Below are 113509 nucleotides of genomic sequence, written 5' to 3'. Positions count from 1 at the left end.
GACCGCCACCTGCCGGACAAGGCCATCGATGTGATCGATGAGGCCGGTGCAGCCCAGCGCATCCTGCCCAAGTCCAAGCAGAAAAAGACCATCGGCAAGGGCGAGATCGAAGACATCGTTTCGCGCATCGCGCGCATCCCGCCGCAGAGCGTCAACCAGGATGACCGCAGCAAGCTGCAGACCCTGGATCGCGACCTGAAATCGGTGGTGTTCGGCCAGGAACCGGCCATCGAGGCGCTGGCTTCGGCCATCAAGATGTCGCGCGCGGGCCTTGGCAAGACGGACAAGCCGATCGGCTCCTTCCTGTTCTCCGGCCCGACCGGGGTGGGCAAGACCGAAGTGGCCAAGCAGCTTGCCTTCATCATGGGCATCGAGCTGCTGCGCTTCGACATGTCCGAATACATGGAACGCCACGCGGTGAGCCGGCTGATTGGCGCGCCGCCGGGATATGTGGGCTTTGACCAGGGCGGCCTGCTGACCGAGGCCGTCACCAAGAAGCCGCACTGCGTGCTGCTGCTGGACGAAATCGAGAAGGCGCATCCGGATATCTTCAATATCCTGCTGCAGGTGATGGATCATGGCGCGCTGACCGATAACAATGGCCGCCGCGCCGACTTCCGCAACGTGATCATCATCATGACCACCAACGCGGGAGCGGAAACCATGAACCGCGCCACCATCGGCTTCACGTCCTCGCGCGAGCAGGGCGACGAGATGGTCGACATCAAGCGCATGTTCACGCCGGAGTTCCGCAACCGGCTGGATGCCATCATCAGCTTCCGTTCGCTTGACGAGGAAATCATCCTCCGCGTGGTCGACAAGTTCCTGATGCAGCTTGAGGAGCAGCTTCACGAGAAGAAGGTGGAAGCCAGCTTCAGCGACCACCTGCGCAAGTTCCTCGCCAAGAAGGGTTTCGACCCGCTAATGGGCGCGCGGCCGATGCAGCGCCTGATCCAGGACCTGATCCGCAAGGCGCTGGCTGACGAACTCCTGTTCGGCAAGCTGGTGTCCGGTGGCCGGGTGGTGGTGGATCTCGACGAGCAGGACCAGATCAAGCTGGACTTTGCCGAGGCTGCCGCAGAACCGCCGGAAGCGCCGGAAAACGAGAAAGCGGAAGTCTAGGACAAAGCGCGAAGGGCAGGCAGAGCGGACCTTGCCTGCAATTCGTGCTATCCTCGGGCAAAATACAGGGCGGCAGCGATGCCGCCCTTTTTGTTTTGGCCGGGTGCGGCTGCGCACCGCAGCTGTGTGCCCGCCATCCGTCTGAGTACCCGATGTCCCAATCCCAACGCTCGCGGCTGCGCCGCCTGCTGCTCAAATCGTTGCCATTTGGCGCGATGCCCCTGATTCCCGTGCCTGGCCTGGCTGCCTTGGGTGGCGAGGCCACGACAGGCGCGTCCGGTCGTCCGATCGCCATGGTGTTGCCGTTTCCTCCCGGAGGCAGCGTCGATATCGTCGCACGCCAGCTGCAGCCCGGCCTGAAGAGCGGGCTCGGCCAGACGGTGGTGATCGACAACAAGCCCGGCGCCGGTGGCCTGATTGCTTCGAGTACCGTGGCCCGGGCCAAGCCTGACGGCAGCACGCTGTTGATGGCGTTCGACACCCATGCCATCAACCCGTTTGCGTACAAGAACCTGCCCTACGATACCTTCCGCGACTTCACGCCGATCTCGCAACTGGTGCGTTTTCCGCTGGTGATCGCGGCCAACCCGTCGTTGCCCGCGTCCAACGTGAAGGAGTTGGTCGCCATGGCGCGGCAGAAGCCGGAGAGCATCCACTACGCGTCTTCCGGCATCGGCAGCCTTAACCAGCTCGCCGCCGAGGCGCTGGCGACCGAGGCCGGCGTGCGCTTTCTCCACGTGCCGTACAAAGGTGGCGGCCCGGCGGTGCAGGCTGTTCTGTCCAATGAAGTCGATGTATTTTTTTCCAGTTATGCGGCGGTGCAGGCGCATGTGGCTGCCAAGACGATCAAGCTGCTTGGCGTGACCGGTACCACCCGCCTGCGCCAGTTCCCGCAGTTGCCAACCGTGGCCGAGCAAGGCTATCGCGGTTTCGAGGCCTATTCATGGATCGGCGTGTTTGGCCCGGCCGGGTTGCCGGAGCCGACCGTGGCGCGCCTGCACGATGCCCTGGTTCAGTCGTTGCGGCAGCAACGCGTGGTGGATGCGCTGGCCATGCAGGGCTTCGAGATCGTGGGCGGCAGCCCCACCGAGCTGGCCAGCCTGGTGCGCCACGAGCACGACAAATGGCAGGCGGTGGCGCGCAAGGCCAATATCCAGTTCGATTGAAGCGAGAATTGAAGCGAGAGGGTGCGATGACGATGGAACCGCTAGACCACGCCGTGATGGTGTGTCCCGACCTTGACGCTGCGGCGCAAGCCTGGCGCGGGTTTGGCTTCACGCTGACGCCGCGCGGTTACCACACGCTCGGCTCGCAGAACCATTGCGTCATGCTGACGCGCGACTATCTTGAGCTGCTGCATGTCACCGCGCCAAGCCCGACGCGGCAGTATTACTGGGATGCGCAGGAGGCCGGGGGCGGCTGCGCCGGGCTGTCCTGCAAGAGCAGCGATACCTTCACCGCCGCGGCACAGTTGCGCGGTGGCGGCTGGCACACTTCGGACCCGATCGAGTTCTCGCGGCCGGTGCGGCTGGACGATGGCACGGAGCATCCCGCGACCTTCCGCGTTGCCGCAATCGACGATGCGCCGGGCGCGCGCTTTTTCATCTGCGAACACCGCACGCCGCAGCTGCTGTGGCGTCCGGAATGGACCACGCATGCCAACGGTGCCGTGGGCATCGCTACGATGTTCCTGGTGGTGGCGCCGTCCCTGGTGGAGGCTGCCGGGCGTGCGTACGCCGAACTGACCGGCGGCGAGATGACGCAACTGAGCGATCACATCTGCAGCCTGGCGCTGGATGGCGCCACGCTGGTGGTGACCACGCCGCAGGCGCTTGCCGCCGCGACCGGCACCGAGCATGTGCGCCGCGCCGTGCCGGGGTACGCCGCCATCCGCCTGCGTACCAGCGACCTGGCCGCGGCCCGCCGCGGCTGGCGCGAGGCGCGCGTCGGGGCGCTCGACCTGGGGCCCGATGAGAGCCTGATTCCTGCTTCTCTGGCCGGCGGCGTGGCGCTGCTGTTCGAGCAGGCGCGCTAACGTAGTAGCGTCGAGCGCGCCGTCTTTCCCGCTTAGCCGCCGCTCTTGGCGTGATTCACGCCGGTTGAGCCGAAGCCGCCCGCGCCCCGTACCGTGTCTTCGGAGAACACTTCCACGGTCTTGAACACGGGCCGCAGCACCGGCACGAACATCATCTGCGCGATGCGCTCGCCCGGCTGGATCACGATCGGCTCGGTGCCGGGCGCATTGCGGTTCCACACGCTCACCATGATCGGGCCCTGGTAGTCGGCGTCGATCACGCCGATCGAGTTGCCCAGCACCAGGCCTTTCTTGTGGCCCAGGCCCGAGCGCGGCGCGATGGTGGCCGCCATGTAGGGGTTGCCCATATGCACGGAGATGCCGGCAGGCACCAGTTGCGCCGGCGTGCCCGGCTCGATGGTGAGCGCGGCGTCCAGGCAGGCGTGCAGGTCGATCGCCGCCGCCATATCGCTCTGGTAAGCCGGCAGGCCCCATTCATGCAGGCGTGCGTCAAGCACCTTGATTTCGACGGTGGGGTTGGCTTCGAATGTCATGGCTGGTCGGTCCCGGGAATACTAAAACGTTGGCAACCCGAGATGATAGCCGAGCTTGGTCGCCCCCTAGCCGCCCCTGGCCTCCCTTAGTGGCCCTTAGTCGCCCTTAGTCGCCCTTAGTCGCCCGAAAGGTCGAACGCCTGCGCCAGCAGTTCGTAGGTGCGCAGCCGCGCCGCGTAGCTGGCGGCCACGCTCAGCACCACCAGTTCGTCGGCAAGGAAGCGCTCGCGCAGGGCCAGCATGCGCTGCGCCACCTGCTCAGGCGTGCCGCAGATGGTGCGGGGGCGCTCGCGCTCGACGATCAGCCGGTCGCGCTCGCTGAGCTCGTGCTGCGCGGCCTGCGCGAGCGAGGGTATCGGCGCGTTGACGCCATAGGCCATCTGCAGCCGGCGCAGGTCCACGGCACGCTCCAGCTCCGCCGCCTCGGCCTCGGTGTCGGCACAGATCACGAAGATCGCCGCCGCGCTATAAGGCTGCGCGTCATAGCCCGCTTCGAAATCGCGGCGGTACTGCTGCGCGACAGCGTGTCCCGCATGCGGATTGATAAAGTGGGCAAAGGCAAAGCGCAGCCCCAGGCGCGCCGCCAGGGCGCCGCCGAAGTCGCTGGATCCCAGCACCCACAGCTGCGGCCGCGTATCGATCTCGGGCTGCAGCACCACGCCCTCGGCGATATGGCCGGGCGGCATCTCGCCACGGAACAGCCAGGACAGGTCCCGCACCTGCTCCTCGAACTGGTCGCCCCGGTTGTACTGGCCCATGGCCACCGCCTGCGCGGTCCGCATGTCGCCGCCCGGCGCGCGCCCCACGCCAAGATCGATGCGGCCCGGGAACAGGGCCTCCAGCATGCGGAACTGCTCCGCCACCTTGAAGGGGCTGTAGTAAGGCAGCATGACGCCGCCCGAGCCCAGCCGGATGCGCTTGGTTACGCTGCCCAGGCGCGCCAGCATGACTTCCGGCGCCGGATTGCACACGCCGCGCAGCCCGTGGTGCTCGGCGCACCAGTAGCGGGTGTAGCCCAGCGCGTCGGCGGCCTGCGCCAGCTCCACGGTGGCGGCCAGCGCATCGCGCGCGTTATGGCCGGCGATGACCGGGCTTTGGTCGAGCACCGAGAGGCGCAGTTTGGGTTTGCTTGCGGACATGTCGAGGGTCGGGCCGGGTGATGTTCGGGGGCTGGGCGCGCGGATTCAACGGCGCGCGGGCAGGCGCTGGGCGATGGCCGCGACCAGGTCGCGCGCCAGCGTCAGCTTGTCGGCGCGCGGCAGGCGGGTCATGCCTTGGGCATCGAACAGCACGATCTCGTTGTCGTCCATGCCGAAAGTGTGGTGGCCGATATTGCCCACCAGCAGCGGCACGTTCTTGCGCTGGCGTTTTTGCTCGCCATATTGCTCGAGGTTTTCGCTCTCGGCGGCAAAGCCCACGCAATAGGGCGCGTTCGGCTTTGCGGCCACGGCAGCGAGGATGTCGGGGTTCTGCACGAAGTGCAGCGTCGGCGTGTCGCTATCGTTGGCCTTCTTCAGCTTCTGGCTGGCGACTTCGGCGGGCCGCCAGTCGGCCACGGCCGCAACCGCGATAAACACATCGGCGCCTGGCAAGCCCGCCATCACCGCATCGTGCATCTGCTGCGCGCTTTCCACGTCGGTGCGGGCCACGCCGCGCGGCGTGGGCTGGCCCGTCGGGCCGGCCACCAGCACTACGTCGGCGCCGGCCTCGCGGGCCGCGCGCGCGATGGCAAAGCCCATCTTGCCAGAGGAACGGTTGGTAATGCCGCGCACCGGGTCGATGGCTTCAAACGTAGGCCCGGCCGTGATGACCACGCGCCGCCCGGCCAGCGGCTTGGGCTGGAAGAACGCGATGATGTCGGCAAGCAATTCCGATGGTTCCAGCATGCGGCCGTCACCGACTTCGCCGCACGCCTGGTCGCCGCTGCCGGGGCCCAGTAGGGTTACGCCGTCCTTGCGCAACTGCGCGGCGTTGCGCTGGGTGGCGGGGGCCTGCCACATCTGCAGGTTCATCGCCGGTGCCACCAGCAACGGACAGTTGCGGGCGATGCACAGGGTGGTCAGCAGGTCGTCGCACAGGCCGTGCGTCAGCTTGGCGAGGAAGTCGGTGGAGGCGGGCGCGACCAAGATGGCGTCGGCTTCGCGCGAGAGATCGATATGGGCCATGTTGTTGCCCACGCGCGCGTCCCATTGGGAGGTGAAGACCGTGCGCCCGGAGAGTGCCTGCATGGTCACCGGCGTGATGAACTGGGTGGCGCCTTCGGTCATGACCACCTGCACGGTGGCGCCGGCCTTGGTCAGCAGCCGGACCAGTTCGGCCGATTTATAGCAGGCGATGCCGCCGGTCAGGCCAAGGACGAGATGCTTGCCTCGCAGATCCATGGATATGCTCTTCGCTTGAAGTGGTTGTCCGGTTGTCGCGGCAGGCGGCAGCGCTTGCCGCCCCCCGTGCCGGAGAAACGTCAATAATACCGGCTTGCCCGCGCGCGCGTTGGCGGTGCTGCCGGTGCGCCTTGCGCGCCGCCATCCTGCCAGTCAGGCAGCACCATGAAAAACGCCCGCATGATGCGGGCGCGGTTGGCGTGCCGTTGTGGCCTCAGTGCCGGCGAACGCGGCGCAGTTCGTCCACGATCAGCAGCACAGCGCCCACCGTGATGGCGCAGTCCGCCACGTTGAAGGCCGGCCAGTGGTAGTTGCGCACATAGAAGTCGAGGAAGTCGACCACATGGCCGTACACCACGCGGTCCACCACATTGCCGATGGCGCCGCCAAGGATCAGCGAGATCGCGAAGCAGAACAGGCGTTGGCCGGTATGGCGGTACAGCATCCAGACGATGAACAGCCCCACCACCACGCCAAGGCCGGTGAAGAACCAGCGCTGCCAGCCGCCGGCATCCGCCAGGAAGCTGAAGGCGGCGCCCTTGTTATAGACCAGCACCAAGTTGAAGAAGCGCGTCACCGGACGGGATTCGCCATAGGCGAAGGTCCGCACGATGACGATCTTGAAGAACTGGTCCAGCACGATCACCAGCAGGGCGAACGCCATCCACAGTAGCGGGGTGGTGTTGCTGCCCTTGGTGCCCTTGCTGCTGGCGCGCTTGGTGCCGCGCGCGGTGCGCGTGGTGGTGGCGGCCATCAGGCGTGGCTCCTGTGTTCACCGGCGCCGAACAGGTTGCTGTCACAGCGGCCGCAAAGGGTGGGGTGGGCCGGGTCGCGGCCGACGTCGGCACGGTAGTGCCAGCAGCGCTCGCACTTGGCGTGCACCGACGGCGTCACGGTGACCAGCAGGTCGCCGGCTTCCGGCGCCGGGGCTACCTTGGCGGCGGAGGTCAGCAGCACGAAGCGCAGGTCGTCGGACAGGCTCTGCAGCGCGGCCAGCACGGGGCCACCGGCCTGGATGGTGACTTCGGCTTGCAGCGAGGAACCGATCTCGCCGTCCACGCGCACCGCTTCGAGCTGCTTGGTGACTTCGGCGCGGGCTTCGCGGATCACATGCCACTTCTGCAGCAGGTCGTCGGCCTGGTCGATCGCCGGCACGTCGTAGTAGGTGCTGGTGAAGATGGTGTCGGTGTGCTCGGTGCCATGGCCGAAGATCTGCCAGGCCTCCTCCGCCGTGAACGACAGGAACGGTGCCATCCAGTGCAGCATCGCCTGGGTGATGTGGTACACGGCGTTCTGCGCGGCGCGGCGTTCCTTCGAGTTGGCCGCGGTGGTGTAGAGGCGGTCCTTCAGCACGTCCAGGTAGAAGCCGCCCAGGTCTTCCGAGCAGAAGGTCTGCAGCTTGGCGACCACCGGGTGGAACTCGTAGCCGTCGTAGTGCGACAGGATTTCCTGTTGCAGGCGCCCGGTCAGGGCGACGGCGTAGCGGTCGATTTCCAGCCATTCCGACGCCGGCAGCGCGTGCTGCGCGTGGTCGTAGTCGGCCAGGTTGGCCAGCAGGAAGCGCAGTGTGTTGCGGATGCGGCGATAGCCTTCCACCACGCGCTTCAGGATTTCGTCGGAGATCGACAGCTCGCCGGAGTAGTCGGTCGAGGCCACCCACAGGCGGATGATCTCGGCGCCCATCTTGTTCGACACGTCCTGCGGCGACACCGTGTTGCCGACCGACTTCGACATCTTGCGGCCTTCGCCGTCCACCGTGAAGCCGTGGGTCAGCAGCGCCTTGTAGGGCGGCTTGCCATACAGCATCGAGGCGGTCAGCAGCGACGAATGGAACCAGCCGCGATGCTGGTCCGAGCCTTCCAGGTACAGGTCAGCCAGGCGGCCGTCGGGCAGGTCGGCCGATGCGTCGTACAGGTCTTCGCGGTGGGAGCCGCGGATCACGGTCCAGTGCGTGGTGCCGGAGTCGAACCAGACGTCGAGCGTGTCGCGGTTCTTCTCGTACATGGCGGCTTCTTCGCCCAGTAGTTCCTTGGGGTCGAGCGTCTGCCAGGCCTCGATGCCGTGCACTTCCACGCGCTTGGCGATTGCCTCGAGCAGCTCCGGCGTGCGCGGGTGCAGTGCGCCGGTTTCCTTGTGCAGGAAGAAGGCCATCGGCACGCCCCACTGGCGCTGGCGCGACAGGGTCCAGTCGGGCCGGTTGGCGATCATGTTGTGCAGGCGCTGCTTGCCCCACGCCGGGTAGAACTCGGTTGCCTCGATGCCGGCCAGCGCCGTTTCGCGCAGGGTCGGGCCGTTGGTGCCGTCCTCATTGACCGGATCCACGTCCATGCCCGCGAACCACTGCGAGGTGGCGCGGTAGATGATCGGGGTCTTGTGGCGCCAGCAGTGCATGTAGCTATGGGTGTACTTGTGCGAATTGAACAGGTTGCCCGAGGCCTTCAGCACTTCGACGATCTTGGGGTTGGCGTCCCAGATCTTCTGGCCGCCGAACAGCGGCAGCGTACTGGCATAGACGCCGTCGCCCATGACCGGGCTGATGATGTCCTTGTCGTTCATGCCGTGCGCCTTGCACGACTGGAAATCTTCCACGCCGTAGGCCGGCGCCGAGTGCACGATGCCGGTGCCGGTATCGGTGGTGACGTAGTCGCCCAGGTAGATCGGCGACAGGCGGTCGTAGCCCGCGTCCATCTTGGACAGCGGGTGGTGGAAGCGGATCTCCGACAGCGCTGCGCCGGTGGTGGTGGCCAGCACCTTGCCTTCCAGCTCGTAGACCTTGAGCTGCTCTTCGACGCGCTCGGTGGCCAGGATCAGGAAGCCGCGCGCGGTATCGACCAGCGCGTACTCGACTTCCGGATGCATGTTCAGCGCCTGGTTGGACGGGATGGTCCACGGCGTGGTGGTCCAGATCACGACCCAGCCCGGCTTGGCGGCGAGCTGCTCGGCCGGCAGCTTGAAGACATGGGCCAGCTTGTCGGTTTCGGCGAAGGGGAAGCCCACGTCGATGGACAGATCGGTCTTGTCCTTGTACTCGACCTCGGCCTCGGCCAGCGCCGAGCCGCAGTCGAAGCACCAGTTCACTGGCTTCAGGCCGCGGAACACGTAGCCCTTTTCCATGATTTTGCTCAGCGCGCGCAGCTCGTCGGCTTCGTTGCTGTAGTTCATGGTCAGGTAGGGATGTTCCCAGTCACCCAGCACGCCCAGGCGCTCGAAGTCCAGCTTCTGGCGGGCGATCTGCTCGGTGGCATAGGTTCGGGCGCGCGATTGCACTTCCTGCACCGGCAGGCCCTTGCCGAACTGCTTTTCGATCTGGATCTCGATCGGCATGCCGTGGCAGTCCCAGCCCGGCACATAGACGGCGTCCAGCCCGGTCAGGCCGCGCGCCTTGACGATCATGTCCTTGAGGACCTTGTTGACCGCATGGCCGATGTGGATGTCACCGTTGGCGTACGGGGGGCCGTCGTGCAGGATGAACTTCTTGGCGCCCTTGCGAGCGGCCCGGATCTTCTTATAGAGCTGCTTGTCCTGCCATTGCTTGACCCACAGCGGCTCGCGCTTGGGCAGGTCGCCGCGCATCGGGAAGGGCGTCTCGAGCAGGTTGACCGGGTACTTGCTTTTTTCGGGCTTGGCGCGTTTGTCGTTGGACATGTCGATTCTCGGGGCAATTCGGTTGGCGCGCGGCACTAGCTCGGCTGGGTGCGGGCGCGCGGTACGGCGTGGACCGGCTGCGGAGGGTGCCGCGGGCTGGCTTCGGGTTGGGGTAGCGACCCGGGTCCCGCCGCGCGGGAACGGGGCGCTAGCTAATTCGGTCGGTGGCGGAGGTGGCGAAGTCACGGCTGCCCGCGGCCGGGGGCGTGCCCTCGGGCGAGCCAGGCACGGTCAGGCCGAAGAAGGCGCGCGCGTCCGCGCTGTCCTTGGCAATGGCGGCGGTCAGCGCCTCCAGGCCATCGAAACGGGCTTCGTCGCGCAGCTTCTTCATGAACTCGACCCGCACCAGCTTGCCGTAGACGTTCTGACTGAAGTCGAACAGGTGCACTTCCAGCAGCACCCGGCCGGCATCTTCGATGGTCGGGCGCACGCCGATGCTGGCCACGCCCGGTATGGCGTGCTCCGCCAGCCCGTGTACCTGCACCACGAAGATGCCGCTGACTGCCGGCCGCTTGTGGGAAATACGCAGGTTGATGGTGGGGAAGCCCAGGTCGCGCCCGAGCTTGCGGCCGTGCACCACATGCCCGCTGATGGCATAGCCATGGCCAAGCAGGCGGCGCGCGTGTTCGAGATCACCATCGCCCAGCGCCTGCCGCACGGCGGAGCTGGAGATGCGCACGCCGCCTTCGGAGACCGAGCCCATCTGCTCCACGTCGAAGCCGAATTGTGCGCCGGCCTGTTGCAGATAGGCGAAATCGCCGGCGCGCCTGGCACCAAAGCGGAAGTCGTCGCCGACCAGCAGCCAGCGCGTGTGCAGGCCATGCCAGAGCACGTTTTCGACGAATGCTTGCGGGGACTGCGCGGCGAAGTGTGCATTGAAGTGCTCGACGACGACACGGTCGACACCATTGCGGCGCAGGCTTTCCAGCTTGTCGCGCAGCAGCGCAATGCGCGTTGGCGCCTTTTCCGGCGTGAAGAATTCGCGCGGATGCGGCTCGAATGTCATCACGCATAGCGGTAGCCCGCGTGCATCCGCCGCAGCGCGCGCGCGGGCGAGCAGCGACTGGTGGCCGCGGTGCACACCGTCAAAATTGCCGATGGTGAGGGCGCAAGGCGCCCGGCTTTCGGCGTTGGGCAGGCCACGGAAGACTTTCACGAGGACGGCAACAAGCGTTTGGGTAAAGCGAGCATTATAAGGCGAATGGTGGACAAGTTTGGCCTGGCGGCGGTGGCCGGCATGCCCGGACTGGCGTTTTTGTGCACGGATCGACCCATCGCCGTGGCGTTGCGCCCCAAAAGGCGGCATGATACGGCGGATCGCACTCGCTGCCCCCCAGCCCTCCTTTGAACGCGCTGCTAAACCGAATCCTGCCGCCGCCAGGGCCTCCGCTCGATACCGAAACGCGGGCCAAGCTGCTGGCGACCATCCATCGCGTCTCCCCCACCGCCATCGTCGCCTCGGTGGTGCTTCCGGCTTTGACCGCGATCGCCTTCTGGTCGGCCGCCGACCATAGTGCCCTGGTGGGCTGGTGCGGCGTCATGCTGGTGTTGACCGCGGCCACCAGCTGGTTCTACTTCGGCTACCTGCGCGATTGCGCCACCATGAGCCGTTCGGCGCACACGCGCAAATGGTGGGCCAATATGCGCGCGATGGCCTTCCTGACCGGCCTGACCTGGGGCAGCTCCGCGCTGCTGCATCTCTATACCGGCTCCACCGTCTTTTCCAGCGTGCTGTACCTGCTGGCGCTTGGCGTGCTGGCGGGCGGCGTTACCGCGCAGTCGCCGGTGCCCTCCAACCTGGTCTACGCCGGTATCCCGATCCTGGTACCCAATATCCTGCTGGCCGAGTACGCTTTCCCGGGCCATGGCACTTATGTGCAATTGCTGCTGGTGGTCTACGCCATCATGCTCACGCGCCATGCGCTGAACCTGCAGCGCACGCTGGTGCGGGCCATCCAGCTGGAAAGCGACAGCCGCAGGCTGGCCAAGCAATTCCAGGAGGAGAAGGAGAGGGCGCTGCATGCCAGCGAGGAAAAGTCGCGCTTCCTGGCCGCCGCAAGCCATGACCTGCGCCAGCCGGTGCACGCGCTGGTGATGCTGGTGGAGGCGCTGCGCGCCCGCAACAAATCATCCTCGCTCCATCCGCTGGTGGAGCAGGTGGCCGCCGGCACCCAGACCATCGACCTGCTGTTCCGCTCGCTGCTGGACCTGTCCAAGCTCGAGGGCCGCAAGGTGCTGCCCACGCTGGAGCCGTGCGAGCTCAGCCACCTGATCAGCGAGGTCATGAGCCAATTCGCCGCCGACGCGCGAGAAAGCGGCCTGACCCTGACCCCGCGCGTGCCCGAAGAGCTGTACGCCATGGCTGAGCCGGTGCTGCTGCGCCGCGCGCTGTTCAACCTTGTGCAGAACGCCCTGCGCTATACCCGGCGCGGCGGCGTGCTGGTGACCGCGCGCGAGCGCCGCAAGCATATCCGCGTGGAGGTGTGGGACACCGGAGCCGGGATTACGCCCGAGCATCTTCCGGACATCTTCTCGCCGTATTACCAGGTGCACAACCCGCAGCGCGACCCGTCCCAGGGCCTGGGGCTCGGGCTGGCGATCTTCAAGGAATGCGTGCGGCTGATGCGCGGTACCTACGGCGTGCGCTCCGTGCCCGGCCGGGGATCGGTGTTCTGGTTCTCGCTGGCGCCGGTGGCGGCCGAGACCGTGGCGACCATCCGTACCGTGCGGGCCAACGCGCAGGCCGAGGATGCCAAGCCCGACCACCTGCGCGGCACCGTGCTGGTGGTCGACGACGACACCCAGATCCGCAAGGCATGGATTGCGCTAATGGAGGCGTGGGGCATCCAGGTTGCCTGCGCCGCGCACGGTGCGGATGCCGACCGCCTGTTCCTCCAGGGACTCAAGCCGGACATCATCTTCTGCGACCTGCGCCTGCCTGGCAGCGAAAACGGACTGGACCTGCTGGAGCGCTGGCAGAACACGCAGCCGCAGGCGCGCAGCGCGCTCTTGTCGGGCGACCTGAAATCCGCCGCGCTGGCAGCTGCCGAGGAGGCAGGCTACTTCGTGCTGCCCAAGCCGGTCGACCCGGCTGCACTGAGACTGTTGCTGCGGCGCTGGCTGCGGCCCGCCTGAGCGGCGAAGGCATAAAAAATGGGCCGGCGCATGACGCGCTGGCCCATTTTTTTGCCGCCTGCCCAATCAGAGTGAGCAGCTGGCGTCGCCAGCGCGCGTTACTGGCGCAGGCGGAATCGCTCCATGCGCGACATGACCTGCATGCGGGTGCGCACGCCGAGCCGCTGCAGGATGGCCGAGACGTGTTCCTTGACGGTGTTTTCCGTCAGGCCGAGCCGCCGCGCGATGACCTTGTTGGGCAGGCCCTCCAGCACCAGCGCCAGCACCGAGCCCTGGCGCGGGGTCAGGCCAAGTTCCGCCGGCGTGACCGGAATGCCGTGCGCCGGCCCGAAGGATTGAGCACGGCCATTGAGCGCTTCGTCCGACGGGAAGGAGGTGTCGCCTGCCAGCACCTTGCGCACGGCGGCGGTGAATGCGTTGGCGTCCAGGTGCTTGCCGACGAAGCCACAGGCGGCGAGCGCGCGCGCGCGGCCCACGATTTCAGGCGTGGCCTCGGCCGACATAAAAATAAAGCGAGCGGAAGGTACCAGTGTCTTGAGCGCCTGCATGGCGTCGAAGCCGGTACCATCGGTCAGCCAGATATCCAGCAGCACGATGTCAGGCCTGAGTCCTTGCTGCAAGGTATTCAACGCTTCTTTGGCGCTTCCGGCAGCATGGACGGCAACGTCGGGCATCACTTCCGCCAAAAACGCGGTAGTGCCAGACAAGGCCATAGGATGATCATCGACCACCAACAAGGTCGGTGCAGCGTTCGACATGCGATTTCCCGTCTAATTTCCCAGTTCGTCCTTGTTGTCACTTGAAGCCGTGTTAACGGACTGCGCGTGGACGATAGCAGCCACTCTAGCAGAGCGGGCGAGGCGTCACAATCCATCGGACGCGAGTTCACGTTGCGTATAGGCCATGCGAAATGGCGCTGCGGCGAGGGTTTCGCGTGTTTTAAGTGCCTAATGCGCTCGCTTTGGTCGTGTACTGGCCCCGGCTTGGTAGAATTGCGCGATGAAAAATATCGTTATCCTGATTTCCGGGCGAGGCTCCAACATGGAAGCCATCGTCAGCGCCTGCGCCGCCGAAGGCTGGCCGGCGCGCGTAGCGGCGGTCTTGTCCAACCGGCCAGACGCCGAAGGTCTGAAATTTGCCGCCGACCACGGCGTGGCTACCGGCGTGGTGGACCACACGCTATATGATGATCGCGCCACTTTTGACGCCGCGCTCGCCGCTGCCATCGACGCTTTCGCGCCGGACCTGGTGGTCCTGGCCGGTTTCATGCGCATCCTGACGCCGGGCTTCGTCGACAAGTACGCCGGGCGCATGCTGAATATCCATCCGTCGCTGCTGCCGTGCTTTCCGGGGCTGCATACGCACCGGCAAGCCATTGAGGCCGGCGTCAAGGTCCACGGCGCCAGCGTGCATTTCGTCACGCCCGAGCTCGATCACGGCCCGGTTATCGTCCAGGCTGCGCTTGACGTGCTGCCGGACGACACGCCCGAGAGCCTGGCCACGCGCCTGTTGCCGTGCGAACACGTTATCTACCCGCGCGCTGTGCGCTGGTTTGTCGAAGACCGGCTGCAAGTGCATGCCGGCGTAGTCCGGGTCGAACCACCCGAATCCCAGCTGTTTACGGCCTTTGCTGCCGCTACGGAGGTGCAGTCATGAGCCGCAATACCGCAGGGGCCCGCCAGCCCGTCCGCAACAAGAACAAAGACCACAAGGGCACGCCCATCCGCCTGTCGCGCTCGCGCGATGCGAACGACGGCCAGGCCCCGCAGCAAGGCCGCGGGCCGCATGGCGGGCTGCATGCCGTCCATATCCAGCATATCGACCGCCTGCTGGGCAAGGTGCTGATGTTCACGCGCCCGTCCGACGTGGTGGTGAGCTACTACTTCCGCGAAAACCCCAAGCTGGGCCATCGCGAGCGCGGCATCATCGCCGAAGCCGTGTTTGCCGTGCTGCGCCGCCGCGTGGAGTTTGCGCAGTTCGCCGCCAGCGGCACGGGTGCTTCGCAGCGCCGCCTGGCTCTGCTGGGCCTGGCCGCCACGCTGGGCCGCGACGTACTGACGCCGTTCTTGCTGCCGGAAGAGGGCGAATGGCTCGATCGCCTGACCACGATCGAGCGCTCCAGCCTGGCGCCGCGCGTGCGCGCCAACCTGCCCGAATGGCTGTTCGACCAACTGGCCGCGCGCCACGACGAAGCCTTTGTCGAAGCGCTGGGCGATGCCTGGCTGCGCCCGGCGCCGCTGGACCTGCGCGCCAACCTGGTCAAGACCACGCAGGAGGCCGCGCTGGCCGAACTGACCGCCGCGGGGCTGAAGGCCGAGTTGACGCCGATGGCGCCGTCCGGCATCCGCCTGGCCGGCAAGCCGGCGCTCAACCAGCTGCCGCTGTTCGTCAACGGCCTGGTCGAAGTGCAGGATGAAGGCAGCCAGCTGCTGTGCAACCTGGTCGCGCCCAAGCGCGGCGAGATGGTGGTCGATTTCTGCGCGGGCGCGGGCGGCAAGACGCTCGCCCTGGGTGCGCTGATGCGCTCCACCGGCCGCCTCTACGCATTCGACGTGTCCGAGAAGCGCCTGTCCAACCTCAAGCCGCGCCTGGCGCGCAGCGGGTTGTCCAACGTGCACCCCGTGCTGATCGACTCCGAGCACGACGCCAAGATCAAGCGCCTGGCTGGCAAGATCGACCGCGTGCTGGTGGATGCGCCTTGCAGCGGCCTGGGCACGCTGCGGCGCAATCCGGACCTGAAGTGGCGCCAGTCGCCGCAATCGGTGCTGGAGCTGACCGTCAAGCAGGCGGCCATTCTCGAATCCGCCGCACGCTTGGTGAAGGTGGGCGGACGCGTGGTCTACGCAACCTGCAGCGTGCTGGAGGCCGAGAACGAAGGCATCGTGCGCGGTTTCCTGGCCTCGCACCCGGCCTTCCGCCTGGTGCCCGCCGCACAAGTGCTGGCCGAGCAAAAGATCACGGTGCCCGGCTTGCCGGAAGATGCCGAGATGCTGGCGCTTTACCCGCACCTGCACCAGACCGACGGCTTCTTCGCCGCCGTGCTGGAGCGCGTCAGCTAACGCCGGATCCGTCAGGCGGCTGCGCCGGGGAAGCATCCCCGTGGTGCCGGCCGACTGGCGGCTTTTTCGCGCCGGGGCCGTTCGGCCCCAGCCGCCTTTCCCGTTATCTCTTTCTCCCTTTCTTTTTCCATCCACGAGCCCCTGCCGTCACGCAATGCGCCTGCGCCGCTCTGCCTGCACGCACGCCGCCAGTGTGTCCGGTGTGTGTCGATACGCAGGTCTTGATGGACTAAGCCTTCTGGGCGGCTCCTCATCCTTTGTGGCGCGCGTCGGCGCGGGGAAACCGGCCATGCATGCTGCAAGCGCGAGGCTGGCCGGCGCATACCCGCTCCCGGCTACGTGAAGGCCGCCATCGTAGAGCGCAGTCCGCCTCCATTCGCATCCCCCATTCGCACGAATGGAAAAAGATCTTAAGTTCAATACATTTAAGGCAGTGCAACTTGTCTTGTTGGGCAATGCAGCCTAAGTTGGCAAGACAACGTGCGCCAGGCAAGTACAACGGCGCGCGACCGTGCAGGGTGGGTCGGCGCCGGCACAACTTTCGGGCGGGGTTTCAGAACGCGCCGGTCCCGCAACGGGGGCGGCGCGCTCGGTTGGGAGGCGGGATGTTGCATTCATTCTTCTTCGATACGGCTGCACGGCAGCCCGGCGACCACGCCTTGTGGGTCGACGGACGCTTTTACACTTACGAGCAACTGCGCGCACGCGCGTGCTGCGTGAGTGGTGCGCTGGCGGCGTATGCAGGGGGCGGGAGCCGCAACTGCGTCCTGTTTGCGCACCGCAGCGTCTCAGCGTACGCCGGCCTGCTCGGCGTGCTTGCGGCGGGCATGGCCTATGTGCCGTTGCACCCCAGATTCCCGTCGGCACGCAACGCCGCCATCGTCGGGCGCTCGGGCGCGCGGGTGATGCTGGTCGATCGTGCATGCGCACCGCAGCTTGAGGCGTTGATGCCGTTGTTGCCCCCGGATTTGCACATCGTCATGCTGGATCCGGAGTCGTTGCCGGCAACCGGATGTCCGGGCGGCAGCGCGCGCTTCGCCCCGCTGCCGCCCGCGCCTTTCGTGCATGACCCGCCTGGCCAGCTTGCCGTCGTCTCGGGAGACGACCTTGCCTACCTGATCTTCACCTCCGGCACCAGCGGGCCGCCCAAGGGCGTGATGATCCCGCATGCCAGCGCCGTGGCTTATGTCAGCGCCCAGATGCAGCGCTTTCCATGCGAGCCCGGTGCGCGCTTCAGCCAGTTCGCCGATCTCACCTTCGATTTCTCGGTGCACGACATGCACGTCTGCTGGGCAAACGGGGGCTGCCTTTATGTGCCCGCGCTCCAAGACCCGCTTTACCTGGCCGGTTTTATCCAGGAGCACAGGATTACCCATTGGGCCAGCGTGCCCTCCGTGCTGGCGCTGATGCAGCAGTTTCGCAAGCTCACGCCCTGCGCGTTTCCCAGCGTACGAATGACCTTGATGGGGGGCGAGGCCTTGCCCAAGACGCTGGCGCGGGCGTGGTCGCGGGCGGCGCCGAACACCCGCATCGTCAACGGGTATGGACCCACCGAGGCGACGGTGATCATGCTCACCTTCGAGCTGAGCGATGCGTTTCTTGCCGATGCGTCGCACCCTGCGGTGCCGCTCGGAAAGCCATATCCTGGCGTCGAGCTGATGGTCGTCGACGATGCGCTTGCGCCGGTGCCGCCCGGCGCGCAGGGTGAACTGCTGATCGGCGGCGCGCAGCTTGCCAAGGGCTATCTCGGTGCCAACCCGCTCGACGCGCAGCGCTTCTTTACCCGCGCCTATCCCGAGCGGGCGTGCAGCCGTTGGTACCGCACCGGCGATGCTGTGGCCGAATCCCCCGACGGCTTGCTCTATCACGGCCGCATCGACATGCAGGTGAAGATTCGCGGCAACCGCGTGGAATTGCAGGAGATCGAGCAGGTGGTGCAGGCTGCCAGCGGCAGCGCGCAGTGCGCCGTGCTGGCGTGGCCACTGGATAGCGCCGGCAAGCCGATGGGGCTGGTCGCCTTTGTGCAGGCATCGGGCGACGCCTCGCTGGGCGAACTCGGTGCGCGCATGGCGCGGATCCGGCAGGCGTGCAGGCAGAGCCTGCCGGTCTACGCGCAGCCGGATCGCATTGTCTGCCTCGAGGGCCTTCCCGTGAACGTGAACGGCAAGATCGATCGCGGCCAGTTGCAGGCGCGCTGCGAGTACCTGGCCGTTGGTGCTGGGGGCGCACGGCAGGCGAGCCGCAAGGCGTTTGCGCCATGACGCCGCTGCATTTCGACGGATGTTTTGGCTGGTACCACCCGGCCCAGGGTCAGCGCGCGGTGCTGCTGTGCAATGCGATCGGGCATGAAGCCCTGTGGACGCATGCCGGCCTGGCGCGGCTGGCGGAGCGGCTCGCGGCCCAGGGCGTGTCCGTGCTCAGGTTCGACTATCCCGGCACCGGTGACTCCGCCGACCTCGAACATGCCGACGTGCCGGGTGCGTCCTGTGTCGACGCCTGGCTTGCCGGGATCGATGCCGCTGGCAAGTTGCTCAGGCGCTTGTCCGGTGCCCGGGAACTCGTGCTGCTGGGCGTGCGCGGGGGCGCCTCGCTGGCGGCACTGGCCGCCGGGCGCGGCGTGGCCGGGCGGCGCGTCGATGCGCTGGTGCTGCTTGCGCCCGTGGCGAGCGGCAGGATGCTGGTGCGGGAGATGAAGATGATCGCGCAGACCTGGCGCTCGCTTGCTTGCCGCGCTGTGGAGCCGGAGCCGGGGCCGGCGCCTGGTGCTGGCCAGCAATCGGGCATGGACATCCTGGGCATCCATTTCACCGATGCCGCGATCGATGGCCTTGGCGGCATCGACCTGCTCAATGCGCCTTGCGCCCCCGCCCCGCAAATCCTGATCGCGGGCGGTGAGCCTCAGATGGCCCCGCTGGCGCGCCACTACGGCACGCTGGGCGCGCAGGTGCGGGTGGTGCCTTTCCCTGACCTGATCGACTGGCTGCAGGATCCGTTGCATGGCACGCCACCGGATGCGACCTTCGCGGAGGTGGCCGGCTGGATTGCCGATCTGGGGTCAGCGGCGCCAGTTGGCGAGCCAGCCCCGGGCGGCCGCGCGATGGCGGCAGGGACTGCTTCGTGCCTGCGCGCCGGCGAGTGGGTGGAAATGCCGGTGCGCTTTGGCCAGGGCCTGTTCGGCATGTTGTGCGAGCCGCTCGGGCCGCGCATCGAGCGGCCGGCTGTGCTGATCAACAACTCCGGCGGCACGCATCACGTCGGTGCTGGCCGTTGCGGGGTCATGCTGGCGCGCCGGCTGGCGGCACGCGGTGTTGCCTCGTTTCGCATCGATGTGCGGGGCATCGGGGATGCTTCCGTTGGCGCGCAGGCCATCGCCGGGGTGCCGGCCGATCCGGAGGGGTACCGCGATGCCGTCGCCGCTTGCGACTGGCTGCTTGCCCACGGTCATCGCGAGGTGGTGGCCTTCGGCGTGAGCTACGGCGCCAATGTGAGTCTGCACGCCGCTGGCGCGCACCCGGGCCTGGTGGGCGCCGTGCTGGTCAACCTGCAGCGCTTGTTGCGCCGGGAGACCTTCACCCGGCCCCGGTGGCTGATCCATGGCCGCAGCGCACCCACGGCAGAAGAGGGCGTGCCTGGCATCAACGCGGCATCGGTCCTGCCCAAGCCTGCCGTGCACGAGCAGCGGGAGATCGAGGGCTTGCTCCAGTCGCTCGACGCACGCGGCACGGCCCTGCGCCTGCTGTTCGGCCCGGACGATCCCGGGCCTTTCGAACTGGCGCGGTTCTTCGGGCCGACGCTGGCCGGCCTCGCCGGCTTCTCGCAGTTACAGATCGAGACCATCGATGGCCTGGACCACGGCATGCTGAACCCGCCTGGGCGGGCGCGGGTGATCGACTATTGCGTCGACCTGCTATGCGGCCCCTTGCATCCCGGGGCGGACCTGCGGCTGACCGTGCTCGGCCTCGGCGTATAGGCCCGCTTGCCCGGCAAGCCCGGCGCCAATCCTGCGCCGTGCGGAGCAGGGCGGCTAGAATGGCTGACTTTTTGGCCGCGGGGCATGCAGAAACGTCATGCAGTGTCCCGCTTACCTTGCCAGGGGCCGCCGATCCTGACCGGATGGACCCTGCCAGCCACGGCAGAGCATGAACCCCATTTCCCTGAACGAACTCCATGTTGCGCATCCGGCCTTTGGCAAGATGCTCGATGATCTGATCCGCGACGCGGGTGGCCCTGGCTTCATCTGGCAGTTGGCGGTGCTTGCCGCTTGCCTGGCGGTGGCCTGGCCATTGGCCAGGTTGATCGTCAAGCGCCTCGAAGCCCGCTACGCCGGATCCAGCTTCTCCCTGCGTTTCGCCGCCGCCAGCCTGGAACGCGCCATGTTCCCGTTGTTCGGCTGGCTGCTGGTGATGGGTGCGCGCTTCGGGCTGGAGCCGATGATGTCCATCAGCGTGCTACGGCTCGCATTGGTACCCCTTTCGGGCATTACCTTCCTGTATTTCGCCTTCTACATCCTGCGCCGGGTTATGTCGGGCAATGGCCAGTTGCAGGGCATGCTGCTACTGGTCGAAAAAGTGCTGACGACCCTGGTTTGGGCGGCGATGGCGCTTTATGTGCTGGGTTTGCTGTGGGATGTGGTGCAATGGATGGACGACGTCCGCTTTTCGCTGGGCGGCAAGCAGAAGATCAGCCTGGCGGACACGCTGGTGGCCATCGTCTGGATCCTGGTCACCGTGCTGGTGGCGATGTGGTTCGGCTCATGGCTGGAAGAGCGCCTGATGCGCTCGACCGGGCTGGACAGCAACCTGAAGGTGGTTCTGAGCCGGATTTCCAAGGCGCTGCTGCTGCTCGTGTCCCTGTTGCTGAGCCTGTCGCTGGTCGGCATCGATCTTACCGTGCTGTCGGTGTTCGGAGGCGCGCTGGGCGTTGGCCTGGGGCTGGGCTTGCAAAAGATTGCCAGCAACTACATCTCCGGATTCATCATCCTGCTGGACCGCTCGGTCAAGCTGGGCGACCAGATCACCGTCGACAAGTACACGGGGATCGTTTCGCAGATCCGGACGCGGTACACCGTGGTGCGCAACGGCGATGGCGAAACCCTGGTGCCGAACGAGCAACTGGTGGCGCAGGCGGTGCAGAACCATTCGTTCTCCAATACCCATGTGCGCGTGGCGACACGTGTACAGGCCGATTACGCGGCAGATCCCGAAACGGTGCTCGCCTTGCTGGTTGAGGCCGCCCAAGATATCCCGCGTCTGATGGCGCAGCCGGGCCCGTCGGCATTTCTGGTGTTGTTCGGCGACAATGGCATCGAATACGAGCTTGCGGGCTATATCGCCGATCCCCAGAATGGTAAGCTGGGCGTGCAATCGGCGATGAACCGGGCGATATGGCGGAAGTTCAAAGAGCATGGCATCTCGATCCCGTATCCGCAGCGAGAGGTGCGGGTGCTGGGGAAAGTGGAATTCGACGGCCATGGTGGCCTCTTGAAAGAGGTGCAAGAGGCGCGTATCGATTTGCCGGGCGTCCCCGGTGGTTCGGTGTCCTGAGCGTTCACGGGGCGTTTAGGCCACCTTATGGAACAATCCGTGTTGCTTAGCGTCAAACTGAGGGAAAAAGCGGATGTCCGTGCGATGCGGTTCCGGTAGAATCCAGGGTAGTTGCGGGTTCATTCGAAAGGCGTGTTTCGTTCGGGTGAGTTTGTTCGACCTCCCGCCCCACACCAGACAGCCGCCAGATTGCAGCGGCTCGTGTCCAGTCCGCCGGCAGGCAGCAGTTTTGCCCGTGGCGCCAGGCGCGCGTGCCTTGGGGCTCCGGCGAATGCCGGGGTTCAGGCAGGCGCCGTATGACGCAATCATTGAATTTGCAGTCCTTTTTCTGCACCTTGTTTGCGGCTCGCCCTGTCGCGCCGCACTGAATGCCCCTGTTTAATCGACGGAGAACAGTTTGTTCGACACTATTCTTGACTGGGCCGCTAACGGCCTCGCCAACTGGTCCTGGTGGGAGATTGTGATCTACACCCTCGTGGTGACGCACATCACCATTGCGGGCGTAACCATCTACCTGCACCGCTGCATGGCGCACCGGTCGCTGGACCTGCACCCTATCGTTTCGCATTTCTTCCGTGGCTGGCTGTGGCTGACCACCGGCATGGTCACCAAAGAGTGGACTGCCATTCACCGCAAGCACCACGCCAAGTGCGAGACCGAAGACGATCCCCACAGCCCGCAGACCCGCGGCATCCGCAAGGTGCTGCTGGAAGGCGCGGAGCTGTATCGCGCCGAGTCCAAGAACAAGGAAACCATCACCAAGTTCGGTCATGGCACGCCTGACGACTGGGTCGAGCGCAATGTCTACTCGCGCTTTGGCTGGCAAGGCGTTGGCCTGATGCTGATCATCGACGTCGCCCTGTTCGGCGTGATCGGCCTGAGCGTGTGGGCCGTGCAGATGCTGTGGATCCCGATCCACGCCGCCGGCATCATCAATGGCCTGGGCCACTGGTGGGGCTATCGCAATTACGATTGCGAGGACGCTTCGACCAATGTCTCGCCGTGGGGCATCATCATCGGTGGCGAAGAACTGCACAACAACCACCACACCTACCCGACGTCGGCCAAGTTCTCGATCAAGTGGTACGAGTTCGACATCGGCTGGGGCTACATCCGCGCCATGCAGGCTGTTGGCCTGGCCAAGGTCAAGAAGACCCCGCCGAAGGCGCGCCTGGTGGATGCCCGCCCGGTTGACCACAACACGCTGGAAGCCATCATTGCCAATCGCTATGATGTGATGGCACGCTATGCCAAGGCGGTCAAGAGCGCCTACAAGCAGGAGCTGGAAAAGCTGAAGGAAGCCCGCGTGGCCGAGTACAGCAGCTTCAAGCCGGCGCGCAAGTGGTTCCACCGCGAAGAAGCCAAGCTGGCCGATCCGCAGCGCCAGCAACTGGCCAGCATCGTGGAGCAGAACAAGTCGCTGCATACCTTCGTGGAAATGCGCCGCGAGCTGGCCGCGATCTGGGGCCGCTCCAACCTGACGCGCGAACAGCTGCTGGCGCAGCTGCAGGCCTGGTGCCACCGCGCCGAGGCTAGCGGCATCCAGGCACTGCACGATTTCTCGCTGCGCCTGCGCCGTTATGCCTGATGCGGGCTGATGCCCGAGCTGGCGTGGCCTGATACAATTTAGATCGCCCAAAAGCCCCGCCTCTGGCGGGGCTTTTGTTTTCGCTAAACTCCCCCAATGTCAGGGCCAGCAGCGACAAGCGGATATCAAGCGGAATTCCGAGGCATGCTGTCCAAGAGGAGTATCGGAGATGACCCCCCAAACGATCAAAGCCGTCGAGTTCGAAAAGCCGAACCTCTCGATGGAGTCCCCCGAAGGCGGCAGCTGTGTCGCCCACGCCTGGGCCAAAGTGCCTCCTGTGCTGTCGGCACAGGAGCGCACGGCACTCAAAGCGCGCATCAAGACCCTGCTGAAAGAACGCAATGCGGTGCTTGTCGCGCACTATTACGTTGATTCCGACCTGCAGGACCTGGCCGAGGAAACTGGCGGCTGCGTGTCGGACTCGCTGGAGATGGCGCGCTTTGGCCGCGATCATCCGGCCAAGACGCTGGTGGTGGCGGGGGTCCGCTTCATGGGCGAGACCGCAAAGATTCTCAGCCCGGAAAAGACCGTGCTGATGCCCGACCTGGACGCAACCTGCTCGCTCGACCTGGGCTGCCCGTCCGACGAGTTCGCCGCGTTCTGCGACGCGCATCCCGATCGCACGGTGGTGGTCTATGCCAACACCAGCGCCGCCGTGAAGGCGCGCGCCGACTGGATGGTGACCTCGAGCATTGGCCTGAAGATTGTCGAGCACCTGCACGCGCGGGGCGAAAAGATCCTGTGGGCCCCGGACAAGCACCTGGGCGGCTATATCCAGAAGCAGACCGGCGCCGACATGCTCTTGTGGCAGGGTTCCTGCCTGGTGCATGACGAGTTCAAGGGCATCGAGCTTGACCTGCTGCGCCGGGAGTTTCCCAATGCCAAGATTCTGGTGCATCCGGAGTCGCCGGCCAATGTGGTCGAGCAGGCCGATGTGGTGGGCTCGACTTCGCAGCTGATCGCGGCGGTAAAGGAACTGGACGCGCGCGAGTTCATCGTCGCGACCGACAACGGCATCCTGCACAAGATGCGCCTGGCCGCGCCCGACAAACATTTCATCGAAGCCCCCACTGCCGGCAACAGCGCGACCTGCAAGAGTTGCGCGCACTGCCCCTGGATGGCGATGAACGCACTGACCAATCTGGCTGAAGTGCTGGAGAAGGGTCATAACGAAATCCATGTCGACGCGGATATCGGCCGCCAGGCCGTGACCTGCATCGACCGCATGCTCGACTTCGCCGCGCAGCAGAAGGCCAATGTACGGCCCAAGGCCGACCTGGCCAGCGAGCAGGCCTTGTTCAAGGGAATCGGCCCGGCATGAGCAGCAATCCAAATGTGAATTCCGTGAATTCGAACGTCAACGCTATCTTCGACAGCTATGGCCCGGCGCTCGCCGAGGCGCTCCAGGCCAATGTCAGCACCGCCATTGCCGAAGATGTCGGCGGCGGCGACCTGACCGGCATGCTGGTGCCTGCCGGCAAGCCGGCGCGGGCACGCGTGATCGTGCGCGAGCAAGCCGTGCTGTGCGGCCAGCCGTGGTTCGAGGCGTGCATGCGCGCGGTCGATCCCACGCTGCAGGTTGTCTGGAAGCAGGCCGAGGGTACCCGCATGGCGCCGGACTCGGTGGTCTGCGAGATCACCGGTCCGGCTCGTTCGCTGCTGACCGCGGAGCGGCCGTCGCTGAATTTCCTGCAGTTGTTGTCCGGCGTGGCGACCGCCACGCGCCGCTATGCCGACCTGGTCGACGGTACCCGGGCGCGCGTGCTCGACACCCGCAAGACGTTGCCGGGCCTGCGCCTGGCGCAGAAGTACGCGGTCAGGGTCGGTGGTGGCGACAACCAGCGCCTGGCGTTGTACGACGGCATCCTGATCAAGGAAAACCACATCGCCGCCGCCGGCAGCATCACCGCCGCCATGCAGGCAGCGGCCGCGCTGGATGCTGGTGTGTCGGTCCAGGTCGAGGTGGAAAGTCTGGCCGAGCTGGAAGAGGCATTGGCGGCTGGCGCGAAATCGATCCTGATCGATAATTTTACCGAGACGATGATGCGCGATGCCGTGCGTATCAATGCCGGGCGTGCGTTGCTGGAAGTCTCGGGCGGGGTCAATGCCGATACGATCCGTGCTTTCGCCGAGACGGGCGTAGACCGGATCTCGGTGGGGGCGCTGACCAAGGATGTGCGCGCGACGGACTATTCGTTGCGCATCATCGAGTAAGCGGGGTTGGTCAGAGCATGAAAAAAGCGCGCCTTGGGCGCGCTTTTTTCATGGCGATGATCCAGGTGCAGGCTTATTTCGCCCGTTCCCGCTTGAACACCGGCTGCATCACCGTGGGCAGCGCCTTCGGCAACGTCTCGGGATAGTCGCGGCTGAAGTGCAAACCACGGCTTTCATGGCGCGAATACGCGCTATCCACGATCAACGAGGCGACTTCCACCAGGTTACGCAGCTCCAGCAGGTCGCGCGTGACGCGGAAGTTGGCGTAGTACTCCGCGATCTCCTCGCGCAGCAGGGTGATGCGGTGCTGGGCGCGCTCGAGCCGCTTGCTGGTGCGCACGATGCCCACGTAATTCCACATCATGCGGCGCAGTTCGTCCCAGTTGTGTGAGACCACGACTTCCTCGTCGGCATCCGCAACCCGGCTTTCATCCCACTGGGGCAGGGCGATGTCCGGTTGGCCGGCCTTGTCCTGTCCGGCAATGTCGAGGGCTGCCGCGCGCCCGATCACCATGCATTCGAGCAGCGAATTGGAGGCCAGGCGGTTGGCGCCGTGCAGGCCCGTGCAGCCGGTCTCGCCCACGGCGTAGAGATTGGCCAGATCGGTGCGGCCCGCGGTGTCTGTGACCACGCCGCCGCAGGTATAGTGCGCGGCCGGTACCACTGGGATGGGCTCGCGGGCGATATCGATGCCAAGTTCCAGGCACCTTGCATGAATGGTCGGGAAGTGCTCGCGCAGGAAGGATTCGGGTTGGTGGCTGATGTCCAGGTGCACGTAGTCCAGGCCGCGCTTCTTCATCTCAAAGTCGATCGCGCGCGCCACCACGTCGCGCGGAGCCAGTTCGGCGCGTTCGTCGTGCTCTGGCATGAAGCGGGTGCCGTCGGGCAGCTTCAGCAGGCCGCCTTCGCCACGTACCGCTTCCGAAATCAGGAAAGACTTGGCGTAGGGGTGATACAGGCAGGTCGGGTGGAACTGGATGAACTCCATGTTCGACACCCGGCAGCCCGCGCGCCAAGCCATGGCGATGCCGTCGCCGGTGGCGGTGTCGGGGTTGGTGGTGTAGAGATAGACCTTGCCCGCGCCGCCTGTCGCCAGCACGGTGTGGGTGGCGGTAATGGTCTGCACTTCGCCACTGGCGTCGTCCAGCACGTAGAGGCCGTAACAGCGGTTGCCCGGCAGGCCAAGCTTGCGCGAAGTGATCAGGTCCACCGCGAAGTGGTCCTCGATGATCGTGATATTGGGGTGCTGGCGCGCCTGCTCGCTCAACGTGGACACAACGGCATGGCCGGTGGCGTCCGCCGCGTGGATGATGCGCCGACGGCTATGGCCGCCTTCCCGCGTGAGGTGGTAGCCGAGTTCCGCCTGGTCATCGCGGGTGAACGGCACGCCGCGGTCGATCAGCCACTGGATCGCTTCGCGCCCGTGCTCGACGATATAGCGCGTGGCGCTGTCATCGCAAAGGCCGGCGCCTGCCACCAAGGTGTCCTGCGTGTGCTCATCGTGGCTGTCGCCTGAGTCCAGGACCGCGGCAATACCGCCTTGGGCCCAGTCACTGGCGCCTTGCGTCATGGCACGTTTGCAAATGATGACAACCCGATGGGTGTCGGCCAGTTGCAGCGCGACCGTCAGACCGGCCAGTCCGCTGCCGACAATGGCGACATCGAAGTTCATGGTGCTAGAGACGCGCGCGGCACGCGGTCGGGAGGCAGGAAAGCTGGAAAGTGTACACCGCCAGCGGGCTTGCGTGGGCAGGCAAGCCGTGCGTGAACCGGGTGTTGAGAGACGTTGGCTGCGCAATGCGGCGTATGCTGCCCGGAAAAGCAAAAACCCCGCGTGAGCGGGGTTTCTACAGACATGCCGCGCGATCGGCATGCGGAAGACAGGATCAATTACTTGATCTTGGTTTCCTTGTACGACACGTGCTTGCGGGCGACGGGATCGAACTTCATGATCTCCATCTTTTCCGGCATCGTGCGCTTGTTCTTGGTGGTCGTGTAGAAGTGACCCGTACCTGCAGTCGACTCCAACTTGATTTTATCGCGTCCGCCCTTGCTGGCCATGATGTGCTCCTAATTAGACTTCGCCACGTGCGCGCAGATCCACGAGCACGGTGTCGATGCCTTTCTTGTCGATCAGGCGCAGGCCGGCGTTCGAGACGCGCAGGCTCACCCAGCGGTTTTCCGATTCAACAAAGAAACGACGATTCTGCAGGTTGGGCAGAAAACGACGCTTGGTCTTGTTGTTTGCGTGGGAAACGTTGTTGCCGACCATCGGCGCTTTCCCGGTCACTTGACAGACGCGTGCCATGAAGCACTCCTAACTCTTCTACGTGGACAATGTTCGCAACAGATCAACAAAAGGCGCGCTGGCCCGGACTGCAGCGGTTGAGACTTCAGCAAACGAGCATTATAGACCGGAAAGCACTGGTGAATCAATGCCTTCTCTCGTTTACCGTTCAGGGGTGTGCATCCGTGCGGTGCGCATCACAACACGCATCGCATCTTGCATCACAGCTGGCCGTGTTCGGCGAAGGAGTGGATGTTACTACCTGCGACGATGAAGTGGTCAAGAACTTGCACATCGATCAGGCCCAGCGAACGTGACAGCGCGCGGGTCATGGTGAGGTCGGCGGCGCTGGGCGTGGTATTCCCCGACGGGTGGTTGTGCGCCACGATGACCGCCGCGGCGTTATACGCAAGTGCCTTGCGAGCAACTTCACGCGGATAGACGCTGGTTTGGGTCAGCGTGCCGCGAAACAGCTCCTCGCTGGCGAGCAGGCGGTTGCGCGCGTCCAGGAACAGGCACAGGAATGCTTCGTAGGCCAGTCCCGCCAGCGACAGGCGCAGGTAGTCGCGTACCGCCGTGGGGGAATCCAGCGCCCCGGGCAGTTGCAGCTGCTCGCCCAGCGCGCGCCGGGTCAGCTCGCGGGCCGCCTGCAACTGCGCGTACTTGGCGCTGCCAACGCCCTTGACGCGTGCCAGTTGCCCGGCGTCTGCCGCAAACAGGCTGCTGAGCGTGCCGAAATCGTTCAGCAGCTCCCGGGCGATGTCAACTGCACTTTTTCCCGCCACACCCACGCGCAGGAACACGGCGAGCAGTTCGGCGTCTGAGAGCGTCGCCGCCCCGCTGCTCAGCAGTTTTTCGCGTGGCCGCTCGCTGCTGGGCCAATCGGTAATGCGCATGGCACGATCCCCTCGGAACAATGGCACCGCGGACAAGGCGGCGCTCGGTCGAGTCGCTTACAATACGGGTTGTTGACTGGTTGAGCACCTATGACTTTGCAAACTTTTGCTTCCGGCCCGAAGGATGGGGACGGCACCGTGGATGGCCGCAAGACCGTGCAGGCGGACTCCTTCCTGACCCTTCACTACAGCATCTCCATGGAGAACGGCACTGAGATCGTCAGTACCTTCGCGGAGAAGCCCGCCACGCTGCTGCTTGGGCAAGGCCAATTCGCGCCTACACTGGAGCAGGCGCTGCTGGGCATGCCGGAGGGCGAGCGCATGACTTACCGGCTGGCGCCGGAGCACGCCTTTGGCCCGCGCAACCCCGATCTGCTGCAACGGGTTTCGCTGGCGACGCTGCGCGAGAACTCCTCGTTTGAAGAGGACTACGCGCCGGGCGACCTGGTTGAGTTCAATGCGCCCGGCGGCGGTAAGTACGCCGGTGTGCTCAAGGAGATCGGCACGACGTCGGCGCTGTTCGATTTCAACCACCCGCTGGCCGGACAGACCATTCTGTTCGATGTCCAGCTGATCGGCATTCTCTAAGCAGACCACCGGCCGGGCCGTCGTGCCGGCACCCTTGAGTCGAATCCTTGCATGTCTGAACCCACCACAGCCCCCGATGCCGAGATCCTGATGGCGCAGCCGCGCGGCTTTTGCGCTGGCGTGGATCGCGCCATCGAGATCGTCGAGCGCGCCCTTGCACGCTACGGCGCGCCGATTTACGTGCGCCACGAAATCGTCCACAACGCCTATGTGGTGGAGGACCTGCGCCGCAAGGGCGCGGTCTTCGTGCAGGAGCTCGAGGAAGTGCCGCCCGGCTCGACCGTGATCTTCAGCGCCCACGGCGTATCCAAGGAAGTGCGCGCCGACGCCACCGTGCGCGGCCTGAACGTATTCGATGCTACCTGCCCGCTGGTGACCAAGGTGCACGTGGAAGTCGGCAAGATGCGCACCGAGGGCTGCGAGATCATCATGATCGGCCACAAGGGCCATCCTGAAGTCGAGGGCACCATGGGGCAGGCCGAAGGCGGCATGCTGCTGGTCGAGTCTTCCGAGGATGTCGCCAAGCTGCAAGTAGCGGATCCCGAGCGCCTGGCATTCGTGACCCAGACCACGCTGTCGGTGGACGAAACGCTGGAGATCGTCGCCGCGCTCAAGGCGCGCTTCCCGCTGATCCGCGAGCCCAAGAAGCAGGACATCTGCTATGCCACCCAGAACCGCCAGGATGCCGTGAAGTTCATGGCGCCCCAGGTGGAGGTGGTGATCGTGGTGGGCAGCCCCAACAGCTCCAACTCCAACCGCTTGCGCGAGCTCGCGGAGCGCCTGGGCGTGCCGGCCTACATGATCGATTCGCCCGATCAGCTCCAGCCGGAATGGATCGCGGGCAAGCGCCGCATCGGCCTGACCGCCGGCGCCTCCGCCCCTGAGGCGCTGGCGCAGGCCATTGTCGCGCGCCTGCACCTTCTGGGTGCGCGCAACGTGCGCGCGCTGGACGGGATCGAGGAGAAGATGTCGTTCCCCTTGCCGCGCGGCCTGCAACAGGTCACGTCCGACTGACCAGCCTGCTTTACCTGACTGTCTGGCAAAACGGCCCGCTCTAGCGGGCCGTTGCTTTTTGCGCAGCCGCTTCCGCCCGGCAGGCGCACCTCGCGCGCGCCGGTTGCACGCCTTTGCGCACCATTCTCTCGCCAGGGTTGCACCAATATATAGCACTCTATATTGCCTGCTATCCCTTGGATAATGCACAAGGCTGCCGCGAACGGCCATATACCTGTCTGTCTGAAAAGACAAATAAGGGAAATCCCTGTAATTGGGGATTTCCCTATTATGGTGCCGGCGCACTCGTTCCTTGTATTTGAATGAGACTGTTGATATTAAATGAAACACCTATTTAATACGCGCCCCCACGAAGTGACTTAAAGGCTGCAAAGCCAACCTGTGGCAAGCGGCAGGCACGAATCTTGTTAGTATCAACGGCTAGCCTCCATGTAGGTGGGAATTGCCCCAATGTGTGCATTGGGGAAATTCCCTAGCTCATTTGGTGGGTTAATCCTTCAGGTTGTTGCGTCGCATATTGCATCCGTATAAAAAGGGAATACAATTCGCGCGTTTCAAATTGAAACTAAACTAAGGCGGTTCAGGGAAACGTCCGGGGGGCGTTGGTTTACCCTGATCATGTGAATCCTAGGAGATCACTCATGCAAATCACGTTTGCCAAGATTCTGCCGATCGCAGCCGCAGTGGCGCTGGTTACTGCTTGTGGCAAGAAAGAAGAAAAGCCCGCTGATGCGGCAGCATCGGCTCCTGCGGCGGCTACCGCGCCGGCAGCAGGCAGTGGCGATGTCGTAGTAAAGATCGGCCATGCGGCACCGCTCACCGGCGGCATCGCTCACCTTGGCAAGGACAACGAAAACGGCGCCCGCCTGGCCGTGGAAGAAGTCAACAAGACCGGCCTGGAGATCAACGGCAAGAAGATCAAGCTCGAACTGGTCGGCGAAGACGACGCAGGCGACCCGAAGACGGGCACGGCTGTGGCGCAGAAGCTGGTGGACGCCAAGGTCGTGGCCGTGGTTGGCCACCTGAACTCGGGCGTATCGATTCCGGCCTCCAAGATCTATAGCGATGCTGGCATCGTGCAGATCTCGCCGTCGTCGACCAACCCCGACTACACCAAGCAAGGCTTCAAGACCACGTTCCGCGTGGTGGCCACCGACGCCCAGCAAGGCCCGGCACTGGCCAACTACGCCACCAAGAGCCTGCACGCCAAGACCGTGGCCATCGTCGACGATGCCACTGCCTACGGCAAGGGCCTGGCCGACGAGTTCGAGAAGACCGCCAAGGCTTCGGGCGTGAACGTGGTGGCACGTGAAGCCACCAACGACAAGGCTACCGACTTCAAGGCCATTCTGACCAAGATCAAGGGCAAGAAGCCCGACGTGATCATGTACGGCGGCATGGACGCCACCGGCGGCCCGTTCGCCAAGCAGGCCAAGGAACTCGGCATCAGCTCCAAGATCGTTGGCGGCGATGGCGTCTGTACCGACAAGGTGGCTGAGCTGGCCGGCGATGCCGTGTCCAACATCATCTGCTCGGAAGCCGGTCTGGCGCTGTCCAAGATGGAACAGGGCGCGGATTTCGACAAGCGCTACCAGGCTCGCTTCAATGCGCCGGTGCAGATCTACGCACCGTTCACCTATGACGCCGTCATGGTCATCGTTGACGCCATGAAGCGCGCCAACTCGACCGAGCCGGCGGCCATCCTGGCCGAGATGCCCAAGACCAACTACAAGGGCCTGATCGGCAACATCGCCTTCGATGAAAAGGGCGACATGAAGGAAGGCACCATCACGTTGTATGAGTACAAGGACAAGAAGAAGACCGTCCTTGACGTCGTGAAGATGTAAACCGGGCTTACCGGCCCATCCGAACGGCACCGCGAGTATGTTGCGGTGCCGTTTTTTTAGCCTTGCCATACGTGCAGCATCCTTACCATGGGTGGAGTAGGCAGGCCGCTTACCAGCAAATATCGACACTACCAAACCACCCACATATCAACGTCCCCCCGACATCCACACCATGTCGAGGGAAATTGGACGGAAGCAAGGAGTTTTCATGGATATCTTTATCCAGCAGATCGTGAACGGTCTGGTGCTCGGCAGCATCTATGCGCTGATCGCACTCGGCTACACCATGGTCTACGGCATTCTCGGGATCATCAACTTCGCCCACGGCGACGTGCTGATGATCGGCGCGCTGACCGCCCTGTCAGCCATACTTGGCTTGCAGAAATTCTTCCCCGGCTTGCCGGAGTGGCTCACGCTGGTGATTGCCACGCTGATCGCCATGCCGGTTTGCGCCGCGCTGGCCTACACCATCGAGCGGGTCGCCTACCGGCCGTTGCGCAACGCGCCCCGGCTAGCCCCGCTGATTACCGCCATCGGCGTGTCCATCATCCTGCAGACCCTGGCGATGATGATCTGGTCGCGTAACCCGCTGACCTTCCCGCAGCTGCTGCCCTCGTCGCCGATCGATATCGGTTCGACCGGCGCCACCATCACGGGCAAGGAAATCGTCATCATCGGCATGGCGCTGATGGTCATGGCGGGCCTGCTGACGCTCGTCAACCGCACCAAGCTGGGCCGCGCGATGCGCGCCACCGCCGAGAACCAGAAGGTGGCGGGGCTGATGGGCGTGAACCCGAACTTCGTTATCTCGGCCACTTTCATGATCGGTGCGGCGCTGGCCGCGCTGGCGGGCGTGATGATGGCGACCAACTACGGCAATGCGCACTTCTACATGGGTTTCATCCCGGGCCTGAAGGCGTTCACCGCCGCGGTGCTGGGCGGCATCGGCAACCTTGCGGGCGCCATGGTTGGCGGCATGTTGCTGGGCCTGATCGAAGCGCTGGGCGCCGGCTATATCGGCGATCTCACCAATGGGGTGTTTGGCTCCAACTACCAGGACGTGTTCGCCTTCATCGTGCTGATCATCGTCCTTGTATTCCGTCCGTCCGGCATCATGGGCGAGCGGGTTTCCGAACGCGCCTAAGGAGAGAGAATCCATGAATACCCCGATTCCATCCCCGGCGGCGCAGGCTGCGCCGCTGACCAAGACGCCGGCCAAGACCATGGCCGCGTTGCTTGGCTTCCTCGTCATCGCCTTGTGCGCCCCGTTCCTGGTGCAGACGCTGGGCGGCAACTACTGGGTGCGCGTGCTCGACTTCGCGCTGATCTACATCATGCTGGCGCTCGGCCTGAACATCGTGGTGGGCTTTGCCGGCCTGCTCGACCTCGGCTACATTGCCTTCTATGCCGTCGGCGCATACATGATGGCCTTGCTGGGCTCGCCCCACCTGGCCAACCAGTTCGAGTGGATCCACCAGCTCTTCCCGCATGGCTTTCACGTCTCCATGTGGTTCGTGCTGCCGCTGGCCGTGCTGGTGGCGGCAACATTCGGCGTGCTGCTCGGCGCGCCAACGCTCAAGCTGCGCGGCGACTACCTCGCTATCGTGACCCTGGGCTTTGGCGAGATCATCCGCATCTTCCTGAACAACCTCGACCGGCCGCTCAACATCACCAATGGCCCGAAGGGGATCACCGCGGTGGACCCGGTCCACATCTTCGGCTTCGATTTCTCCAAGTCGCACGAGATCTTCGGGCTGAAGTTCACGCCAGTGTTCATGTACTACTACCTGCTGGTCGTGCTGGTGATCGCCATCGTGTTCATCTGCCTGCGCTTGCAGAACTCGCGTATTGGCCGCGCCTTCGTGGCCATCCGCGAAGACGAGATCGCCGCCAAGGCAATGGGCATCAACACCCGCAACATCAAGCTGCTGGCCTTTGCCATGGGCGCGTCGTTCGGCGGCGCGTCGGGCGCGGTGTTCGGCGCCTTCCAGGGCTTCGTGTCGCCTGAGTCGTTTGTGCTGTGGGAGTCCATCTACATCCTGGCCATCGTGGTGCTGGGCGGCATGGGCCACATTCCTGGCGTGATCCTGGGCGGTATCCTGCTGGTGGGTTTCCAGGAACTGCTGCGCGCCGTGGCGGAGCCGGCGCAGAACATGCTCTTCGGCCACACCATTGTCGACGCCGAAGTGCTGCGCCAGCTGTTGTTCGGGCTGGCCCTGGTTGGTGTGATGCTGTATCGCCCGGCGGGCCTGTGGCCGTCGCCGCGCAAGGAAGACCGGCCGGTGATCCGCCGCCCGGGCAGCGTTGGCCGTTTCTGACCAGGAGGACATCATGAGCAACGAGAATCTCCTCCTGTCCGTACAGGGGGTCAACAAGCGATTCGGCGGCCTGCAGGCATTGTCCGATGTGGGCCTGCAGATCAAGCCGGGCGAAATCTACGGCCTGATCGGTCCCAACGGGGCCGGCAAGACCACCTTCTTCAACGTGATTACCGGCCTGTACACACCGGACTCCGGCGAGTTCGTGCTGGGCGGCAAGGCCTACCAGCCGACCGCCGTGCACGAAGTCGCCAAGGCCGGGATTGCCCGCACCTTCCAGAACATCCGCCTGTTCGGCGAGATGACCGCGCTGGAAAACGTGATGGTGGGCCGCCACGTGCGTACCAAGGCTGGCCTCTTTGGCGCGGTGTTCCGCCCGCCTTCGGTCCGGCGCGAGGAGCACTCGGTGGAAGACTGGGCGCATGACCTGCTGGAGTATGTCGGCATCGGCAAGTACGCGCACTTCACCTCGCGCAATCTGTCCTACGGCCACCAGCGTCGCCTGGAGATCGCGCGGGCGCTGGCCACCGAGCCCAAGCTGCTGGCGCTCGATGAGCCCGCCGCTGGCATGAACGCCACCGAGAAGGTGGAACTGCGCGGCCTGCTCGACAAGATCCGCAGCGATGGCAAGACCATCCTGCTGATCGAGCACGACGTGAAGCTGGTGATGGGCCTGTGCAATCGCCTGACCGTGCTCGACTACGGCAAGGTCATCGCGCAGGGCCTGCCGCACGAAGTCCAGAGCAATCCAGCGGTGATCGAGGCTTACCTCGGTACCCCGGCGCACTGACGGGGGAAATACACAATGAAAGAAACACTACTCAAGATATCCGGCCTGAAGGTCGCGTACGGCGGCATCCAGGCGGTCAAGGGCATCGACCTCGAGATCAAAGAAGGCGAACTGGTCACGCTGATCGGCGCCAACGGCGCCGGCAAGACCACCACCATGAAGGCCATCACCGGCCTGCAGGGATGGGCCGGCGGCGATGTGGAGTACATGGGCAAGTCCATCAAGGGCGTGCCAAGCTACACGCTGCTCAAGCAAGGGCTGGCGATGGTGCCGGAAGGGCGCGGGGTGTTTGCGCGCATGACCATTACCGAGAACCTGCAGATGGGCGCCTACACGCGCACCGACGAGGCCGGCATCAAGGCCGACATCGACCGCATGTTCGGTATCTTCCCGCGCCTGAAGGAGCGCGCCAACCAGCTGGCCGGCACCATGTCCGGCGGCGAACAGCAGATGCTGGCCATGGCGCGCGCGCTGATGAGCCAGCCCAAGCTGCTGCTGCTGGACGAGCCCTCGATGGGCCTGTCGCCGATCATGGTCGCGAAGATCTTCGAGGTGGTGCGCGACGTCTCCGCGCTGGGCGTGACCGTGCTGCTGGTGGAGCAGAACGCGCGGCTGGCGCTGCAGGCCGCCCACCGCGGCTATGTGATGGAGTCGGGCCTGGTCACCATGAGCGGTGACGCCAAGCAGATGCTGGACGATCCGAAGGTCCGCGCGGCGTATCTGGGCGAGTGATGTCGCCTCTGTGACGCTGCAGTTTGCTGCGAAGAAAAAGCCCCGCAAGCAATTTGCGGGGCTTTTTCATTGTGCCTGGCCGGCGGCGCGCCGGCTTCAAGACGAGGCTCAGGCCAGCTTTTTCAGCAGCGTGCGCAGCATGCCGATCATCTGGTCGATTTCCTCGATGGTCACGTTCAGCGCGGGCATGAAGCGCAGCAGATTAGGGCGCGGCGAATTCAGCAGCAGGCCTTGCGGCTGCATGTCGCGCGCTTCTTCCACCAGTTGCGGGCCGATGTCCTTGTTCAGCACCAGTGCGCGCAGCAGGCCTTCGCCGCGTTCGCCGCCCAGGCCGAACTCGGACGTCAGCGCCAGCAGCTGCTCGCGCAGGTAGGCGCCTTTGTCTTGCACGCCTTGCAGGAAGCCGGGCGCGGTCAGTTGCGAGATCACGGCGCTGCCAACGGCCGTCATCACCGGGTTGCCGTTGTAGGTGCCGCCCTGGTCGCCGGCTTCGAAGCTCGCGACCTCGGCCTTGCACAGCAGGGCTGCCAGCGGCACGCCGCCGCCAATGCCCTTGCCCAGCGTCATGATGTCCGGCTCCACGCCCGACAGTTCATAGGCGAACATGGTGCCGCAACGGCCGCAGCCGGTCTGCACTTCGTCGACGATGAACAGCAGCTTGTGCTGGTCGGCCAGCTTGCGCAGGCCTTGCATGAATTCGCGCGAGGCGGGGATCACGCCGCCTTCGCCCTGCACCGGCTCCAGCATGATGGCCACGGTCTTGTCGTTGATCAGCTTTTCGACCGAGGCCAGGTCGTTCAGGTCGGCCTTGGGGAAGCCCGGCACCTGCGGCGCGAAGATGGTGTCCCAGCCGGCCTTGCCCGACGCGCTCATGGTGGCGAGCGTGCGGCCGTGGAAGCTGTGGTCCATGGTGATGATCTCGAACGCGCCGTTCTTGTGCTTGCGGCCCCATTTGCGCGCCAGCTTGATCGCGCCCTCGTTGGCTTCCGCGCCGCTGTTGGCGAAGAACACCTTGTCGAAGCAGCTGGCATCGGTGAGCTGCCTGGCCAGCTTGAGCATGGGTTCGTTGTAGAACGCCGGGCTGGGGTTGAACAGCTTCTTCGACTGGTCGACCAGCGCGTCGATCATGGCCTGGTTGGAGTGTCCCAGGCAGTTGACCGCCCAGCCCTGCACGAAGTCCAGGTATCGCTTGCCGTTATGGTCCGTGAGCCACGAGCCCTTGCCTTCGGTAAAGACGAGCTCGGGCCGGTTGGTGATGTACATCAGGGATTGGACGGGGTACTCAGCAAATGCCATGGCGGACTCCAGGGGTCGGCGTGAAACAGGGGAGAGGAGAGCAGAAAAACAAAAAGCCACGGGGATTGCCCGTGGCTTGTTGACCTGAACAGAAGCTATGGACGGTCAGCCGCGAGGCACCCCGGTGGGGAGCGACGTACGGTAGCTGCGTCGGTTGTTGATAGCGTAGTTCATGGCGGCCAATATAAGGCCCATGCGCCCGGCTGTCAAAACGAATTTTGGCGGAGCCGGGCATTGTTGTCGCTTGGAAACGGGCAGCGGGGCGCTCAGGCCGCCGGTGCCGGCGGTACCGAACCTGCCGGATGCATGTCCGCTTCCGACGTGAACGAGTCGGCGAAGAAGGCATCCTCGTGCAGGTCGCAGCGCAGGGAAAAGTCCTTGCGCGCAGCATTGATCATCACCGGCGCGCCGCAGGCGTAGACCTCGAAGCCGGACAGGTCGGGATGGTCTTCCATCACGGCCTCGTGGACAAAGCCGGTGCGGCCGTCCCAGTCGTCGCTGTCCTGGGCGTTGGAGATCACCGGCACGTAGCGGAAGTTGGGCAGCTCGCGCGCCCATTGCTCGCACAGCGCGTGCATATAGAGATCGCGCGGGCGGCGGCCGCCCCAGTACAGCGTCATCGGGCGGGTGATGCCGGTGTAGACCGCGTGCTCGACGATGGCCTTGATCGGCGCGAAGCCGGTGCCGGAGGCCAGCAGGATGATGGGCTTGTCGGAGTCTTCACGCAGGAAGAAGCTGCCGAGCGGGCCTTCGAAGCGCAGGATGTCGCGCTCCTTCATGGCCGGCTGGCCTTCCCTGGCGCCGAACACGTAGTCGGTGAAGGTGCCGCCGGGCATATGGCGGATGTGCAGCTCGATCGGGCCTTCCTGGTGCGGCGGCGTGGCGATGGAGTAGCTGCGGCGCTTGCCGTCGCGCAGCAGGAACTCGACATACTGGCCGGCCAGGAACTGCATGCGCTCGGTGGCGGGCAGTTGCAGGCGGGTCACGATCACGTCGTCGGCCACGCGTTCCAGCGTGGCGACGCGGCACGGCACCTTCTTGATGGGGATGTCGCCGGCGCCTTGCACCTCGCGGCATTCGATGGTGATGTCCGAGGTGGGCTTGGCGCAGCAGAACAGCGCGCGGCCCTCGGTCTTTTCCTGCGCGGACAGCGCGGAAGCGGCATGATCGCCCTGCTCGATGCCGCCAGCGGTGACACGGCCCTTGCAGGATCCGCATGCGCCGTTCTTGCAGCCGTAGGGCAGGCCGATGCTGTGGCGCAGGGCCGCGGTAAGGATGGTTTCATCCGCGGCCGCTTCGAACGTGCGGCCGCTGGGCATGACGGTAACTTGATAAGCCATAATCACTCAATGAGCAAAAATCTGTCGCGACGCCGCCTGGGTCGCCCGCGCCTACTCATCGTTGGCTGTGGGGATGTGGGCACGCGTTGCCTGCGTATTCTATCGACGCGCTGGCGCGTCTTTGCCATCACTTCGCAGCCGTCCCGCCGCACCGAGCTGCGGGACAACGGCGCCGTGCCGCTGGTAGCTGACCTGGACCGGCCCGCCACGCTGGCGCGCCTGGCCGGGCTGGCCGACAGGGTGCTGCACCTGGCGCCGCCGCCGTCCCGCGGCGAGGGCGATCCCCGCACGCTGGCGCTGCTGCGCGCCTTGCGGCGCGGTGCCTGGCGACGGTCCGCCGCACGGCCTGGCGGATGGTCTGCCAAGCCCGCTATTCTACCCGACCGAGGCTACGGCAGGTCTGGCCGACGCGCCGCGCCGCCAGCGTTCGTCTACGCCAGCACCTCGGGCGTGTATGGCGACCGGGGCGGCGCCAGGCTGGCGGAATCGCAGGCGGTGCGCCCGCAAACCGCGCGCGCCCGGCGCCGCGTGGCGGCCGAGCAGTCCGTGCGGGACTTCGGCCGCCATGCCGGCTGGCGTGCTTCCATCGTGCGCATCCCCGGCATCTATGCCGAGGACCGGCTGCCGCTGGCCCGCCTGGCCAAAGGCACGCCGGCGCTGGCGCCGCAGGACGACGTCTATACCAACCACATCCATGCCCTGGACCTGGCCCGCACCATGGTGGCGTCGCTGTTCCGCGGCCGCGCGCAGCGGGTGGTGCATGCCAGCGACGATTCGGAAATGCGCATGGCCGATTACTTCGACCTGGTAGCCGACCGCCGCGGCCTGCCGCGCCCGCCGCGCCTGGCTCGCGCGCAACTGCGCGAAGCCGTGGAGCCAACCTTGCTCAGCTTCATGAGCGAATCGCGCCGGCTGGAAAACGCGCGTCTCAAACGCGAGCTGCGCCTGCGGCTGCGCTATCCCACCGTGGCTTCTTTTTTCGACGCCTGAATTCAGGTGCTCTCGGCATTGCCCGTGAGCGCTGTCCTTTCGCATCCCTGCGGCGCCCGGTGGCACGCCGTTTGCATTGGTGTTGCCGCTCGATCCTGTATAGACAGCCATTGATGCATTCAGCGTAACCGTGCGCGGATCTGGTGCGCGGAGGCGAAAGCGGCAAGGGCCGGATGCCCCGTCAACGGGCATTGGCGTGCACCCGGCCTGATCCCGTAACGTTGCCGTTTCGTGCCCGTCTTGTACCCATTTCGTGCCGTTCCAGGCCCGGCGGCATGTAAGTGCTGGCCACGCCAGTTCTGCGTTTCGCCTCGGGTTAACTACTGCATTGACTTGTATATACAGGGTTGCTAAATTGCCTGGCAAATGACCGGCGCCGCAAGTACGGCGCCGCCCGAGCCGGGCGGTCCGGCCGCCGCCAACGCTGGCGCGGCCCCGTTCGCATCACACCAAAGGAGCCAGGAAGATGGGATTTCGTATCCGTAGCGGTAAGTCGCTAGCCGTCGCCGTTGCAGCAGTCGTCGCCACGCTGGGTACCGCGGGCACCGCGCAAGCGCAAGCCACGCAGGTCACGCTGGGCATGAGCGGCTGGACCGGCTTCGCGCCGCTGACGCTGGCTGACAAGGCCGGCATCTTCAAGAAGCACGGTGTCGACGTCGACATCAAGATGATTCCGCAGAAGGACCGCCACCTGGCACTCGCCTCGGGCGCCATCCAGTGCGCCGCCACCACGGTCGAGACCCATGTGGCCTGGAACGCCAACGGCGTGCCCATCACCCAAATCGTGCAGCTCGATAAGTCCTACGGCGCCGACGGCCTGGCCGTGCGCGGCGACGTCAAAGGCTTCGCCGACCTCAAGGGCAAGACCATCGGCGTGGACGCGCCAGGCACCGCGCCTTACTTCGGCCTGGCCTGGATGCTCAAGAAGAACGGCATGAGCCTGAAGGATGTGAAGACCACCACGCTGTCGCCGCAAGCCGCCGCGCAGGCCTTCGTCTCGGGCCAGAACGATGCTGCCATGACGTATGAACCGTACCTGTCGTCGGTGCGCCAGAACCCGGACAAGGGCAAGATCCTAGCCACCACGCTGGACTACCCGATGGTGATGGACACGCTGGGCTGCGCGCCCAAGTGGCTCAAGGACAATCCCAAGGCCGCGCAAGCGCTGGTGGACAGCTACTTCGAAGCGCTCGACATGATCAAGCAGGACCCGGCCAAGGCGAACGACATCATGGGCGCGGCGGTCAAGCAAAGCGGCGAGCAGTTCGCCAAGTCATCAGCCTACCTGCGCTGGCAGGATCGTGACGCCAACCGCAAATTCTTCGGCGCAGAGCTGGCCAGCTTCAGCAAGGAAGCGGCGCAGGTGCTGCTGGAGATCGGCGTGATTCGCCAGGTGCCGGACGTCACCGCGCTGTACGACGCGCGCTTCATCAAGTAACGAGGTCGGTGCCATGACGCAGGTTCACATTGGTTCGCCCGCCGCCGGTGCGGCTACAACGCCCGCTCCCGCCGCGGTGACTCCGGCGGCCACGCGCCGGCACCCCTGGCTGGCGCCGCTGGCGCCGGTCACCCAGCGCGCGCGCTGGGTCCTGGGCTTGTCGTTCTTCGTGGCGTTTTTTGCCGTGTGGGCGGCGGTGACCCTGGGCGGCATGGTGCCACGCACCTTCCTGGCCGATCCGATGACCATGGCCCATGAAGGTGTGCTGCTGTTTACCGAGTACAACTTCATCGGTGACATCGGCATGACGGTATGGCGCGTGCTGGGCGGCTTCGTGCTGGCCGCCGCGCTGGCCGTGCCGCTGGGCATCTTCATGGGCGCGTACAAGGCGGCGGAGGCATTCTTCGAGCCCTTCGTCTCGTTTTGCCGCTACCTGCCCGCGTCGGCCTTCATCCCGCTGCTGATCCTGTGGGCCGGCATCGGCGAGGCGCAGAAGGTGCTGGTGATCTTTATCGGCTCGTTCTTCCAGATCGTGCTGATGGTGGCGGTGACGGTGGGCGGCGCGCGGCGCGACCTGGTGGAGGCGGCCTACACGCTGGGCGCCAACAGCAGCGGCATCGTGCGGCGCGTGCTGATCCCGGGCGCCGCGCCGGAGATCGCCGAGATCCTGCGCCTGGTGCTGGGCTGGGCCTGGACCTATGTGATCGTGGCCGAGCTGATCGGCTCGTCTTCCGGCATCGGCCACATGATCACCGACAGCCAGGCGCTGCTCAACACCGGGCAGATCATCTTCGGCATCATCGTGATCGGTTGCATCGGCCTGGTCTCCGACCTGGCCTTCAAGCTGGCTAACCAGCGCCTGTTCCCGTGGAGTTCGATCAAATGAGCGCGCTGTCCATTCAGCAGGTCTCGCGTACCTTCGTCAATCCGCGCGGAGGCCAGACCCTGGCGTTGCAGCCGACCGATTTCGAAGTGGCGGACAACGACTTCGTCACCATCCTCGGCCCCTCGGGCTGCGGCAAGTCCACGCTGCTGCGCATCGTCGCCGGGCTGGATACGCCCACCACCGGGCGCGTGCTGCTCGACGGGCAGGAAGTCACCGGCCCGGGCGCGGAGCGCGGCATGGTGTTCCAGTCGTACACGTTGTTCCCGTGGCTGACCATCGAGCAGAATGTGCGCTTTGGCCTGCGCGAGCGCGGCATGAGCGAGGCCGACCAGCGCGAGCGCAGCGACTTCTTTATCCAGCGCGTGGGCCTGCGCGGCTTCGAGCATCACTTCCCCAAGCAGCTCTCGGGCGGCATGCAGCAGCGCACGGCCATTGCCCGGGCGCTGGCCAACGACCCCAAGATCCTGCTGCTGGACGAGCCCTTCGGCGCGCTGGACAACCAGACCCGCGTGCTGATGCAGGAACTGCTGCTGGGCATCTGGGAAGCCTCGCGCAAGACGGTGCTGTTCGTCACGCACGACATCGACGAAGCCATCTTCATGGCCAACCGCGTGGCGGTGTTCTCGGCGCGGCCTGGCCGCATCAAGCGCACCATCGATGTGGACTTCCCGCATCCGCGCCACTATACGATCAAGACCTCGCCGGCGTTCTCGGAACTCAAGGCGGTACTGACCGAGGAAATCCGCGCCGAGGCCATGGCCAGCGCCGAGCACTGAGTTGCCAACCAAGCCATGAAAGCTGCCACCGCCAACCGCCGGGGTGTTCCCGATTCCCCTCCCGCCGCGCTTTACCAGCAGGTGAAGGAGTACATCGCGCGCCATATCCAGAGCCGCGCGTGGCAGCCTGGCGATCGCGTGCCGTCCGAGCAGGAACTGGTGACCCGCTTCGGCGTGTCGCGCATGACGGTGAACCGCGCGCTGCGCGAGCTGGCCGAGCAGGGCCGGGTGGTGCGCGTGGCTGGCGTGGGCACCTTCGTGGCGGAGCACAAGCCGCAGTCGACGCTGCTCAACGTGGTCAACCTGCAGGACGAGATCCGCATGCGCGGACATGACTACGCTTGCGACGTCATGGTGGTGGAACGCGTGGCTGCCTCCATCGAGGTTGCGGCCGCACTGGATCTGCGCACCGGTGAATCGGTGTTCCACTCCGTGTGCGTGCACCGCGAGGACGGCGTGCCGGTGCAGCTCGAAGACCGCTATGTGAACCCGCGCGTCGCGCCGGACTTTATCAACCAGGATTTCGCCGCCGCCGATGCGGTGAAGCCCGGCGAATACCTGCTGCGCCACGTGCCCTATGATCAGATCGAGCACGTGGTCGATGCCATCTCCGCCACGGCGGAGCAAGCCACCCAACTGGAAATGCCGGCTACCCAGCCGTGCCTGCTGCTGACCCGCCGCACCTGGACGGGCGGCACCCCCGTGACCTTTGTACGTTGCCTGCACCCAGGCAACCGTTACCGCCTAGGCAGCCGATTCCGCGCCGATGGCAACCCGGCCTTCGGCTGAACCAGCCAAGGGCCGTTAGTTTTTTCAGATCCACCAGCCAACGCACGAACCCGGCTGTATAGACAGGGACATACAAATGAGCGCCACCCAAGCCAACCAAACTTCCCGCCCGCTGCTGACCTTGCAGCCCGGCTCCGTCACGCTGGCCGACCTGCGCCGCATCCATCGCGGCGAAGTGAGCCTGGTGATGGATGCATCCGCATGGGCTGGCGTGCGTGCGTCCCAGGCCACCGTGCAGGACATCATCGACGCCGATGCCGTGGTCTACGGCATCAACACCGGCTTCGGCAAGCTGGCGCAAACGCGCATTCCGCATGACAAGCTGGCGGAGCTGCAGCGCAACCTGGTGTTGTCGCACAGCGTGGGCACCGGCGCGGACCTGAACAGCGACACCGTGCGGCTGATCCTGGCGATCAAGGCCGTGAGCCTAGCGCGCGGCCATTCCGGCATCCGTCCCGAAATCATCGAGGCGCTGCTGGCGCTGGCCAACTCGGGCGTCACGCCGTGCATTCCGGCCAAGGGCTCGGTGGGCGCGTCGGGCGATCTCGCGCCGCTGGCGCATATGTCGTGCACGCTGATCGGCGTGGGCGAGGTGATGATCGACGGCGTGCGCCGCCCGGCCGCCGAAGGGCTGGCCCACGCGGGCCTGGCGCCCTTCACGCTGGGCCCCAAGGAGGGATTGGCGCTGCTCAACGGCACGCAGGTTTCCACCGCGCTGGCGCTGGCGGGCCTGTTTGCCGCCGAAGACATCTTCGCTGCCGGGCTGGTGGCGGGCGCGCTGTCGCTAGAAGCCATCAAGGGCTCGGTCAAGCCGTTCGACGCCCGCATCCACGCCGCGCGCGGCCAGGCCGGGCAGATCGCCGTGGCCGGCGCCGTGCGCGCGCTGCTCGATGGAAGCAAGATCGTGGACTCGCACGTGAGCTGCGGGCGCGTGCAGGACCCGTACTCCATCCGCTGCCAGCCGCAGGTGATGGGCGCCTGCCTGGACAACCTGCAGCACGCCGCGCGCGTGCTGCAGATCGAAGCCAACGCCGCGTCCGACAATCCGCTGGTGTTCCCGGAGCAGGGCGACGTGATCTCGGGCGGCAACTTCCACGCCGAGCCGGTGGCGTTTGCCGCCGACATCATCGCGCTGGCCATCGCCGAGATCGGCGCGATCTCCGAGCGCCGCCTCGCGCTGCTGCTCGATTCCGGCCTGTCCGGCCTGCCACCGTTCCTGGTGCGCGACGGTGGCCTGCATTCGGGCTTCATGATCGCGCAGGTCACTGCCGCCGCGCTGGCGTCCGAGAACAAGTCGCTGGCGCATCCTGCCAGCGTGGACAGCTTGCCGACGTCGGCAAACCAGGAGGACCATGTGTCGATGGCCACCTACGGCGCGCGCCGCCTGGGCGATATGGCGGAGAACACCGCCGTGGTGGTCGGCATCGAAGCCATGGCCGCCGCGCAGGGCATCGAGTTCCACCGCCCGCTGGAATCCTCGCCGCTGATCGAGACCGAGATCGCACGCATCCGCGAGCGCGTGGCCTTTGTGGAAGGCGACCGCTACTTCGCACCGGATATCGAGGCAATGAAGCAGTGGGTGCAGCAGGGTGACGCGGGTGCGGGCTGGCCCGAGTCGGTGCGGCAGGTGCTGCCGTCGCAGGTGGGCGTGGCGTAAGCCGCCGTGCCGAAGAAAACAATTGGCTTCGCTTCAAGTGGCTCCTAGCCAAACCGCCCCTCTCCCCAACCCTCTCCCCGTGAGGGGAGAGGGAGCGACAACCGTCGTCATTCCAGATGGCTTTGGCGCATCGTGCCGGCTTCGGCCAATGCCGCCGGGTTGCGCCCCTCTCCCGCTTGTGGGAGAGGGGCTGGGGGAGAGGGCGGGCGCCCCCGAATGCGACGCCCCACAAATCACCGCAGCGCAGGGTTGAACCCAACACGCAGGAGAACCAGACATGAACGCCAACGAACACCAATTCACCAAAGCGGCCCCCCTGCGTGGCCAGCGCGAGATCCGCGCGCCGCGCGGCACCGAGCTGCACTGCAAGAACTGGCTGATCGAAGCCGCTTACCGCATGCTCCAGAACAACCTGGATCCCGATGTGGCCGAGCGCCCGCAGGACCTGGTGGTGTACGGCGGCATTGGCAAGGCGGCGCGCAACTGGGAGTGCTTCGACGCCATCCTCGACAGCCTGCGCAACCTGGGCGAGGAAGAATCGCTGCTGGTGCAATCCGGCAAGCCGGTGGGTGTGTTCCGCACCCATGCCGACGCGCCGCGCGTGCTGATTGCCAACTCCAACCTGGTGCCGCACTGGGCCACCTGGGACAAGTTCAACGAGCTGGACCGCGCCGGCCTGATGATGTATGGCCAGATGACTGCCGGCTCGTGGATCTATATCGGCACGCAGGGCATCGTGCAGGGCACCTTCGAAACCTTTGTCGAAGCCGGCCGCCAGCACTACAACAACGATCTCACCGGCAAGTGGATCCTCACCGCCGGCCTCGGCGGCATGGGCGGCGCGCAGACGCTGGCCGGCGTGCTGGCCGGCGCATGCGTGCTGGCGATCGAGTGCCAGGAGTCGCGCATCGACTTCCGCCTGCGCACGCGCTATGTCGACAAGAAGGCCACCAGCATCGACGAAGCGCTGGCCATGATCGAAGAAGCCACGCGCAACAAGCAGGCCATCTCCGTCGGCCTGCTCGGCAACGCTGCCGAGATCATGCCGGAGCTAGTCAAACGCGCGCAGGCCGGCGGCATGCGCCCGGACATCGTCACCGACCAGACCTCGGCGCACGACCTGATCAACGGCTACCTGCCGGCGGGCTGGACCGTCGGGCAATGGGAAGCCGCGCGCACGACCGATCCCAAATCGGTCGAGGCCGCTGCCAAGACTTCCATCGTCAAGCACGTGCAGGCCATGCTGGCCTTCCAGCAGATGGGCGTGCCCACGCTGGACTACGGCAACAACATCCGTCAGGTCGCCTTTGACGAAGGCGTGGCCAATGCCTTCGATTTCCCGGGGTTTGTGCCGGCGTATATCCGCCCGCTGTTTTGCCGAGGCAAGGGCCCGTTCCGCTGGGTTGCGCTATCGGGCGACCCCGAGGACATCTACAAGACCGATGCCAAGATGAAGGAGCTGTTCCCCGAAGACGCGCACCTGCACCGCTGGCTGGACATGGCGCGCGACCGCATCGCCTTCCAGGGCCTGCCCGCGCGCATCTGCTGGGTGGGACTGGACGAGCGCCACCGCGCGGGCCTGGCCTTCAACGAGATGGTGAAGAACGGCGAGCTGAAGGCGCCGATCGTGATCGGCCGCGACCACCTGGATTGCGGCTCGGTTGCCAGCCCCAACCGCGAGACCGAGGCCATGCGCGACGGCTCCGATGCGGTGTCCGACTGGCCGCTGCTCAACGCGCTGCTCAACACCGCGGGCGGTGCCACGTGGGTCAGCCTGCATCACGGCGGCGGCGTGGGCATGGGCTTCTCGCAGCATTCGGGTGTGGTGATCGTCTGCGACGGCACCGACGCCGCGGCCAAGCGCATCGAACGCGTGTTGTGGAACGACCCGGCCACCGGCGTGATGCGCCACGCCGATGCCGGCTACCAAAGCGCGATCGACTGCGCGCACGAGAAGGGCCTGAACCTGCCGATGGTGCCGAAGGCGGCAGGCGCATGAACGGCGTCGAACGTTTCTCGCTCGGCGCGCTGGCCGCGCAGCCCTGGAAGAACGGCGGTGGCGTCACCCGCGAGATCGCGGCGTGGCCGCCGGGCGCCGGCATGGACGCATTCCTGTGGCGCGTGAGCGTGGCCGACATCGCCGCCAATGGGCCGTTCTCCGCCTTTCCCGGCATCGATCGCCAGATCGTGCTGCTGGACGGCGAGGGCGTACGCCTGCTGGCTGACGATGGCAGCTTCGATCATCGCCTCGATACCGTTGGCGAGCCCTTTGCCTTTGCCGGCGAGCGCGGCGTGCAAGCCACGCTGCTGGATGGCGCCACGCGCGACTTCAATGTGATGACGCGGCGCGGCCAGTGCCGCGCGAGCGTGGTCGCGGCGCGCGACGAATTCACGATCGCGCCCGGCGCGCATGTGGTGGTGTTGTTTGTGGTTGAGGGGGCATGGCGCCACGGCGTTGCCGGCCAGGGCGGGCAAGCCGTGCTGGCCAGCGACGACGGCATGCTGTTTGCCGAAGGCGTAGCGGTGCCATATCGCCTGCAGGCGATGTCGGAGCCCGCGCTTTGCCTGTGCGTCACCCTGGAACTGGAGTTGGAGAACCCGCAATGAACCTGAACCCGGCGCAGGCCGCCGTTACCTCTTCGTCCACTGAATCTACCAAGTCCGCCGACGGCATCTGGCATCGCTGCCACCTGCTGCCCGACGGGGATCCCGCCAAGGCTATCCGTGACGCCGCGCTGGTCGTGCAGCAAGGCCGCATCGTGTGGCTCGGCGCGCAGGCAGAGATGCCGCAGGCATACGCAGCGCTGCCGCGCCATGACGCGGGCAACGCCTGGATCACGCCGGGCCTGGTCGACTGCCACACCCACCTTGTGTACGGCGGGCAGCGCGCCGATGAATTCGCCATGCGCCTGGCCGGCGCAGGCTATGAGGAAATCGCGCGCGCTGGCGGCGGCATCGTCTCCACCGTGCGCGCCACCCGCGCGGCCGATGAAGACACGCTGTTCGCGCTGGCCGCCGCGCGTCTCGCGCCGTTGCTGGCCGAAGGCGTGACCACGCTGGAGATCAAGTCCGGCTACGGCCTGGACCTCGCCAGCGAGCGCAAGCAGCTGCGCGTGGCGCGCCGCCTGGGCGAGGCCTTCGGCGTGACGGTGCATACTACCTTCCTCGGCGCGCACGCGCTGCCGCCGGAATACGCGGGCCGCGCCGACGACTACATCACGCTGGTGTGCGAAACCATGATGCCCGCGCTGGCCGAAGAGGGCCTCATCGACGCGGTGGACGCCTTCTGCGAATCCGTGGGCTTCAGCCTGGCGCAGACCGAGCGCGTGTTCCAGGCCGCCGAGCGCCACGGCTTGCGCGTCAAGCTGCACGCCGAGCAACTCAGCAACCTGGGTGGCACCGCGCTGGCGGCGCGTTACCGCGCGCTGTCGGCCGATCACCTGGAACATCTCGATGAGGCCGGCGTCGTTGCCATGGCCGGGTCGGGCACGGTGGCGGTCCTGCTGCCGGGCGCCTATTATTTCCTGCGTGACACCAACCTGCCGCCGATCGACCTGCTGCGCCGGCATGGCGTGCCGATGGCGATCTCCACCGATCACAATCCCGGTACGTCGCCCGTCACTTCGCTGCTGCTGATGATGAATATGGCGTGCACCCTGTTCAGGCTGACCGTGCCCGAAGTGCTGGCAGGCGTCACCACGCACGCCGCGCGCGCGCTGGGCGCATCCGACCGGCACGGCTTGCTGGCCGCCGGGCGCGCCGCCGATTTCGTGCTGTGGAATGTCGATTCGCCGGCCGAGCTGGCCTACTGGTTCGGGCGCAATCCCGCCGCCGCCGTGGTGCGCCAGGGCAAGGTCTATCCCGCCGCCACGCCAGCGCAAGGAGTACGGCCATGAACGCCGGAAGCCTGTTTGCCGCGCAGGCCTTGCTGCCCACGGGCTGGGCCAGCGATGTACTGCTGGCCTGGGACGACGCCGGCGCATTCACGACGGTACAGGCCGGCGCGAAACCCGCCGTGGACGTGCCGCGCGCCGCCGGGCCGCTGTTGCCGGGCATGCCCAATCTGCATTCGCACGCGTTCCAGCGCGGCTTTGCCGGGCTGACCGAGTTCCGCAGCGAGACGCTGGCCGACGGCCAGGAGAGCGACTCCTTCTGGAGCTGGCGCAAGCTGATGTACCGCTTCGCGCTGCGGCTTTCGCCCGATACGCTGGAAGCCATCGCCACGCAGCTCTATATCGAGATGCTGCGCGCAGGCTACACCAGCGTTTGCGAATTCCACTACGTGCATCACGACACGCACGGCAAGCCTTACGCCGACCCTGCCGAGATGTCGCTGCGCCTGCTGCGCGCCGCGCGGACCGCTGGCATCGGCATCACGCTGCTGCCGGTGCTGTACCAGACGGCCGGCTTCGGCGACAAGCCCGCGGTGCCGGATCAGCGCCGCTTCCTGCATGAGACGCACGCCATGCTCGCCTTGCTCGGCCGGCTGGCCCCGCAATGCCATGGCCAGGCTCGCCTGGGACTTGCCCCGCACTCGCTGCGCGCGGTGCCGCCGCAGAGTCTTGCCGACGCCGTGGCGGGCCTGCACGCGCTGGATGCAACAGCGCCGGTGCACATCCATATCGCCGAGCAGCAGCGCGAGGTCGACGAGTGCATCACGCTCACGGGCACACGCCCGGTGGCATGGCTGCTCGACCATGCCGAGGTGGATGCGCGCTGGTGCCTGGTGCACGCCACGCACCTGGACTGGGACGAACGGCGGCGGCTGGCGCACAGCGGCGCGGTGGCCGGCATCTGTCCGACCACCGAGGCCAACCTGGGCGATGGGGTATTCGATGCCGCGCCCTACCTGGGGCAGGGCGGTGTCTGGGGCATCGGCTCGGACAGCCACGCCAGCGTCAGCGTGGTGGAAGAGCTGCGGCTGTTCGAGTACGGCCAGCGGCTGGCGCTGCAAAAGCGCAACGTGCTGGCTTCGGACGCGCACAAGCAGGTGGCGGACCGCCTTTACCTTGATGCCGCCTTTGGTGGCGCGCGTGCGTCGGGCCGGGATATCGGCGCGATTGCCGTCGGGCAGCAGGCGGATTTCGTCGTGCTGGACGGGGCGCATCCCGCGCTCTCAGGTTTGTCGGGCAGCCAGGCGCTGGCGGTCCATGTGTTCACCAACCATGGGCATGAGACACTAGCGGAAGTCCGCACGGCGGGCCGCACGCGCGTGCAGCATGGTATGCACGCCTTGCAGGCTGACGCTGGCAAGCGCTTTGCCGCTGCGCGCGCCAGCCTGCTGACTGACTAAAACCCGGCGCACCACGCGGCCTGAAGCTTGATGCTACAAGCTTCAGGCCCGTATTGATGAGCACTGCGCCTTTATGTTGCAAAGTAGCAAACAAGAAAACATGGCCTTCTCGACCGATACCCCCGCTTTCACCCTGCATTGCGGCACGCGCCCGATGCTGGTGTCGATGCCGCACGTCGGCACCCACCTGCCGGCCTCCGTGTCCGACCGGCTGACCGCCGAGGCACGCACCGTGCCCGATACCGACTGGCACCTGGAGCGCCTGTACGATTTCGCGCGCGAGCTCGGCGCCTCCATCCTGGTGGCCACCCACTCGCGCTACGTGGTGGACCTGAACCGCCCGCCCGACAACGCCAATCTCTACCCCGGCCAGGACACCACCGGCCTGTGCCCGGTCGATACCTTCGACAAGACGCCGATCTACGCCGACGCCAGCGGCCTGCCCGCCGACGATGAAATCGCCGCGCGCCGCGACGCCATCTGGCGCCCGTACCACGGCGCGCTCGCTGAAGAACTGGCCCGCTTGCGCGCCGAGCATGGCACGGTGGCGCTGTGGGACGCGCATTCGATCCGCTCGGTGCTGCCGCGCTTTTTCGAGGGCAAGCTGACCGACTTCAACCTGGGCACCGCCAATGGTGCCAGCTGCGACGCCGCGCTGGCCAACCAGCTGCTGGATATCGCTGGCGCGTTGCCTGGCTATACGTCGGTGCTTAATGGGCGCTTCAAGGGCGGCTATATCACGCGGCAGTACGGGGCGCCGGCGCAAGGTGTGCAAGCCGTGCAGCTGGAGTTGACGCAGTCGGCTTATATGAGCGAGAGCTATCCTTTCGCCTATGACGAAGCGCGGGCTACGCGGATCCAGCCTACGCTGAAGATGATGCTGGAGACGGTGTTGGGGTACGTGGAGGCGCGTTAAGGTTGCTGGCCCCGCTGACGCTCGGGTGGCTTTGTGCCTTTGTGGGCGGGGTTTTACTGCTTCTAGCTGCTGGCGCGGCTGTGCGGTGTTGGCCGATTTGGAACGTGTGAGATGTCACTTCTCTTTACTCGTAAAGAGAAGTAACCAAGAGAAAGCGATCCTTGCAGGAGGCTGGCTTGTCGGGGTTGCGTAGCCCGGTAGTTTCGTCGTCAGGCCCCGGGTTTTAATAGCCTCATGGCGGTACCGATTTGAATGGCCACGATCCTGCGGATGGCGCTGGTTTCGTGGTGAGGCTGCTCGGTAGCGGCATCCCTGCTCATTCACGCATCTGCCGGTACCGGTTCGAAGTGCCACGATATATCACGCTACGATGGTTTCGTGGTGGGGTGGGCGCGGTGGAAGAATTCCTCGGTCTTTCATTCCGGTGCCACCGCGCCCACGACGAAAACGGAACGCTTGCAACTTCGTGGCGAGTCACTCCGCGAGCGACAGACGGCTTGAAGCTCGTGGTGGCCGCTACCGGGGGGACCACCACGAATCCCTGGGCATTGGCTGGGTCGTGGTGCTCTGAACCGGTAACGGCACGAGTCCGTTAGCACCCGGGGCCGTACGACGAAACCATTGGGGTTCCCAATGACGCCACGCCAGCCTCCTGCAAGGATCGCTTTCTTTTGGTTACTTTTCTTTACGAGTAAAGAAAAGTGACATCTCACACGTTCCAAAACGGCCAACACCGCACAGCCGCGACAGCAGCTAGAAGCAGTAAAACCCCGCCCACTAGAGACGCCCCCCGCGTCAGCGGGGCCACCGGCCGCGTTCCCACACCTACAGCAACGAATCCGCCAACCGGCAAAGATTCTGCCAGGTCCGCGTATGCAGCGGCCGCCGCTGCCAAACCGCCCGCACCACCGTCTCACTATTGGCCAGATACCGCTGCTGGATCCGCCGCATGCGCGCCACCACATCACGGTCATAGATCACCAGCGCGGCCTCTGCATTGAGCGCGAACGACCGGATATCCATATTGGTCGATCCCACCATGGCAACTTCATCGTCAATGGTGACGTGCTTGGCATGCAGGAAGGCGGGGCGGTACAAGTGGATCTGCACCCCGGAGTCCAGCAGCACGCCGAAGTAAGCCTCCTGCGCGGCCTGCGTGAAGCGCTGGTCGATCCGTTGCGACAGCACCAGGTGCACCGCCACGCCACGGTAGCAGGCCAGGTGCAGCGCTTGCAGGAACGCTTCATCCGGCACGAAGTAGGGCGTGGTGATGACCACTTCGCTGCGCGCGCGGTGGATCATGCTGATCAGCGCCATCTGCGCGTTCTGCGTGCCGTAGCCAGGGCCGCTGGGCAGCATCTGCGCGATGTGCGGGCCTTGCGCCTCCATGGGCGGGAAGCTGTCGAGGCCGAAGTTGCCGTCGCCGGTTTCCAGGTAGCGGTCGGCCAGGAAGACCGCTTGCAGCTCCGCCACCACTGGCCCGGTCACGCGCGCCACCAGTTCTTCATTGGGCAGTCCGGGCATCGACTCGGCATCGATCACGTTTTGCGAGCCGATGTAGCCAATGCTGCCATCCACCACCAGGATCTTGCGGTGATTGCGCAGGTCGAAGCGCGCGCTCTTGCCTTTGAGCACCGCCATCAGCGAGCGCATGGGCAGGGCCTGCACCACCTCCACGCCGCCGTCGCGCAGCGTATCGGCAAACATGCGCCAGCCCGCGCGCGCGCCCAGCGCATCCACCAGCAGGCGGCAGCGCACGCCCCGCGCGCTGGCCCGCAGCAGGGCGTCGGTAAAGGCGCGGCCGGTTGCGTCGGCGGCGTAGATATAGACCAGCAGATGGACCTGGTGCCTGGCACCGTCGATATCGGCAATCATCGCGGCCACCGTCGCGTCATAGTCGTCGAGCAGCGCCACGGCATTGCCGCGCATCGGCGAGTAGGAGCCGAGCCGCTCGATCAGGCCGGCCGCATCGGCGGCAACGGCGGCGGGCAGCGGCTGCAATGGCGCGAAGCGTGCCACCCGGTCACGCACGCTTGCGATGCCTTGGTTGATGCGGGCCAGCTTGAGCCGGCGCGACTTGGGATAGTAGATGCGGCCGAACAGCGCATAGAGCACCAGCCCCAGCCATGGCAGGAAGAAGATCAGCAGCAGCCAGGTGCGCGCAGCCGCCGGGGCACGGCGCTGTGGCACGTAGACCAGCATGGCCAGGCGGATCGCCCATTCCGCCAGTGTGAACAGCGAGGGCCACCACCAGGAAAAGCCCACCGGCATGGCGCCTTGCAGCGAGGCGACCCAAGGCGCAGGCAGGAAGGTATCTAGAAGGGAAGGGGACATGCGGCTCGGCGGCTCGGCTCTGGTAGGGCGGACCGCCCACCATACCAGAGCCGTGCGTTGGAGCGTGTGTCAGGCGGATGCCGGACCATGCCGGCATCCGCCTGACACAGCCTATGGCTTACTTCTTCGTCACGTCCTTGCGCGCCTTGCTGCCCGTGGCCTTGTTGTACCGCTCCACGTACTCCTCGAACAGCTTGCGGATCGAACGGCCGATCTTCACGTAGTCCGATTCATTGAGGTTGGCCAGCGACACGCGGCCGGAGGGATGGCGCGTGCCAAAGCCGCGGCCCGGCAAGCAGCACCACACCCGCTGCCTCGGCGAGGCGGAACAGCAGCTCCACCGGCTCGGCGGAGTTGAGCACCCATTTGACGAAGTCCGGGCCGATGGCCTTGCCGCCGAGCTGCTCGATGTCGAGCAGCGTGTAGTAGTCCACGGCATTGGGGTCATCGTTGTCCGGCGCAATGCCGATCTCGCGGTACAACGCGGCCTTGCGGTTGCGGATCAGGCGCTTCATCGCGGCCTTGTACTCGTCATGCGTGTCCATCAGCGAGAACAGCGAGAACAGCACCATCTGCACCTGCTGCGGCGTGGACAGCCCGGCCGTGTGGTTCAGTGCCACGGTGCGGCTGTCGGCGACCAGGCGGTCGATGAACTTGAGCTTGTCCGGCTCGGTGGTGATGGAGTTGTAGCGCTTGTGCAGGCCGTCGTGCTGGGGCTTGGGCAGCTTGGCGATCAGCGCGTCGAAGACGTTGTCCTGGTGCGTGGCGATGACGCCGAGGCGCCAGCCTGTTGCGCCAAAGTACTTGGAGAACGAGTACACCAGGATGGTGTTTTTGGGGCACATCGCGAACAGCGAGACGAAGTTGTCGGCAAAGGTGCCATACACATCGTCGGTCAGGATGATCAGGTCCGGCCGCTCTTCCACGATCGAGGCCAGGTACTCCAGGCTCTCGTCGCTCATGCGCACCGACGGCGGGTCGCTCGGGTTCACCAGGAAGAACGCCTTGACCTTGGGGTCGCGCAGCTTGTCGAGCTCCTTGTTGGCGTATTGCCAGCGCTGGTTCGGGTCCGCGTCGATCGACAGTTCCACCAGCTCATAGTCGTTGAGCTCCGGGATCTCGATATACGGCGTGAAGATCGGCATGCCGAGCGCGATGGTGTCGCCGGCCTTGAGCAGGTGGTTCTCGCGGATGGTGTTGAACAGGTACGTCATCGCGGCGGTGCCGCCCTCCACCGCGAACAGGTCGAACTTGCCGGTGAACGGGTGGTTGCCGATCATCTCCTTGCGGATGTACTGCGCGACGATCTTCTCGGACAGCTTGAGCATGCGGTCCGGCACCGGGTAGTTGCAGGCCAGGATGCCTTCGCACATCTCGTACAGGAAATCTCCCGCGTCCAGGCCGAGCTGGTCGCGCATGCGGCCCGCTCTCGTAGCCCACAGCGTAGATGAACACCGCGAACATCACTGCCTTGACGCCGTTGTCGATCTCCACCCCGACCTGGCTGATGACCACCGCGGCCAGCAGCGATCCCGCCACGCCGCCCAGCTGGAAGCGGCCAAAGGTGATCTTGCCGATGGCGTAGCCTACGGCTAGCGACAGGAACAAAGCCGCTTCAGGGGACTTCTGGAAGATGTTGTGCAACCACTCCATGGTTTGCTCCTGCTGCGTGATAAATCGATGAATCAGGAAATCAGGCAAGGAGAGCCGGGCGAGCGCGCTGGCCCGGCTCCGATGCTGCCCACGGGCCGTGCGCCATCAATGCGCCAGCGCGCCGGCCACGCCGACAGCGATCGGTCCCATCAACGGCAACAGCACGTTGGAGATGGCATAGGTGATCGTGTAGCCAATCACCGGCGTGCTGTTGCCGGCCGCATTGGTCAGCGCCTTGATCGCGGGCACGATCGAGATCAATACCCCGGCCACGGGCAGCGCCAGGCCGTAGGTCTTCACCAGCTTGATCGCGTCCGGCCCGGCCGACAGGCCCACCGCGGCGATGAACGTAGCCAGCCCGAAGTCCTTCAGGATCTGAGCCGCCGGCGACGGCAGCGAGCCCATCAGCGGCACCCGCGCGCGCAGCCAGCCGAAGGCCAGGCCCGCCACCAGGCCGCCGCCGCCGGTGCCAAGCGTCAGCTCCGCGCCGCCAACCTTCAGCCTCAGGCTGCCCAGCAACATGCCCAGCAGCACGCCGACGCCGAGAAACACAAAATCCGTCTTGATGGTGGGCACGACCCGATAGCCCAGTTCCGGCACCACCCGCCCCACCGCTTCGGCCGGGCCGCTCAGGCTCACCACATCGCCACGCTCCAGCACCGTGTCGGGCAACGGCGGGATCGGCCGCTCCATGCGCCGGATGGCGTCGATGTACACGCCGCGCCCCATGCCCACATCCGCCATGCCGCGCAGCGCGGACAGCGTCAGGCCGCTCACCGCGCGGCGTGTCAGCAACACGTCCTGCTCGGCCTGCACCACCATGTCCATGCTGGCTTCGCCGGCAGCTTCCGGCGCCTCGGGCACCTCGATGCCCACCGCCTGCATGAAGGGCACCATGACGTTGCGCCGTCCATACGCCAGCACCACGTCGACGGCGCGCAGCAATGCGTCGGGCGATGGCTTGAAGGTCTGGCCATCGCGCCGGATGCGCCGGATCGTCACGCCCAGCGCCACCGCCTGCTCGGCCGCCAGCACAGTCTGGCCCGTGGCGGTCCGCACCACGCTCACCTCGACGACCGACAAGAGGGCACAATGCACCAGCTGCGCGCGACGTTGGCAAAGAACTGCGGGCCGCCCGTGAAGCCCAACGCAAAGATGAACAGGGCAAAGCAGACGTTGCGCACGTCGGTGTCGATCCGCGCCCCGCTTTGGCCGATCACCAGCGCGGCAATCAGCGTGCCGCAGATGCCGCCGAACTGGAACGGCCCCACCTTGACCGCACCCACGGCGTGCCCCACGGCCAGCACCAGGAACAGGGCAATCTCGGGTTGCGTGGCTAGCAGGTGGACAATGGCTTCCATGGAGCAGCGGTGGCTGTCAGAGCGGAATCACAGGGTCCACGGGGTACCGGCGCAACGGGGGCGCGACACGGGCGTCAGCCCGCGATCCTTCCCGGCGGGCACCGCGCAGATTTGGCATGGGCCATTATCACTGCCGCCACTTGGTGCGCGTGCTGAAAGCCTTTGTTTCTGATTTAAACGGCGTCAACGCGGGTGGAGGGCGCAAGCGCGGTTCATTAGTCGAGCGCATCGCACAATCGGGCCGCATCTTTCATCAAAGCACGGGCGATCCGGGCCTACAGTGGCGGCATTCCTCCAATAACGAGATGGGAGATGCCCATGCTTTCCGCCCTGACTTTCGGCCTTGTGCCCCTGGCCGCCGCCGCGGCGCTTGGCATGGAGCGTGCCGGCCGCAGCATCCTGCTGCAGGCGGCGTGCCTGACCCTTCTGGCCGCCGACTGGGCGCGCGCGGGCAACGCAGCGCTGCCGCATCGCGCGCTGCTGCCTGACCTGGGCGAGGTGATGTTTGTGTGGGGCCCGCTGGTGTTCGCCGGCATGCTCGGCTGGGCTTGGCGCACTGCGCGTGCGCTATGATCGCGCATCGCGCTGCGCTTCGATCCAGCCATTCCCAACCGGCGCCAAGCCAGCGCCAGCCCCGCGCACTCCCTCATGAAGCACATCCCGCCGATTCCGCTGCTGCTCGCCTTTGACGCCGTAGCCCGGCTGCGGAGTTTCCACAAGGCCGCCGAGGAACTTAGCCTCGCCCACAGCACGGTCAGCCACCGCATTCGGGAACTGGAGCGACTGAGCGGGATGGTGCTGTTTGCGCGGACCACCCGCACGGTGACCCCCACGCCAGATGCCGAACGCCTGCTGGTATCCGTGCGCCAAGCGTTATCCACGCTGGGCGAAGCCTTTGGCCAGATGGATGGCGAGCGCACAGTGCGCGTCAGCGTCCTCCCCTCCTTTGCCCGTTTCCGTGTCGTGCCCGCGCTGGCGGATTTTCAGCGCAGCCATGCGCAGATCGCCATCGAGCTCAACCCCACGAGCCAGATGGTGGTGCCACGTCACGGCGAGGCGGACATCGCGTTGCGCTTTGCCCGTGCCAAGCCGGTCGAGCCGCATCTGGACCTTGGCCACGACGAATGGTTTCCGGTGGCGGCGCCGTCCTATCTGGCCACCCTCAGGCAGCGCGCCCTGCCCAAGCTGTTCAGTGAGGCGATGCTGCTCTCGCACAGCCGCCACGCCTGGGAGCCCTGGTTCCGGGAAGCCGGCTTGCCGATGCCGCGCAGCCACCGGGTGACCACCTTTACCGACACCGGCCTGATGCTGGACGCCGCCATGCGCGGGCAGGGCATCGCGTACGGACGCCGCTCGCTGCTGCTGCATCTGCTCAAGTCCGGGCAACTGGTGCGGTTGTCGCCGGTCAGCTTGTCATCGGCGCACTCGTACTATCTGATGGTGTCGGAGCGGTTCGAGGCCTCGCCGGAGGTGCGGGCGGTGCACGGGTGGATCAAGGCGCTGGTGGGGGAGGGGTAGGGAAGTGCTTGGTCTGGATGCATGGCCATGCTCGATGGGACACTTGTTCGACAGGCATCCGGCGCAAGCCTCTGGAGATGACGCCACTGCGGATTGTTCGCCCGCATCTACCATACGGAGATGTTCCTCGCTCGCCGCGAAGCCAGCGCCGCTCCCCGGTACGGAAGCACTGCGGCGCCGAGGCGCTGAGGTGCTGAGGCACAGAAACCGGAGGCCACCATGCAAGCCAATCACCCCCCCGCGATCCGCCGCATCAACATCGCGTTGCAAGGGGGCGGCACCCACGGGGCATTCAGCTGGGGCGTGCTGGACCGGCTGCTGGAAGACAAGCGCATCGGCATCGACGGCATCAGTGGCACCAGCGCCGGTGCCGTCAACGCCACCGTGCTCGCCTACGGCCTGGCAAGCGGTGGGCCGGAAGGCGCGCGGCAGGCCCTGGAGACGTGCTGGCGCAAGGTGTCCGACTGCGCGAAGCTGAGTCCCCTGCAACCTACCTGGCTGGACCGGTTGATGGGCGCCAGCGGCAATATGGAGATGTCGCCCGCGTGGATGATGTTCGACCATCTCACGCGCTTTTACTCGCCTTACCAGCTCAATCCTTGCAATCTCAACCCGCTGCAGAACATCCTGGATGAGACCATCGATTTCGAGGTGCTGCGCCGCAGCAAGAGCGTCAAGCTGTTCCTGTGCGCAACCAATGTGCTGCGCGGGCGCATCCGCGTGTTCAGCACTGGCGAGATCTGCGCCAAGGCCGTGATGGCTTCGGCCTGCCTGCCGACGCTGTTCCAGGCCGTGGAGATCGACGGCGAGTATTACTGGGACGGCGGTTACATGGGCAACCCGCCGATCTATCCGCTGATCTATGAGACCGACAGCCGCGATGTGCTGATCATCCGCCTCAACCCGATCCACATTCCCCAGGTGCCTGTCACGGCACGCGAAATCCTGGACCGTATCAACACGCTCAGCTTCAACTCCTCGTTGATGCGCGAGATGCGCGCCATCGAGTTCATCACCCGGCTGATCGATGAAGGCGCGCTCGACCCGTCACGCTACCGCCGCATGCTGATCCACAGCATCGATGCAGAAACCGAGATGGCGCGGCTGGGCGCGCCCAGCAAGTTCAAGGCGGACTGGGCCTTCCTGCGCGGCCTGTTCACGCTCGGGCGCGAGCGGGCCGACGCCTGGCTCGCGGCAAACTTCGAGGCACTTGGCCAGCGCTCATCGATCGATATCGCTGAAACATTTCTTTGAGCGTTTGGCCGCGTACTACCATCAGTGCAGGGCGCCACGCGAGGCGCGCGAACGGGTTGAGACGCGAACAGGTTGAGACACAAACAGGTTGAGACACATATGGACCGGGAATCGATACCTGCGCAGGCCGACGCAGACGGGTCCGTGCTGTTCGCGGATGTCAGCAGCAGCACAAAGCTATATGAGAAGGCCGGCAATGCGGCTGCCTTCGGCGCAATCGGGCAGTGCATCGCCCTGATGAAATCCTGTTCGTCGGCGCAGCAAGGCCGGGTTGTGAAGACGATCGGGGACGAAGTCATGGTGTTGTTCCCGTCCGCCGAAAATGCCATGCAGGCTGCACTCGACATGCAAGTGGCGATTGCCGAACTGCCGCCGGTATCCGGCCTGCCCATGTCGATCCATATCGGTTTTCACCACGGCCCGATCCTGCGCGACGCATCGGGCGATGTATTTGGTGACACGGTGAACCTCGCCGCGCGCCTGTCCAAACTCGCATCGCAAGGGCAGATCATCACCAGCAAGGACGCCGTGGCACATCTGCCGGCGACGCTGCGCCAGGTGATGCGCTACCTCTACCCGATACAGGTGCGCGGGAAGGAAGCGCCCGTGGAATTGTTCGAAGCGATATGGCAAGAGAACGCAGACATGACGATTCTCGCCGACGTAAGCCGGCGCGCGATCCGCCCCGCGCTGCTAACGCTGCGGTATCGGGAGATGGAGGTTCGCATGAACGGCGCCTCGCCGCCGGTCACGATAGGGCGCGACGCCGCGATGACGATCGTCGTCGCGGATCCGCAGACATCGCGGTTCCATGCAACGGTCGAGTTCCGCGCGGGTAAATACATGCTGATCGACCGAAGCGCGAATGGCACGCATGTCGCCATCGATGGCGATGACGAAATCATCCTGCGCCGTGATGAGGTCGCGCTCAGAGGGCACGGCTGGATTACGTTTGGGCAGTCGATGGCTGGCGCCGGGGAGCGGGTTGAGTTTTTTCCGGCTTAGCTTTGGGCCAGGACGCTGTACGGAACATAAGCGTGTGGTGAAGCTGCGCTCGCCCTCGAGCATATCTGCTTGTTTTTCTTGGGAAATGTAGTGGTGCCCGGGGTCGGACTCGAACCGACACGCCTTGCGGCGGGGGATTTTGAGTCCCCTGCGTCTACCTGTTTCACCACCCGGGCGGAGTGGGTGCTGGCGGATTTGCCGGGAGTCCGGCGTACCAGCACGGTGCTGAGCCGGGAATTATGCCGCAAATCCTGCCGGGCCACAACTGGCCCCGGTAGCGGACCCCCAACGCGCCCCATCCGCGGCCCTGGCGCGTCCGCTTGTCCCGCGTCGCCCGGCTGCGATCGCAGGATTCAGGCGGCTTCCGGGCGGTACGGCGGATGAGATCGCCGAAGGTGGGCTAGCCGCGCAGGCGCGCCGAGTCGTGGCAGGCGCGGGCCGGTGGCCTCGGTGAAGACGGAATGGGTCTTCTGGCGGCAGAGCAGGTCCATGGCCAGGGCGGTCCGTTCACCCTGGCTTCACACTTTTAATCACATATTTGTTCTTTACTGATAGTTCATCGTGAAAGTCGCACGACCATTTGCAGTTCCCGCTTTCACCGAGGGCGTGGTCTGGATGTACCGGGCTGTCAGCGGTATGGTGAATGTACCATTACCAGCTGAACCAGCCTTCCACTGATTCTTATTGCCTGCGGCGCTGGAGTCTGGGCCATATTTGATCACCGTGGTCCCATTTAAAACCTGAATGCCAACACCGGATGCAGTGGAGTCCTTGGTAAGGGACAGGGTATCTGAAACGTTACTCGGATCGGTCTGGTCGGTCAGCGTCGTATAGACATCTGTGCTTGTGCCGGTATTTCCGCCAGAGCACTGCAGCACGATATCAAATGGCTGGCTTGGTGACGTTTTTCCGACTCCGGTAAAGACGTTTACGTTTACGTCTCGAAGACGGACCGCAATCGATGGCATCGATACCTTGCACGTGGGGATAGTTGGCTGTATCACAACGCTTCCCCCCCAGGAGTAGGTGGCATAGGACCTCCCTAACTGTACGAACCAGTGTGCAAACACTCCTGACAGTGCACCGCCGCCGGTAATTGAGCCTGTCTTTATAAGTTCAACGGACAACGTATGGTTCGTCATTCCGGCCCCGAGTTCATTGATCCAGCAGATGTGCGGAAAATATTTCTGCAGAAAACACGACGGATAAATAATCGGGCCAGTTGTCGGGCCAGTCATCTTGAAGCGATACGAAATACCGGGAATGCCAGTCGTGTAAAGATTGTTGCCCAAGTAGGGTGTTGTTCCCTCGAAATGTATGTTAAAGGCACTTGAGGGGCACACGTAACCACCAGTGGATGCGTTGGAACTCCGATAATTAGTCTGAAGATTTCCACTCCATAGTACTGTTCCGTCCGGGACCCCTGGGTCGAAAGCGATTGTCGACGGCGGTGACATAAGCGTTTTGTAAGGACATGATTGATGAGGTGGGAATTGGGCTTGTGCTATTGAAGGTATTGCATTCAACAAAATGGCGATGCTAAAAAAGGCAAAAATTCGGATCAGTTTCTTCATCATTCCACCAAATAGACAAGGTTTGGCCAAGGCATCGTCACAAGGCGAATCGCCCGTTGTAACTAGTCCAGGAACCAGCAAGAATGCGTAAATTATTTTTAGCCGAGAAAAAATCTGATTTCAGGCGCTGCTGTAACCACAGCTTCTCGTCTCGCATCCCGCGCAAGTTGCGCGAATATTTCGCCTCCCGATTTCTGCTGTGGAATTCGGCTTAAGTGGCGATTTAGGTCAATGCGTTGACGTTACTGGGCAGGTCGCCTCAATCTGCTGGAAACTTTCGGAACACCCCTCTTCTTGCGTGCCGGCGGTTCATAGGCGATGTAACGGCTTTTGATCGCGCAACTGCAGTATATTTTCCGCGGGAAAAAATTAGAATAGGAAAAGTCTCGAATTTGGAGGCAATATTGGTAGGGGTATTGGTAGGGGTATTGGTAGGGGTATGGGTATGGGTAGGGGTAGGGGTAGGGGTATAGGGGCTCCCTTGTGGTCACCCCAAATCTTCAGCGCGAGGCGATGCCTTTACACGGGCGAAGCGCCAGGGGCGCGGACCCGGCAGGTGGTCCTGGCCGGCGCGCGGATGGCGTTAGACGACGATGGGGCGATGGGGACGGTAGGGCAGATATCCGGGAAGTTGTCGATATCTGACGCTGTGCGAACGCGCTAGCATGCTTGGAGCCGTGGCGCCGCCCGGCTTCTCCCATCCACCCCGGAGCCACATGTCAGCCCAGCCCTCCCTCGCCAGCCTTGCACAGCTGCCGTCGCAGGATCCCGCCTTCTATGCACGCGAATACAACAACCGGGCCAACGTGCCCGACAATGCCGCCCACATGGCCCACTGGGCGGCGTTGTCGCTGCAGGTGCGCAAGCGCGCCGGCTGGCTGGAGGACCTGAGCTATGCCGGTGCCGAGCCTGGCCCGCACGCGGCGGACGAGCGGCTCGATTACTTTCCGGCCGAGCCGGGCGCCACCGATGGGCCGCCGCCGCTGCTGGTGTTCCTCCATGGCGGCTACTGGCGCGCGCTGGACAAGCGCGACCACAGCCTGGTGGCCAATGCGTTGCCGCACTGCGGCGTGTCGGTGGCGGTGATCAATTACTCGCTGTGCCCGGCGGTGACGGTGCAGACCATCGTGCTGCAGGCCGTGCGCAGCGTGGCGTGGCTGTACCGGGAGTCCGGCCGGCTTGGCCACGACAAAGCGCGCATTTTCGTGGGCGGGCATTCCGTTGGCGGTCACATGGCCGCGATGATGCTCACCACGCTATGGCCGCGCGTAGGCAGCGATCTGCCGGCCGACCTGGTCAAGGGCGTGGTCTCGGTCAGCGGCCTGCATGACCTGGAGCCGCTGCGCCGGGCGGATTTCCTGCAGGTCGACCTGAAGCTGTCGGAAGGGGATGTCGACCGGCTCTCGCCGGCCTTCCTGCCGCCGGCCACGGCTGCGCCGCTGGTCACCGCGGTGGGCGGGCTGGAGCCGGGCGAGTACCACCGGCAGACCGATCTGCTGCGCGCCGGCTGGCCCGCCAACGCCCAGGCACCGGGCGCGGCGCATGTGCCGATGCCCGACAGGCACCATTTCAACGTGATGCATGATTTCGCCGACAAGGACAGCCCGCTGCTGCTGGCTGTGCGGCGGATGATGGGGGTGGCTTAGCGTCTCCTCTTTGGCCACTCTTCGGCCATTCAGCCCTCCAGCACCCGCAGTAGCGACGACGTATCGTCCTTGCCCCAGCCCTTTTCCATCAGCGTGCCGAGCTGGCGCGAGGTGGCTTGCATGGCCGGCAGCTCCAGCCCGAGCTGGCGTGCAATCTGCGCGGCCAGGCCGAAGTCCTTGTCGTGCAGCCGCGCTTCGATACCGGGGGCAAAGTCGTGGGCGACCATCTTCGGCCCCATCATGTCGAGCATGCGGCTGCCGGCCATGCCGGTGGCCATGGCTTGCAGCACGCGGCCGCTGTCCACCTGCTGCGCCTGCGCGAAGCGCATGGCTTCGGCAATGCCTTCGATATTGACCACCTGCGCGATCTGGTTGCACAGCTTGGCGACTTGCCCCGCGCCATGATCGCCGATGTGGGTGATGGTCTTGCCGAGCAGCGCGAGCAGCGGCCGCACGCGCTCCAGCATCTCGGCCTTGCCGCCCACCATGATGGTGAGGCTGGCGGCCTCGGCGCCGAGCGTGCCGCCGGAGACCGGACAGTCCAGTGCTTCGATGCCGCGCTCGGCCAGCCTGGCGGCGATCTCGCGGGTGACGATGGGCGAGATCGTGCTGTGGTCGATGCAGATGGTGCCCGGCGCCGCGCCTTCGATCACGCCGTGCTCGCCCAGCAGCACGGCCTGCACATCGTCCGATGACGTGACGTTGGTAAACACCACCGAGGCGCCGCGCGCGGCTTGCGCCGGCGTGGTGCAGGGCACGGCGCCAAGCGCGCGGGCCGCGTCGGCGGCCTCGGGGCGGCGTACATAGGCGCGCACGGCGTGGCCGCCGGCGAGCAGGTGGCGCACCATCGGCGTGCCCATGGCACCAAGGCCGATAAAGCCAATCGTCGTATCGTTCATCTCAAACATCCTTACTTGTCTGACGCGTAGGCAAACTTGCCGTCGCGGATCACACCCATCACGCGCGAGCGCTGGTCAAAGCCCTGATGGTCCATCGCGCTCAGGTTCATCACGCCATTGGGAATGGTCAGGTTGGTGGTGGTCTCCAGCGCATCGCGCATGGCGTGGCGGAACTCGCGCGTGCCCGGCTGCGCGCCGCTCTTGCCGGCACGGCGCGCGGCATCGTCCAGCAGGATCCACGCGCCCCAGGCATCGCCGGCGAATTGCGTGATGCTGTCCGTGCCGTACTTCGCTTCATAGCGCGTCACAAAATCCAGCGCCACCTTCTTTACCGGATGGCCGTCCGGCAACTGCCGCGCCACCACCACCGGCCCGGTCGGGAACAGCGTGCCTTCCACATCCTTGCCGCCTACCCGCAGGAAATCCCAGGTGGCGATGCCGTGCGTCTGATACACCTTGCCCTTGTAGCCGCGCTCGGCCAGGGTCTTCTGCGGCAATACCGACGGCGTGCCCGCGCCGGCAATCAGGATTGCATCCGGGGTCGCCGCCATCAGCTTGAGCACCTGCCCGGTCACCGAAGTATCGTTGCGCGAGAAACGCTCATTGGCCACCACCTTGAGCTTGCGCACCTCCGCCAGCTTGGAGAACTCGCGCCACCAGCTCTCGCCGTAGGCATCGTTGAAGCCGATGAAGCCGACCGTCCTGATGCCATGGTTGCTCATGTACTCGGTCAGGACCGTGGCCATATGCGAATCGTTTTGCGGCATCTTGAACGCCCAGCGCCGCTTGGGGTCCGCCTGCGGCTCGATGATGGCAGCCGACGCAGCCAGCGCCACCATCGGCGTCTCGCCCTCCGCCACGGCATCCAGCGCAGCAATGGCGGTGGGCGTGATGTTGGGGCCCACCACCACATCCACCTTTTCCTCGGAGATCAGCTTGCGCACATTGCGCACGGCCGCGGCCGGGTCGGAACCATCGTCCAGGATCACGTACTGCGCGCGCTGGCCGCCCAGGGTCTGCGGCCACATCATGATCGTGTTCTTGGACGGGATGCCGATGGAGGCGGCCGGGCCGGTGGTGGAGACGTCAATGCCCACGCGGATGTCGGCGTGGGCGGGGAGGGCCTTGAGGCAAGCGAGCAGAAGGGCGGTGGACAACAGGGCGGTGCGGATGAGCGGGTGGGGCACGGGTTGTCTCTCCTCTGTGTTTCTCGTTATGTAAATCGGCAGCGGCCAGCTACCGCTCCCGACTCGCCGATGCGCGCCCGGCGCACTACCGGTCCACGCCTTGAACGCGCTCGGTGATCCATTGTAGAGGAGCATGGCGGCGAGACTGGACGCGGCCATGACGGCCAGCAGGCGATAGCCGTACCTGGCGCTGCCAGACAGAGCCGTGGCCGAGTTGCCAGGATCCATGGAGCCGACCAGCGCCGCTGGCCGCGGCGCAGCGGCTGATACTTGACACGGTGGGCGCGCAAGGCGCCCCGGGATGACTTACCCTGCCAGGCCCTTGTTCGGGTTGATCAGGTACTTCTCACCCGTCGCGCGCTTGTTGTAGACCGCGATCACGTCCAGGTCCAGCACCTCGGCCAGCGAGATCTCCTTCGAGTAATGGCTGGCAAAGGTGGTTTTCAGCTCCGCCACCACGCGCTGCTTGAGTTCGTTGGCCCGCTCGCGCCCGATCTTCTGCAGGAACGGGAACAACAGCCAGCCGCCCATGCCCCACGCCATGCCGAAGCCGCGGTTGAACTCGGTCGGGCTGGTGTCCAGGCCGCCGTAGAGGTAGACCTGCTTGTGGGTGGCCGAGCCATAGCGGCTGTATTCGCGGGCCGTCTTGTTCAAGGCCGCTTCCATGCAGGTGAGGATCTGGCCGCCGAGCTTGCCGCCGCCCGTGGCGTCGAACGCGATGGTTGCGCCAGTGGCGACGAGTGCCTCGGTGAGGTCCTGCATGAATGTGGGCGACGCGGTGTTGCACACGTAGACCGCACCCTGTGCCTTGAGCAGGTCCGCCTGCTCTTCCTTGCGCACGATGTTCACCAGCTTGATGCCATCCTTGAGGCAGATCTGGTTGAGCATCTGGCCCAGGTTGGAAGCCGCGGCGGTGTGCACCAGGGCGCTATGCCCTTCGCGCCGCATGGTCTCGACCATGCCCAGCGCGGTGAGCGGATTGACGAATGACGACGCGCCATCGGCGGGCGTGGCGCCTTCGGGCAGGACCAGGCACTGGTCCGCCGGAATGCAGCGGTACTGCGAGTACATCGCGCCGCCGATGGCAGCCACGGTCTTGCCCAGCAACGCTTGCGCCGCGGGGGACGAGCCGGCCTCGACGACCACGCCCGCGCCCTCATTGCCAACCGGCATGGAAGCATCGAGGCGGCCTGCCATGCCGCGCATCGCGGCTTCCGGGACGCGCGCGGTGACTACCGGGCGCTCTGCCGTGCCGCTGGCCTTGGCCGTGCTCATGTCGGCCGCACCGAACAGCAGGCCAAGATCGGACGGGTTGAGGGGAGAGGCTTCAATGCGGATGAGCACTTCATCCGGGCCGGGTTGCGGCGTGTCGATGCTGTCCAGCGACAGCACGAGTTCACCGCTGCTTTTGATTAGCGAACGAAGTTGAAGTGCGGTGTGCATTTGATGTCTCCTTGGTAAGTCGGTTTGCGGTGAGCGGGGCGGCCGCGTGAGGCCGTTTTCGCCAGCAGTCAGCAATGTAGCAAGTTCTTGTGGAACCCGTACTGGACCGGAAATCCAGGTTATGCGCGAGCCGACGGGTGATCATGCATCGCACTGATAGAGGTGGGCAGAAATCCCCCCGTCCCCGCGATTCCCCTCCTTGACACCCTGAACCTTTCAACCTAGAGTTCGCCTACAGATCTAGATAAGAGACCATCTGTAAGATGGTCTCTTCCTGCGTGCAGATTGCTCGGCCTCTTACAGAAATAAAACAAGGAGACCGCTGTGCAATCCACGATCAAGATCCGTGGCATCGATGATGTCATCTCGTTAATTGATTCCTGCCCAGGCATAAAAGGTAGAGCCGGCCTCATCTGGTGGCTCGCGCTGGGAGGATTGTTCCTGGACGCATTTTCCAATTCCGCATTGAGCGCCGGGCTTGGGCCCATGACGCGGAACCTGCAGCTTGCCGCTTCGCAAGTCGCGCTGCTGACGTCGTTTGCTTCGTGGGTCGCGATCGCCTTCAATCCCATCGGCGGATGGATGGCGGACCGGTGGGGCCGCATCCGCCCGCTGATACTCGCGAAATTCCTGGCGGTGATCGGCGCGCTGCTGGTGGTGTTCGCGCCTGGCTTCGAAGTGATCCTCGTTGGGCGCTTCTTTGTCGGCGCGGCCTACGGTATCGACTTTGCCATCGCCATGGCGGTGCTGGCCGAGTTCACGCCGGTCAGGCTGAAGAGCCGGCTCAATACCTGGCAGGGCATGTGGTACACCGCGGTCTGCAGCAATTTGCTGCTGGCGTTGTTGTTCCATTCGTGGAATGTGGGCGACGCCATCTGGCGTTACTCCGTGGCGGCCACCGCCATCTTCGGGCTTGGCATCCTGGTGCTGCAGCTTGCGTTCCTGGTGGAGAGCCCGATCTGGCTGGCGCGCAAGGAGCGGCTGGTCGACGCCGCCAGGGCAATGACGCGGATCTATGGCCGTCCCTTTGCCGCCGCGCCGGTGGATGAGCGCCTGCCCGTGCTGAACCAGGCAAAGCGCGGGCTGGCCAATGTGCTGCTGATCTTTCGCGGTGTCTATTTGCCGCGCACCATTCTTGCGGCGACGGTGCAGATCGGGCAATCCATCCAGTATTTCGCGGTGGGCTGGTATCTGCCGCTGATCAGCGCGGCGCTGTTCGGCAAGGACTTTGTCTATGCCACGGTGGGTGCGCTGGTCTTCAATGTCTTTGGCATCCTTGGTGGTTTCATGTCGCCGCTGATCGGGCGCAAGCTGGGTTTGCGCCGTGCTTCCGCCTTTGGTTTCGCGGCCGTCTTCGTCATGCTGCTGATCCTCGGCCTGTTCAACGGCAAGATGCCGATCTGGGTGGCGGTGATCGTGCCGTCGCTGTTCATCCTTTTCCATTCAGGCGGTCCCGGCGCCAACGGCAAGAGCCTTTCGTCGCTGTCGTTTCGCAGCGAACTGCGCGCGGGGGCCAACGGCATCATCGGTGCACTGGGCTCAACCGGCGCCGCACTGGGCCTGTTGATCTTCCCGCTCTTCCGGGAGAAATACGGCCTGGAGACGACCTTTCTCATCCTCTCGATCGTGCCGCTGACGGCCAGCATCATCTGCTTTGCCATCAAGTGGGACCCGACGCGCACCACCATCCATCCTGACAGCGAAGCCGACGCCCCGCAATTTGGCGGCGACGAGGCGCCGGCCCCGGCGTTCCTCAACCCGGCGATAGAGAAATCCCAACGATGAAGACCAACAGGAACGTCATACTCGCCATCGACGAAGGCACGTCCGGCACGCGGGCGGCCGTGGTTGCCGCCGACGGCCATGTCTCGTGCCTCGAGTACACGACGCTGCAGGTGGACGCGCCACGGCCAGGCGTGGTCGAGCAAGATGCCAACGCGATACTGGCAAAGACGATCGCCGTCTGCCGCGCCACCATCGCACGCGCGCAGCAAGCGCAGTTGCGCATCGTCGCGCTGGGCATTGCCACGCAGCGTGCCACCGCGGTGCTGTGGGATACCCGCAGCGGGAGGGCGATCGTGCCCGCCATGGTCTGGCAGGACACGCGCTATGTCAGCGAGCTCAGCGCGCTGGCGCCGGCCTGGGACAAGACGCTGCTCGAGCAGGTCGGGCGCCCGGTCGGCGTGCGTTCTCCCTACCTCTGGGCCGCGCGCCATCTGCGGGACACGCCCGAGGTGGCCGAGGCGTTCCGCGCGGGCAGCCTGGCGTTTGGCACCATCGACACCTGGCTGCTCTGGCATCTGTCGAGCGAGCGCGCCTGCGTGACCACGCCGACCAACGCCACCTCCGCCAGCGCCTACGTGCTGGCGGGGCACCGCTATCACCTTGACTGGCTCGATGCGCTGGGTTTCCCGCACACGCTGCTGCCCGCGTTGCGCCAGGACGCTGACGATTTCGGGCGCACGCGCGCCGAGCTGCTGGGCATCGACGTGCCGATCCTCGCTTGCGCGGGCGACCAGCTTGCCGGCGCTGCGGGGCTCGGATGCCTGGAGCGCGGGCAGTCGATGTGCGTGCATGGCACCGGCAGCTTCGTGGACCTGGTGATCGGGCCGCAGCCACCGGCCAAGGCCGGCCTGTACGACGGCACCCTGACCATGACCGCGCGCCGGCAGCACGATGTCTCGCATCTTTCCGTGGAGACCTTCGTCGCCACCACGGGCTCCGCGCTGAACTGGGTTTGCGAGAAGCTGCGCTGGTTCGAGAGCGCGAAGCAGATCAGCGCGCTGGCCGCCACCGTCGACTCCGCGCGCGGCGTGACCTTCCTGCCCGCGCTCACCGGGCTGCGCGTCCCGCAGATGCAACCCGAAGCCCGCGCGTCGCTGACGGGCATCTCGATCGCAAGCACGCAGGCCGAGGTGGCCTACGCCGTCCTGGAAGGCATCGCGCATGCGGTGTCGTCCTGCATGGAGGCTAACGAGGAAGTCGCCGGCGTGCCCGTGGCCGAACTCATCGTGGGTGGCGGCCTCTCCGGCAGCGACGCACTGCTCCAGATCCAGGCGGACCTGACCGGCATGCCGATCCGGCGCATGCGCGAGACCGATCGCGCCAGCTTGCGCGGCATCGCCTTCTTCGCAGGCTCGTCGGGGCTGCTGTGGGACTCGCTGCAGGACGCCCGCGCGACCAATGAAACCGATGCCGTGTTCGAGCCGCGCCTTGGCGCCGACCAGCGCGGCGAGCGCCGCGCGCTCTGGCACGCACGGGTCGCGTCCGAGCTGCGCCACGCGCAAACCTTCTCTCACCACTGACCAGCCAGGAGATCGCCGAAACATGATGGTTTTTCCATCCAGAAGTCCCAGCCGGGACCGCGCCGGGATGACATCCACCGAACCGCTGCGCCTGGTGCGCCAGGCGCAGCTCGATCGCCTTGGCAGCGAGACCTTCGACATCCTCATCGTCGGCGGCGGCGTGACCGGCGCCTATGCCGCGTTGGATGCCAGCCTGCGTGGCTATCGCGTTGCCCTGGTGGAGAAAAACGACTTTGCCTCCGGCACGTCGTCCAAGTCCTCCAAGATGGTGCATGGCGGGTTGCGTTACATCGAGCAGGGCAACCTTGGGCTGGTGCGTCATTCCCTGCTGGAGCGCCAACGCCTGCGCAGGAATGCGCGGCACCTCGTGCAGCGCTTGCCGTTCCTCTTTCCCGTGATGGAGAAGGACGGCGTGTTCGACAAGCGCCTGTCCAAGGCATTCGAGAGCCTGCTCTGGACCTACGACCTGGCGGGCGGCTGGCGCGAAGGCATCCTGCATCAAAAGCTCACCAAGGCCGAGGTGCTGTCGCATTGCCCGACCTTCAACGAGGATAACCTGCTCGGCGGCTTCATGTACTTCGATGCGCGCGTGGACGATGCCCGGCTCACGCTGAACATCGCCCGCACCGCGGCCTTTCACGGCGCGGCAGTGGTCAACCACGCGAAGGTGGTGGAGATCACGCGCAATGGTCACGGCAAGGTCGACGGCGCCATCATTCATGCCGGGGATCGAGAGATCCGCGCCAGGGCCGGCGTCGTCGTCATGGCCACAGGCGTGTGGCTGCGTGACTGGACCGGCCGCAAGAAGGGCGAGGAAAAGACGCTGCATATCCGCCCGGCCAAGGGCGTGCACGTGGCCATTCCCTGGCTCAAGGTCCGCAACGACTGCACCGTGACCATCCCCGTGCCGGGGCGCAACCGCCGCGCCACCATCACACGCTGGGGCAACGTCTCCTACCTGGGCACGACGGACGAAGACTACGAAGGCGATCTCGACAACGTCTGCTGCACCCGCGAGGAACTCGATTTCCTGCTGGACGGCGCGCGCTGGGCGTTGAAGACGGACCTGCAGGCCGAAGACGTGCTCGGCAGCATTGCGGGCTGCCGGCCGCTGGTGGCGCCGCCAGGGGGCAAGACGCTGGAGATCAAGCGCAACCATGAGATCCATACCGCCGCCGATGGCCTTGTCACCATTGTCGGGGGCAAGCTGACCACCTCCCGGCACATGGCCGAGCAAACCATCGACGCGGCCCAGAAAGTGATTGGCCAGCGCAACAGATGCCAGACCAAATCCGCGTACCTGCTGGGCGCCGCGGGATACGACGCGCAGGCCATCGTGGCCTCCGGCGGCTTGTCCGCCCACCTGGGCGAGCGCTATGGCACGGAAGCCCGCTTCGTCAGCGACATCCTGCAGGCCGATGCGCGCCTGCAGGCACCGATTGTCGAAGGCCTTCCCTATACCGAAGCCGAGATCGTCTACGCCGCGCGCCACGAGCTGGCGGGGAGCGTGGACGACGTGCTCTCGCGCCGCATCCGCGCCCGCCTGATGGCGCGCGATGCCTCGGCGCGCGCCGCGTCCCGCGTGGGCGCAATCCTGCAGGCCGAGCTTGGCCTGTCCGAATCCGTGGTGGCGCAGCAGGTCAATGACTACCTGGCTGCCGTCGCACATGAAAAATCCGTTCTACTGGGAGATGCACAATGATCAGCAAGGAAGCCATCAAGCGCGGCTACAACCGTGGCAACTACATCGTCGGCGCGCACACGCCGCCGGCCTATGCGGCCACCATCAAGGAAACCGCCAGCATGCCCGGCCTGCAGCGCAACGCCGTCGCCGTGGACGCCGCGCACATCGATGCGCTGCGCGGCGTGGCCGATGCGGTGCTGACGGATACCGCCAGCGTGGTGGCCTGGACGCGCGATTGGTGGGCCGGCTCCATGATGACCGAGACCGCGGGCCGGCCGGCCACGCCGCAGGCCGTCATCGTGCGCGTGTCCACGATCGCGCAGATCCAGGCCGTCATGCGGATCGCGCACGCGGCGGCGATCCCGTTGACGGTGTCGGCGGGCCGCAGCAATGTCACCGGCGCTGCGCTGCCGGTGCGCGGCGGCATCGTGCTGGACGTGTGCGATCTGAACAAGGTGCTGGGCTTCGACAGGGAAAGCCAGATCGTCGAGGTGGAAGCCGGCCTGTTCGGCGACGTGTTCGAGCAGACCATCCAGAAGGACTACGGCATGACGATGGGCCACTGGCCGTCGTCCTTCGCCATCAGCACCGTGGGCGGCTGGGTGGCGTGCCGTGGTGCCGGGCAGCTTTCCACGCGCTACGGCAAGATCGAGGACATGGTCTTCGGCATGGATGTGGTGCTGGCCGACGGCAGCCTGATCAGCGTGGGCGGCTACTCGCGCGCAGCACTCGGCTCGGACTTGCAGCAACTGTTCATCGGCTCGGAGGGCACGCTCGGCGTGATCGTGCGCGTGCGCCTCAAGCTGCATCGGCTGCCGGACTACGGCCGCGCCATCGCCTATGGCTTCAAGACCTTCGCCATCGGCCTGGAAGCCTGCCGCGAGATCATGCAGCGTGGCGCCAATCCCGCAGCCCTGCGCCTGTATGACGAGCTCGAGAGCCGCGTGCAGTTCAACCTGCCCGACACCAACGTGCTGCTGATCGCCGACGAAGGCGCGCGCGAGATGGTCGATGCCGTGATGGCCATCAGCGAAGGCGTGTGCAAGGGGCTCGGCGATGCGCTGGACAGCGAAGCGATCTTCGAGCGCTGGCTGGATACGCGCTACCTGACCGGCAAGAGCGCGGAAGGCTTCAAGCGCAGCCCCGGCTTTGTCGCCGACACGCTGGAGATGTCCGGCCCCTGGAGCGACCTGCCCGCCATCTACACGGATGTGGTCAACGCCATCAACGCCGTGCCCGGCACGCTGGCCGGCTCCGCGCACCAGTCGCATGCCTATGTGGACGGCGCCTGCCTGTACTTCTCGCTGCGCGGCGAGGTCGAGGTGGAGAACCGGGCGAAGTGGTATCGCCAGGCCTGGGATGCCGCCAACGCGGTGTTGATCAAATACAATGCCGCGTTGAGCCACCATCACGGCATCGGGCTGCTGCGCGCGCCGTATATGCGCGAATCGCTGGGCAGTGCGTTTGCGGTGCTGATGGCGGTCAAACAAGCGCTGGATCCCAAGAACATCCTCAACCCCGGAAAGCTCGGCCTGACGGACGCGCTGCCCCACGACCCGGATCGGTAAGCACCATGGATAAGTCCCTCGGGGCACGCCTGACGCGGCACCCGGTTATCGCGACGCTCTTCGGTGTCGAGCAGGCCGATATCCTGATCGAGAGCCACGCCGAGGTCTGCATCGTTGCCAACGTGGAGCTGCGCAAGTTGCAGCCCGTGGTGGCCACGCTGACCAAGGCCGGCAAGTACGTCATCGTCAATATCGACAGCTGCGAAGGGCTGTCGCAGGACAAGGGTGGCGTCGAGTATCTCGCCGATATCGGGGTGACCAGTCTCGTCTCGACCCGGGTGGCCACCATCCAGCGCGCCAACCGGGCCGGCCTGATCACCATGCAGAAGGTGTTCGTGACCGACCGTTCGACCTGGCCGCGCAGCGTCAAGGCGCTGGAGCAAAGCGATCCCAACCTGGTGCAGCTGATGCCCGCGCCCATGCTCGCGCATCTTTCCACCCAGGACCGCAAGGCGCTGCCGCCTATCGTGACCTCGGGGTTCGTCTGCAACAAGGACGACATCCGCAGCGCGATCCGGGAAGGCGCCGTGGCGGTGTCCACCAGCGACAGCAAGCTGTGGAACCTGGAGCCCTCTGAGCTGAAGTCCTGAGGTTCTGAAGCCCTCAAGCCTGATCGAGCGAAAGCACGCCTGCGCGTGCTTTCGCTCGCCGGGCGCTACTCAGGCCCTGGCGCCGTCGGTGTACGGGTCAACCTGGCGAGCGCCTTCGCCAAACGAGTCGAACTTGCCGGTGCGGCCGCCGTCGGTGTATGGGTCCACTTTGCCGGCCCGGAAGTTGTAGCCGTAGCGGTCACCATAGCGGTCACCATCGCGGTCACTGTAGAGGGCACGGTCCTGGGGGCCGGCGGCCTGGGCGGCGCCGGCGAGCAAGGCCGCTGCAAGCGCTGCGGCGGTGAGGGTGGCAATAGCAAATTTGTTGTGCATGGTGTGCTCCTTGAAAGCGGGGTTCGGCCTCTTGCGTGCCGTTGGGTCTCGTGACGTTCTTGACGTTCGTGACATAAATGGGGAGGGGTCAGAGAGGAACGATCTTCGGCTCGCCGGAGTCGGGCCACATCAGCGGCCCGTGATAGCTCGGCGAGCCGCACGGGAACGAGTTCGGGATCGCAGGCATTTCCGGCATTCCGGGCAGCTTCGGAAATTCCCCATAGCCGGGGTCCCTGCGGACGACCATGGGCATGGGGTAGACACCGGTGCCGCCGGTCACGGCGATCCGGGCGGCCTGCTCAAGCTCGCTGAGGCGAGGCAGGTTTCCGATGGATAGGGTGGACATGGCCTTCTCCTGAGTGGGTTGCGGTGGAAGAGCGCCGGGCTCGACGCTCCCCCTTCACCACGCACACGGCATGCCATGGCCCGGCGCCGCGCAGTGTGCGCGGGCGGGCATAAATCCGGTGGAAAACGATGGCGCCGCGCCAACACGCCGGGCAAGCGTCGGCGGCGCACAGACACCTGCGCAGGATTTTTGTCCGTGACTTGCGCGACACCGTTGCGCCTACATCCCCTTGAACGCGTCCGCATAAAGCCGGCTGACCCCCAGCTTTTCCGGCCGGTCGCGCAAGCTCAGTGTGAGCTTGCCGCTGTCATCGCGCAGCGCGCTGGCAATGGCCGTGCAGCGTACGATGGTGCTGCGGTGGACCTGCCAGAAGCACGCCGGATCGATCCGCATCTGCAACTCCCGCAGCGACATGCGAATCAGGTGCTCGCGCTGCGCGGTGACCACCCGCACATACTTGTCCGCGGCCTCGAAATACAGCACCTCGTCAATCGGCACCATCGTGATGGTATTGCCGGCGCTGGCCTGGATTACCTGCAACGGGTTGGCCGCCGGTGCGGCTGGCGGCGCGGGCATGCCAACGCCAAGCAGCGCGCGCAACTGATCCATGGCGGCGTCCAGCGATGGCGGGGCGCCTTGCGGGGCCGCACGCTGTTGCAACGTGGCCTGCAGGCGCGCGCAGGTTTTTGCCAGGCGGCCGGCCTGCACGGGCTTTAGCACGTAATCGACTGCCGCATGCTCGAATGCGTGCAAGGCGTATGTGTCGTAAGCCGTCACGAAGACGATCAGCGGGAACGGCTTGGCCGAGTCGGGCCAATCCTCGGCCAGCGTCTGCGCTGCCTCCAGTCCGCTCATACCCGGCATGCGGATATCCAGGAACAGCAGATCGGGCTGCAGCGCGAGCGCCTGCGTCACGGCGGCCTCGCCGTCGCCTACGGTTGCGACGATGTTAAGCGTCGGCCACAAGCGGGCCAGCTCCGCCTGGAGGTCCGCGGCCAGCAGCGCTTCATCCTCGGCGATCAGGGCAGTGGTTTGCATGGAGGCGATATCGGGCAGGGTGGGCGGCAGTCAATCAGGATAGCGGGAGGCGCACGATGGCCAGCGTGCCGCCGTCGCTGCCATCGCCGCAATCGCCGGCGCGCAGCAGCTGGAAGCTCGCGGCTTTGCCATAGAGCTGGGCGAGCCGTTCGCGCACCTGCGATGTGCCAAAGCAGTCAGAGCCAGGCGGTAGCTCGCTCAAGCCCACGCCGGTGTCGCGCACGGCGAGCACCAGCGTGCCGCCTTCGCGGCGGGCCGTCACCTTGATCCAGCCGCCCGCGACGATGGGCTCCAGCCCGTGCTTGATGGCGTTCTCAACCAGTGGCTGCAGCAGTAGCGGCGGCACAGGCAGGTTGGCCAGGCCAGCGGGCAGGTCGAGCTCGACCTGCAGCCGCGCGCCCATGCGCACCTGCATCAACGCCAGGTAGTCGGCAATGCGATCGAACTCGCATGACAGCGGATGCGGGCCGGAGCGCGACGCCTGCAGCGTGGCGCGCAAGAACGAGATCACCTGGTTCAGCATTTCTTGCGCGCGCTGCGGATCCTGCCCGATCATCACGCGCAGGTTGCCCAGCGTATTGAACAGCATGTGCGGCTCCAGCTGCGACTCCAGCAAGCGCAGCTGGTTCTCCGCGGCGCTGCGCATGGCCGCCTGCGCCCGCGCGTCCGCAGCCGCCATGCGCCCGCGTGCATAGTGGAAGTAAGAGATGCCGAGCGCCAGCACCAGCGCCACCGTCATGCTCAGCAGCAGGGCGCGCGGATTGCGCATCAGCTCCAACGGCGTGCCGTGGCTACCGGTGAGCACGTTGGCAATCGCATGTCCGCCAAAATAGCCCACCACGCCAGATACGACGATCCACGGAAACATCCACTTCCAGTCCGGCCAGCGCCGCGGCGTGGTGGGAGCGCCCGGCGAGGCATTGGGCAGCCGGCGCGTGAGGCCATAGCGGCCCAGCTTCACCAGCGCCTGTATCATCATCGTGATGCACAGGGCATAGGCCAGGTTCATGCCAAACGGCTCGCGGAACACGACGGAGAAGAAGCCGGCGGAGCCGAACGCCACGGGCACGCCAATCCGCAGTTCGCGAAACAGCCAGGCCAGTTCCTTGGCGGGATAGCGCATGATGCGCTGTGGCCGGATGTCAGCCACCAGCAACGCCTTGCGGCATCTCAGCCTGCGGGCGCCGCGCGCGCAGTTCCGCCGTGGTACTGCCCTCGCCATGCGGCGTCCAGCCCGGCGGCATGAACAAGTACCCAAGGAACGCGCGCAAGCTGCGCGCCCCGGCCAGGTCGCGCAACAGATGCACCCACTGCGTGAACTCGATGCGCAACGGATTCGCGCTCTCGATCGGATGCACAAGGCCATACCGGCAGGGCAGGTCCTCGCGCTCCTTCACGTAGGTGCCGAACAAGCGATCGAACACCACCAGCACACCGCCATAGTTCGCATCCAGGTACTCAAGGTTGGATGCGTGATGCACCCGGTGCGCCGAAGGCGTATTGAAGATCCCCTCCAGCCAGCCCAAGCGCGGAATCCACGTCGCATGAATCCAGAACTGATAGAGCAGGTTCAGCGATAACACGGCAAACACTATTCGCGGCTCAAAGCCAATCCAGGCCAGCGGTACGAAGAACAGTGCCGTGCCGGTCAGCTTGCCGAGCACCCCGATGCGAAATGCCGCCGACAGGTTCAGCTGGTTCGGCGAGTGGTGCACCGCGTGGTTGCTCCAGAACCACCGCACCCTGTGGGCCGCGCGGTGATACCAGTAGTAGCAGAACTCCTGCCCGATAAACAGCAGCGGCAACGCGATCCAGCCGGTGGGATGGATCGTCATCCAGCGGTGCTCGAACGCCAGCCGCACCAGCGGCGCCGCGATCGACAGCGGCAAGGCAATGCCCACCGCGATGCGCGCCACCAGATCCAGCGCCGACACCCCGAACGCCCGCCAGTCGTAGCGCTGGCGGCGCGACAAGACGATGGCCTCGATCAAGGCGAATGCCAGTACCGACGGGGCCGCGATAAACAGCTGAAACTGATCGAGTGCGTTCATGGCTGTAGACCTGGACGTGGTTCGGGATAGCGGTTGCTGGCTTCAGTGGCTGGTTTCAGTAGCGGCCTGAGTGATCAGCCCGGCACGCTGTTGGGCATTGCCTGCCGGGTCAGCCTCCAGGTCACCAGGCTACGTGAGAGGAAGATACCGCTAACGGCACCATAGATAAAGCCGATCGGCATCGCCACGCCGCCGTGCCACAGCAAGCCGGGGTTTACCGCCATGGCCACGCTCACGCCGTAGCGGGTGATGAACAGGCAGAGGATCAACGCCAGCGGCACCCAGCTTGCGGGCACCAGCAGGCGGCGATCGGCCTCCAGCCAGCGAATGCCGCTCCAGGCGCCGATGGTGTGGGCCAGCGCCAGCGCGACAGCTACACCCACTCCCCATCCAAGCAGCGCGAGCGGCTGTGCAGAGAAAGCCGAGATGACGCCGCCCAGCGAGACCGCCGCCATGGCCACGGGCACAGCCGTGGCGCGTGCCGGCGTCATCCGCCTGGGGACGGTTTGCGAGAGGCCGAGCGCGATCAGGCCCGCGAGCAGGATCCAGACCCATCGGGGCGTGTGGCGGAGCATTTCAGTGAGCATGAGGGCAACCAGTCTTGTCAGGGGGAAACGCGATGGTGCTCATGTTCGGCTGATGCCGGCTCGGTGTGCGGATCAGTGCGATGAAACGCCGGATGGTGTCGCGAAGTGCGGGCGGTGCAGGTCGAGTCGCCAGCGCGTAGCTGCCGGTCCCGGGCGAGGTAGCCGGAGCCGGGTGTATCTGGCTTCGCTTTCGGGGGGCGCCAATTGGCCTCTATCCAGGCTGAGGAAATCTGGCCATGGAGATATCGGCCAGGTATGACCCATCGGGCAGACGTATCCGCTTCTCGAAACGTCCCTCCTGAACAAAGCCAAAACGTGCATAGAGAATGCGAGCCCGCCTATTGGTCTCGCGCACGCGCAGTTCGATCTTTTCGACGGCCGGTGTGCGATCCGCCCACGCAAGCAGTGCTGCCATCAGCGCGGTGCCGATCCCAAGGCCAAGGTGCCCGGGATGGACGACGATCGTCAGCGTGAACACGTGCGCAATGGACTCCAGTCCCAACGGCTCAAGCAGTGCGTGGCCCACCAGCTTGCCGTTGACCTCGGCTACGAGATAGGCGCCCTTTGTGGAGAGGACTTCGATCTTTTGCGCGAATGCGGATTCGTGGAACTCATGTTGCCGCGATACAAGCAGGCCGGGGGTGGCGGCTGTAGTCCGCTCGGCCGAGCAAAGCGCCGGGGCATCTGCCTTGGTCGCTTTCCGGATTTTCAGGGTCTCTGGCATGGCAGCCTTGTCTATGGAGTGCATTGGTGCCGGGGGACGTCCCTGGCTGATGCGGGCTTTTCTACACCCCACGAGCCTTGTAATCAGCTAGTACCACCCGATAGGCCGCGACGGCACCACGCGAAAGAAACAGCCGCCGTGACTCAAATGCGCGCAGCCAGAATTGAACCACGGCTTGAGGAACGCCCTTCTGGTTTGCAGCTTGCTCGACAATATTGGCCACCTCGATTTCCAACAGCGCTGCATAGGTGCCTCTGCTGATGGCAACCCGATGCCCATGCTTTGGCGCAACCCTGTGAAATGGGCCCTCGATCGGCACGTTGTATAGCGCTCTGCGGTCGGCGATGCAGAAGGCGTAGGCAAGGTTCTCCGCCTCGGTCCCTATCAGGCCGGCAATCGTCCCGCGGCGCGAAAGCGGCTGTGCCTTGGCCGCGAACTCTTCCGTGCCGTAGATGCTGTGGAATGCTCCGGCCAGTGCAACGAAGTCGGGATTGCCCCAGGCGCCAAGAAGCGCATAGGTTCCGATCAGATGCGCGGACAGGGGGCGGCCGTGGTGATTGATGTCATCCGCTCCCAACTCTGATAGCGCGTCGCGCAGCGTGGCTGCGTCGGTGATCTCACGGTTCATTTTCTTGCTTGCCGTCATTTGGGCACCAGGCAAATGATAGCTGCGCCACGATTGGCAATGCGCAAGCGTTTGCTGGTGCCGGGCGGGCCTGTGGGGCCGGGGCGTTGTAGGCGCTCCCTCCGCGCACCGGGAATACCCGTATTGGAAGAATCATCCAGCCGATCATAATCCTGATAATGATGATCATAAATAGGCTGTAAGCGATGTCCAAGGATCCCAAGCCCCAAATCTCTGGCACCAGGCGCGTGAAGCGCTCAGACCAGGTGGTCACCGACATCAAGCGCTGGATCGTCCAGACTCACCAGAAGGTCGGCGATAAGCTGCCGCAGGAGGCGGCCCTCATCGAGCAGATGGGCGTGGCGCGCGGGACCGTGCGCGAGGCGCTGGCCGCCCTGCAGGTGCAGGGCCTTGTTACCGTCAGCACCGGGCCCAACGGCGGCGCCACGCTGGCGCAGCCCTCGTACGATCGGTGCCTGGAGGCTGTCTCCAATTTCCTGTACTTCCAGCCGGTCGATATTGCCACGCTGTACGCCTTGCGCCGCGCGGTAGAGCCCGAACTGGCTGCCAACGTCGCACTGCGCCTGACCGACGCTGACCTGGCCGAGCTCGACGCGCTGATCGGGCTGAGCCATCCGGCGCACGGAGGCAGCGCGGACTGGAACGAGCGGCGCGAAGCGGACCTGCTGTTTCACGACCGGCTGACCGATGCGTGCAGCAGCCCCATGCTGGCGCTGTTCTGCCGCTTGCTCAACGACATCATTCGCCGCGTGATCGTCGTGCGCAATGCGCAGGACAGCTTCGAGCGTTTCGACGATGAAATCATCCACAGCCACACGGGCCTGATGGACGCCTTCCGCGCGCGCGATGCCGACCGTGCACGCGCGCTCATGCACGAGCATATGGAGCACGCCGAAGCCCTGGCCCTTGAGGCCGAATCACGCGTCGACCGGGCAAGCCTGCTGATGAGCCCTAGCGACTAAGCCACCGCCGCGCGGGCCCGCCCGCCGGCATCCACCATCCGCCTCGCCAAACTCCCACTTTGCATTGGGGGCGGGATCGCTTTTGCCCGAAATTCCTGGAGTCTCAACGTGAATACCCCCGAAACGCTGTGGCGCTGGAGCGCCGTCGATATTGCCGCCGCCGTGCGCCGCCGCGACATTTCCTGCCGCGAGGCCACCGCCAGCGCGCTCGCACGCATCGAACAGCTCAACCCGCGCATCAACGCATTGGCAGAGGTGCTGGCCAAAGACGCGCTGGCGAGTGCCGATGCGGCTGACCAGCAAGTCGCCAGCGGCGCGCAACTTGGCCCGCTTCATGGTGTGCCCGTCACGATCAAGATCAATGTGGATCAGGCCGGGCACGCCACCACCAACGGCGTGATCCCGCTCAAGAACAACATCGCGCGTGAAGACGCGCCCGTGGTGGCGCACTGGCGCAATGCCGGCGCCATCATCGTGGGGCGCAGCAACACCGCCACCTACTCGTCGCGCTGGTTCACGGACAATGGCCTGCACGGCCGCACGCTCAACCCCTGGGATCCGGATATCACGCCCGGCGGCTCCAGTGGTGGCGCCGCCGCTGCGGTGGCTTGCGGCATGGGCGCGCTAGCCCATGGCAACGACATCGGCGGATCCATCCGCTATCCGGCCTATGCCTGTGGCGTGCCCGGCTTGCGGCCCACCATAGGCCGCGTGCCCGCGTACAACCCCAGCGCCAGCGCTGAGCGCAGCATCACGCCGCAACTGATGTCGGTACAGGGTGCCATGGCCCGCAGCATGGCTGACCTGCAGCTTGGCTATCACGCCATGGCGCGCTACGACGCGCGCGATCCAGCGTGGGTGCCGGCGCCGTTGGAGTTGCCGCCGCCGGTGGGCCCGATCCGCGTGGCGCTCTTCAAGCACTGCCCAGGCATTCCCATCGACCCGGCGGTGAGCCACGCACTGGACAGCGCCGCCCATTGGCTGCAGCAAGCCGGCTACACGGTGGAAGAAGCCGCTTTGCCGGATTTCCTTGAAGCCGCCGCGCTATGGCGCACGCTGATCACGGACGACAGCCGCCGCAACATCATCGCCGGGGTGGACCAGCACGGCGACGAAGCCATGCGGCGCAGCCAGCGCAACATGATCGAGGGCATGGCGCAGACCAGCCGCGATGGCTTTCTCGATGCATTGGCGCGGCGCCAGACACTGGCGCGCAACTGGTCGGTCTTCCTGGATAGCTATCCGCTGGTGTTGATGCCGGTGTCATGGCAGCGGCCCTGCGCGCAGGACGCGGACATCGGCACGCTTGAACAAACGCACGCACTGCTCGACGCCCAGAGCCCGCTGCTCGCCACCGCCATGCTTGGCATGCCGGGCCTTTCGGTACCCACGGGCATGGCCGGCGCCATCCCCGTTGGCGTGCAACTGATGGCCTGGCGCTTCAGGGAAGACCTGCTGCTGCGAGCAGGGCAGGTCATCGAAGACGCAGCACGCTTCACACCATTCACCGCCCGGTAATCTCCCCGCAAACCAACCAGGAGCATCCAATGAACGACCGCAACCATAACGCCGCTGTGCGGCTCTCGCGCCGCGCCATGCTGGCCGGCACTGCCGCCGTCCTGTGTGCGGGCAGCGTGATCTCGCGTGCAGCGTGGGGCCAGACTGTCTCGCGCATCATCGTGCCGTTCCCGGCCGGCGGGCCAGCCGATTTCATGGGGCGCTTGCTGGCGGAGAAGTTGAAGGATGCGATGGGCCGCACCGTGATCGTCGACAACCGGCCCGGCGCCGGCACCCGCGTGGCGGCCGAAGTCCTGAAGAACGCGCCCGCGGACGGCAACGCCGTGCTGCTGGCGCCAGTGGACCCGATGTTCATCGGTCCGCTGATCTACAACAACATGCGCTTTAATCCCGTTACCGACTTCAAGGCCATCACCGATGTGGCCGGCGTTCAGTTCGGGCTGGCGGTGAGCGCCAGCTCGCCGATCAAGACACTGGCAGATTTTGTCCAGGCGGCCAAGGCCCGTCCCGCCGAACATTCCATCGGCATCAGCACCGTTGGCACGTTGCTTCATTTTCTCGCGGTGGAATTCGTTGCCCAATCCCATACGGGCAGCACCCTGGTGCCCTATCGCGGGGGCGGCCCCCTGGTCACCGACCTGATGGGCAACCAGATATCCGCCGGCATGGACGCAACCACCACCTTCATGGAATATCACCGCGCCGGCAAACTCCGCGTGCTGGCGGTGGCCGGCGACAAGCGTGCCGATGCGCTGCCCAATGTGCCCACGTTTGCGGAGTCCGGATTCCCAAACCTGGTGACCTCGTCGCGCTATCTGCTGTATGTGCGCGCGGGCACCGCGCCCGACGTGGCCGCGCAGTGGGGCGACGCCGTGCGCAAGGTCCTGGCCATGCCGGACGTGCGGGAGAAGCTGGCGCGCACCGGGTATGACCTGCTGCCGGGTGGCGCGCCGGATGAGGTGGCCAGGTATGCGAACGCCCTTGCCGCGCGCTGGACGCCGGTGATCAAGGCTTCGGGATTCAAGGGGGATTGAGGGGGCGCCGATTGCCCGCGCGCGCGGCAGCCGGTGTCGCCCGGCGCACGCAACTTGGTCTGTCGTCTCCAACGATTTCGCCTATAACTGTACGGTGGTACGTCCGGCACACCAATGCAAGGGAGACTTTCCATGGGCAAGCGCATCACCATCGACGTAGCCGACGGCAGCTTTGCCGCCTATCTGGCCACGCCATCCGCCAACGCGCGCGGCACCGCCATCGTCGTGATCCAGGAGATCTTTGGCATCAACGCGGACATGCGGCAGACGTGTGACGACTTTGCCAGCCAGGGCTTCGTTGCCATCTGCCCCGACCTGTACTGGCGGCAAGAGCCCAATGTGGAGCTGACCGACAAGACCGAGGCCGAATGGAAAAAGGCGCTGGCGCTCTACACCGCGTTCGACGTGGACAAAGGCGTGGCAGACCTCGATGCCACCATTCAGGCCGCACGCAAAGCGCCGGGCGTGAGCGGCGGGGTAGGCACGGTCGGCTATTGCCTTGGCGGCCTGCTGGCGTTCCTGACCGCGGTGCGCACCAACGCAGATGCCGCGGTGTCCTACTACGGCGTTGGCATCGACAAGCATCTGGCCGAAGCCAGCAAGCTGTTAGCGCCGCTGTTGATGCACATCGCCGAAGAAGACGAGTTCGTGCCGCCGCAGGCGCGCGCAACCATCATTGAAGCCCTGCGCGAGCGCCCCAAGGTGGAAATCCACACGTACCCCGGCTGCATGCACGCCTTCGCGCGCAACGCTGGCGTGCACTACAACGCCGACGCAGCCAAGGCCGCCAACGCGCGGACGCTGTCTTTCTTCCAGGCGATGCAGTAATCCGGCAGGTCCCGCTGCAACCCACAAGGAGGTCATTCCATGAGTGAGATCACTACCAAGGACGGCACGCACATCTTCTACAAGGACTGGGGCACGGGCCAGCCCATCGTGTTCCATCACGGCTGGCCGCTCAGCGCGGACGACTGGGACGCGCAGATGCTCTTCTTCCTCTCCAAGGGCTTCCGGGTGATCGCACACGACCGCCGCGGCCACGGGCGCTCCACGCAGACCGACACCGGCAACGAGATGGACACCTACGCCGCGGATGTCGCCGCGCTGGCCGCCCATCTGAACCTGAAAAACGCCGTGCACATCGGCCACTCCACCGGCGGCGGCGAGGTGGCACGCTACGTCGCGCAGCACGGCGCCGGCCGCGTAGCCAAGGCGGTGCTGATCGGCGCCGTGCCGCCGATCATGGTCAAGAGCGCCACCAACCCGGGCGGCCTGCCGATGGAGGTGTTCGACGGCTTTCGCAGGCAGCTAGCCGCCAACCGGGCACAGTTCTACAAGGACGTGCCGTTCCCGTTCTACGGCTTCAACCGGGAGGGGGTCAAGCCATCCGAAGGCATCATGGCGAACTGGTGGCGCCAGGGCATGATGGGCGGGATCAAGGCGCACTACGATTGCATCAAGGCGTTCTCGGAAACGGACTTTACGGAAGACCTCAAGAAGATCGATGTGCCGGTGCTGATCCTGCATGGGGACGATGACCAGATCGTGCCGATTGCGGATTCGGCTTTGCTGTCAGCGGAGCTGGTGAAGCAGGGCACGCTGAAGGTTTACAAGGGGCTGCCGCATGGCATGTGTACTACCCATCCTGAATTAATCAATCAGGATTTGCTTGAGTTTGTTCGGAGGTAGGGCAAGGAGAATGCGGCAATTCTTGGTGTTGCCCTTGGTGGGCGGCCTGCGGGTTTGGGGGCGCGTTGAGTAAGCTGCTGACGTGCGAGGTTTATAGCCCCGCTGACGCGGTGGGTGTCTCTTGGGGGCGGGGTTTTACTGCTTCTAGCTGCTGGCGCGGCTGTACGGTGTTGGCCGATTTAGAACGTGTGAGATGTCACTTTTCTTTACTCGTAAAGAAAAGTAACCAAAAGAAAGCGATCCTTGCAGGAGGCTGGCGTGGCGTCATTGGGAGCCCCAATGGTTTCGTCGTACGGCCCCGGGTGCTAACGGACTCGTGCCGTTACCGGTTCAGAGCACCACGACCCAGCCAATGCCCAGGGATTCGTGGTGGTCCCCCCGGTAGCGGCCACCACGAGCTTCAAGCCGTCTGTCGCTCGCGGAGTGACTCGCCACGAAGTTGCAAGCGTTCCGTTTTCGTCGTGGGCGCGGTGGCACCGGAATGAAAGACCGAGGAATTCTTCCACCGCGCCCACCTCACCACGAAACCATCATAGCGTGATATATCGTGGCGCTGCGAACCGGTACCGGCAGATGCGTGAATGAGCAGGGATGCCGCTACCGAGCAGCCTCACCACGAAACCAGCGTCATTTGCTGGAGCGTGGTGCTTTGAACCGGTAACGGCACGAGGCCATTAGAACCCAGGGCCTGACGACGAAACCACTGGGCTACGCAACCCCAATAAGCCAGCCTCCTGCAAGGATCGCTTTCTCTTGGTTACTTCTCTTTACGAGTAAAGAGAAGTGACATCTCACACGTTCCAAAACGGCCAACACCGTACAGCCGCGACAGCAGCTAGAAGCAGTAAAACCCCGCCCCCTAGAGACACCCCCCGCGTCAGCGGGGCTACAAGCGAGCAAGTCTCGTCTCAGCGTCCAGGAACTAGCCTACCAACTCGAGGAACTTCGTAGTCGCGCGCAAAGCATCGCGCAAGAAAGCTGCGCCGACCTGCTGCGCGTCAGTGCATGGCTTGGTGCCGTTCTCAGGCTGCTGGATTTTGATAGCGACGATGTGGAGGACAGCCACGGTCTGCACTGTCTGCTGACCCCGTTGAAGCAGCAGCTGGACGAGGCATTGAACCGCGTGCAAGGCATGCTCTAAGCCAGCGCGGCAGGGCAAGTTGTGCCACCCTCCCGCAAGCGGGGGAGTGGCCGCCCGTAGCCGCCCTATCAGCCACTCGCCCACTCAGCTACTCAGCCACTAAACACCGCAATACACTCAACCTCCACCCTGGCCCCGAGCGCCAACCCATTCGCCCCAAGTGCACTGCGCGCCGGATAGGGCGCCTGGAAGAACTCCTTGTAGACCTCGTTGAACACCTGCCATTCGCTGATGTCGGCCAGAAAGATGGTGCATTTTGCGACGTGCTTGAGCGACAGGCCGTGTGCTTCCAGCGTGATGCGGATGTTCATCAGCGCCTGCTTGGCTTCTTCGCGGATGCCGCCGGGCACCAGGCGGGTGCTGCCGTGGACGATGCCCATTTGTCCGGAGAGGTAGAGCATATCGCCAACGCGCACCGCCTCGGAGAATGGCAGCCCTGCGGGGAGGACTTTGCCGGAGTTCAGGAATTCCATAGTGCACCCTGTCGGTGAGAGCCTTGAATGCCGCTTTGCTATCCGCCGGCCAATGCGCAGCCGGGTGGTGGCAATGCGGTCTTCAAGTCTAGGACATGGGTGTTCAAGACCCCAACCGCCGGCCATCAAAAGTCCGCTTCGGCGCTGTCGGTGCTGTCGGTGCTGTGCCCCGCAGGGCTGGCAGCACCAGGACGATCATTGCGCCGCCGCAAACCGGTCGGTAGCGGCAATCAGCTGATCCATGATGCCGGGCTCGGTCCAGGCATGCCCCGCCCCTTCAATCAGATGCAGATCCGAGCCCGGCCATGCCTGGTGCAGCGCGTAGGCGTAGCGGGCCGGGCAGGGCATGTCGTAGCGCCCGTGCACGATCACGCCGGGGATGCCGGCAAGGCGATGCGCGTCGCGCAGCAACTGGCCGTCTTCCAGCCAGGCGAGATGCGTGAAGTAGTGGTTCTCCAGCCGCGCAAACGCCAGCGCGAAATGGCCGTCGTCATGCTTGGCGGTGTTAGCGGGGTCGGGCAGCAGGGTGATGGTTTCCCCTTCCCATACGCTCCATGCGCGGGCGGCCTCCAGCTGCTTTGCCGTATCGCTGCCGGTCAGGACCTTGCGGTAGGCGGCCATCATGTTGCCGCGTTCGGCTTGCGGGATGGGCGCCTGGAAGCGGGCCCATTTCTCGGGGAACACTTCGGATACGCCGTACTGGTAGTACCAATCGAGTTCCGCCCGGGTGGCGGTATAGATCCCGCGCAGCACCAGTTCGCTGGTCCGCTCGGGGTGCTTTTGCGCATAGGCCAGCGCCAGCGTGGAGCCCCAGGAGCCGCCAAAGACCAGCCAGCGCTCTACGTTGGCGAGCTTGCGCAGGCGCTCGATGTCGTCCACCAGGTGCCACGTGGTATTGGCCTCCAGCCCCGCGTGGGGCGTGGAGCGGCCGCAGCCGCGCTGGTCGAACAGCATGACGTCGTAGCGCGCCGGATCGAACAGGCGGCGATGGTCGGCCGATATGCCGCCACCAGGGCCGCCATGGAGGAAGACGGCCGGCTTGGCGCCGGGTGTGCCGACGCGTTCGTAGTAGACAACGTGGCCGTCGCCGACATCGAGCGTGCCGGTTTCATAGGGTTCGATGGCGGGATAGAGCGAGCGAGGTTGCGGCATGGATCGGGTTCCCAGGGTGAGCGCATAGTGCAAGAGTGTATCGCCGTTGCCGGTGCCATCTCCACCCGGGGTGCCGCAGTGCAATCAGTGCGGTGGGGCTTGAAGGGCGCTGCCATGCACGCCTGGCAAGCCCCCCAACGCGCTAGGCGTTCCAGGTGTCGTCACTCAGGAAGTCGTCGTTGCCCGATGCGTCATCCAGAAGACCGCTGTCCAATGCCGCATCCGGCGAGCCCAGCGGCGAGCGGTCGTCATTACCGTAGTAGTTGTTGACGACGGTCTCCGTTGGCTGCGCCCCTGCGCCTGGCTGTCCCAGCAAGCCGCTTGCGCTGTTGCCATTGCCGTTACGATGGAACATGTTCTCGATGCCTTGGAACAGGAGCGCGCCGCCGGCCACGCCGGCTGCCGTCGTGGCAATGCCGCCCAACGTGCCGCCCAGGCCACCACTCAGGAAACCGGGCCGGGATGGCTGCATGGGCGCAGGCTGGGCCGCCTGGACGGCCTGCGGCATTGCCACGGGCGCGGCCATCGGCGGCGGCATGACGGGGCTGGGTGCCACGCGGTTGGCACTGTTGCCCCAGGCGTTTTCCGGGTCGAGGAAGCGATTGGCGCCGTTGGCCTGCGCCATCTGCAACTGGCTCTGCAGCGTGGAGATCTGCGCCTTTGCCGTCGCCAGGGCATGGTCAAGCATCATGGCGCGCTGGACCAGCAGGTAGGCGGCATCCGGCTGCCTGGCGACCGCGTCGGCGATGAGGGCGTCCGCCTGGGGGTCCTTGGCGCCAGCCCTGGCCTGCGTGAGTTGGGTCAGGAAGCCTTCCAGCGCTTGCATTTCTTGGGGGGTCATGGCAGCTCCTATCCGGGATCCGGGTTGTCTTGTGTGATCGCAGTCTACGGGCCGAGTCTTAAGCGAGGCTTAAAAAAAGCCGATCAGATGTGATTGTCGCGCCTCGCGGCCGCATCAGGCCGCATCAGGCCAAGTGGGGCCGATTCAGGCCGGGCAGGCTCCCCGCCAGATATTTTGGCGGCGGTGTCGATTTTCGGTATCCCGATTCGTCGTAGTATCAGGGCCGCCCGTCAATCCTGATCCGGGCTCAGGACGTGCGGCACCCTCAATCCACTCAAGGAGAGCGACGATGCGTGTCATGGTGATGGTGAAGGCAACGAAAGAGTCAGAGGCTGGCGAAATGCCCAGCACGGAGCTGCTTACCGCAATGGGCAACTTCAATGAAGAACTCGTCAAGGCCGGCGTGATGCTCGCGGGCGAGGGCTTGCACCCGAGCGCCAAGGGCAAGCGGGTGCAATTTTCTGGCAGCCAGCGGTCCGTGGTCGACGGACCGTTCGCAGAGACCAAGGAGGTGGTCGCCGGGTTCTGGCTGTGGCAAGTCAAGTCCATGGAAGAGGCTGTCGAATGGGTCAAGCGCTGCCCCAACCCCATGCAGAGCGACTCCGAGATCGAGATTCGCCCGCTGTTCGAGCTCGACGATTTTGGTGCCGAGCTCACGCCTGAGCTGCGGGCGCAGGAGGAGCGCTTGTGGGCGGAGGCGCAAGACGCTGCGAAGAGGACGCGCTAAGGCTAAGCCAAGGCCAGGTCATGACAGTGTTGAGGCAGTGTTGAGGCCGTGTTAATGCATGCGCACCAAGGCGCTCTGACGGCGCCTTTCTGCTCTAAACTTGGCTTTTTCCACCTCACCATCAGGTAATTGAATGCCAAAACAGCAAAGCACATGGGCCCGGCATGTCGCGGCGGGCGCCATCGTGTGCGCAACGCTCATGGCGGGATGCGCCGCCCAGCCCCCCGTCAGTGCGGTACCCGACCCGGGCCCGCAGGGCGGCCGCGGCACGCCGGAGGGTTGCCAGGCGGACAAGCTTGGCGACGAAGCCCTGATCGGCAAGAGCGAGGCCAATGCCGTCGCCTTGCTCAACGGCTGCGCATGGCGATTTGGTGACCGGGAAGGCCAGCAGATGCCCGGCACCATGGACTACAACCCGCAGCGCCGCACGCTGGATGTCAAGGGTGGCAAGGTGACCGCGGTACGCCGAGGCTGAGGCCGTCCAAGGCCTGGGTCGCGTCGTGCTTTGCGTCTCGGATGCGCTTCGCATGGCCTTGCGCGGCCATTCAGCCGACGCGGATACCGGCTTGCCCGACAATCTCCGCGGCTTGTTCCACCGAGATGATGGCGCCCTTGAACGAAGCCGCGGCAGCCATCAGGTTCAGTCCGCCAAGTTCGGCCAGGCGGAGGTCCGCGCCATCGAAGCGGGCTTGCTTCAGGTTGGCGCCGCGCAGGGTGCCGCCATCGAACAGGGCATCCCGGAAGTCGCAGCCGGCGAGGTCGGCATCGGACAAGTCGAGCTGCTCCAGGTGTTGCTTGCGGAATGACAAGCCGCGCAGGTCGCTGCCGACGAGCAGGGTGTTGTGGAACACCAGGCCCAGGGTGGCGGCCTCGCGGAACCGGGCGCCGGTCAGCTTGGTTTCCGTGAAGATGGCGCTGGACAGCCGCGCGCGGTCCCATTGCGTGTTGTTCAGGTCGCTGCTGCAGAATCGTGCTTCTACCGCGTCCGCCAGCGTGAAGTCGGCGCCGGCGGCCTTGCAGCGCATCCACTTCGATTCGACGAGCTTCGCCCTTTTCAGTTGCGCGCCGGCAAAGGTGCACATCAGGAATTCCACGGACGAAAAATCCAGCCCGTTCAGGTCTTGATCGTCAAATCCGCATTGCTCGAATCGTAGCTGGGCCGGACGTTGCGCAAGAATTTCAACGATGTCAGTGCGCGAGAGTGTGGTGTTGCTGATGGTGTGGGGAGTGGGGGCGGGCATGGAATTCGCGGTGGGAGCGTGGCAGCGTGGCAGCGTGGAAAACGCTCCAGGTCAATTTGGTCTGTCTTGTCAGTCTTGTCTATCAGCCTGGTCAGCCTGGTCAGGAGGTGGCCCTGTCGCACATGTCCAGCAACAGGGCAAGCAGGCGCGCCTTGCGTGGCGCATCGACGTCATAGACTTCGAACATCCCCGCAAACCACATGCCATCGGCCGCCAGCCTGCAGATGAGGAGCTGGTCTTCGGCGGCGGTGCCGGCGAGGTCATGCGCGACGGCGTCCGTCATGCGCTCGCTCCATGTCTGGCGGCACGAGGGGAGCGTCAAGGCCAGCATGGCGATGGCGCGCTGCGTTCCGATCGCGTTGTTGGAAGCCGTATCGTCGAAACACGTCTTGATGTAGGCGCGGGCATGCCTGCCTGGACGATCTGGCTCGGCAGACAGCGCGCGTTGATAGGTCTTGTCGAATTCCTCGAAGAGCTGGTCTCTCAGCGCTTCGAGCAGGGCATTCTTGCTGCGGTAGTGATATTGCAGCCCGCCTTTGGTCACGCCGGCGCGTTGTGCCACCAGGTCGAGCGTCACCGATTCAGGGCCTTGGGAGACCAGCAGGTCCCGCATCACGGACAGGCACTGGGCTCGGATTAGTTCGGGGTTCTTGGCGCGCTTGCTTGCTTCGGACATGATCAATCCAGCCAGATGGATTGATTATTCTAGCATTGTCGAGGCCATCGGCAAGACAACGCTGTCCGAGGCAGCGCCAAAAGACGCGCGGGCGTCTGCGCAGCTACGCTTTCACCTTCTCCGCCGCCTGGGCAATCCGGTCCCGTACGACGCCGATCGCCTGCTTGAGCGCGTAGACATCCTCAAAATAGCGCTCCGGAATCCGTATCCGGCTAGCATGCGCATCGATGTTCTCGATTTCATCGCGCCATTGCGCAATCTGGCTGGGGGTCGGCTGCGTGTTCGTCCAGATTTCATCCTCCAGCGCCTTGATTTCCCGGTACCAGACCACGAGCCGGTTTTTTATCCGCGCTTGCGCCATGCGTGGCAATGCCTGCAGCAAGCCGAGCAGCAAGGCCATGAAGGGGAGCAGGATCAGCAAGCGTCGTTCGATGAAGCTGGCAAGCCAGAACGGAAGGTAGCGCTGCAGGAAGGGACGGCCCGATTTGAAGTAGCGCGTGCTTTCGTCGGAAACGGGAAACTCACTGGTATTCAGGTTGGGAAACGTGCCGAGCGGCGTGAAGTAATCATCGCCGCCGTGGACGGATCTGGCGGCCTCCAGCAGCAGGTAGACCAGGGCGGGGTGCAGGGTGTCCTTGGATACGAGCAGGGCCGTGGCAGCAAGCAGCGTGACATCGGCCTGCGGAAGATCGTTGACGATGCTGGTGGAGGCGCGCGGAAAGACAATCTTGGACAGAGACGGGAATTTCTGCACGAGGGCATCGGCCTGGGCAAAACTCATCAGCTTCAGATTGCTGTTCAGCAACGTTTGCTGCATCTCGGCATCGGGCCGGCCGATAAAGAAGGCCGCATCCAGCCGGCCCTCTTCGAGGCCTTGATAGGCCTTCATGGCATTCATTTCCAGCAGCTCGGTATTGCTGGCCGTGATGCCGCTGTACGCGAGCAATACCCGGGCGACGTTGAGCAAGCCACTGCCGGGAACGCCGATGGCAACCCGCTTGCCGCGTAGCTGTGCGAGCCGGTCCACGGTGGCCTCGCCCCGGTAAAACACCCAGATCGGTTCATAGGAGACCGCGGCGATGGTTTGCAGGCCATCTGTTTCCTGCGGCGTGGCGGTGCCCGATTGGATGAAGCCTGCCTCGTATTCGCTGTCCGGGTTCTTCAGCCGCTCATAATTCTCGATCGACCCGGAAGAGCCGCGGATATCCAGCTTGATGCCGTCGCGCTTCAGGATGGGGGCGTAGCGCTCGGCAAAGCCGCGATAGATGCCTTTGTCGGCCCCGGTGGTGATGACGATCGTGCGCTGGATGGCGGGTTTGAGCACGATCGTCAGCGCCCAGCCCAGCGCTGCCAGCAGCAGTATCGCGCTAACGATGAGAAGCCGCCGCTGCCCCGGCGTCATGGGGGCCTTCTGGGTACGGTGCAGCGCTGGGTTGTGCCTGGGCATAGTCGGCCTCCGTCGTCAGGTCCCTCCCACGCGGGCCCAAGGAGGACGCGGGATCATGCTAGCCGCCGGATCGTTTGTGGGAAGGTCGCTCAATTGACCGGCTGAGGCTGCGGGAATGTCCACGCGCCGCTCAGTATCTCCGCGCGCGGGCGGTACAGCCGCACGGTGTAGTTCCAGCCCGGGACGATTGGCAGGCAGTTGGCTGCCTGCGCTTCACAGCCACCGAACTGCATCGTGATCGATCCGTCGCCGGCCTTCTTTGCCGTGAGATTGTTGAGTGTGTACGCGTTGGCCGGGTTCTTCTGGAAATAGCCCTCGGCGTTGTAGACGCTCACGGACCAAAAGGCATCCACGGGCACATCCTTGACGTTGAGCCGATAAACGGTCTTGCCGTCGTTCTTCGCCGGCGTGATGTTGAGGTAGGTGGCGTCCTCGTCCGGGTTGCCGCCCCAGGCTGATGCGGAGCCGATCAGGTGACGCACGGGCTCGACCTCCTCCTTGGTGCCGAATGCCTGCTTGAAGTCGGGCAGCGTCGAGGACAGCACCAGCAGGGCATCGCGGATCTTCTTCTGGCTGACCGGGTCCCAGTTGGGGATTTCAAACTTTCCTGGCGCCTTCCGGCTGACCTTGATGGCGTCCTGCAAGGCGTGGACCTGCTTGATGTCGTCCGGGCTGTTCGGGTTGACCAGGGTGCGCACCGCGACGGCTACGTAACGGGTGCCGACGTTCTCCCGGGTGAGCGTATGGGCGCCCGCGCCATAGAACACGTCTGGCACGTAGTGGTCTTCGTTGATGACCTGCAGCGCCATGAAGCGCTTGCCCGGGTCGGGCATGGTGATCGTCACCGGGCCGGCTTCGAGATCGAAGATGCCGGAGGTATAGAGCGTGTCGCGATTCAGGCGGATGACGCTCTGGTGATCGATCGATGCGGGCTCGCGCCGATGCAGCAGCTTGCCCACGCCGCCTTGCTTGGCCAGCCCGGCGAAGTACATGTCGCTCTCCGCTCGGACAAAGTTGTCGGCGGTCACCGGAACGGGGGCGCCACTGGCGGGCGCGGCAGCTGGCTGTGAATGGGCGGCGCCGGCCATGGACAGGGCGGCGGCGCAAACGCAGGCGGAGGTCAGTTTCATCTTCACGTTCGATCCCTCTTGGTCTGTTGGCATCGCGCATTGGCGAGCGGGATTCCTACAGACAGCACTTTCGCTGGTGCACGGGGGAAAGGGAATTAGAAAAATTGTTCCGGCGATATAAGCCGATTCAACCTCCCCGGTGGCGCCCGCCACCGCGCGACAATGCCCCTGCGGCCAAAACGAACCCAGCCCGGGAACCCCGGGCAAGGTCCATCACGCACCGTCGTCAAGCTGCTAAGCGTTGACGATCATCTCGAAACCGCCAAAGATCATCCGCTTGCCGTCGAACGGCATCGGCCCCTGGCTGCGCAGCCTGGGGTCTTCCATCGAGGCCTTCATGCCTTCGTCCCGGGCCTTGCGCGATGGCCAGGTGATCCAGGAGAAGACCACGGTCTCGTCCTTCTCCAGCTTGACGGCCATCGGGAACGAGGTGAGCTTGCCCTCGGGCACATCGTCGCCCCAGCACTCGACCAGCCCCAGCGCGCCATGATCCTTGAACACCACGGCGGCGGCCTCGGCGTGCGCGCGGTAGATGTCGCGCTTGGCCGTGGGCACGGCGACAACAAATCCATCGATGTAATGCATGTCCGATCTCCTTTGGGATTGCCTGCGAAGCGGCGAGCCTTGCGCGCGCCGTCATTGGGACGACGAACGGGAGCCGCCGAAATCGACAGGGCATGGGAGGAATGCTAGAAAAAAATACGCGGGGCAGGGAGGGCGGCCAACCGGCGTGGGCCGTGCACTGCGCGCCATGTGATCAATGGAAATCTTTCCGGCTGCCTTTCCATTTCCCTGGACTGAGCGGACACCAGCAGGGCCGGCAGCGGGCGGCGCCCTGGGAAAGTTGTACTTTTCTTCTGATTCAGTGGGGCCAGCACTTGCAAATTTCGTTACGTTGGGTAGAATTCGCAACCTCACCTAGCCCAGGTGGCGAAATTGGTAGACGCACTAGGTTCAGGTCCTAGCGGTGGCAACACTGTGGAGGTTCGAGTCCTCTCCTGGGCACCAAGATTGAAAGCAAAAGGCCTGCATCCGTGCAGGCTTTTTGCTTTTTGGTCTCCACTGCATCGTGTTTCGCGCGCGGCGTGCGCATCAGCATCCGAATTCACTTGATGTAACATCATCCGACTCATCTAGCCAAGGAGCGGGAATGTCAAAAGGTCGGGTACGGGTACGTGTATTGCTGGTTGTCGCGATGGCAGCGCAATTGCTGTCAGCCTGTTCGGGCGGCGTGACCGCGAATTCCATCCAGGCGATGGACCCGAAGCGCGTGCACTCCAAGGCCAGCGTAGGCGACCTGGTGCTGTGCCTGAAGCAGCGGCTGGGTGACGACGCCACCGTGATCGCGTACCCGGAACCCGGCAAGGTTGATATCCGGGTCGGGCGTGCGGACGCGGATGAATACAAGTTCATCCACCTGGTCAGCCTGCGCCGCGCTACCGAGGGCGTCGAAGGCACCGACGTCGAGATCCGCAGCTCCGGGGAATGGCACCCCCTGCTGAGCGCCAGCCGCGTCTCTGGCATGGTGGAAGACTGCACGCCGGGAAGAGCGCACTAAGCGCAACGCAGAATCCTTGCCGGCACGCCGCAAAGCAGCAAAGCAGCAAAGCAGCAAAGCGGCAAAGCGGCAAAGCGGTAATGGCGCTATGCCGTTACGGCTCCATCGTGCGCAGAAGGTGCTCCTGCAGTCGCGATAATTCAAGCGCGACGCCGTCGGGGAACCCCTGGCGGCCGCCGCGCTTGTCGATCAGCAGGTCGGCCAGGTAGGCCGTTAGCGCGGCTGGGTCGGCCCACAGCGCTGCCAGCTGGTTGCCGATGCGCGGATAGCTGCGGCACAACTCCAGGGGCCGCGCCTGCGGTGGCAGCACGGCCAGCCATTTGAGCGCGTTGGCCGTGAGGGCCTTCGCTTCTGCGGATTCAGGTTGCCGCTGGCCAGTCCAGTCGGGCTTGCCATGCGTGGGCACGGCGCCATCCAGGATCAGCCTCGCTTCCTCGACGGTAACAAACTCGAATGAAAGGGGTTCCATGCCAACTCCGGATCAGATCTGTTGGGGGCGCCATGCCTTGTGGCGCTGGCACCTATTCTATCGGTTACGGAGCGTTTGAAACTTTCTGTAGCGCTTGCTACCGGCCTTGCTGCTGGTATGTGTGCAGGTAGGCCAGCAGGTCCGCGATCTGCCGCTCATTGCTGATCCCCCAGAAGCGCATCCTGGTGCCGGGCACGACCTTGCTGGGCGACTGGATAAACGCGCTCAAGGTTTTCTCGGACCACACCACGCCCGATTTCTTCATCTCGGGGGAGTACTTGTAGTCGGTCGTGGCGCCGGCGACCCTGCCGAAGATCCCATTGAGCTGGGGGCCAAACGCGGCGCGCGCCGAGGGCCCGACGCTGTGGCAGGAGGCACACTTCGAGGTGAATACCGCCTTGCCCGCCTGCGCGTCGCCAGCGGCCTGCGCGGTTGCGTGCAAGGCTAGCGCCAGGGTCAACAATGCGGCTTTCTTCATGGACGGATGCGAGGCAACGGAGCAAACCTGGCATTATATTCGCCGAGGCAATGCGGCTCCCTAAGCCGTCTGGATGACCACCTTGCCGCGCACATGCCCAGCCATGCTCCTTGCCATCGCCTCGCGGGCAGCAGCGAGTGGATACGTGGCGTCGATTTCAGCGCGCAGCTTTCCGGACGCGTACAGCGAGGCCAGCGTGTGGAGCTGGGCGCCATCGGAGCGCGTCGCAAAGTGCTTTCCCGCTGCGCCGGCTTCCTGGGCGCGCCTGGCCTCCGGTGGGCTGACGGTGGAGACCAGCACGCCGCCGCGCTTGAGTACCGGCCAGGAACGCCGTTGCGTGTCGCCGCCGACCAGGTCGAGGACAAGATCGACACCCGCAACCTTGGTGGCAAAGTCTTCCGCGGTGTAGTCGATCACCTCCGTCGCCCCCAGGTCTCGCAGGTAGCCCCGGTTGGCGGCCGAAGCCGTGCCGATCACCTGTGCGCCGGCCAGGTTTGCCAGTTGCACGGCCACGCTGCCGACGCCGCCGGCAGCGGCATGGATCAGGACTTTCTGTCCTGCCTGCAGCTTGCCGTGCTCGTGCAGCGCCTGCCAGGCAGTCAAGCCAGCCGCGGGAATACTGGCAGCCTCCAGGAACCCGAGATGCTTCGGCTTGCGGGCAAGGCGCCCGGCATCCACCACGGCGCGGGTTGCATAGCCACCGACGATGCCGATGAATCCCAGCACTTCGTCTCCCGGCGCCAGCGTGGTGACATTGCGCCCAACCGCGATGACAGTCCCGGCAGCATCCACCCCAGGCGTGATGGGCAACGGTAGCGGAATGAACGCCTGCATGGCGCCACTGACGATCTTCCAGTCGATCGGGTTGACCGAGGTGGCGGCAACATCGATCAGCACCTCGTCGTCGCCAGGGCGGGGATCAGCGAGTTCCTGCAGTGCTAATGAATCGGGGCCGCCGTAAGCGGCTACACGGATGGCTTTCATCAAAGGCTCCTTGAGGCAATGCCCACAATCGGGGTTTCCAGCGCCAGTGCGGCCTGCACGGGGTCGAAGTACTCGCGCAGGTGCGCGATCCTGCCATCGCGGGCGGTCAGGAAAACGACGTACTCCTGCCGGTAGACGCGCCCGGTCGACTTGATCAGCCCTTCGGCATGCACCCGCGCAACGGCTTGCTGGGGATCCGCCGCGGGCAGGATCTGCGCATCGAAGAAGCGGAATTCAGAAACCGCGCCGATGAACCAGGAGACATGGCGGATCACCGCGTCCCGGCCGCTCAATCGCGCCGGATGCCCGATGCCGGGCGCGTAGGGCAACTCCCACACGATGTCCTCGGCAATCAGTTCCTGCCATTGCTGGTTGTCATCAACCAGCCACCGGAGGTGTTGCTGCAATAGCTCAGCTGCGATGTTCATGATGTTCTCCATGCGTGTGGGGCACAGCAGTGGCGCAACGCGCCGCCAGCCTGCCGCTGCGGGTTCCCGGATTTTGGGTACGTGACATTCAATGCGCTGATGCGGCGCGCGTGCCGCGGGCTACCGCAGGCGGCCATCGGCACGTAGCTGCATGCCGATCCTGGCGATTCCGGCTTCGCCCTTGCGCAGCGCGTCGTTCGACGTATGGACGGAGTAGTAGCCAAGTGCCAGGTCGTGCGGATGGGGAACTGCCGATGCGACGATGAAATCCGCATCGGTTTCGGCAGTGAAATCGAGAGCGTCCTCGGACTGCGTGAAGACCGCGAGTTCGTCCTTCAGCCGCCCGCCGCCAGTCGCTAGCGTGCCGCGGTTGACGTGTGCCCAAGCCACGGTGTGGCCTGCGGGCGCCTGGTAGTGCCAGCGCTCGCCCGCGGCAAGGCGCACGTGCAGCAGTGCCGCCCCGGACGGTGCGGCTACCGGGCTGTCCCTGCCAGCCAGCGAGCCGAGTATCACGCGCGCCGGTCCGGTGCGCGGCACGGAGGACGCGGGCAGGTATTGGCTGTGCGGGGTGCCGTTCTCCAGGCTGCGCGGCAGGGCAAGCCATAGCTGGTAGCCCTGGACGCGGTCGCCCTTCGCGGGGCTGGCCGAGTGCCAGATGCCGTTGCCCGCCCGCATCCATTCCAGGCCGCCCGCCATCAACACGCCGGCCGCGCCGGTGGTGTCCTCATACTGCAGTTCGCCCTCGAGCAGCACGGTGAGGGTGGCGATGCCCGAGTGCGGGTGCATGGGGAACAGCGCGTCGCCGGAGGGGGCGAAGTCGAAGTAGTCGAGGAACACAAAGGGTTTGATCAGCTCGCCGACGTCGCCGGGACTGACGATCCGCGAGACGGCGCCATGGCGGCGGCCGCCAGTGCGAAGCACGATGCCACGGTTGCTTGCCGCATCCGGCCGTGCAGTGTGGTGATGGATCCGGGTCGGCTCCCCGGCGTGCCGGGCCTGCGCTGCGTTTTCCATGAAAGTCTCCTTCGGTGATCGCATGACCGAAGGTTAGGTGCTTGACATCTCTCTTGGTAGCCTATATTTCTCGATGAGATCCATCTAAGGAGTTGATACATGCTCGACGGCGTATCCCTGGACCAGCTCCGCACCTTTATCGCTGCCGCCGACGAGGGCAGCTTCTCCGCTGCGGGGCGCAAGCTGCGGCGCGCGCAGTCGGTGGTCAGCCACACGCTTGCCAACCTGGAGGGGCAGATCGATGTGCAGTTGTTCGATCGCAGCGGCCGCTTCCCGCGCCTGACAGAGCAGGGAACCGCGCTGCTGGCGCAGGCGCGTGTGGTGGTGGGCGGCATGGACGGCTTCAAGTCAAAGGCGCGCGCCATTGCCGAAGGGCTCGAACCCGAGCTGTCGGTGGTGGTGGATGTCATGTACCCGATGGCCCCGCTGACGGGGGCGGTCGGCGAGTTCCGCGACGCGTTTCCGCATACGCCGCTGCGCCTGTATGTCGAGGCACTGGGCGCGGTCATGCGCCCGGTGATGGAGCGCGTTTGCCGGCTCGGCATCAGCGGATCGATGCCGGCCGTTCCCGAGACGCTGGACGCGGAAAAGCTGCTCGACGTGCCGATGGTGACCGTGGCCGCACCCTCGCATCCGCTGGCATCGCGCAGGGGCGTGATCCGGGTACGTGAGCTCGAGGAGCACGTGCAATTGGTCCTGACCGACCGGACCATGCTGACCGAAGGGAAAACCTTCGGCGTGTTCTCGCCGCTGACCTGGCGCCTGGCCGACCTGGGCGCCAAGCATGCCTTCCTGCGCGCCGGCTTCGGCTGGGGGCACATGCCAGCGGCCATGGTGCAGGGGGATCTCGATGCGGGCGAGCTGGTCACCCTGCGGCTGGAGAGCTTTCAGCCGCGTACGCCGCCGATCGCCATGTTCGCGGTCTACCGCAAGGACACGCCGCCCGGCCCCGCCGGCCGCTGGTTCCTCAACCGGCTGATGCGCACATCGCAGCGTCCGCCGAAATAGGCGCTGTCGCGGATCCGTGTCCGCTGTCCGTGTCCGCTGTCCGTGACCGCTATCCGGGGCGCCTCCACAAAGCGCCGTGGAGAGGGCCCTGTGTGTACCGCTCCTTCGCCTGCAACGTAAGCCAACCTGCACCCCGTAAATCCAATCATCGCGCTCGCGTGTGACCAGACGCTAGAATCCGCAAACACCTATGAGATGGGTTCATCAATGCCGCGCGAGAACTTTAACGACCTGCTTGCCTTCATTGCCGTTGCGCGCGAGCGCAGCTTCACCCGCGCGGCGGCGCAGTTGGGGGTGTCGCAATCCGCATTGAGCCACACGGTCCGCGCGCTTGAAACGCGGCTTGGCCTGCGCCTGTTGACGCGCACCACGCGCAGCGTTTCCCCGACCGAGGCCGGAGAGCGCCTTCTCCAGACGGTGGCCCCCCGCTTCGAGGAGATCGAAGCCGAGTTGACCGCGGTGACCGAGCTTGGCGATAAGCCCACGGGTACCATTCGCATCACGGCCACCGACTACGCCACCAAGACCGTCCTGTGGCCGAGGTTGTCCAAGGTGCTTCGGGCGTATCCGGAGATCAAGGTGGAAATCATCACGGATTACGGACTCTCCGATATCGTCGCGGATCGCTATGACATCGGTGTGCGCAACGGCGATCAGGTGGCAAAGGACATGATCGCGGTGCGCATCGCACCCGACATGCGCATGGCCATCGTTGGCTCGCCCGCCTATCTGGAACAGAGGCCGCTGCCGAAAACGCCTCAGGACCTGACCACACACAACTGCATCAACCTGCGTTTGCCGACGCTTGGCGGCTTCTACGCATGGGAGCTGAAGAAGGGCAAGCGTGAAGTGCAGGTGCGGGTCGAGGGCCAGCTTGCCTTCAACGGTACCTATCAGATGCTGGATGCGGCGCTATCCGGGTATGGCCTTGCGTACGTACCCGCGGATCTGGCCCAGGCGCACGTGGCAGCGGGCCGTCTGGTCTGGGTACTTGAAGACTGGTGTCCCACGTTTGCGGGCTTGCACGCTTATTACGCCAGCCGGCGCCAGTCTTCACGCGCGATGGCGCTTGTCATCGATGCGCTTCGCTACCGTGCGTAGCTGACGTAACCTGACTCGCGTACCTCACGCACCTCCCGTTCGGCAGCGGCGCGGGCATTCATGAGGCCAGTTCATAAAGGCTTGCGGTTCTCCGGGCTTTTTCGATAGGCGGTACGTCCCTATCATCTCAGCTGACTCAACGCACAAGGCCACGCGGCCAGCTTCGTCATCGGACACGCGCTCGCCGTCGATTGCGGCTACACGGCGCGATCAGCGTCCGTGCCCTGACAAACCGCAGGCACGGCCTGCGTGGAGAAATACGATGGATTATCGATATCTGGGCCGCAGTGCCCTGAAGGTTTCGCCCCTGTGCCTGGGCGCGATGATGTTCGGCGGGGAGACCGATGAGGCCACCTCGAAGCGCATCATCGACAAGGCGTTCGACCAGGGCATCAATTTCATCGATACCGCCGACGCCTACCACGGCGGCCGTTCGGAAGAGATCGTCGGGCGCGCCATCGCCGAGCGGCGCGACAGCTGGGTGGTGGCGACAAAGTTCGGGTATCCGACATCGCAGGGCCCGAACGAACAGGGGCAATCGCGCAAGTGGATTGTCCAGTCGGTGGAAGCCAGTCTCAAGCGTCTTGGCACCGACTACATCGACATCCTGTACTTCCACCGTGCCCTGGTCGATGCGCCGCTGGAAGAAGGCGTGCGTGCCATTGGCGATCTGATCCGCCAGGGCAAGATCCGATACTTCGGCATATCGAATTTCCGTGGATGGCGCATCGCCGAGATCGTGCGCCTGGCCGATCAGCTTGGCATCGACCGGCCGCTCGCCAGTGAGCCGCTCTATAACCTGGTTGACCGCACTGCGGAAGTCGAGCAATTGCCCGCGGCAGCGCACTACGGTATCGGTGTTGTGTCGTATAGCCCGCTGGCCCGGGGCGTGCTGACCGGGAAGTATGCCGCGGATGCCGCGCCGCCGGCCGACTCGCGCGCAGGCCGCGGCGACAGGCGCATCCAGCAGACGGAGTGGCGGCCGGAGTCCCTGGCGATCGCGCAACAGCTCGCTGCCCACGCCGCCGCGCGCGGCACGACCTCGATCGCCTTCGCGTTGGCCTGGGTACTCAAGAACCGGCTCGTCAGCGCCGCCATCGCCGGGCCTAGGACGCAGGCGCATTGGGATAGCTACGTCGAAGCGCTGAAGCTGCAGCTCGGCCCGGACGACGAACGATTCGTCGATAGCCTGGTGGCTCCCGGCCACGCGTCAACGCCGGGCTACACGGATCCCGGATATCCGGTCGAAGGTCGTCGAGCCGCTTGAGGCCGGCGTTGCTTCGGCTGCTTCAGTTGCTTCAGGAGATGGATGATGCAAAAACGTAGCCTGGCTGCTTGCGCAGAAGCCGTGGATCGGATCGTGCCGATTCCGGGCACCACCAAGCTGCATCGGCTGGAAGAGAACACCGGTGCGGCCACGGTCGAACTGTCGGCTGACGACCTGTCCGCCATCGAAGCCGCGCTGCGGCAGATCACGGTCGTGGGGGATCGCTACCCGGCTCACCTGCAGCAGCGCGTCGACCGCTAATTCACGCAATGTCGCCCGGAACCAGCACTGCCCCACGTCACGCCGCGAACGCGCACAGCTTGCGGATCCTTGCCATCCTGAGCACGTTGATGGCCTTTGCATCGATTTCGACGGACCTGTACCTGCCAGCGCTGCCTGCCATGGCCGTGGCGCTGCATGCGGATGCGGGTATGGTCGAGCTGACGATCTCGGGCTATCTGGTCGGCTTCAGCCTGGGCCAGCTGTTGTGGGGTCCTGTCGGCGATCGGTACGGTCGCCGCCTGCCGATCTGCATCGGGCTAGTGTTGTTCATCCTCGGTTCCGCGGGCTGCGCGCTGTCGACCAATGCGAGCATGCTGGTCGGCTGGCGCGCGCTGCAGGCCGTGGGTGCCTGCGCCAGTGTCGTGATCGCCCGCGCGATGGTGCGCGATCTCTATAGCGGCCACCGCGCGGCCCAGATGATGTCCACGCTGATGACGGTGATGGCCATCGCGCCGCTGCTGGGGCCAAGCGTGGGCGGGCAGATCCTGCACGTCGCGTCGTGGCGGGCGATTTTCTGGACGCTGGTGGGGGTCGGCCTGGCGACGCTCGCCATGCTCGGCGCTCTCCCGGAAACCCTGCCGCCGGAGCGCCGCAATCGCACACCGCTGCGCTGCGCGCTGGCCGACTACGCCGCACTGCTGCGTCATCGCCGGGTGCTTGGCTACGCAGGCGCGGGCGGTTTTTTCTATGGCGGCCTTTATGCGTACATCGCCGGCACGCCGTTTGCCTACATCAGCTATCACCAGGTCTCGCCGCGGCACTATGGCCTGCTGTTCGGCGCGGGCATCATCGGCATCATGCTCACAAACCAGGTCAACGCCAGGCTGGTGGCGCGGCTCGGCAGCGATCGCCTGATGCGGGCCGGCACCCTTGGCGCGGCGCTCGCGGGCATGCTGCTGGCGGTCGACGCATGGACGGGGTGGGGCGGGCTGATGGGCCTGGTTGTGCCCCTCTTCCTGTTCGTTTCAGCGACCGGGTTGATTGTCGCCAATTCGATCGCCGGCGCGCTCGGCAGCTTCCCGCAAGGCGCTGGCGCGGTGTCCGCGCTGATCGGCGCGATCCAGTATGGCACCGGCATCCTGGGGTCGGCGCTGGTCGGCCTGTTTGCCGACGGCACGCCGTGGCCGATGGGATGGGTCATCGCGCTGATGGGAATCGGCAGCCTGCTTTGCGCACGGCTTCTGGTGCCGTCCACCGGCGTCTTCGCTGGCAACGCAGCGGCTGCGCGCTGAGGCACGGCATCGGCGTGCGCTGGAACAAGGCGCTCACGCCAGCGCGATCAGGATCAACCCAGTTGCAATGATGACAGCGCCGATGGCGCGCGCGGCGCGCCCGCCGGCCGGTGCGAGACGCTCGACGGTGATGGCAGCCGTCACGGCAGCCATCGCGCGCAGGTCCATGATGCCAACGACGAGGAGGGTCGCTGTCAGGCTGGCACAGCTGCAGCTGCAGTGCAAGCCGAGTTGCAGGCCGACTCGCCACGCCGTGCCGGCATCCCCCCGCAGCCCGCGGCCGTGCCCGGGCGCCTCCCGGCAGCAGGTAAGGTGGTGTGCCTTCCAGGCGGTGAACTGGAGTGCGCCGGCGCTCAGGACGACCACGCCCGCCGCGACCGGAACCGCGCGCGCCAGCGCCGGCAGCCGCATCTCGAGCGCCGCCAGCGCGGCGCCCAGCGCAAAGGTGGCCATGCCGATCGCGGCCCACACGAAAAAGTACCCCACGCCCGCCAGCGCGCTCAGCCGGCCCAGGCGCGTCCCGCCTGTCGTGCCGACGGCCTGGCGGTAGCGCCACAGCATGGGCACCAGCGACGGCAGCATCATCGCTGTCATCATCACGACCCACATGCCGAGGAACGACGCCGCAACGCCGGGCCATGTCTGCCCGCACATCCGCATCCACGCCATCGACATTGTCCAGCCGCCGGGCATCGGCATCGCGCCCATTGCCGACATGGACGCGGACCAGGCGATCGTCACCGCCGTGCAGGCGAAGAAGAGCAGCGCCGAGACGCCCAGGAAGGCTCGCGCGCAGACCATGCTTCGAGGCGCCTCCCGTCCCTCGGTTGCGTCTGCGTTGCCCATGGCCTGGCTCAGCGCTCGCCGTACTCGTCGTGACGGCGCCACCAGATGCCCGTCTCGTTGCGTCCTTTGGGGGCGCGGTCGAGCCATTGGTACATGCCCCAGAGGCCGTCCACCCCGCGCGCATAGGTGGAGTAGGTGTGATAGACCACGCCATCCTCGAGCACGAATGCGCTCAGGCCCGGCCGATCGCGCGAGTACGTGGCTGCGTCGGTGCCGCATGTGGCTGCGAACCGGGCGACGGGCTCCGGGGCCGGTGTGGCGTCCATCGCGTGGCCGCCGCGCTTGTAGTTGTATTCGACGAACCCGTCGCGCTGCTGCGCCTCGGTAAAGGAGACGTTGGCATCGAAGTTGAAGTCGCTGCCGAGCGAGGACGCCCAGGGAAACGTCCAGCCCATTCGCTGCTTGTACGCCTGCAGTTTCGCGAGCGGTGCGCGCGACACCGCCGCAAGCGTGACGTCGTGGTTCGCCAGGTGAACCACGACGCCGTCGAACCCGTCCGCGATCGACGAGCAGGACGGGCACCCCGCGGTGTAGTCGGGCCCGAACATGAAGTGGTAGACAAGGAGCTGCGAGCGCCCCCGGAAGAGGTCGGCCAGCGAGGCGCTGCCTTCGTCGGTCTCGAACCGGTACGCCTTGTCGACCCGGACCCACGGCAGCGCCTGGCGTCGCCGCGCCAGCTCGTCGCTGCGCCGCGTCAGGTCCTTTTCCGCCTCGAGCAGCGCGAGCCGCGCTGCCAGCCACTCTTCGCGTGTCGCGGTCATGTGTTGCGTCATCATGCTTTCCTCCGTTGGGTGTCCATCGTCGTTCGCTCAGTACCAAGTACCAGGTACTAGGTACGATGTGCGGGTTGGTGGTCGTGATAGATTAGTGCCGGGCATCCGAACGATGGGAGTGACAAGTGTGGCGCGATTGGGATTCAGATGGATTCGCTGATCACGGCCGCGGCGCGCGCGCTCGCGGCGGGTGACCCGCTCGGCGCGCTGAACCGGGTCGCCCTGCGCAGCGACGCGCCTGCGCTTGCGCTGCGCGGCATCGCGATGGCGCAGCTTGGCGATCTCGTGCGCGCGAAGGCGCTGGTGCGAAGCGCGGCGCGCGCCTTCGGCCCGAAAGAGGCCGTGGCCCGCGCGCGGTGCGTCGTCGCCGAGGCCGAGATCGCGCTGGCCTCGCGCGACCTGAACTGGCCGGCGAAGGCGCTCGACGCAGCGCGCGCCACCCTGGAGGCGCACGGCGACCAGATGAACGCCGCGCACGCGCGGTTTCTCGAAGCCCGGCGCCTGCTCCTGATCGGGCGCCTCGACGAGGCCGAGCTTACGCTGGCCCAGCTCGACCCCGCGCCCTTTCCGCCCGCGTCCAGGGCCGCCCATGCGCTGGTCGTCGCGGGGATCGCGGTGCGGCGCCTGCGCACGAAGGCGGCCCGCGCCGCGCTTGCCCGGGCCGAGCACGCCGCGCGCCACGCCGGCATCCCCGCGCTGACGGCGGAGGTCCAGAGCGCATTCCTCATCCTGAAAACGCCTGCGGCGCGCCTGATTGCGCGTGGCGAGGAGCGGTTCCTGCTGCTCGATGAGGTGGAAGCGTTGCTGGCGTCCAAGGCGCTCGTCGTGGACGCGTGCCGTCATGCCGTGCGTGACGCGGGCACGGTGGTCTCGCTGGCAAGGCGTCCGGTGCTGTTCGCGCTCGCACGCGCGCTGGCCGAGGCGTGGCCCGCGGACGTGCCGAGGGACGCGCTCATTGCGCGGGCATTCCGCGCCCGGCACGCCGATGCGTCGCATCGCGCGCGGCTACGCGTTGAAATCGGACGGCTTCGCACCGTGCTCGAGCCACTGGCCGGCGTGAGCGCGACCCAGCGCGGGTTTGCGCTGGTGCCGCGCGTCGCCCGTGAGGTTGTCGTGCTGGCGAGGCCCGTCGACGAAGCGCACGCGGCGGTGCTCGCCTTCGTTGCGGACGGTGAGTCATGGTCTAGCTCGGGCCTGGCGGTGGCCCTTGGCGCCAGCCAGCGCACCGTGCAGCGGGCGCTCGACGCGCTTGCGGCAACAGGCAAGGTGCAGTCGTTTGGCCGCGGGCGCGCGCGCCGCTGGCTGACGCCGCCCGTGCAGGGATTCACGACGACCTTGTTACTCCCCGCGCCACTGCCGGGTGACTAGAATGCGCTTCATGGATTGCACTTGACTACAGCGGATTCACTACAGCGTGACGAGGATGGAAACATGAAACGATCAGCGGCCGAAATCATTCGCGAGTATGGTCCCTTTCCGGGTGTCGACAACGTGCATGGGGTCACGTATGACGGTCAGCAAGTCTGGTTTGCCACCGGCGACAAGCTGATCGCGCTGGATCCGGCGAGCGGGAAGACGCTGCGCTCGATGGATGTCGCCGCACACGCAGGAACGGCCTTCGACGGCCAGCACCTGTTCCAGATCGCCGAGGATCGCATCCAGAAGATCGATCCGCAGACCGGCCGCGTGGTCGCCACGATTCCGGCCCCCGGCGGCGGCAACGACTCGGGACTTGCATGGGCTGAAGGGACGCTCTGGGTGGGGCAGTACCGGGAGCGCAAGATCCATCAGGTCGATCCCCAAACCGGGGAGATTCTTCGCACCATCGAGTCCAATCGCTTCGTCACCGGGGTCACATGGGTCGAAGGAGAGCTCTGGCACGGCACCTGGGAAGGTGAGCAGAGCGAGTTGAGACAAGTCGATCCCCGCACGGGAAAGGTCCTGGAGAGCATCGAGATGCCAGGCGGCGTCGGCGTGTCGGGGCTCGAGTCCAATGGCAGCGACCAGTTCTTCTGCGGAGGCGGAAGCAGCGGGAAGGTAAGAGCCGTGCGCCGGCCCGGGCGAGGCGGCGCGGCCGGCAGCGCCGCCGGGATCCCTGTTGACGCCACTAGCAAATAACCGAAGCGCCCCTAACGGGCGAGGGTGGCGGCTTGAGGGGCCGCCTGATGCTCGTCGCTAAACGGTATATACTGTTTAGCCTGTTTCTGATTTGAGAGTTGCCGTGAATTCACCCATCATCAAGCCGCCGACGAAAGAGGTCTTTCATTTTCCGACGAGCGCGCCAGTAGCCGACAGCAACGCAGCCGCCCCCAAGGGGAAGACGCCAAGGGGCTCGGGTAGCAAGAAGGCCGTGACCAAGGCCGCAACGAAGGCCGAGACGAAACCCCAGAAGAGCAAACCATCGAAGGTGGAAGCTCGCACCGATGTGGCCGCGCCGAAAAAAGCGCAGGGCGCCAAGAAAGAAAAGGTGCTGCGTGACAGCTTCACGATGCCGAAGTCCGACTACGCGAAGCTCGCCGAGCTCAAGCAGCGGTGCCTCGACGCGGGCGTGCACATCAAGAAAAGCGAGATCCTGCGCGCCGGATTGCTGCTGCTTGCTGCAAGCTCGCCGAAGCAATTGCTGAGCGCGGTCTCAAAAGTCGAAGCCATCAAGACCGGGCGTCCCGCCAAGGCCTGAGCGGCGTGCCTGGGGCGGCGGGTTCCGGCAGCGGCGAGAGCGCTTCGGGCCACGCCGGGCGCTCGTAGCGCGCCCGCGCGGCCTGCCGTCGCCGAAACATCGGCCTATCCGTGTTTTGCCAAGTCCTCGAACTTGGCAAACACCCGAGCCTGGACAGCATCCATGACGGCGAGGACCTGCGCATCGGCGGGTGCACTTGCTGTCACGCCAGTCGCGTCCTTCGGTTTTGAGCCGACCGGATAGCACACAAACTCCGTATCGAACCTGCCTGCCGATTCCTTCTTCAGGCGCCGGTTGAGTGCCTTGAGGTATTGCTTCTTGGTGGTCTTTGACATAGGTGCCTCGGTCCTCCGTGCAGTTGCAAATAGCGGGGCGCAAGCGTCGTGACGTAGGGTCCCCGTTTTCGTTGAAGTGCTTCCACGACTCTCTTCTTCGCCAACGATAGAACATAGTCCAGGAAGGTCCCATTGGTCAAATGTGCGCCCCGGGGCTGCTGGAGGTGGCCCAGTGCAGGCTCTGCGTTTGTGTCACCATCCAGGCACAGCCGCCAGGCAGGTCAACATGGCCAGATGTGGGTTGTTCGGGGTCGTCGCCGAGCAGGATGGCGCAGATGCCGCGCTGGCTTCGTGCGACCAGAATCGCCCCCAGCCGCCAGGTACTATCATGTGGCCCTGTCTACGATAGCGTGGAGCCCGAAATTAAAGCAGGCAAAGCTAACCCGATGTCCGGTCTGGACCGGCTGGGCAATGTTGACTTCCATACGTTGTACGCGCTTGCCGCCCTGTTGCGAGGCCGCAGCGTATCGCGCGCGGCGGCCCAGATGGAGGTGTCGCAGCCGGCTATGAGTCGAACCCTCGATCGCCTGCGCAACGTCTTCCAGGATGCCCTGCTGGTGCGTGAAGGCAACCATATGCTGCTGACCTCGCACGGCAAGGAGTTGCTGCCGATCGTGGAAAAACTGCTGGAAACCACGGCCCAGTTGGCGGGGGCCAATGCGCCCTTCGATGCCGCCACCCACGTGCGACACTTCTCGCTGGCCTGCAATGAGCATATCCAGCTCTCGCTGGCCCCCTCCTTGCTAAGCGCACTGCGGTGCGCCGCCCCCTCCATCACGGCACAGTTCAGTCCATTGCATCGGAGCGGCGCCGTTGATGCGTTAGCAAGCGGCGAACTCGATCTCTGCATCGGCTCGGCCTTTCCCTCCGCACCCGGGATCCGCACTCGGTTCCTATACTCCGAGGCCTTTGTCTGTGTGATGCGCAAGCCGCGCCGTACCGGGGCGAATGCACGGATAAGCCTGAAGGATTTCTGCAACCTGCCTCACCTCGACGTCTCGCCAACCGGCCTCACCCTGCTCGGTGAACTGATCGACCGGACCATCCGCAAGCAAGGTGGCTCGCGCCGGGTGGTGTACACCATTTCCAGCTTCATGGCGGCGCCGCAGATCGTCAGCGAGACCGACATGATCTGCGCCATCCCGGCAAGGACAGCCAGGCGACTGGCCTTGCCAGATAACGTTGCGGTGGCCGAACTTGCCTTCGAGGCGCCTGCCACGGATGTCTCGATGTTCTGGCACAACCTCACCCACCGCGACGCGGCCTGCGCTTGGCTGCGCGCCGAGATCAGCAACGTACTCCCCGCGCACTAACACGGTTACAAGGTCATACCAGCAGTGGTATGGCTGATATATACCCACCCCGATTGGTGCCGTGTCTGTGGCTGTCTATTCTGCAGCCACGCGAGCCAGAGACAGAGCTCGCCCCCGATCAGTTAGCGTGGAGACAAGATGAACAGACGCACCTCACTGCGCCTTGCCGGAGCGGTCGCATTGCTCTTGCTGGCGCAGCCCTTCAACGCGGGCGCCTACCCTGATAAGCCAATCCGACTAGTCGTATCGTTCCCGCCCGGCAGCGGCGCCGATACTACTGCGCGCTATGTCGCGCAGAAGCTCGGTGAGCGGCTGGGCAAGCCGGTGGTGGTGGAGAACCGGCCCGGTGCCAACAGCTTCATCGCATCCATGGCCGTGGCCAGCGCGGACGCCGATGGCCACACGATCTTCCTGGCCAGCAATTCACCGATGGCGACCAATGTTGCCATCTTCAAGCGCTTGCCATACGACCCCGTGAAGGACTTCGCACCGGTGGCCCGGCTGACGCGTGGCGTGATGGCGGTGGTGGTGCCAGGCTCTTCGGGTGTGAAAACGATCGGCGACCTGGTAGCGCGCAGCCGGGCCCAGCCTGGCACGCTCAACTATGGCGCTGGTGCGGCCTCATACCAGGTCGCCACCGAACTCTTCCTTCAACTTGCCGGTGGCCGCGCTACGCCGGTGCCCTACAAGGGCGTGGCGCCAGCTTTGTCGGACCTGGCTGGCGGCCAGCTCGATTTCGCCTTTGTCGACCTCGGCGCCGTCGTTCCCTTTCTCCAGTCCGGCAAGGTTCGATTGCTGGCTGTGAGCAGCGATCGGCGCTTCGACGCCTTCCCCAAGGTGCCGACGCTGCAGGAGTCGGGCTTCCGGGACTACTACATGGTCAACTGGACCGGCGCTTTCGTTCCGGCTCGTACGCCGGCGTCCGTCGTCGACCTGCTCGACAAGCAGTTGCAGGCGATCTACCGCTTGCCCGAAACCGCGATGAAGGTGCGGCAATCCTACGGCGAGCCGTTTGTGGGCGATGCCAACGAACTGAGGCGCTTCCAGCTTGAGGAAATCAGCCGCTGGGAGCAGGCAGCCCGGCAGGCCGGGATACAGAAACAATGAGAGCCATATCATGACGACGAACCTGACCAAGAGCGTGACCGAGCAACTTCCGGCTCGCCAGCTTCCCCTTGCCGGCCTGACCGTACTCGACCTGGGCCAGATCTATCAGGGTCCCTACTGCGGCTTCCTTCTGGCGATGGCCGGCGCCGACGTAATCAAGATCGAACCACCACATGGCGAGCCGGTGCGCGCGCGCCGCGAGTCGCTGTTGCCCCTGGCCATGCTTAATTCCAACAAGCGCGGCATCACGCTCAACTTCAAGACCGAGCAAGGCCGCAGCGTCTTTCGTGACCTGGTGGCCAAGGCAGACGTGGTGCTCGAGAACTTCATGCCGGGCGTGATGGAGCGCCTCGGCCTCGGGGCCGAGGCGCTGCTGGAGATCCAGCCTCGCTTGGTCTACGCGTCCGCCTCGGGCTACGGGACCAGTGGGCCGAATCGCGATCATCTTGCCATGGACCTGACCATTCAGGCCATGAGCGGCGCCATGCACGTAACCGGCTATCCCGACAGCCCCCCGCTCAAGGCAGGGCCGGCCATCAGCGATTTCCTGGGCGGTATCCACCTCTATGGGGCCATCGTCTCGGCCTTGTTCGAGCGCGAACGCAGCGGCCGCGGAAGGATTGTCGAGATCGCCATGCAGGACACGATGTATCCTGCTCTCGCCTCAAACCTGACGATGTATTACGAGGACCCGGAACGCAATCCGCGCACCGGAAACCGGCACGGGGCGCTCGCAATGTCGCCCTACAACACCTACTCGGCCAAGGACGGCTACATCGCCATTATCTGCGTCACCGAAGGCCACTGGCCGGGGCTGTGCCAGGCGATGGGGCGCCCCGACCTGGGTGGGCAGGAGCGCTACGCGACGCACGCCTCGCGTTGTGCGGTGATGAGCGAGGTGGACGAACTGGTTGCCTCCTGGACCTGCAACCTCACGCGCGCCGAGATCATGACGGCCGGCCAGGCCCATCACTTTCCCTGCGCGCCGGTTCGCACGCTCGATGAGGTCGTGCACGACCGTCATATGCACGAGCGCGGCATGCTGAACTATGTGATGCATCCCAAGTTGGGCGAGGTGGTCCTGCCCAACAGCCCCTTGCGCTTTCACCAGTCGCCGCCGTTGGCACTGAGGCCCAACCCGGACCTCGGCGAGCACAACAAGGCGGTACTGAGCGAGCTTCTCGGACTGTCGGCCGCGGCAATCGACACCCTGCGCCAGCAAGGCGCGTTCTGAAGCAAGAACCAGCCCCCTGCCAAGAGAAAACACCAGCCATGTCAGATTTCGTCCAGATTGTCCGCGAGGACGGCATCGCCGTCATCACGCTGAACCACCCGCATACCCGCAACGCCATTGCAGACGATCTCCGCCAGCATGCAGGCGCTGGCGCACAGCACCGAAGCGCACCGTCAGGCGCTGCGCTTGATGACTGAACGCGTGGGGAGAAAATCATGAGCGCGGCCAGCCCCAATACCAACACCAACACCAATGCCAATACCAATACCAACGAGACCATCCTCTGCGACGTGGCGAACCGGATTGCCGTCATTACCCTCAACCGGCCGGACCAGCTCAACGCCTGGAACTCTGAGATGGAAGCTGGACTGCGCACCGCACTAGAGCGCTGCCGGGACGATCGCGAGGTCCGTGTGATCGTGTTGACCGGGGCCGGAAAGGCCTTCTGCGCAGGCGCCGACTTGTCGGCGGCGCGCGCGCGGCTGGCGGAGTCCAGCCCGCGACACGCCAGTAGTACGGCGGCTCACGCGCCCAACGATGTCGCCGCCCGGGAGGACTTTGGCCAGCGCTACAGCTATTTGCTGGCGATCGGCAAGCCCATCATCTGCGCCCTGAACGGTGCCGCAGCCGGGGTCGGCCTGGTGCTCTCACTCTATTGCGATATCCGCTACGCCAGCCGCGAAGCGCGGCTGGTGCCGGCATTCGTGCGGCGCGGGCTGGCCGCCGAACACGGCATAGCCTGGATGCTGCCCAGGATGATCGGCCTGTCACGTGCGCTCGAGTGGCTGATGAGCGGCAGGTCAATGGGCGCGCAGGAGGCCGAACAGGCCGGTCTGGTTTCCGCCGTGTTCGAAGCCGATCGCTTCCTGCCGACGGTGCTCGAACGCGCCGCAGTATTGGCCGCCCTGTGCTCGCCTAGCGCAATGGCAGCGGCCAAGCGACAGTCGTACCGCGCGCTCGGCCAGACTCTAGGTGAAAGTGTTGCGCAGGCCGAGCGCGAGATCGCGGCTTCATTGCAGGGGACCGACTTCCGTGAGGGCGTAGCGGCGTTCCTCGACAAACGCCAGCCTTCGTTCTCGGGACTGGGACGCTGAGCGGCGTGCCTGCACGGCCCATCCCGGCCAGTTTCGCTTGTTCGACTGTTCGACTGTTCGACATTGGTGTCGGGATCGTCGACAATCTCAATGCTCTTATTCGGTATTGCGTTCCTCACTTTGTGCGGCCTTGGCGGCACAGGGCAATGTGACGGCGGTCGATGGATACCGAGCCGCATTCCCGGACGTCTTATCTGATTGACCGTTGAGAGATCCCCACGATGTCAGCGTCTTTCGTCGTAGCAGCAGCTCAGTCCATTTCCGTCGCCGGTGACATACAGCAGAACGTCGACTGGCATCTCGCGTTTTTACGCGAAGCCGCCGCGAGACGCGCGCGTCTCGTCGTCTTTCCCGAGCTTTCGCTGACCGGATACGAGAGCACCATTGCGAACGAAGTCGCAATCCACAACGACGACGCGCGACT

The 113509-nt window shown here is 65.2% G+C and carries 105 protein-coding genes, 2 tRNA genes and 4 pseudogenes (2 of these 111 running past the window's edge); 64 read left to right on the top strand and 47 right to left on the bottom strand.

The annotated features are described in order from the left end of the window. From clpA to AC07XB_RS09925, 3 genes are all read left to right on the top strand, one after another. A protein-coding gene (gene clpA / locus AC07XB_RS09935) for an ATP-dependent Clp protease ATP-binding subunit ClpA (protein WP_043349328.1) crosses the window boundary here: on the top strand, positions 1 to 1122 show its 3' end. Its footprint begins 1173 nt before the window's first position; the window shows 1122 of its 2295 coding nt (coding positions 1174-2295); its start codon lies beyond the left edge, outside the window; its stop codon occupies positions 1120 to 1122. A 152-nt stretch (positions 1123 to 1274) separates the two neighbouring features. Continuing rightward, positions 1275 to 2288, top strand: a complete 1014-nt coding sequence (locus AC07XB_RS09930) for a Bug family tripartite tricarboxylate transporter substrate binding protein (RefSeq protein ID WP_492373098.1) — start codon at positions 1275 to 1277, stop codon at positions 2286 to 2288. Positions 2289 to 2314: 26 nt separating this feature from the next. After that, on the top strand, positions 2315 to 3157 hold the full coding sequence (locus tag AC07XB_RS09925; RefSeq protein WP_492373097.1) for a VOC family protein: 843 nt from the start codon (positions 2315 to 2317) through the stop codon (positions 3155 to 3157). Positions 3158 to 3189: 32 nt separating this feature from the next. Here the strand turns inward: AC07XB_RS09925 and dut are convergent, their stop codons facing one another. The 6 genes from dut to AC07XB_RS09895 form a co-directional block, all read right to left on the bottom strand. Beyond that, positions 3190 to 3690: a dUTP diphosphatase gene (gene dut, locus AC07XB_RS09920; protein WP_492829029.1), complete on the bottom strand. Its 501-nt coding sequence runs from the start codon at positions 3688 to 3690 to the stop codon at positions 3190 to 3192. A 116-nt stretch (positions 3691 to 3806) separates the two neighbouring features. Next, entirely contained in the window at positions 3807 to 4829 is a 1023-nt protein-coding gene (locus AC07XB_RS09915; protein WP_492807939.1) for an LLM class flavin-dependent oxidoreductase, read from the bottom strand. A 45-nt stretch (positions 4830 to 4874) separates the two neighbouring features. Further along, positions 4875 to 6071 carry a bifunctional phosphopantothenoylcysteine decarboxylase/phosphopantothenate--cysteine ligase CoaBC gene (coaBC, locus tag AC07XB_RS09910; protein WP_492807937.1) on the bottom strand — a complete coding sequence of 399 codons (1197 nt, stop codon included), beginning with the start codon at positions 6069 to 6071 and terminating at the stop codon, positions 4875 to 4877. Between the two features lie 214 nt (positions 6072 to 6285). After that, positions 6286 to 6825 (bottom strand): signal peptidase II, encoded by a 540-nt coding sequence (gene lspA / locus AC07XB_RS09905; RefSeq protein ID WP_492829027.1) that lies wholly within the window; start codon positions 6823 to 6825, stop codon positions 6286 to 6288. Then, entirely contained in the window at positions 6825 to 9716 is a 2892-nt protein-coding gene (gene ileS / locus AC07XB_RS09900) for an isoleucine--tRNA ligase (protein ID WP_492829025.1), read from the bottom strand. The genes lspA and ileS overlap by 1 nt, the downstream gene beginning before the upstream one ends. 148 nt (positions 9717 to 9864) lie before the next feature. Continuing rightward, entirely contained in the window at positions 9865 to 10872 is a 1008-nt protein-coding gene (locus tag AC07XB_RS09895; protein ID WP_492373091.1) for a bifunctional riboflavin kinase/FAD synthetase, read from the bottom strand. Positions 10873 to 11060: 188 nt separating this feature from the next. On the opposite strand from AC07XB_RS09895, the gene AC07XB_RS09890 reads away from it, so the two are divergent. Continuing rightward, a complete protein-coding gene (locus tag AC07XB_RS09890) occupies positions 11061 to 12851 on the top strand; it encodes a hybrid sensor histidine kinase/response regulator (RefSeq protein ID WP_309405990.1) in 1791 nt (596 codons plus the stop codon). Positions 12852 to 12949: 98 nt separating this feature from the next. On the opposite strand, the gene AC07XB_RS09885 is transcribed toward AC07XB_RS09890, so the two are convergent. Beyond that, a complete protein-coding gene (locus tag AC07XB_RS09885; protein ID WP_043349302.1) occupies positions 12950 to 13609 on the bottom strand; it encodes a response regulator in 660 nt (219 codons plus the stop codon). Between the two features lie 241 nt (positions 13610 to 13850). On the opposite strand from AC07XB_RS09885, the gene purN reads away from it, so the two are divergent. From purN to nadC, 8 genes are all read left to right on the top strand, one after another. Then, complete coding sequence (purN, locus tag AC07XB_RS09880; RefSeq protein WP_492373090.1) at positions 13851 to 14507, top strand: phosphoribosylglycinamide formyltransferase; 657 nt, start codon at positions 13851 to 13853, stop codon at positions 14505 to 14507. Further along, positions 14504 to 15910 carry an RsmB/NOP family class I SAM-dependent RNA methyltransferase gene (locus tag AC07XB_RS09875; protein ID WP_043349297.1) on the top strand — a complete coding sequence of 469 codons (1407 nt, stop codon included), beginning with the start codon at positions 14504 to 14506 and terminating at the stop codon, positions 15908 to 15910. The genes purN and AC07XB_RS09875 overlap by 4 nt, the downstream gene beginning before the upstream one ends. A gap of 605 nt (positions 15911 to 16515) precedes the next feature. After that, positions 16516 to 18171, top strand: coding sequence for an amino acid adenylation domain-containing protein (locus tag AC07XB_RS09870; RefSeq protein ID WP_492829023.1), 1656 nt, complete (start codon positions 16516 to 16518; stop codon positions 18169 to 18171). Beyond that, positions 18168 to 19880 carry a serine aminopeptidase domain-containing protein gene (locus AC07XB_RS09865; RefSeq protein WP_492807931.1) on the top strand — a complete coding sequence of 571 codons (1713 nt, stop codon included), beginning with the start codon at positions 18168 to 18170 and terminating at the stop codon, positions 19878 to 19880. Before AC07XB_RS09870 ends, AC07XB_RS09865 begins: the two co-directional genes overlap by 4 nt. A 169-nt stretch (positions 19881 to 20049) precedes the next feature. Beyond that, positions 20050 to 21453 (top strand): mechanosensitive ion channel family protein, encoded by a 1404-nt coding sequence (locus AC07XB_RS09860; RefSeq protein WP_492829021.1) that lies wholly within the window; start codon positions 20050 to 20052, stop codon positions 21451 to 21453. A gap of 397 nt (positions 21454 to 21850) precedes the next feature. Further along, positions 21851 to 23041 carry a DesA family fatty acid desaturase gene (locus AC07XB_RS09855; protein ID WP_043349288.1) on the top strand — a complete coding sequence of 397 codons (1191 nt, stop codon included), beginning with the start codon at positions 21851 to 21853 and terminating at the stop codon, positions 23039 to 23041. Positions 23042 to 23210: 169 nt separating this feature from the next. After that, on the top strand, positions 23211 to 24362 hold the full coding sequence (nadA, locus tag AC07XB_RS09850; RefSeq protein ID WP_492373086.1) for a quinolinate synthase NadA: 1152 nt from the start codon (positions 23211 to 23213) through the stop codon (positions 24360 to 24362). Then, the gene (nadC, locus tag AC07XB_RS09845) at positions 24359 to 25255 is read left to right on the top strand and encodes a carboxylating nicotinate-nucleotide diphosphorylase (RefSeq protein WP_492829019.1); all 897 of its coding nucleotides are present in this window, start codon (positions 24359 to 24361) and stop codon (positions 25253 to 25255) included. Before nadA ends, nadC begins: the two co-directional genes overlap by 4 nt. Before the next feature lie 73 nt (positions 25256 to 25328). Here nadC and nadB read toward each other — a convergent pair whose 3' ends face one another. From nadB to radC, 4 genes are all read right to left on the bottom strand, one after another. Next, positions 25329 to 26927 carry an L-aspartate oxidase gene (gene nadB, locus AC07XB_RS09840; RefSeq protein WP_183036764.1) on the bottom strand — a complete coding sequence of 533 codons (1599 nt, stop codon included), beginning with the start codon at positions 26925 to 26927 and terminating at the stop codon, positions 25329 to 25331. A gap of 218 nt (positions 26928 to 27145) precedes the next feature. Continuing rightward, the gene (gene rpmG, locus AC07XB_RS09835; RefSeq protein ID WP_006157508.1) at positions 27146 to 27316 is read right to left on the bottom strand and encodes a 50S ribosomal protein L33; all 171 of its coding nucleotides are present in this window, start codon (positions 27314 to 27316) and stop codon (positions 27146 to 27148) included. A 13-nt stretch (positions 27317 to 27329) separates the two neighbouring features. Then, positions 27330 to 27563 carry a 50S ribosomal protein L28 gene (rpmB, locus tag AC07XB_RS09830; RefSeq protein ID WP_006157507.1) on the bottom strand — a complete coding sequence of 78 codons (234 nt, stop codon included), beginning with the start codon at positions 27561 to 27563 and terminating at the stop codon, positions 27330 to 27332. A 200-nt stretch (positions 27564 to 27763) separates the two neighbouring features. Further along, the gene (gene radC / locus AC07XB_RS09825; RefSeq protein ID WP_492373084.1) at positions 27764 to 28438 is read right to left on the bottom strand and encodes a RadC family protein; all 675 of its coding nucleotides are present in this window, start codon (positions 28436 to 28438) and stop codon (positions 27764 to 27766) included. Between the two features lie 90 nt (positions 28439 to 28528). On the opposite strand from radC, the gene AC07XB_RS09820 reads away from it, so the two are divergent. The 7 genes from AC07XB_RS09820 (at position 28529) to AC07XB_RS09790 (ending at position 35727) form a co-directional block, all read left to right on the top strand. Beyond that, positions 28529 to 29026: an FKBP-type peptidyl-prolyl cis-trans isomerase gene (locus AC07XB_RS09820; protein WP_492373083.1), complete on the top strand. Its 498-nt coding sequence runs from the start codon at positions 28529 to 28531 to the stop codon at positions 29024 to 29026. Between the two features lie 51 nt (positions 29027 to 29077). Beyond that, positions 29078 to 30040, top strand: coding sequence for a 4-hydroxy-3-methylbut-2-enyl diphosphate reductase (ispH, locus tag AC07XB_RS09815; RefSeq protein ID WP_492829017.1), 963 nt, complete (start codon positions 29078 to 29080; stop codon positions 30038 to 30040). Positions 30041 to 30681: 641 nt separating this feature from the next. Continuing rightward, positions 30682 to 31887: a branched-chain amino acid ABC transporter substrate-binding protein gene (locus AC07XB_RS09810; protein ID WP_441636623.1), complete on the top strand. Its 1206-nt coding sequence runs from the start codon at positions 30682 to 30684 to the stop codon at positions 31885 to 31887. Between the two features lie 208 nt (positions 31888 to 32095). Beyond that, positions 32096 to 33031, top strand: coding sequence for a branched-chain amino acid ABC transporter permease (locus tag AC07XB_RS09805; protein WP_043349266.1), 936 nt, complete (start codon positions 32096 to 32098; stop codon positions 33029 to 33031). A gap of 13 nt (positions 33032 to 33044) precedes the next feature. Continuing rightward, on the top strand, positions 33045 to 34205 hold the full coding sequence (locus tag AC07XB_RS09800; RefSeq protein ID WP_441636626.1) for an ABC transporter permease subunit: 1161 nt from the start codon (positions 33045 to 33047) through the stop codon (positions 34203 to 34205). A gap of 13 nt (positions 34206 to 34218) precedes the next feature. After that, positions 34219 to 34995 carry an ABC transporter ATP-binding protein gene (locus AC07XB_RS09795; RefSeq protein WP_043349258.1) on the top strand — a complete coding sequence of 259 codons (777 nt, stop codon included), beginning with the start codon at positions 34219 to 34221 and terminating at the stop codon, positions 34993 to 34995. A 15-nt stretch (positions 34996 to 35010) separates the two neighbouring features. After that, entirely contained in the window at positions 35011 to 35727 is a 717-nt protein-coding gene (locus tag AC07XB_RS09790) for an ABC transporter ATP-binding protein (protein WP_043349255.1), read from the top strand. A 108-nt stretch (positions 35728 to 35835) separates the two neighbouring features. On the opposite strand, the gene AC07XB_RS09785 is transcribed toward AC07XB_RS09790, so the two are convergent. After that, positions 35836 to 37023, bottom strand: a complete 1188-nt coding sequence (locus tag AC07XB_RS09785; protein ID WP_492373081.1) for an acetylornithine transaminase — start codon at positions 37021 to 37023, stop codon at positions 35836 to 35838. Between the two features lie 266 nt (positions 37024 to 37289). Then, a complete protein-coding gene (locus tag AC07XB_RS09780) occupies positions 37290 to 38363 on the bottom strand; it encodes a CDP-6-deoxy-delta-3,4-glucoseen reductase (protein WP_150986027.1) in 1074 nt (357 codons plus the stop codon). 9 nt (positions 38364 to 38372) lie between these two features. Between AC07XB_RS09780 and AC07XB_RS09775 the strand changes: the two genes are divergently transcribed. From AC07XB_RS09775 to hutG, 11 genes are all read left to right on the top strand, one after another. Beyond that, entirely contained in the window at positions 38373 to 39353 is a 981-nt protein-coding gene (locus AC07XB_RS09775; RefSeq protein WP_492373080.1) for an NAD-dependent epimerase/dehydratase family protein, read from the top strand. Positions 39354 to 39819: 466 nt separating this feature from the next. Beyond that, positions 39820 to 40791 carry an ABC transporter substrate-binding protein gene (locus AC07XB_RS09770; RefSeq protein WP_492807926.1) on the top strand — a complete coding sequence of 324 codons (972 nt, stop codon included), beginning with the start codon at positions 39820 to 39822 and terminating at the stop codon, positions 40789 to 40791. Between the two features lie 13 nt (positions 40792 to 40804). Next, entirely contained in the window at positions 40805 to 41677 is an 873-nt protein-coding gene (locus tag AC07XB_RS09765) for an ABC transporter permease (RefSeq protein ID WP_492373078.1), read from the top strand. Further along, the gene (locus AC07XB_RS09760; RefSeq protein ID WP_183036756.1) at positions 41674 to 42453 is read left to right on the top strand and encodes an ABC transporter ATP-binding protein; all 780 of its coding nucleotides are present in this window, start codon (positions 41674 to 41676) and stop codon (positions 42451 to 42453) included. Before AC07XB_RS09765 ends, AC07XB_RS09760 begins: the two co-directional genes overlap by 4 nt. Positions 42454 to 42468: 15 nt before the next feature. Then, positions 42469 to 43242, top strand: a complete 774-nt coding sequence (gene hutC / locus AC07XB_RS09755) for a histidine utilization transcriptional repressor HutC (RefSeq protein ID WP_492373077.1) — start codon at positions 42469 to 42471, stop codon at positions 43240 to 43242. A gap of 76 nt (positions 43243 to 43318) precedes the next feature. After that, on the top strand, positions 43319 to 44899 hold the full coding sequence (gene hutH / locus AC07XB_RS09750) for a histidine ammonia-lyase (protein ID WP_492373076.1): 1581 nt from the start codon (positions 43319 to 43321) through the stop codon (positions 44897 to 44899). A gap of 277 nt (positions 44900 to 45176) precedes the next feature. After that, positions 45177 to 46898: a urocanate hydratase gene (hutU, locus tag AC07XB_RS09745; protein WP_492829014.1), complete on the top strand. Its 1722-nt coding sequence runs from the start codon at positions 45177 to 45179 to the stop codon at positions 46896 to 46898. Next, complete coding sequence (locus tag AC07XB_RS09740) at positions 46895 to 47506, top strand: HutD/Ves family protein (protein WP_492829012.1); 612 nt, start codon at positions 46895 to 46897, stop codon at positions 47504 to 47506. Before hutU ends, AC07XB_RS09740 begins: the two co-directional genes overlap by 4 nt. Next, complete coding sequence (gene hutI, locus AC07XB_RS09735) at positions 47503 to 48795, top strand: imidazolonepropionase (protein ID WP_492829010.1); 1293 nt, start codon at positions 47503 to 47505, stop codon at positions 48793 to 48795. The genes AC07XB_RS09740 and hutI overlap by 4 nt, the downstream gene beginning before the upstream one ends. After that, entirely contained in the window at positions 48792 to 50192 is a 1401-nt protein-coding gene (locus AC07XB_RS09730) for a formimidoylglutamate deiminase (RefSeq protein ID WP_492373072.1), read from the top strand. The genes hutI and AC07XB_RS09730 overlap by 4 nt, the downstream gene beginning before the upstream one ends. Positions 50193 to 50292: 100 nt before the next feature. After that, positions 50293 to 51108, top strand: coding sequence for an N-formylglutamate deformylase (gene hutG / locus AC07XB_RS09725; RefSeq protein ID WP_492829008.1), 816 nt, complete (start codon positions 50293 to 50295; stop codon positions 51106 to 51108). An 825-nt stretch (positions 51109 to 51933) separates the two neighbouring features. On the opposite strand, the gene cls is transcribed toward hutG, so the two are convergent. The 5 genes and pseudogenes from cls to AC07XB_RS09700 all read right to left on the bottom strand — a co-directional run bounded on the left by cls (position 51934) and on the right by AC07XB_RS09700 (position 56456). Next, on the bottom strand, positions 51934 to 53442 hold the full coding sequence (gene cls / locus AC07XB_RS09720; protein WP_492829006.1) for a cardiolipin synthase: 1509 nt from the start codon (positions 53440 to 53442) through the stop codon (positions 51934 to 51936). 118 nt (positions 53443 to 53560) lie between these two features. After that, positions 53561 to 54860 (bottom strand): annotated as a pseudogene (locus AC07XB_RS09715) (bifunctional aspartate transaminase/aspartate 4-decarboxylase); the annotation flags it as partial. Position 54861: 1 nt separating this feature from the next. Beyond that, a pseudogene (locus tag AC07XB_RS09710) lies at positions 54862 to 55095 on the bottom strand (aspartate-alanine antiporter-like transporter); the annotation flags it as partial. 105 nt (positions 55096 to 55200) lie between these two features. Beyond that, complete coding sequence (locus AC07XB_RS09705) at positions 55201 to 56178, bottom strand: aspartate-alanine antiporter-like transporter (protein ID WP_492829004.1); 978 nt, start codon at positions 56176 to 56178, stop codon at positions 55201 to 55203. Continuing rightward, entirely contained in the window at positions 56160 to 56456 is a 297-nt protein-coding gene (locus tag AC07XB_RS09700; RefSeq protein ID WP_492829002.1) for an aspartate-alanine antiporter-like transporter, read from the bottom strand. Before AC07XB_RS09700 ends, AC07XB_RS09705 begins: the two co-directional genes overlap by 19 nt. Positions 56457 to 56774: 318 nt before the next feature. Between AC07XB_RS09700 and AC07XB_RS09695 the strand changes: the two genes are divergently transcribed. The 4 genes from AC07XB_RS09695 to AC07XB_RS09680 all read left to right on the top strand — a co-directional run bounded on the left by AC07XB_RS09695 (position 56775) and on the right by AC07XB_RS09680 (position 60233). Then, positions 56775 to 57029 carry a hypothetical protein gene (locus AC07XB_RS09695; RefSeq protein ID WP_492829000.1) on the top strand — a complete coding sequence of 85 codons (255 nt, stop codon included), beginning with the start codon at positions 56775 to 56777 and terminating at the stop codon, positions 57027 to 57029. Between the two features lie 75 nt (positions 57030 to 57104). Next, on the top strand, positions 57105 to 57974 hold the full coding sequence (locus tag AC07XB_RS09690; protein ID WP_492828998.1) for a LysR substrate-binding domain-containing protein: 870 nt from the start codon (positions 57105 to 57107) through the stop codon (positions 57972 to 57974). 219 nt (positions 57975 to 58193) lie between these two features. After that, complete coding sequence (locus tag AC07XB_RS09685; protein ID WP_492828996.1) at positions 58194 to 59228, top strand: patatin-like phospholipase family protein; 1035 nt, start codon at positions 58194 to 58196, stop codon at positions 59226 to 59228. Positions 59229 to 59327: 99 nt separating this feature from the next. Then, complete coding sequence (locus AC07XB_RS09680) at positions 59328 to 60233, top strand: adenylate/guanylate cyclase domain-containing protein (RefSeq protein ID WP_492376746.1); 906 nt, start codon at positions 59328 to 59330, stop codon at positions 60231 to 60233. Positions 60234 to 60324: 91 nt separating this feature from the next. On the opposite strand, the gene AC07XB_RS09675 is transcribed toward AC07XB_RS09680, so the two are convergent. Further along, positions 60325 to 60409 (bottom strand) — tRNA-Leu (locus tag AC07XB_RS09675). A 369-nt stretch (positions 60410 to 60778) separates the two neighbouring features. Then, entirely contained in the window at positions 60779 to 61690 is a 912-nt protein-coding gene (locus tag AC07XB_RS09670; RefSeq protein WP_492808106.1) for a fimbrial protein, read from the bottom strand. An 833-nt stretch (positions 61691 to 62523) separates the two neighbouring features. On the opposite strand from AC07XB_RS09670, the gene AC07XB_RS09665 reads away from it, so the two are divergent. Then, positions 62524 to 63453, top strand: coding sequence for an alpha/beta hydrolase (locus AC07XB_RS09665; protein ID WP_492828994.1), 930 nt, complete (start codon positions 62524 to 62526; stop codon positions 63451 to 63453). Between the two features lie 29 nt (positions 63454 to 63482). Here AC07XB_RS09665 and AC07XB_RS09660 read toward each other — a convergent pair whose 3' ends face one another. The 3 genes from AC07XB_RS09660 to AC07XB_RS09650 all read right to left on the bottom strand — a co-directional run bounded on the left by AC07XB_RS09660 (position 63483) and on the right by AC07XB_RS09650 (position 66982). Further along, the gene (locus AC07XB_RS09660; protein WP_492828992.1) at positions 63483 to 64352 is read right to left on the bottom strand and encodes an NAD(P)-dependent oxidoreductase; all 870 of its coding nucleotides are present in this window, start codon (positions 64350 to 64352) and stop codon (positions 63483 to 63485) included. A gap of 11 nt (positions 64353 to 64363) precedes the next feature. Next, complete coding sequence (locus AC07XB_RS09655) at positions 64364 to 65539, bottom strand: ABC transporter substrate-binding protein (protein WP_492828990.1); 1176 nt, start codon at positions 65537 to 65539, stop codon at positions 64364 to 64366. A 306-nt stretch (positions 65540 to 65845) separates the two neighbouring features. Then, complete coding sequence (locus AC07XB_RS09650) at positions 65846 to 66982, bottom strand: zinc-binding dehydrogenase (protein WP_492828988.1); 1137 nt, start codon at positions 66980 to 66982, stop codon at positions 65846 to 65848. A 324-nt stretch (positions 66983 to 67306) separates the two neighbouring features. Between AC07XB_RS09650 and AC07XB_RS09645 the strand changes: the two genes are divergently transcribed. The 5 genes from AC07XB_RS09645 to AC07XB_RS09625 are packed head-to-tail and all read left to right on the top strand — an operon-like array spanning position 67307 to position 74129. Beyond that, a complete protein-coding gene (locus tag AC07XB_RS09645; RefSeq protein ID WP_492828986.1) occupies positions 67307 to 68767 on the top strand; it encodes an MFS transporter in 1461 nt (486 codons plus the stop codon). Beyond that, a complete protein-coding gene (locus AC07XB_RS09640; RefSeq protein WP_492828984.1) occupies positions 68764 to 70287 on the top strand; it encodes an FGGY family carbohydrate kinase in 1524 nt (507 codons plus the stop codon). Before AC07XB_RS09645 ends, AC07XB_RS09640 begins: the two co-directional genes overlap by 4 nt. Positions 70288 to 70309: 22 nt before the next feature. Beyond that, positions 70310 to 71989: a glycerol-3-phosphate dehydrogenase/oxidase gene (locus AC07XB_RS09635; protein WP_492828982.1), complete on the top strand. Its 1680-nt coding sequence runs from the start codon at positions 70310 to 70312 to the stop codon at positions 71987 to 71989. Beyond that, positions 71986 to 73539: an FAD-binding oxidoreductase gene (locus tag AC07XB_RS09630; RefSeq protein WP_492828980.1), complete on the top strand. Its 1554-nt coding sequence runs from the start codon at positions 71986 to 71988 to the stop codon at positions 73537 to 73539. The genes AC07XB_RS09635 and AC07XB_RS09630 overlap by 4 nt, the downstream gene beginning before the upstream one ends. Positions 73540 to 73544: 5 nt before the next feature. Next, a complete protein-coding gene (locus tag AC07XB_RS09625) occupies positions 73545 to 74129 on the top strand; it encodes a glycerol-3-phosphate responsive antiterminator (RefSeq protein WP_416049569.1) in 585 nt (194 codons plus the stop codon). Positions 74130 to 74198: 69 nt separating this feature from the next. On the opposite strand, the gene AC07XB_RS09620 is transcribed toward AC07XB_RS09625, so the two are convergent. From AC07XB_RS09620 to AC07XB_RS09585, 8 genes are all read right to left on the bottom strand, one after another. Beyond that, on the bottom strand, positions 74199 to 74462 hold the full coding sequence (locus AC07XB_RS09620) for a hypothetical protein (protein WP_492828978.1): 264 nt from the start codon (positions 74460 to 74462) through the stop codon (positions 74199 to 74201). Between the two features lie 88 nt (positions 74463 to 74550). Beyond that, positions 74551 to 74808 carry a hypothetical protein gene (locus tag AC07XB_RS09615; RefSeq protein WP_492807902.1) on the bottom strand — a complete coding sequence of 86 codons (258 nt, stop codon included), beginning with the start codon at positions 74806 to 74808 and terminating at the stop codon, positions 74551 to 74553. Between the two features lie 219 nt (positions 74809 to 75027). Beyond that, positions 75028 to 75846, bottom strand: coding sequence for a LytR/AlgR family response regulator transcription factor (locus AC07XB_RS09610; RefSeq protein ID WP_492807900.1), 819 nt, complete (start codon positions 75844 to 75846; stop codon positions 75028 to 75030). Between the two features lie 34 nt (positions 75847 to 75880). Then, the gene (locus tag AC07XB_RS09605; protein WP_492828976.1) at positions 75881 to 76996 is read right to left on the bottom strand and encodes a sensor histidine kinase; all 1116 of its coding nucleotides are present in this window, start codon (positions 76994 to 76996) and stop codon (positions 75881 to 75883) included. Beyond that, on the bottom strand, positions 76989 to 77897 hold the full coding sequence (locus AC07XB_RS09600; RefSeq protein ID WP_492807897.1) for a sterol desaturase family protein: 909 nt from the start codon (positions 77895 to 77897) through the stop codon (positions 76989 to 76991). The genes AC07XB_RS09605 and AC07XB_RS09600 overlap by 8 nt, the downstream gene beginning before the upstream one ends. Before the next feature lie 74 nt (positions 77898 to 77971). Beyond that, on the bottom strand, positions 77972 to 78484 hold the full coding sequence (locus tag AC07XB_RS09595; RefSeq protein ID WP_492828974.1) for a DUF6622 family protein: 513 nt from the start codon (positions 78482 to 78484) through the stop codon (positions 77972 to 77974). Between the two features lie 211 nt (positions 78485 to 78695). Next, positions 78696 to 79208: a GNAT family N-acetyltransferase gene (locus tag AC07XB_RS09590; RefSeq protein ID WP_492828972.1), complete on the bottom strand. Its 513-nt coding sequence runs from the start codon at positions 79206 to 79208 to the stop codon at positions 78696 to 78698. A gap of 61 nt (positions 79209 to 79269) precedes the next feature. Continuing rightward, positions 79270 to 79854, bottom strand: a complete 585-nt coding sequence (locus AC07XB_RS09585; RefSeq protein WP_492373066.1) for a DUF6817 domain-containing protein — start codon at positions 79852 to 79854, stop codon at positions 79270 to 79272. Positions 79855 to 80081: 227 nt separating this feature from the next. On the opposite strand from AC07XB_RS09585, the gene AC07XB_RS09580 reads away from it, so the two are divergent. The 6 genes and pseudogenes from AC07XB_RS09580 to AC07XB_RS09555 form a co-directional block, all read left to right on the top strand. Further along, the gene (locus tag AC07XB_RS09580; RefSeq protein WP_492807891.1) at positions 80082 to 80816 is read left to right on the top strand and encodes a FadR/GntR family transcriptional regulator; all 735 of its coding nucleotides are present in this window, start codon (positions 80082 to 80084) and stop codon (positions 80814 to 80816) included. A 108-nt stretch (positions 80817 to 80924) separates the two neighbouring features. Then, positions 80925 to 82334 (top strand): amidase family protein, encoded by a 1410-nt coding sequence (locus AC07XB_RS09575; protein ID WP_492807890.1) that lies wholly within the window; start codon positions 80925 to 80927, stop codon positions 82332 to 82334. Between the two features lie 29 nt (positions 82335 to 82363). Next, positions 82364 to 83368 carry a Bug family tripartite tricarboxylate transporter substrate binding protein gene (locus AC07XB_RS09570; RefSeq protein ID WP_477133111.1) on the top strand — a complete coding sequence of 335 codons (1005 nt, stop codon included), beginning with the start codon at positions 82364 to 82366 and terminating at the stop codon, positions 83366 to 83368. Between the two features lie 132 nt (positions 83369 to 83500). After that, positions 83501 to 84196, top strand: a complete 696-nt coding sequence (locus AC07XB_RS09565; RefSeq protein ID WP_492828969.1) for a dienelactone hydrolase family protein — start codon at positions 83501 to 83503, stop codon at positions 84194 to 84196. Positions 84197 to 84235: 39 nt separating this feature from the next. Beyond that, entirely contained in the window at positions 84236 to 85057 is an 822-nt protein-coding gene (locus AC07XB_RS09560) for an alpha/beta fold hydrolase (protein ID WP_492373070.1), read from the top strand. A gap of 904 nt (positions 85058 to 85961) precedes the next feature. Beyond that, positions 85962 to 86198: pseudogene (locus AC07XB_RS09555) on the top strand (DUF1484 family protein); the annotation flags it as partial. A gap of 92 nt (positions 86199 to 86290) precedes the next feature. On the opposite strand, the gene AC07XB_RS09550 reads toward AC07XB_RS09555, so the two are convergent. The 3 genes from AC07XB_RS09550 to AC07XB_RS09540 form a co-directional block, all read right to left on the bottom strand. Beyond that, complete coding sequence (locus AC07XB_RS09550) at positions 86291 to 86671, bottom strand: RidA family protein (RefSeq protein WP_150993268.1); 381 nt, start codon at positions 86669 to 86671, stop codon at positions 86291 to 86293. A 195-nt stretch (positions 86672 to 86866) separates the two neighbouring features. Beyond that, on the bottom strand, positions 86867 to 87823 hold the full coding sequence (pip, locus tag AC07XB_RS09545; protein WP_492373864.1) for a prolyl aminopeptidase: 957 nt from the start codon (positions 87821 to 87823) through the stop codon (positions 86867 to 86869). 142 nt (positions 87824 to 87965) lie between these two features. Continuing rightward, on the bottom strand, positions 87966 to 88664 hold the full coding sequence (locus AC07XB_RS09540; RefSeq protein WP_492830556.1) for a DUF2076 domain-containing protein: 699 nt from the start codon (positions 88662 to 88664) through the stop codon (positions 87966 to 87968). Between the two features lie 289 nt (positions 88665 to 88953). Between AC07XB_RS09540 and AC07XB_RS09535 the strand changes: the two genes are divergently transcribed. Both AC07XB_RS09535 and AC07XB_RS09530 read left to right on the top strand, forming a co-directional pair. After that, entirely contained in the window at positions 88954 to 89391 is a 438-nt protein-coding gene (locus tag AC07XB_RS09535) for a YciI family protein (RefSeq protein ID WP_416049551.1), read from the top strand. A gap of 133 nt (positions 89392 to 89524) precedes the next feature. Beyond that, a complete protein-coding gene (locus AC07XB_RS09530) occupies positions 89525 to 89866 on the top strand; it encodes a hypothetical protein (protein WP_492807882.1) in 342 nt (113 codons plus the stop codon). A gap of 70 nt (positions 89867 to 89936) precedes the next feature. On the opposite strand, the gene AC07XB_RS09525 is transcribed toward AC07XB_RS09530, so the two are convergent. The 5 genes from AC07XB_RS09525 to AC07XB_RS09505 form a co-directional block, all read right to left on the bottom strand. Continuing rightward, positions 89937 to 90632 (bottom strand): pentapeptide repeat-containing protein, encoded by a 696-nt coding sequence (locus tag AC07XB_RS09525; RefSeq protein WP_492830557.1) that lies wholly within the window; start codon positions 90630 to 90632, stop codon positions 89937 to 89939. 100 nt (positions 90633 to 90732) lie between these two features. Beyond that, a complete protein-coding gene (locus AC07XB_RS09520; protein ID WP_492373860.1) occupies positions 90733 to 91308 on the bottom strand; it encodes a TetR/AcrR family transcriptional regulator in 576 nt (191 codons plus the stop codon). A gap of 103 nt (positions 91309 to 91411) precedes the next feature. Continuing rightward, the gene (locus AC07XB_RS09515; RefSeq protein ID WP_492373877.1) at positions 91412 to 92710 is read right to left on the bottom strand and encodes a TAXI family TRAP transporter solute-binding subunit; all 1299 of its coding nucleotides are present in this window, start codon (positions 92708 to 92710) and stop codon (positions 91412 to 91414) included. Positions 92711 to 92844: 134 nt separating this feature from the next. Continuing rightward, the gene (locus AC07XB_RS09510) at positions 92845 to 93843 is read right to left on the bottom strand and encodes a DUF1254 domain-containing protein (protein WP_492830600.1); all 999 of its coding nucleotides are present in this window, start codon (positions 93841 to 93843) and stop codon (positions 92845 to 92847) included. 276 nt (positions 93844 to 94119) lie between these two features. Beyond that, positions 94120 to 94470, bottom strand: a complete 351-nt coding sequence (locus AC07XB_RS09505; RefSeq protein ID WP_492373858.1) for a DUF1428 domain-containing protein — start codon at positions 94468 to 94470, stop codon at positions 94120 to 94122. A 336-nt stretch (positions 94471 to 94806) separates the two neighbouring features. Between AC07XB_RS09505 and AC07XB_RS09500 the strand changes: the two genes are divergently transcribed. Next, positions 94807 to 94893 (top strand) — tRNA-Leu (locus AC07XB_RS09500). Positions 94894 to 95035: 142 nt separating this feature from the next. Then, positions 95036 to 95443: a hypothetical protein gene (locus AC07XB_RS09495; RefSeq protein ID WP_492373857.1), complete on the top strand. Its 408-nt coding sequence runs from the start codon at positions 95036 to 95038 to the stop codon at positions 95441 to 95443. Between the two features lie 94 nt (positions 95444 to 95537). Here the strand turns inward: AC07XB_RS09495 and AC07XB_RS09490 are convergent, their stop codons facing one another. The 5 genes from AC07XB_RS09490 to AC07XB_RS09470 all read right to left on the bottom strand — a co-directional run bounded on the left by AC07XB_RS09490 (position 95538) and on the right by AC07XB_RS09470 (position 98816). Further along, positions 95538 to 95912 carry a hypothetical protein gene (locus tag AC07XB_RS09490; protein WP_492830558.1) on the bottom strand — a complete coding sequence of 125 codons (375 nt, stop codon included), beginning with the start codon at positions 95910 to 95912 and terminating at the stop codon, positions 95538 to 95540. 97 nt (positions 95913 to 96009) lie between these two features. Continuing rightward, complete coding sequence (locus tag AC07XB_RS09485; RefSeq protein ID WP_492830559.1) at positions 96010 to 96390, bottom strand: c-type cytochrome; 381 nt, start codon at positions 96388 to 96390, stop codon at positions 96010 to 96012. 60 nt (positions 96391 to 96450) lie between these two features. Further along, on the bottom strand, positions 96451 to 97374 hold the full coding sequence (locus tag AC07XB_RS09480; RefSeq protein ID WP_492830560.1) for an NADP-dependent oxidoreductase: 924 nt from the start codon (positions 97372 to 97374) through the stop codon (positions 96451 to 96453). Further along, on the bottom strand, positions 97374 to 97802 hold the full coding sequence (locus AC07XB_RS09475; RefSeq protein ID WP_492373853.1) for a nuclear transport factor 2 family protein: 429 nt from the start codon (positions 97800 to 97802) through the stop codon (positions 97374 to 97376). Before AC07XB_RS09475 ends, AC07XB_RS09480 begins: the two co-directional genes overlap by 1 nt. A gap of 120 nt (positions 97803 to 97922) precedes the next feature. Beyond that, positions 97923 to 98816, bottom strand: coding sequence for a pirin family protein (locus AC07XB_RS09470; RefSeq protein ID WP_492830561.1), 894 nt, complete (start codon positions 98814 to 98816; stop codon positions 97923 to 97925). A gap of 99 nt (positions 98817 to 98915) precedes the next feature. Here AC07XB_RS09470 and AC07XB_RS09465 point away from each other — a divergent pair, with 99 nt between their 5' ends. The 5 genes and pseudogenes from AC07XB_RS09465 to AC07XB_RS09445 all read left to right on the top strand — a co-directional run bounded on the left by AC07XB_RS09465 (position 98916) and on the right by AC07XB_RS09445 (position 103706). Further along, positions 98916 to 99824, top strand: a complete 909-nt coding sequence (locus AC07XB_RS09465; protein ID WP_492373851.1) for a LysR family transcriptional regulator — start codon at positions 98916 to 98918, stop codon at positions 99822 to 99824. A 207-nt stretch (positions 99825 to 100031) separates the two neighbouring features. Continuing rightward, positions 100032 to 100925, top strand: coding sequence for a LysR family transcriptional regulator (locus AC07XB_RS09460; RefSeq protein ID WP_492830562.1), 894 nt, complete (start codon positions 100032 to 100034; stop codon positions 100923 to 100925). A 262-nt stretch (positions 100926 to 101187) separates the two neighbouring features. Then, positions 101188 to 102192 (top strand): aldo/keto reductase, encoded by a 1005-nt coding sequence (locus AC07XB_RS09455; RefSeq protein ID WP_492830563.1) that lies wholly within the window; start codon positions 101188 to 101190, stop codon positions 102190 to 102192. A 55-nt stretch (positions 102193 to 102247) separates the two neighbouring features. After that, positions 102248 to 102453 (top strand): annotated as a pseudogene (locus tag AC07XB_RS09450) (aldo/keto reductase); the annotation flags it as partial. A gap of 8 nt (positions 102454 to 102461) precedes the next feature. Beyond that, positions 102462 to 103706 carry a Bcr/CflA family multidrug efflux MFS transporter gene (locus tag AC07XB_RS09445; RefSeq protein WP_492807873.1) on the top strand — a complete coding sequence of 415 codons (1245 nt, stop codon included), beginning with the start codon at positions 102462 to 102464 and terminating at the stop codon, positions 103704 to 103706. Between the two features lie 33 nt (positions 103707 to 103739). On the opposite strand, the gene AC07XB_RS09440 is transcribed toward AC07XB_RS09445, so the two are convergent. After that, entirely contained in the window at positions 103740 to 104552 is an 813-nt protein-coding gene (locus AC07XB_RS09440) for a DUF2182 domain-containing protein (RefSeq protein ID WP_492830564.1), read from the bottom strand. 8 nt (positions 104553 to 104560) lie between these two features. Beyond that, a complete protein-coding gene (locus AC07XB_RS09435; protein ID WP_492830601.1) occupies positions 104561 to 105325 on the bottom strand; it encodes a DUF899 domain-containing protein in 765 nt (254 codons plus the stop codon). Between the two features lie 147 nt (positions 105326 to 105472). Here AC07XB_RS09435 and AC07XB_RS09430 point away from each other — a divergent pair, with 147 nt between their 5' ends. The 3 genes from AC07XB_RS09430 (at position 105473) to AC07XB_RS09420 (ending at position 108002) form a co-directional block, all read left to right on the top strand. After that, positions 105473 to 106693, top strand: coding sequence for a helix-turn-helix domain-containing protein (locus AC07XB_RS09430; RefSeq protein WP_492830565.1), 1221 nt, complete (start codon positions 105473 to 105475; stop codon positions 106691 to 106693). 63 nt (positions 106694 to 106756) lie between these two features. Beyond that, positions 106757 to 107443, top strand: a complete 687-nt coding sequence (locus AC07XB_RS09425; RefSeq protein WP_492373847.1) for a Vgb family protein — start codon at positions 106757 to 106759, stop codon at positions 107441 to 107443. A gap of 103 nt (positions 107444 to 107546) precedes the next feature. After that, positions 107547 to 108002 carry a hypothetical protein gene (locus tag AC07XB_RS09420; RefSeq protein ID WP_492812803.1) on the top strand — a complete coding sequence of 152 codons (456 nt, stop codon included), beginning with the start codon at positions 107547 to 107549 and terminating at the stop codon, positions 108000 to 108002. Positions 108003 to 108106: 104 nt separating this feature from the next. Here AC07XB_RS09420 and AC07XB_RS09415 read toward each other — a convergent pair whose 3' ends face one another. Then, complete coding sequence (locus AC07XB_RS09415) at positions 108107 to 108337, bottom strand: hypothetical protein (RefSeq protein WP_492812801.1); 231 nt, start codon at positions 108335 to 108337, stop codon at positions 108107 to 108109. A 302-nt stretch (positions 108338 to 108639) separates the two neighbouring features. On the opposite strand from AC07XB_RS09415, the gene AC07XB_RS09410 reads away from it, so the two are divergent. The 6 genes from AC07XB_RS09410 to AC07XB_RS09385 all read left to right on the top strand — a co-directional run. Then, positions 108640 to 109650, top strand: coding sequence for a LysR family transcriptional regulator (locus AC07XB_RS09410; RefSeq protein WP_492373874.1), 1011 nt, complete (start codon positions 108640 to 108642; stop codon positions 109648 to 109650). A 138-nt stretch (positions 109651 to 109788) separates the two neighbouring features. After that, the gene (locus AC07XB_RS09405; RefSeq protein WP_492373844.1) at positions 109789 to 110757 is read left to right on the top strand and encodes a Bug family tripartite tricarboxylate transporter substrate binding protein; all 969 of its coding nucleotides are present in this window, start codon (positions 109789 to 109791) and stop codon (positions 110755 to 110757) included. Between the two features lie 10 nt (positions 110758 to 110767). Further along, positions 110768 to 111991, top strand: a complete 1224-nt coding sequence (locus AC07XB_RS09400; protein WP_492830566.1) for a CaiB/BaiF CoA transferase family protein — start codon at positions 110768 to 110770, stop codon at positions 111989 to 111991. 38 nt (positions 111992 to 112029) lie between these two features. Next, entirely contained in the window at positions 112030 to 112188 is a 159-nt protein-coding gene (locus AC07XB_RS09395) for a hypothetical protein (RefSeq protein WP_492373842.1), read from the top strand. A gap of 18 nt (positions 112189 to 112206) precedes the next feature. Further along, positions 112207 to 113085 (top strand): enoyl-CoA hydratase-related protein, encoded by an 879-nt coding sequence (locus tag AC07XB_RS09390; RefSeq protein ID WP_492830567.1) that lies wholly within the window; start codon positions 112207 to 112209, stop codon positions 113083 to 113085. Positions 113086 to 113306: 221 nt separating this feature from the next. After that, positions 113307 to 113509, top strand: partial view of a carbon-nitrogen hydrolase family protein gene (locus AC07XB_RS09385; protein WP_492830568.1) — the 5' end (the start) only. 547 nt of this gene lie beyond the right edge of the window; the window shows 203 of its 750 coding nt (coding positions 1-203); its start codon is at positions 113307 to 113309; its stop codon lies beyond the right edge, outside the window.

The organism is Cupriavidus sp. GW821-FHT02F09 (assembly GCF_059421605.1).
The sequence above is the reverse complement of the archived record's forward strand: the minus strand, read 5'-3'. Positions and strand labels throughout refer to the sequence as shown.

Coding starts and splice junctions, on each gene's coding strand:
- AC07XB_RS09930 (WP_492373098.1), top strand. CDS start 1,275: ATGTCCCAATCCCAACGCTCGCGGCTGCGCCGCCTGCTGCTCAAATCG.
- AC07XB_RS09925 (WP_492373097.1), top strand. CDS start 2,315: ATGACGATGGAACCGCTAGACCACGCCGTGATGGTGTGTCCCGACCTT.
- dut (WP_492829029.1), bottom strand. CDS start 3,690: ATGACATTCGAAGCCAACCCCACCGTCGAAATCAAGGTGCTTGACGCA.
- AC07XB_RS09915 (WP_492807939.1), bottom strand. CDS start 4,829: ATGTCCGCAAGCAAACCCAAACTGCGCCTCTCGGTGCTCGACCAAAGC.
- coaBC (WP_492807937.1), bottom strand. CDS start 6,071: ATGGATCTGCGAGGCAAGCATCTCGTCCTTGGCCTGACCGGCGGCATC.
- lspA (WP_492829027.1), bottom strand. CDS start 6,825: ATGGCCGCCACCACCACGCGCACCGCGCGCGGCACCAAGCGCGCCAGC.
- ileS (WP_492829025.1), bottom strand. CDS start 9,716: ATGTCCAACGACAAACGCGCCAAGCCCGAAAAAAGCAAGTACCCGGTC.
- AC07XB_RS09885 (WP_043349302.1), bottom strand. CDS start 13,609: ATGTCGAACGCTGCACCGACCTTGTTGGTGGTCGATGATCATCCTATG.
- purN (WP_492373090.1), top strand. CDS start 13,851: ATGAAAAATATCGTTATCCTGATTTCCGGGCGAGGCTCCAACATGGAA.
- AC07XB_RS09875 (WP_043349297.1), top strand. CDS start 14,504: ATGAGCCGCAATACCGCAGGGGCCCGCCAGCCCGTCCGCAACAAGAAC.
- AC07XB_RS09870 (WP_492829023.1), top strand. CDS start 16,516: ATGTTGCATTCATTCTTCTTCGATACGGCTGCACGGCAGCCCGGCGAC.
- AC07XB_RS09865 (WP_492807931.1), top strand. CDS start 18,168: ATGACGCCGCTGCATTTCGACGGATGTTTTGGCTGGTACCACCCGGCC.
- AC07XB_RS09860 (WP_492829021.1), top strand. CDS start 20,050: ATGAACCCCATTTCCCTGAACGAACTCCATGTTGCGCATCCGGCCTTT.
- nadA (WP_492373086.1), top strand. CDS start 23,211: ATGACCCCCCAAACGATCAAAGCCGTCGAGTTCGAAAAGCCGAACCTC.
- nadC (WP_492829019.1), top strand. CDS start 24,359: ATGAGCAGCAATCCAAATGTGAATTCCGTGAATTCGAACGTCAACGCT.
- nadB (WP_183036764.1), bottom strand. CDS start 26,927: ATGAACTTCGATGTCGCCATTGTCGGCAGCGGACTGGCCGGTCTGACG.
- rpmG (WP_006157508.1), bottom strand. CDS start 27,316: ATGGCCAGCAAGGGCGGACGCGATAAAATCAAGTTGGAGTCGACTGCA.
- rpmB (WP_006157507.1), bottom strand. CDS start 27,563: ATGGCACGCGTCTGTCAAGTGACCGGGAAAGCGCCGATGGTCGGCAAC.
- radC (WP_492373084.1), bottom strand. CDS start 28,438: ATGCGCATTACCGATTGGCCCAGCAGCGAGCGGCCACGCGAAAAACTG.
- AC07XB_RS09820 (WP_492373083.1), top strand. CDS start 28,529: ATGACTTTGCAAACTTTTGCTTCCGGCCCGAAGGATGGGGACGGCACC.
- ispH (WP_492829017.1), top strand. CDS start 29,078: ATGTCTGAACCCACCACAGCCCCCGATGCCGAGATCCTGATGGCGCAG.
- AC07XB_RS09810 (WP_441636623.1), top strand. CDS start 30,682: ATGCAAATCACGTTTGCCAAGATTCTGCCGATCGCAGCCGCAGTGGCG.
- AC07XB_RS09805 (WP_043349266.1), top strand. CDS start 32,096: ATGGATATCTTTATCCAGCAGATCGTGAACGGTCTGGTGCTCGGCAGC.
- AC07XB_RS09800 (WP_441636626.1), top strand. CDS start 33,045: ATGAATACCCCGATTCCATCCCCGGCGGCGCAGGCTGCGCCGCTGACC.
- AC07XB_RS09795 (WP_043349258.1), top strand. CDS start 34,219: ATGAGCAACGAGAATCTCCTCCTGTCCGTACAGGGGGTCAACAAGCGA.
- AC07XB_RS09790 (WP_043349255.1), top strand. CDS start 35,011: ATGAAAGAAACACTACTCAAGATATCCGGCCTGAAGGTCGCGTACGGC.
- AC07XB_RS09785 (WP_492373081.1), bottom strand. CDS start 37,023: ATGGCATTTGCTGAGTACCCCGTCCAATCCCTGATGTACATCACCAAC.
- AC07XB_RS09780 (WP_150986027.1), bottom strand. CDS start 38,363: ATGGCTTATCAAGTTACCGTCATGCCCAGCGGCCGCACGTTCGAAGCG.
- AC07XB_RS09775 (WP_492373080.1), top strand. CDS start 38,373: ATGAGCAAAAATCTGTCGCGACGCCGCCTGGGTCGCCCGCGCCTACTC.
- AC07XB_RS09770 (WP_492807926.1), top strand. CDS start 39,820: ATGGGATTTCGTATCCGTAGCGGTAAGTCGCTAGCCGTCGCCGTTGCA.
- AC07XB_RS09765 (WP_492373078.1), top strand. CDS start 40,805: ATGACGCAGGTTCACATTGGTTCGCCCGCCGCCGGTGCGGCTACAACG.
- AC07XB_RS09760 (WP_183036756.1), top strand. CDS start 41,674: ATGAGCGCGCTGTCCATTCAGCAGGTCTCGCGTACCTTCGTCAATCCG.
- hutC (WP_492373077.1), top strand. CDS start 42,469: ATGAAAGCTGCCACCGCCAACCGCCGGGGTGTTCCCGATTCCCCTCCC.
- hutH (WP_492373076.1), top strand. CDS start 43,319: ATGAGCGCCACCCAAGCCAACCAAACTTCCCGCCCGCTGCTGACCTTG.
- hutU (WP_492829014.1), top strand. CDS start 45,177: ATGAACGCCAACGAACACCAATTCACCAAAGCGGCCCCCCTGCGTGGC.
- AC07XB_RS09740 (WP_492829012.1), top strand. CDS start 46,895: ATGAACGGCGTCGAACGTTTCTCGCTCGGCGCGCTGGCCGCGCAGCCC.
- hutI (WP_492829010.1), top strand. CDS start 47,503: ATGAACCTGAACCCGGCGCAGGCCGCCGTTACCTCTTCGTCCACTGAA.
- AC07XB_RS09730 (WP_492373072.1), top strand. CDS start 48,792: ATGAACGCCGGAAGCCTGTTTGCCGCGCAGGCCTTGCTGCCCACGGGC.
- hutG (WP_492829008.1), top strand. CDS start 50,293: ATGGCCTTCTCGACCGATACCCCCGCTTTCACCCTGCATTGCGGCACG.
- cls (WP_492829006.1), bottom strand. CDS start 53,442: ATGTCCCCTTCCCTTCTAGATACCTTCCTGCCTGCGCCTTGGGTCGCC.
- AC07XB_RS09700 (WP_492829002.1), bottom strand. CDS start 56,456: ATGGAAGCCATTGTCCACCTGCTAGCCACGCAACCCGAGATTGCCCTG.
- AC07XB_RS09695 (WP_492829000.1), top strand. CDS start 56,775: ATGCTTTCCGCCCTGACTTTCGGCCTTGTGCCCCTGGCCGCCGCCGCG.
- AC07XB_RS09690 (WP_492828998.1), top strand. CDS start 57,105: ATGAAGCACATCCCGCCGATTCCGCTGCTGCTCGCCTTTGACGCCGTA.
- AC07XB_RS09685 (WP_492828996.1), top strand. CDS start 58,194: ATGCAAGCCAATCACCCCCCCGCGATCCGCCGCATCAACATCGCGTTG.
- AC07XB_RS09680 (WP_492376746.1), top strand. CDS start 59,328: ATGGACCGGGAATCGATACCTGCGCAGGCCGACGCAGACGGGTCCGTG.
- AC07XB_RS09670 (WP_492808106.1), bottom strand. CDS start 61,690: ATGTCACCGCCGTCGACAATCGCTTTCGACCCAGGGGTCCCGGACGGA.
- AC07XB_RS09665 (WP_492828994.1), top strand. CDS start 62,524: ATGTCAGCCCAGCCCTCCCTCGCCAGCCTTGCACAGCTGCCGTCGCAG.
- AC07XB_RS09660 (WP_492828992.1), bottom strand. CDS start 64,352: ATGAACGATACGACGATTGGCTTTATCGGCCTTGGTGCCATGGGCACG.
- AC07XB_RS09650 (WP_492828988.1), bottom strand. CDS start 66,982: ATGCACACCGCACTTCAACTTCGTTCGCTAATCAAAAGCAGCGGTGAA.
- AC07XB_RS09640 (WP_492828984.1), top strand. CDS start 68,764: ATGAAGACCAACAGGAACGTCATACTCGCCATCGACGAAGGCACGTCC.
- AC07XB_RS09635 (WP_492828982.1), top strand. CDS start 70,310: ATGATGGTTTTTCCATCCAGAAGTCCCAGCCGGGACCGCGCCGGGATG.
- AC07XB_RS09630 (WP_492828980.1), top strand. CDS start 71,986: ATGATCAGCAAGGAAGCCATCAAGCGCGGCTACAACCGTGGCAACTAC.
- AC07XB_RS09625 (WP_416049569.1), top strand. CDS start 73,545: ATGGATAAGTCCCTCGGGGCACGCCTGACGCGGCACCCGGTTATCGCG.
- AC07XB_RS09620 (WP_492828978.1), bottom strand. CDS start 74,462: ATGCACAACAAATTTGCTATTGCCACCCTCACCGCCGCAGCGCTTGCA.
- AC07XB_RS09615 (WP_492807902.1), bottom strand. CDS start 74,808: ATGTCCACCCTATCCATCGGAAACCTGCCTCGCCTCAGCGAGCTTGAG.
- AC07XB_RS09610 (WP_492807900.1), bottom strand. CDS start 75,846: ATGCAAACCACTGCCCTGATCGCCGAGGATGAAGCGCTGCTGGCCGCG.
- AC07XB_RS09600 (WP_492807897.1), bottom strand. CDS start 77,897: ATGAACGCACTCGATCAGTTTCAGCTGTTTATCGCGGCCCCGTCGGTA.
- AC07XB_RS09595 (WP_492828974.1), bottom strand. CDS start 78,484: ATGCTCACTGAAATGCTCCGCCACACGCCCCGATGGGTCTGGATCCTG.
- AC07XB_RS09590 (WP_492828972.1), bottom strand. CDS start 79,208: ATGCCAGAGACCCTGAAAATCCGGAAAGCGACCAAGGCAGATGCCCCG.
- AC07XB_RS09585 (WP_492373066.1), bottom strand. CDS start 79,854: ATGACGGCAAGCAAGAAAATGAACCGTGAGATCACCGACGCAGCCACG.
- AC07XB_RS09570 (WP_477133111.1), top strand. CDS start 82,364: ATGAACGACCGCAACCATAACGCCGCTGTGCGGCTCTCGCGCCGCGCC.
- AC07XB_RS09565 (WP_492828969.1), top strand. CDS start 83,501: ATGGGCAAGCGCATCACCATCGACGTAGCCGACGGCAGCTTTGCCGCC.
- AC07XB_RS09560 (WP_492373070.1), top strand. CDS start 84,236: ATGAGTGAGATCACTACCAAGGACGGCACGCACATCTTCTACAAGGAC.
- AC07XB_RS09550 (WP_150993268.1), bottom strand. CDS start 86,671: ATGGAATTCCTGAACTCCGGCAAAGTCCTCCCCGCAGGGCTGCCATTC.
- pip (WP_492373864.1), bottom strand. CDS start 87,823: ATGCCGCAACCTCGCTCGCTCTATCCCGCCATCGAACCCTATGAAACC.
- AC07XB_RS09540 (WP_492830556.1), bottom strand. CDS start 88,664: ATGACCCCCCAAGAAATGCAAGCGCTGGAAGGCTTCCTGACCCAACTC.
- AC07XB_RS09535 (WP_416049551.1), top strand. CDS start 88,954: ATGCGTGTCATGGTGATGGTGAAGGCAACGAAAGAGTCAGAGGCTGGC.
- AC07XB_RS09530 (WP_492807882.1), top strand. CDS start 89,525: ATGCCAAAACAGCAAAGCACATGGGCCCGGCATGTCGCGGCGGGCGCC.
- AC07XB_RS09525 (WP_492830557.1), bottom strand. CDS start 90,632: ATGCCCGCCCCCACTCCCCACACCATCAGCAACACCACACTCTCGCGC.
- AC07XB_RS09520 (WP_492373860.1), bottom strand. CDS start 91,308: ATGTCCGAAGCAAGCAAGCGCGCCAAGAACCCCGAACTAATCCGAGCC.
- AC07XB_RS09515 (WP_492373877.1), bottom strand. CDS start 92,710: ATGACGCCGGGGCAGCGGCGGCTTCTCATCGTTAGCGCGATACTGCTG.
- AC07XB_RS09510 (WP_492830600.1), bottom strand. CDS start 93,843: ATGGCCGGCGCCGCCCATTCACAGCCAGCTGCCGCGCCCGCCAGTGGC.
- AC07XB_RS09505 (WP_492373858.1), bottom strand. CDS start 94,470: ATGCATTACATCGATGGATTTGTTGTCGCCGTGCCCACGGCCAAGCGC.
- AC07XB_RS09495 (WP_492373857.1), top strand. CDS start 95,036: ATGTCAAAAGGTCGGGTACGGGTACGTGTATTGCTGGTTGTCGCGATG.
- AC07XB_RS09490 (WP_492830558.1), bottom strand. CDS start 95,912: ATGGAACCCCTTTCATTCGAGTTTGTTACCGTCGAGGAAGCGAGGCTG.
- AC07XB_RS09485 (WP_492830559.1), bottom strand. CDS start 96,390: ATGAAGAAAGCCGCATTGTTGACCCTGGCGCTAGCCTTGCACGCAACC.
- AC07XB_RS09480 (WP_492830560.1), bottom strand. CDS start 97,374: ATGAAAGCCATCCGTGTAGCCGCTTACGGCGGCCCCGATTCATTAGCA.
- AC07XB_RS09475 (WP_492373853.1), bottom strand. CDS start 97,802: ATGAACATCGCAGCTGAGCTATTGCAGCAACACCTCCGGTGGCTGGTT.
- AC07XB_RS09470 (WP_492830561.1), bottom strand. CDS start 98,816: ATGGAAAACGCAGCGCAGGCCCGGCACGCCGGGGAGCCGACCCGGATC.
- AC07XB_RS09465 (WP_492373851.1), top strand. CDS start 98,916: ATGCTCGACGGCGTATCCCTGGACCAGCTCCGCACCTTTATCGCTGCC.
- AC07XB_RS09460 (WP_492830562.1), top strand. CDS start 100,032: ATGCCGCGCGAGAACTTTAACGACCTGCTTGCCTTCATTGCCGTTGCG.
- AC07XB_RS09455 (WP_492830563.1), top strand. CDS start 101,188: ATGGATTATCGATATCTGGGCCGCAGTGCCCTGAAGGTTTCGCCCCTG.
- AC07XB_RS09445 (WP_492807873.1), top strand. CDS start 102,462: ATGTCGCCCGGAACCAGCACTGCCCCACGTCACGCCGCGAACGCGCAC.
- AC07XB_RS09440 (WP_492830564.1), bottom strand. CDS start 104,552: ATGGGCAACGCAGACGCAACCGAGGGACGGGAGGCGCCTCGAAGCATG.
- AC07XB_RS09435 (WP_492830601.1), bottom strand. CDS start 105,325: ATGACGCAACACATGACCGCGACACGCGAAGAGTGGCTGGCAGCGCGG.
- AC07XB_RS09430 (WP_492830565.1), top strand. CDS start 105,473: ATGGATTCGCTGATCACGGCCGCGGCGCGCGCGCTCGCGGCGGGTGAC.
- AC07XB_RS09425 (WP_492373847.1), top strand. CDS start 106,757: ATGAAACGATCAGCGGCCGAAATCATTCGCGAGTATGGTCCCTTTCCG.
- AC07XB_RS09415 (WP_492812801.1), bottom strand. CDS start 108,337: ATGTCAAAGACCACCAAGAAGCAATACCTCAAGGCACTCAACCGGCGC.
- AC07XB_RS09405 (WP_492373844.1), top strand. CDS start 109,789: ATGAACAGACGCACCTCACTGCGCCTTGCCGGAGCGGTCGCATTGCTC.
- AC07XB_RS09400 (WP_492830566.1), top strand. CDS start 110,768: ATGACGACGAACCTGACCAAGAGCGTGACCGAGCAACTTCCGGCTCGC.
- AC07XB_RS09395 (WP_492373842.1), top strand. CDS start 112,030: ATGTCAGATTTCGTCCAGATTGTCCGCGAGGACGGCATCGCCGTCATC.
- AC07XB_RS09390 (WP_492830567.1), top strand. CDS start 112,207: ATGAGCGCGGCCAGCCCCAATACCAACACCAACACCAATGCCAATACC.